93 protein-coding genes, 2 tRNA genes, 3 rRNA genes, 1 other RNA gene and 1 pseudogene (2 of these 100 only partly in view) are annotated in these 115,343 nt (G+C 61.0%); 40 read left to right on the top strand and 60 right to left on the bottom strand.

Annotation, left to right across the window (positions count from 1 at the left end; translation table 11 throughout):
* From ggt to Q9451_RS06445, 3 genes are all read right to left on the bottom strand, one after another.
* Positions 1-840, bottom strand: the 5' portion of a protein-coding gene (gene ggt, locus Q9451_RS06455) for a gamma-glutamyltransferase (protein ID WP_012274191.1). 828 nt of this gene lie to the left of the window's left edge; 840 of the gene's 1,668 nt are visible here — the first part of the coding sequence; it begins with the start codon at positions 838-840; the stop codon falls past the left edge of the window.
* A gap of 117 nt (positions 841-957) precedes the next feature.
* Positions 958-1,854, bottom strand: a complete 897-nt coding sequence (locus tag Q9451_RS06450; RefSeq protein WP_041166788.1) for a LysR family transcriptional regulator — start codon at positions 1,852-1,854, stop codon at positions 958-960.
* Positions 1,855-1,941: 87 nt separating this feature from the next.
* On the bottom strand, positions 1,942-2,532 hold the full coding sequence (locus tag Q9451_RS06445) for an NAD(P)H-dependent oxidoreductase (RefSeq protein WP_012274193.1): 591 nt from the start codon (positions 2,530-2,532) through the stop codon (positions 1,942-1,944).
* A gap of 162 nt (positions 2,533-2,694) precedes the next feature.
* Here Q9451_RS06445 and Q9451_RS06440 point away from each other — a divergent pair, with 162 nt between their 5' ends.
* Positions 2,695-3,009: a putative quinol monooxygenase gene (locus tag Q9451_RS06440; RefSeq protein WP_012274194.1), complete on the top strand. Its 315-nt coding sequence runs from the start codon at positions 2,695-2,697 to the stop codon at positions 3,007-3,009.
* On the opposite strand, the gene Q9451_RS06435 is transcribed toward Q9451_RS06440, so the two are convergent.
* Entirely contained in the window at positions 2,999-3,763 is a 765-nt protein-coding gene (locus tag Q9451_RS06435; RefSeq protein ID WP_012274195.1) for a sulfite exporter TauE/SafE family protein, read from the bottom strand. The genes Q9451_RS06440 and Q9451_RS06435 overlap by 11 nt on opposite strands.
* Positions 3,764-3,841: 78 nt before the next feature.
* Between Q9451_RS06435 and Q9451_RS06430 the strand changes: the two genes are divergently transcribed.
* The 6 genes and pseudogenes from Q9451_RS06430 (at position 3,842) to Q9451_RS06405 (ending at position 7,483) form a co-directional block, all read left to right on the top strand.
* Positions 3,842-4,723 carry a LysR substrate-binding domain-containing protein gene (locus Q9451_RS06430; protein WP_012274196.1) on the top strand — a complete coding sequence of 294 codons (882 nt, stop codon included), beginning with the start codon at positions 3,842-3,844 and terminating at the stop codon, positions 4,721-4,723.
* Between the two features lie 24 nt (positions 4,724-4,747).
* Positions 4,748-4,914: pseudogene (locus tag Q9451_RS06425) on the top strand (cation transporter); the annotation flags it as partial.
* A gap of 96 nt (positions 4,915-5,010) precedes the next feature.
* Positions 5,011-5,355: a cupin domain-containing protein gene (locus Q9451_RS06420; RefSeq protein ID WP_003258412.1), complete on the top strand. Its 345-nt coding sequence runs from the start codon at positions 5,011-5,013 to the stop codon at positions 5,353-5,355.
* A gap of 295 nt (positions 5,356-5,650) precedes the next feature.
* Positions 5,651-6,139 carry a type VI secretion system tube protein Hcp gene (locus Q9451_RS06415; RefSeq protein ID WP_012274197.1) on the top strand — a complete coding sequence of 163 codons (489 nt, stop codon included), beginning with the start codon at positions 5,651-5,653 and terminating at the stop codon, positions 6,137-6,139.
* 10 nt (positions 6,140-6,149) lie between these two features.
* Positions 6,150-7,127 carry a hypothetical protein gene (locus tag Q9451_RS06410; RefSeq protein ID WP_012274198.1) on the top strand — a complete coding sequence of 326 codons (978 nt, stop codon included), beginning with the start codon at positions 6,150-6,152 and terminating at the stop codon, positions 7,125-7,127.
* Entirely contained in the window at positions 7,127-7,483 is a 357-nt protein-coding gene (locus Q9451_RS06405; RefSeq protein WP_041166590.1) for a hypothetical protein, read from the top strand. The genes Q9451_RS06410 and Q9451_RS06405 overlap by 1 nt, the downstream gene beginning before the upstream one ends.
* Before the next feature lie 137 nt (positions 7,484-7,620).
* Here Q9451_RS06405 and mmsB read toward each other — a convergent pair whose 3' ends face one another.
* Together mmsB and Q9451_RS06395 are read right to left on the bottom strand one after the other, a co-directional pair.
* Complete coding sequence (mmsB, locus tag Q9451_RS06400; protein WP_012274200.1) at positions 7,621-8,508, bottom strand: 3-hydroxyisobutyrate dehydrogenase; 888 nt, start codon at positions 8,506-8,508, stop codon at positions 7,621-7,623.
* A 9-nt stretch (positions 8,509-8,517) separates the two neighbouring features.
* Entirely contained in the window at positions 8,518-10,044 is a 1,527-nt protein-coding gene (locus tag Q9451_RS06395; RefSeq protein WP_012274201.1) for a CoA-acylating methylmalonate-semialdehyde dehydrogenase, read from the bottom strand.
* 132 nt (positions 10,045-10,176) lie between these two features.
* Here Q9451_RS06395 and Q9451_RS06390 point away from each other — a divergent pair, with 132 nt between their 5' ends.
* Entirely contained in the window at positions 10,177-11,127 is a 951-nt protein-coding gene (locus tag Q9451_RS06390) for a LysR family transcriptional regulator (protein WP_012274202.1), read from the top strand.
* 31 nt (positions 11,128-11,158) lie between these two features.
* On the opposite strand, the gene Q9451_RS06385 is transcribed toward Q9451_RS06390, so the two are convergent.
* From Q9451_RS06385 to mrcB, 18 genes are all read right to left on the bottom strand, one after another.
* The gene (locus Q9451_RS06385) at positions 11,159-11,650 is read right to left on the bottom strand and encodes an OmpA family protein (RefSeq protein ID WP_012274203.1); all 492 of its coding nucleotides are present in this window, start codon (positions 11,648-11,650) and stop codon (positions 11,159-11,161) included.
* Positions 11,651-11,654: 4 nt separating this feature from the next.
* Positions 11,655-12,926: a diguanylate cyclase gene (locus tag Q9451_RS06380; RefSeq protein WP_012274204.1), complete on the bottom strand. Its 1,272-nt coding sequence runs from the start codon at positions 12,924-12,926 to the stop codon at positions 11,655-11,657.
* Entirely contained in the window at positions 12,923-13,489 is a 567-nt protein-coding gene (locus tag Q9451_RS06375) for a YfiR family protein (protein ID WP_012274205.1), read from the bottom strand. The genes Q9451_RS06380 and Q9451_RS06375 overlap by 4 nt, the downstream gene beginning before the upstream one ends.
* Positions 13,490-13,569: 80 nt before the next feature.
* Positions 13,570-15,645: an exodeoxyribonuclease V subunit alpha gene (recD, locus tag Q9451_RS06370; RefSeq protein WP_012274206.1), complete on the bottom strand. Its 2,076-nt coding sequence runs from the start codon at positions 15,643-15,645 to the stop codon at positions 13,570-13,572.
* Positions 15,642-19,316, bottom strand: a complete 3,675-nt coding sequence (recB, locus tag Q9451_RS06365) for an exodeoxyribonuclease V subunit beta (protein ID WP_012274207.1) — start codon at positions 19,314-19,316, stop codon at positions 15,642-15,644. Before recB ends, recD begins: the two co-directional genes overlap by 4 nt.
* Positions 19,313-22,792, bottom strand: coding sequence for an exodeoxyribonuclease V subunit gamma (gene recC, locus Q9451_RS06360; RefSeq protein WP_071984687.1), 3,480 nt, complete (start codon positions 22,790-22,792; stop codon positions 19,313-19,315). Before recC ends, recB begins: the two co-directional genes overlap by 4 nt.
* A 148-nt stretch (positions 22,793-22,940) precedes the next feature.
* Positions 22,941-23,056 (bottom strand): 5S ribosomal RNA (gene rrf, locus Q9451_RS06355).
* A gap of 136 nt (positions 23,057-23,192) precedes the next feature.
* Positions 23,193-26,085: ribosomal RNA gene (locus Q9451_RS06350) — 23S ribosomal RNA — on the bottom strand.
* A gap of 278 nt (positions 26,086-26,363) precedes the next feature.
* Positions 26,364-27,900: ribosomal RNA gene (locus Q9451_RS06345) — 16S ribosomal RNA — on the bottom strand.
* The 16S, 23S and 5S rRNA genes sit together here, the layout of an rRNA operon.
* A gap of 500 nt (positions 27,901-28,400) precedes the next feature.
* On the bottom strand, positions 28,401-29,012 hold the full coding sequence (msrQ, locus tag Q9451_RS06340) for a protein-methionine-sulfoxide reductase heme-binding subunit MsrQ (RefSeq protein ID WP_012274209.1): 612 nt from the start codon (positions 29,010-29,012) through the stop codon (positions 28,401-28,403).
* Positions 29,012-30,025 carry a protein-methionine-sulfoxide reductase catalytic subunit MsrP gene (gene msrP, locus Q9451_RS06335; protein WP_012274210.1) on the bottom strand — a complete coding sequence of 338 codons (1,014 nt, stop codon included), beginning with the start codon at positions 30,023-30,025 and terminating at the stop codon, positions 29,012-29,014. Before msrP ends, msrQ begins: the two co-directional genes overlap by 1 nt.
* Before the next feature lie 79 nt (positions 30,026-30,104).
* On the bottom strand, positions 30,105-30,956 hold the full coding sequence (pssA, locus tag Q9451_RS06330; protein WP_003250045.1) for a CDP-diacylglycerol--serine O-phosphatidyltransferase: 852 nt from the start codon (positions 30,954-30,956) through the stop codon (positions 30,105-30,107).
* Positions 30,957-31,106: 150 nt separating this feature from the next.
* The gene (gene ilvC, locus Q9451_RS06325) at positions 31,107-32,123 is read right to left on the bottom strand and encodes a ketol-acid reductoisomerase (protein ID WP_003250043.1); all 1,017 of its coding nucleotides are present in this window, start codon (positions 32,121-32,123) and stop codon (positions 31,107-31,109) included.
* Positions 32,124-32,178: 55 nt separating this feature from the next.
* Positions 32,179-32,670 (bottom strand): acetolactate synthase small subunit, encoded by a 492-nt coding sequence (gene ilvN, locus Q9451_RS06320; protein ID WP_003250040.1) that lies wholly within the window; start codon positions 32,668-32,670, stop codon positions 32,179-32,181.
* A gap of 1 nt (position 32,671) precedes the next feature.
* Entirely contained in the window at positions 32,672-34,396 is a 1,725-nt protein-coding gene (locus tag Q9451_RS06315) for an acetolactate synthase 3 large subunit (RefSeq protein WP_012274211.1), read from the bottom strand.
* Between the two features lie 410 nt (positions 34,397-34,806).
* Positions 34,807-35,139 carry a YqcC family protein gene (locus Q9451_RS06310; RefSeq protein WP_019099850.1) on the bottom strand — a complete coding sequence of 111 codons (333 nt, stop codon included), beginning with the start codon at positions 35,137-35,139 and terminating at the stop codon, positions 34,807-34,809.
* Entirely contained in the window at positions 35,139-35,942 is an 804-nt protein-coding gene (locus tag Q9451_RS06305) for a tetratricopeptide repeat protein (protein WP_012274213.1), read from the bottom strand. Before Q9451_RS06305 ends, Q9451_RS06310 begins: the two co-directional genes overlap by 1 nt.
* Positions 35,943-35,957: 15 nt before the next feature.
* Complete coding sequence (gene mrcB, locus Q9451_RS06300) at positions 35,958-38,279, bottom strand: penicillin-binding protein 1B (RefSeq protein ID WP_012274214.1); 2,322 nt, start codon at positions 38,277-38,279, stop codon at positions 35,958-35,960.
* Positions 38,280-38,394: 115 nt separating this feature from the next.
* Here mrcB and Q9451_RS06295 point away from each other — a divergent pair, with 115 nt between their 5' ends.
* Together Q9451_RS06295 and Q9451_RS06290 are read left to right on the top strand one after the other, a co-directional pair.
* Positions 38,395-39,957 carry a bifunctional aminoglycoside phosphotransferase/ATP-binding protein gene (locus tag Q9451_RS06295; protein ID WP_012274215.1) on the top strand — a complete coding sequence of 521 codons (1,563 nt, stop codon included), beginning with the start codon at positions 38,395-38,397 and terminating at the stop codon, positions 39,955-39,957.
* Positions 39,958-40,133: 176 nt separating this feature from the next.
* Entirely contained in the window at positions 40,134-40,412 is a 279-nt protein-coding gene (locus Q9451_RS06290; protein ID WP_012274216.1) for a TfoX/Sxy family protein, read from the top strand.
* A 181-nt stretch (positions 40,413-40,593) separates the two neighbouring features.
* Here Q9451_RS06290 and Q9451_RS06285 read toward each other — a convergent pair whose 3' ends face one another.
* From Q9451_RS06285 to Q9451_RS06270, 4 genes are read right to left on the bottom strand one after another with little or no spacing between them, the layout of a single operon-like run.
* A complete protein-coding gene (locus Q9451_RS06285) occupies positions 40,594-41,478 on the bottom strand; it encodes a ChaN family lipoprotein (protein ID WP_012274217.1) in 885 nt (294 codons plus the stop codon).
* Between the two features lie 12 nt (positions 41,479-41,490).
* The gene (locus tag Q9451_RS06280) at positions 41,491-42,258 is read right to left on the bottom strand and encodes a heme ABC transporter ATP-binding protein (protein ID WP_012274218.1); all 768 of its coding nucleotides are present in this window, start codon (positions 42,256-42,258) and stop codon (positions 41,491-41,493) included.
* Positions 42,258-43,241 (bottom strand): iron ABC transporter permease, encoded by a 984-nt coding sequence (locus Q9451_RS06275; RefSeq protein ID WP_171577278.1) that lies wholly within the window; start codon positions 43,239-43,241, stop codon positions 42,258-42,260. Before Q9451_RS06275 ends, Q9451_RS06280 begins: the two co-directional genes overlap by 1 nt.
* Before the next feature lie 50 nt (positions 43,242-43,291).
* Positions 43,292-44,176, bottom strand: coding sequence for an ABC transporter substrate-binding protein (locus tag Q9451_RS06270; protein WP_012274220.1), 885 nt, complete (start codon positions 44,174-44,176; stop codon positions 43,292-43,294).
* 148 nt (positions 44,177-44,324) lie between these two features.
* On the opposite strand from Q9451_RS06270, the gene Q9451_RS06265 reads away from it, so the two are divergent.
* Positions 44,325-44,642: a Rieske (2Fe-2S) protein gene (locus Q9451_RS06265; protein WP_012274221.1), complete on the top strand. Its 318-nt coding sequence runs from the start codon at positions 44,325-44,327 to the stop codon at positions 44,640-44,642.
* Here the strand turns inward: Q9451_RS06265 and sfsA are convergent.
* Together sfsA and Q9451_RS06255 are read right to left on the bottom strand one after the other, a co-directional pair.
* Positions 44,632-45,345, bottom strand: a complete 714-nt coding sequence (sfsA, locus tag Q9451_RS06260; RefSeq protein WP_012274222.1) for a DNA/RNA nuclease SfsA — start codon at positions 45,343-45,345, stop codon at positions 44,632-44,634. The genes Q9451_RS06265 and sfsA overlap by 11 nt on opposite strands.
* Positions 45,345-46,517 carry a pyridoxal phosphate-dependent aminotransferase gene (locus tag Q9451_RS06255; protein ID WP_012274223.1) on the bottom strand — a complete coding sequence of 391 codons (1,173 nt, stop codon included), beginning with the start codon at positions 46,515-46,517 and terminating at the stop codon, positions 45,345-45,347. Before Q9451_RS06255 ends, sfsA begins: the two co-directional genes overlap by 1 nt.
* Positions 46,518-46,727: 210 nt before the next feature.
* Between Q9451_RS06255 and dksA the strand changes: the two genes are divergently transcribed.
* The 13 genes from dksA to Q9451_RS06190 all read left to right on the top strand — a co-directional run bounded on the left by dksA (position 46,728) and on the right by Q9451_RS06190 (position 65,292).
* Entirely contained in the window at positions 46,728-47,171 is a 444-nt protein-coding gene (gene dksA, locus Q9451_RS06250; RefSeq protein WP_012274224.1) for an RNA polymerase-binding protein DksA, read from the top strand.
* A 63-nt stretch (positions 47,172-47,234) separates the two neighbouring features.
* Complete coding sequence (gluQRS, locus tag Q9451_RS06245) at positions 47,235-48,122, top strand: tRNA glutamyl-Q(34) synthetase GluQRS (protein ID WP_012274225.1); 888 nt, start codon at positions 47,235-47,237, stop codon at positions 48,120-48,122.
* 163 nt (positions 48,123-48,285) lie between these two features.
* Positions 48,286-48,462, top strand: a complete 177-nt coding sequence (locus Q9451_RS06240; protein WP_003250005.1) for a hypothetical protein — start codon at positions 48,286-48,288, stop codon at positions 48,460-48,462.
* On the top strand, positions 48,446-51,421 hold the full coding sequence (locus Q9451_RS06235) for a sensor histidine kinase (protein ID WP_012274226.1): 2,976 nt from the start codon (positions 48,446-48,448) through the stop codon (positions 51,419-51,421). Before Q9451_RS06240 ends, Q9451_RS06235 begins: the two co-directional genes overlap by 17 nt.
* Before the next feature lie 4 nt (positions 51,422-51,425).
* On the top strand, positions 51,426-52,868 hold the full coding sequence (locus Q9451_RS06230) for a sigma-54 dependent transcriptional regulator (protein ID WP_012274227.1): 1,443 nt from the start codon (positions 51,426-51,428) through the stop codon (positions 52,866-52,868).
* 797 nt (positions 52,869-53,665) lie between these two features.
* The gene (locus tag Q9451_RS06225) at positions 53,666-55,054 is read left to right on the top strand and encodes a polynucleotide adenylyltransferase PcnB (RefSeq protein WP_012274228.1); all 1,389 of its coding nucleotides are present in this window, start codon (positions 53,666-53,668) and stop codon (positions 55,052-55,054) included.
* Positions 55,051-55,530: a 2-amino-4-hydroxy-6-hydroxymethyldihydropteridine diphosphokinase gene (gene folK, locus Q9451_RS06220; protein ID WP_012274229.1), complete on the top strand. Its 480-nt coding sequence runs from the start codon at positions 55,051-55,053 to the stop codon at positions 55,528-55,530. Before Q9451_RS06225 ends, folK begins: the two co-directional genes overlap by 4 nt.
* Positions 55,531-55,792: 262 nt before the next feature.
* Positions 55,793-56,593 (top strand): 3-methyl-2-oxobutanoate hydroxymethyltransferase, encoded by an 801-nt coding sequence (panB, locus tag Q9451_RS06215; RefSeq protein ID WP_012274230.1) that lies wholly within the window; start codon positions 55,793-55,795, stop codon positions 56,591-56,593.
* Positions 56,590-57,453, top strand: coding sequence for a pantoate--beta-alanine ligase (gene panC, locus Q9451_RS06210; RefSeq protein ID WP_012274231.1), 864 nt, complete (start codon positions 56,590-56,592; stop codon positions 57,451-57,453). Before panB ends, panC begins: the two co-directional genes overlap by 4 nt.
* A gap of 177 nt (positions 57,454-57,630) precedes the next feature.
* Complete coding sequence (gene pgi, locus Q9451_RS06205) at positions 57,631-59,295, top strand: glucose-6-phosphate isomerase (protein ID WP_012274232.1); 1,665 nt, start codon at positions 57,631-57,633, stop codon at positions 59,293-59,295.
* 135 nt (positions 59,296-59,430) lie between these two features.
* Positions 59,431-61,365 (top strand): acetate--CoA ligase, encoded by a 1,935-nt coding sequence (gene acs / locus Q9451_RS06200; RefSeq protein ID WP_012274233.1) that lies wholly within the window; start codon positions 59,431-59,433, stop codon positions 61,363-61,365.
* 42 nt (positions 61,366-61,407) lie between these two features.
* Complete coding sequence (locus Q9451_RS06195) at positions 61,408-62,277, top strand: oxygenase MpaB family protein (protein ID WP_012274234.1); 870 nt, start codon at positions 61,408-61,410, stop codon at positions 62,275-62,277.
* A gap of 78 nt (positions 62,278-62,355) precedes the next feature.
* Positions 62,356-65,292, top strand: coding sequence for a DUF748 domain-containing protein (locus Q9451_RS06190; RefSeq protein ID WP_012274235.1), 2,937 nt, complete (start codon positions 62,356-62,358; stop codon positions 65,290-65,292).
* 111 nt (positions 65,293-65,403) lie between these two features.
* Here the strand turns inward: Q9451_RS06190 and Q9451_RS06185 are convergent, their stop codons facing one another.
* Positions 65,404-65,823, bottom strand: coding sequence for a VOC family protein (locus tag Q9451_RS06185; RefSeq protein ID WP_012274236.1), 420 nt, complete (start codon positions 65,821-65,823; stop codon positions 65,404-65,406).
* A 60-nt stretch (positions 65,824-65,883) separates the two neighbouring features.
* Between Q9451_RS06185 and Q9451_RS06180 the strand changes: the two genes are divergently transcribed.
* Positions 65,884-66,186: a putative quinol monooxygenase gene (locus Q9451_RS06180; RefSeq protein WP_041166592.1), complete on the top strand. Its 303-nt coding sequence runs from the start codon at positions 65,884-65,886 to the stop codon at positions 66,184-66,186.
* Between the two features lie 77 nt (positions 66,187-66,263).
* Here the strand turns inward: Q9451_RS06180 and Q9451_RS06175 are convergent, their stop codons facing one another.
* From Q9451_RS06175 to rlmE, 16 genes are all read right to left on the bottom strand, one after another.
* The gene (locus Q9451_RS06175; RefSeq protein ID WP_012274238.1) at positions 66,264-66,614 is read right to left on the bottom strand and encodes a BON domain-containing protein; all 351 of its coding nucleotides are present in this window, start codon (positions 66,612-66,614) and stop codon (positions 66,264-66,266) included.
* Between the two features lie 264 nt (positions 66,615-66,878).
* Positions 66,879-68,984 (bottom strand): polyribonucleotide nucleotidyltransferase, encoded by a 2,106-nt coding sequence (gene pnp, locus Q9451_RS06170; protein WP_345960892.1) that lies wholly within the window; start codon positions 68,982-68,984, stop codon positions 66,879-66,881.
* 250 nt (positions 68,985-69,234) lie between these two features.
* Complete coding sequence (gene rpsO, locus Q9451_RS06165; RefSeq protein ID WP_012274241.1) at positions 69,235-69,504, bottom strand: 30S ribosomal protein S15; 270 nt, start codon at positions 69,502-69,504, stop codon at positions 69,235-69,237.
* A 147-nt stretch (positions 69,505-69,651) separates the two neighbouring features.
* Complete coding sequence (gene truB / locus Q9451_RS06160) at positions 69,652-70,569, bottom strand: tRNA pseudouridine(55) synthase TruB (RefSeq protein ID WP_012274242.1); 918 nt, start codon at positions 70,567-70,569, stop codon at positions 69,652-69,654.
* 3 nt (positions 70,570-70,572) lie between these two features.
* Entirely contained in the window at positions 70,573-70,971 is a 399-nt protein-coding gene (gene rbfA / locus Q9451_RS06155; protein ID WP_012274243.1) for a 30S ribosome-binding factor RbfA, read from the bottom strand.
* A gap of 116 nt (positions 70,972-71,087) precedes the next feature.
* On the bottom strand, positions 71,088-73,616 hold the full coding sequence (gene infB / locus Q9451_RS06150; protein WP_012274244.1) for a translation initiation factor IF-2: 2,529 nt from the start codon (positions 73,614-73,616) through the stop codon (positions 71,088-71,090).
* A 27-nt stretch (positions 73,617-73,643) separates the two neighbouring features.
* Positions 73,644-75,125, bottom strand: a complete 1,482-nt coding sequence (nusA, locus tag Q9451_RS06145) for a transcription termination factor NusA (RefSeq protein ID WP_009685349.1) — start codon at positions 75,123-75,125, stop codon at positions 73,644-73,646.
* 59 nt (positions 75,126-75,184) lie between these two features.
* A complete protein-coding gene (gene rimP / locus Q9451_RS06140) occupies positions 75,185-75,643 on the bottom strand; it encodes a ribosome maturation factor RimP (protein WP_012274245.1) in 459 nt (152 codons plus the stop codon).
* 130 nt (positions 75,644-75,773) lie between these two features.
* A tRNA-Met gene (locus tag Q9451_RS06135) sits at positions 75,774-75,850 on the bottom strand.
* A gap of 100 nt (positions 75,851-75,950) precedes the next feature.
* Positions 75,951-76,036: transfer RNA gene (locus Q9451_RS06130), tRNA-Leu, on the bottom strand.
* 21 nt (positions 76,037-76,057) lie between these two features.
* Positions 76,058-76,456 carry a preprotein translocase subunit SecG gene (secG, locus tag Q9451_RS06125; protein WP_012274246.1) on the bottom strand — a complete coding sequence of 133 codons (399 nt, stop codon included), beginning with the start codon at positions 76,454-76,456 and terminating at the stop codon, positions 76,058-76,060.
* Between the two features lie 4 nt (positions 76,457-76,460).
* Complete coding sequence (gene tpiA / locus Q9451_RS06120) at positions 76,461-77,216, bottom strand: triose-phosphate isomerase (protein ID WP_012274247.1); 756 nt, start codon at positions 77,214-77,216, stop codon at positions 76,461-76,463.
* 65 nt (positions 77,217-77,281) lie between these two features.
* Positions 77,282-78,622 (bottom strand): phosphoglucosamine mutase, encoded by a 1,341-nt coding sequence (glmM, locus tag Q9451_RS06115; RefSeq protein ID WP_012274248.1) that lies wholly within the window; start codon positions 78,620-78,622, stop codon positions 77,282-77,284.
* A 16-nt stretch (positions 78,623-78,638) separates the two neighbouring features.
* Positions 78,639-79,490, bottom strand: coding sequence for a dihydropteroate synthase (gene folP, locus Q9451_RS06110; protein ID WP_012274249.1), 852 nt, complete (start codon positions 79,488-79,490; stop codon positions 78,639-78,641).
* An 8-nt stretch (positions 79,491-79,498) separates the two neighbouring features.
* Complete coding sequence (gene ftsH / locus Q9451_RS06105; RefSeq protein WP_012274250.1) at positions 79,499-81,403, bottom strand: ATP-dependent zinc metalloprotease FtsH; 1,905 nt, start codon at positions 81,401-81,403, stop codon at positions 79,499-79,501.
* Between the two features lie 203 nt (positions 81,404-81,606).
* Positions 81,607-82,233 (bottom strand): 23S rRNA (uridine(2552)-2'-O)-methyltransferase RlmE, encoded by a 627-nt coding sequence (gene rlmE, locus Q9451_RS06100; protein WP_012274251.1) that lies wholly within the window; start codon positions 82,231-82,233, stop codon positions 81,607-81,609.
* Between the two features lie 102 nt (positions 82,234-82,335).
* On the opposite strand from rlmE, the gene yhbY reads away from it, so the two are divergent.
* Positions 82,336-82,644: a ribosome assembly RNA-binding protein YhbY gene (gene yhbY, locus Q9451_RS06095; RefSeq protein WP_003249945.1), complete on the top strand. Its 309-nt coding sequence runs from the start codon at positions 82,336-82,338 to the stop codon at positions 82,642-82,644.
* A gap of 12 nt (positions 82,645-82,656) precedes the next feature.
* Here the strand turns inward: yhbY and Q9451_RS06090 are convergent, their stop codons facing one another.
* From Q9451_RS06090 to grpE, 8 genes are all read right to left on the bottom strand, one after another.
* Positions 82,657-83,106: a hypothetical protein gene (locus tag Q9451_RS06090; protein WP_012053750.1), complete on the bottom strand. Its 450-nt coding sequence runs from the start codon at positions 83,104-83,106 to the stop codon at positions 82,657-82,659.
* Entirely contained in the window at positions 83,084-83,566 is a 483-nt protein-coding gene (gene greA, locus Q9451_RS06085; RefSeq protein WP_003249939.1) for a transcription elongation factor GreA, read from the bottom strand. Before greA ends, Q9451_RS06090 begins: the two co-directional genes overlap by 23 nt.
* Entirely contained in the window at positions 83,563-86,784 is a 3,222-nt protein-coding gene (carB, locus tag Q9451_RS06080) for a carbamoyl-phosphate synthase large subunit (RefSeq protein WP_012274252.1), read from the bottom strand. The genes greA and carB overlap by 4 nt, the downstream gene beginning before the upstream one ends.
* A gap of 105 nt (positions 86,785-86,889) precedes the next feature.
* Positions 86,890-88,026 (bottom strand): glutamine-hydrolyzing carbamoyl-phosphate synthase small subunit, encoded by a 1,137-nt coding sequence (carA, locus tag Q9451_RS06075; RefSeq protein ID WP_003249935.1) that lies wholly within the window; start codon positions 88,024-88,026, stop codon positions 86,890-86,892.
* Between the two features lie 264 nt (positions 88,027-88,290).
* On the bottom strand, positions 88,291-89,094 hold the full coding sequence (gene dapB, locus Q9451_RS06070) for a 4-hydroxy-tetrahydrodipicolinate reductase (protein WP_012274253.1): 804 nt from the start codon (positions 89,092-89,094) through the stop codon (positions 88,291-88,293).
* A 13-nt stretch (positions 89,095-89,107) separates the two neighbouring features.
* Positions 89,108-90,232, bottom strand: coding sequence for a molecular chaperone DnaJ (gene dnaJ, locus Q9451_RS06065; RefSeq protein WP_012274254.1), 1,125 nt, complete (start codon positions 90,230-90,232; stop codon positions 89,108-89,110).
* A gap of 193 nt (positions 90,233-90,425) precedes the next feature.
* On the bottom strand, positions 90,426-92,351 hold the full coding sequence (gene dnaK / locus Q9451_RS06060) for a molecular chaperone DnaK (RefSeq protein WP_012274255.1): 1,926 nt from the start codon (positions 92,349-92,351) through the stop codon (positions 90,426-90,428).
* 101 nt (positions 92,352-92,452) lie between these two features.
* Complete coding sequence (grpE, locus tag Q9451_RS06055) at positions 92,453-93,007, bottom strand: nucleotide exchange factor GrpE (RefSeq protein ID WP_012274256.1); 555 nt, start codon at positions 93,005-93,007, stop codon at positions 92,453-92,455.
* Positions 93,008-93,197: 190 nt separating this feature from the next.
* Here grpE and recN point away from each other — a divergent pair, with 190 nt between their 5' ends.
* Positions 93,198-94,871 carry a DNA repair protein RecN gene (recN, locus tag Q9451_RS06050; protein ID WP_012274257.1) on the top strand — a complete coding sequence of 558 codons (1,674 nt, stop codon included), beginning with the start codon at positions 93,198-93,200 and terminating at the stop codon, positions 94,869-94,871.
* Between the two features lie 117 nt (positions 94,872-94,988).
* Here the strand turns inward: recN and fur are convergent, their stop codons facing one another.
* Entirely contained in the window at positions 94,989-95,393 is a 405-nt protein-coding gene (gene fur, locus Q9451_RS06045) for a ferric iron uptake transcriptional regulator (protein WP_012274258.1), read from the bottom strand.
* Between the two features lie 97 nt (positions 95,394-95,490).
* On the opposite strand from fur, the gene bamE reads away from it, so the two are divergent.
* On the top strand, positions 95,491-96,027 hold the full coding sequence (bamE, locus tag Q9451_RS06040) for an outer membrane protein assembly factor BamE (RefSeq protein WP_012274259.1): 537 nt from the start codon (positions 95,491-95,493) through the stop codon (positions 96,025-96,027).
* 60 nt (positions 96,028-96,087) lie between these two features.
* Here the strand turns inward: bamE and Q9451_RS06035 are convergent, their stop codons facing one another.
* A complete protein-coding gene (locus Q9451_RS06035; protein WP_012274260.1) occupies positions 96,088-96,522 on the bottom strand; it encodes a type II toxin-antitoxin system RatA family toxin in 435 nt (144 codons plus the stop codon).
* Between the two features lie 163 nt (positions 96,523-96,685).
* On the opposite strand from Q9451_RS06035, the gene smpB reads away from it, so the two are divergent.
* A complete protein-coding gene (gene smpB / locus Q9451_RS06030) occupies positions 96,686-97,168 on the top strand; it encodes an SsrA-binding protein SmpB (protein WP_012274261.1) in 483 nt (160 codons plus the stop codon).
* Positions 97,169-97,300: 132 nt separating this feature from the next.
* Here smpB and Q9451_RS06025 read toward each other — a convergent pair whose 3' ends face one another.
* The gene (locus Q9451_RS06025) at positions 97,301-98,068 is read right to left on the bottom strand and encodes an FCD domain-containing protein (RefSeq protein ID WP_012274262.1); all 768 of its coding nucleotides are present in this window, start codon (positions 98,066-98,068) and stop codon (positions 97,301-97,303) included.
* A gap of 254 nt (positions 98,069-98,322) precedes the next feature.
* Between Q9451_RS06025 and Q9451_RS06020 the strand changes: the two genes are divergently transcribed.
* From Q9451_RS06020 to radC, 11 genes are all read left to right on the top strand, one after another.
* On the top strand, positions 98,323-99,993 hold the full coding sequence (locus Q9451_RS06020; protein ID WP_012274263.1) for a lactate permease LctP family transporter: 1,671 nt from the start codon (positions 98,323-98,325) through the stop codon (positions 99,991-99,993).
* Positions 99,994-100,056: 63 nt separating this feature from the next.
* Positions 100,057-101,202, top strand: coding sequence for an FMN-dependent L-lactate dehydrogenase LldD (gene lldD / locus Q9451_RS06015; protein WP_012274264.1), 1,146 nt, complete (start codon positions 100,057-100,059; stop codon positions 101,200-101,202).
* A gap of 75 nt (positions 101,203-101,277) precedes the next feature.
* Positions 101,278-104,088, top strand: a complete 2,811-nt coding sequence (locus Q9451_RS06010; protein ID WP_012274265.1) for an FAD-binding and (Fe-S)-binding domain-containing protein — start codon at positions 101,278-101,280, stop codon at positions 104,086-104,088.
* Positions 104,089-104,407: 319 nt separating this feature from the next.
* Entirely contained in the window at positions 104,408-104,698 is a 291-nt protein-coding gene (locus Q9451_RS06005) for a hypothetical protein (RefSeq protein ID WP_012274266.1), read from the top strand.
* 100 nt (positions 104,699-104,798) lie between these two features.
* Positions 104,799-105,197, top strand: a transfer-messenger RNA (tmRNA) gene (gene ssrA, locus Q9451_RS06000).
* Positions 105,198-105,381: 184 nt separating this feature from the next.
* Positions 105,382-106,638 carry an integrase domain-containing protein gene (locus Q9451_RS05995; protein WP_103518025.1) on the top strand — a complete coding sequence of 419 codons (1,257 nt, stop codon included), beginning with the start codon at positions 105,382-105,384 and terminating at the stop codon, positions 106,636-106,638.
* 448 nt (positions 106,639-107,086) lie between these two features.
* Entirely contained in the window at positions 107,087-107,416 is a 330-nt protein-coding gene (locus Q9451_RS05990; RefSeq protein ID WP_181126907.1) for a hypothetical protein, read from the top strand.
* Between the two features lie 71 nt (positions 107,417-107,487).
* On the top strand, positions 107,488-108,456 hold the full coding sequence (locus tag Q9451_RS05985; protein ID WP_103518024.1) for a DUF932 domain-containing protein: 969 nt from the start codon (positions 107,488-107,490) through the stop codon (positions 108,454-108,456).
* 75 nt (positions 108,457-108,531) lie between these two features.
* A complete protein-coding gene (locus Q9451_RS05980; protein ID WP_034100769.1) occupies positions 108,532-109,536 on the top strand; it encodes a lambda-exonuclease family protein in 1,005 nt (334 codons plus the stop codon).
* 77 nt (positions 109,537-109,613) lie between these two features.
* Positions 109,614-110,528, top strand: coding sequence for a hydrolase or metal-binding protein (locus Q9451_RS05975; protein ID WP_181126761.1), 915 nt, complete (start codon positions 109,614-109,616; stop codon positions 110,526-110,528).
* Positions 110,529-110,577: 49 nt separating this feature from the next.
* Positions 110,578-111,075, top strand: a complete 498-nt coding sequence (gene radC, locus Q9451_RS05970) for a DNA repair protein RadC (protein WP_034100771.1) — start codon at positions 110,578-110,580, stop codon at positions 111,073-111,075.
* Positions 111,076-111,424: 349 nt separating this feature from the next.
* On the opposite strand, the gene Q9451_RS05965 is transcribed toward radC, so the two are convergent.
* Positions 111,425-113,557, bottom strand: coding sequence for a DUF262 domain-containing protein (locus Q9451_RS05965; protein ID WP_034100772.1), 2,133 nt, complete (start codon positions 113,555-113,557; stop codon positions 111,425-111,427).
* A gap of 137 nt (positions 113,558-113,694) precedes the next feature.
* Positions 113,695-115,343, bottom strand: the 3' portion of a protein-coding gene (locus Q9451_RS05960) for a DEAD/DEAH box helicase family protein (protein ID WP_181126762.1). 1,120 nt of this gene lie beyond the right edge of the window; 1,649 of the gene's 2,769 nt are visible here — the last part of the coding sequence; the start codon falls outside the window, past its right edge; it ends in the stop codon at positions 113,695-113,697.

The raw sequence follows: 115,343 nt of genomic DNA, 5'->3' as shown, positions 1-115,343 counted from the left end.
GATGCCCAGCAACTGGGCCAGTGCCACGCCACCGGAGCTCGGCGGTGGGGCGGTGTACACCACATTGCCGCGCCAGCTTACGGCCATCGGCTCACGCCACACGGCCTTGTAGTCCTTCAAGTCTTCTTTGGTGATCAGGCCTTTGTCGGCCTGCATCTGCGCCACCAGCAGGTCGGCGGTCTTGCCCTGGTAGAACTCGCTCACGCCCTTGTCGGCGATGCGCTCCAGGGTCTGGGCCATTTCCGGCTGTTTGAACAGCTCGCCAACCTTCATGTTGCCGAAGTAGTCGTTGAAGTTGGTCGCTGTCTTGAACATGCCCTGGGCATCGTTGCGGTACTGGTACTGTTTTTCCGCCACCTTGAAGCCGTTTTTCGCATAGCCGATGGCCGGGGTCAGCAACTCGCTCCAGGGCAGCTTGCCGAACTTCTGGTGCGCCTCCCACAAGCCCATCACCGTACCGGGTACACCAGCGGCGCGTACACCAACCAGGCTCAGGTTCTCGATGACCTCGCCCTTGTCGTCCAGGTACATGTTGCGCGTGGCGGCCTTGGGCGCGACTTCGCGGTAGTCGAGGAAGTAGGGCTTGCCGTCGATGAACAGGGTCATGAAGCCGCCACCACCGATGTTGCCGGCCTCGGGGTAGGTCACCGCCAGGGTGAAGGCGGTTGCCACTGCGGCGTCCACCGCGTTGCCGCCCTTTTTCAGAATGTCGGCGGCTACCTGTGCACCATATTGATCAGGTGCGGCCACCGCGCCGCCCTCCAGGTTGGCGGCGTAAACCGAGGAACAGCTCAGAATCGCGGCTGCGAGAGCCAGGTACTGGAACGGGACAATACGCATGACACTTCCTTGGTGTTGTTTTTGTTGAGCAGTCAGTAAGGCCGAAGCGCTTCGACTGTGCAATCAACCGTAGGAAGTTTCGCCGCCTGTGGGCAGGATTTGTCGCGTTCAGGCAACTCAGCAGGCGTACATCGCCAATTTGCGCTGGATGAAGTCCAGGAAGCACTGGATACGCAGCGCCAGCTGGGTGTTGCGGTAGTAGACCGCGTGGATCGGCTGACGGTAGCCATTATTGGCTTCGCCCAGCAGCACTTGGAGGCGCCCGGTGCGGATGTCTTCGTGGGTCATGAAATGCGACAGGCTGACGATGCCCTCCCCGGCTAGCGCCAGCTGGCGCAGGGTCTCGCCACTGGAGGCGAGCAATGCCGGGCGGATGCTGAAGCGGTCGCCCTGGGCGTGGCGCAGTGGCCAATGGTTGAGCGATTCGGGCTGGCTGAAGCCGAGCAGGCAGTGGTTGGCCAAATCCTCGACGCGCTGCGGTGTGCCGTGCTGCTCCAGGTAGGCAGGGCTGGCCAGTACCTGCACGGGGCTGCAACCCAGGTTGCGCGCATGCAGGCTGGAGTCGGCCAGCTCACCGATGCGGATCGCCACGTCGGTGCTCTGCTCCAGCAGGTCGATGATCAAGTCGTCGGTGTTCAGCTCCAGCTCGATGCCCGGGTACTGGCGGCGGAACTCGCCGATCCACGGCAGGATGGCATGCAGCATGAACGGCGCAGCGGCGTTGATGCGCAGCCGCCCGGAGGGGGTCTGGCGGTTCATCGAGAGGCGCTCTTCCATCTCGTCCATCTGCTCCAGGATCAGCCGCGAACGCTCGAGGAAGAAACGGCCCTCCTCGGTCAGGTCCATGCGCCGGGTGGTGCGGTTGACCAGCGTGGTGCCCAGCTTGCCTTCCAGCCGCGACAGGGTGCGGCTGACGGCGGAGGGGGTCTGGCCCATCTGGTCGGCGGCGGCGGAGATCGAGCCGCAGTCGATGACGGCGACGAATACCTGGAGTTCTTCGGATCGGGTTATCACACGATTGGCCTTGGCAGGGGTATGCGGTGATTGATAGCGGGTCATCGGAGTCTGTGCAAGGGGCCGCTGCGCGGCCCCAACCTCCCATTACTGCGCCTTGCCGAATACCTTGTCCAGATGGGCTTCATACGCTGCCAAGGCAGCCGGCACATCCGGCCGCTTCATCACATCCACCGCCAGGAAGGTCGGCAGGCCGCTCATGCCAAGGAACTGGTTGGCCTTGTGGAACGGGAAGTAAACGGCATCAACACCCTTGCCTTCGAAGAAATCGCTCGGGTCATCGAACGCCTGCTGCGGCGCGTTCCAGGTCAACGACAGCATGTACTGCTTGCCGTGCACCAGGCCGCCGCTGCCGTACTTTTGCGAGTGGTCCGAACGGGTGCGGCCATCATTGGCGTAGAGGCTGCCGTGGCCTGCCGTGAAGACTTCGTCGATGTACTTCTTCACCGTCCACGGCGCCCCCATCCACCAACCCGGCATCTGGTAGACGATCACATCAGCCCAGAGGAATTTCTCCACCTCTGCCTGCACATCGTAACCACCGTCAATGAATGTCTGCTGCACGTCGAACCCGGCGCGGTCCAGATGAGCGAGGGCCGCTTCGTGCAAGGTTGCGTTGAGACGGCCATCAGAGTGAGCGAACTGTTTACCACCATTGAGCAGAAGGATCTTTTTCATGCTGGCCTCCACGGCCGAATCAAAATTCAGGCCGGCAGATTAGAGGCTCACGGGTGTGGGATACAGCAGTGACAGGGCAAAATACAATTGATCAGAAGTCACGAATTGGCAATGAATTATTGCCGTAGAATCAGCTCACCAACCATCATCGAGTAGCGCCCCATGAGTGAGCAGTTCGCCTTCATCCTCAAAGCCAAGACCCGCCCGGAAATGGCTGATGCGTTCGAAACCCTGTTCCGCCCCTACGTCGAGCCAAGCCGCCAGGAGCCAGGCTGCATCGAGTACCACATGCTGCGCGACAAGGAAGACCCGAGCCTGTTCGTGTTCTTCGAAGTGTGGGCCGACCAGGCTGCACTGGACGTGCATTCGGCCCTGCCGCACATGACTGCGTTCTTCGAAAAACGCATGGAATACCTGGAGCGCGATTTCGATATCCAGCGGGTCGACATGCTCAGCGCATCATCTGCTAACCGTTAATCAGCAGATGGCCGCCGAGTACGGCCAGGCCGATGAAGAAGCAACGCTTGAACAGCAGCGCACTGATGCGCTGACGCAGCCACTGCCCGGCCAGCATGCCAAGCAGGGCCGGCGCCAGCATCAGCAGCGATGCCCCCAGCGCCTGGCCACCCAGGGCATCCTGCCCGGCCAGGCCAACGGCCAAGGCCAGGGTCGAGACCGTGAATGATAGGCCCAAGGCCTGGATCATCTGCTCTCGGCTCAGACCCAGGCTCTGCAGGTAGGGCACAGCGGGCATCACGAACACCCCAGTCGCCGCCGTGACCACGCCAGTGACCAGGCCGCAAAGCGGCCCCAGCCAACGCTCGTGCCCCGCAGCCACATGAAAGCCCAGGCCGACCAACCCGTACAACGCATAGACCAACAAGGCGGCTCCCAACGCGTGGGCAGCCCACGGGCCGCTGTTGATTCCCAGCCAGGCGCTGCCCAGCCATGTACCGACAAAGATCATCACCAGCATCGGCCCCAGCCGCACCAGCAACGCCCGCAGGTGCCCACCGCTGGCCAACTGCCAAAGATTGGTGAGGGTCGAGGGCACGATCAGCAATGCGGCAGCCTGCGCCGGTGACATGGCCAGGCCCAGCAAGCCCATGGCAATGGTCGGCAGGCCCAGGCCGATCACCCCCTTCACTGCACCAGCCAGCAGGAAAGTCAGTACCACCAGCAGCGAGATTGCTGGGCCAATGTCCTGGTAGAAAGTGAGCAAGGTAGTCATGGGGCCGATGATGGCGTACAGCGAACGAGGTGAAAATCTGCCATATACTCAGCCAGCCTCTTGCCAAGACAGAGCCACATGCACTTCGACCTGATCGACCTCAAGCTGTTCCAACACACCCTGGAGTGCGGCAACATCACCGCCGGCGCCAGCCGCAGCCATCTTTCACTGGCAGCGGCCAGTGCGCGCATCCGCGCCATGGAAGCCTCGCTGGGTATTCCTTTGCTTGAGCGTAACCGTCGTGGCGTACAACCGACGCCGGCCGGCCAGGCGTTGTTGCAGCATGCGCGGCTGATAACCCAGCAAGTCGAGCGCTTGCAGTTCGACCTAAGCCAGTATGCGCAGGGGCAGCAAGGCCAGGTGCGCCTGCTGTGCAACACCGCTGCGCTTACCGAGTACCTGCCCGAACTGCTGGCCAGCTTCCTGGCGGAAAACCCCGGTGTCAGCGTGGACGTGCAAGAGCTGCCGAGCTTGCGCATCGTGCAGTCGATTACCCAGGGCATCGCCGACCTGGGCATCGTTTCCACCGCTGCCCCCAGCGAGCATCTGCAAACCCGGCCGTTTCGCGACGACCCGATGGTGCTGGTGACACCGCTGGGCCACCCGCTGGCCCATGCAGCCGCGCCCAGCTTCATCGAAAGCCTGAGCCATGGCTATGTCGGCCTTGGGGCTGGCAGCGCGTTGGCACTGTACCTGGAAGAGCAGGCGCTGCGCGAGGGGCGGCGCATGCGGATTCGGGTGCGGGCAGAAGGGTTTGACGGGGTGATTCGCATGGTGGCGGGCGGTGCAGGTGTCGGGGTGGTGCCGCTGGCAGCGGTGCAGCGCTGGCAAGGGATGTTGCCGTTGCATTGGGTAGCGCTTGAGGAACCATGGGCCAACCGCAAGTTGCTGGTATGCGCGCGGGATTTTACTGCGCTACCGGGCTATGCCGCAGGGCTGGTCACCACACTCTGCGGCTGAGGTAATCAACAAGTGCAGGTAGTGCCGGCCAGCATCACCGACCTGCATTTATGGCGCGTGGGCAAAGACCGGTACGCCTGCAATCTCGGCTGGCCAGCCAAGTCGCTCTCAGCGCCAACAGCGTGCGCCAGGCTCTGGGCGGGCACGAAGAACTGGCGCACATCACCGTCGAGGTAAAGCGCCTGGCATAGCGCGGGCAGGCAGCTGGACGTCGAGCCCAGGCAACTGCGGCTCGGCCGATGGGCCTATGGTGACCCGTCATTCAGCCAGTCACCAGGAGTTGTGCCATGTCCGATTTCATCACCGTCCTGCGCGAAACCTGCCCGACGCCGGTCGTGGACGCCACCAAGTGGAAGCGCATCGGCGGCGATCCGCACACCGTCAACCTCAATGCCTACCTGTCTGCCGACGGCAGCAAGATCATGGGCACCTGGATCTGCACCCCAGGCAAGTTCGAGGTCAACTACGAGAAGTGGGAGTTCTGCCACTTCCTCGATGGCTACTGCATCATCACCCCGGAAGGCGAAGAGCCGAAACACCTGAAAGCGGGTGATGTGTTCGTGATCGAACCTGGGATGAAAGGTACCTGGGAAGTGGTCGAGACCGTGCGCAAGTATTTCGTCTTTGCCTGATCAGTAATCTCCACCCGATAGAGGCCCTGTGGAAAACGCTAAATTTCCCACAGGGCCAGAAACACTCTTGAACAATTTGTTTGAACAAGGCAACAAAAGAGCGTGAATTAATCAAAGCATTGAACCACAGTTACATGGCCTTACACATCCCCGCCCATTTCTGTAGTCCTTTTCTGAATCTAATCCCTACCTCTCAATGTGTATTGCCCTCGCAATCACTCAGGCCTAGCCTGCACTGACTGCCCCCATTCGTGGGTAGCATTGTCCAATCAAAAGTTGCCAGGGAGAGGTAGACATGGCTTTCGATGCATATATTCAGATTGACCGTATTCCAGGCGAAGCACGGGACGAAAAATACAGTCAATGGATTGAAGTACTTAGCTATGACTTTGGGGTCAGTCAAAGTACATCCGCCACTGCAAGCTCGGCTGGTGGTGCCACATCCGGCCGAACCTCCGTCACCAACTTCACATTCACCAAATACCTCGACAGTGCCAGCTGCAAGCTGATGGAGGCCAGTTGTACAGGGCAGCATCTCAAAGCGGTGAAGCTGGCACTCTGTCGCGCCGGCGGTGACAAGCTCAAGTATTACGAAATCATTCTGGAAGAAGTCATCATTGCCGAGTACTCGCAGAGCGTCGACACCGGTGTACCGCTTGAAGTAGTACAGCTCAACTACGGTCGAATCAAGACCACCTACACCCAGCAACGGCGCATCGATGGCGGCGGTGGCGGCAACATCGCCGGCGGCTGGGACCGTATCGGCAATAAAAAATACGCGTGAGGCTCAAGTCATGTCCGAAGCCCGCGCGTTTCTCAACCTCAAGCTGCAAAACTATCATCGGCTCAAATCCGACCTCGCACTGAGCGGCCATGCGCTGGAAAAATTTGATGTTCTAAATTCGCACATTGCCAATACGGTGGTGCGTAGCGGTGAGCTTATCATCATTGGCGACCCCACCACGGCTTCCTGCACCAGCCAGGAAGCCTGGATGATGAGGCAGGCTGCCATTGTGCACATGGGGCTGATGCGCAACGGCCAAGGTGTGGATAACTTCTTTCTGGATAATTTCGAGACTTTGAAAAGCCTGATCGCGCATGCGTCAATGGGCGCTGGAATGGTCAGTGACGGATGGAGCAGGCACCTGAAGGCTATCGAGGTCACCTTGATGGATATCGAAAAACTCCACCAGCAGTTTCTTGGGTCAGGAACGATGACAGCCCGCGAACAGTTCTATGCGAAGCGATCGGCCTTGTTCATGAAACTGGATGAACAGTTGGGCAAGATGGCGGCTTATGGTTCAGGCCTGAGAAACAAGGGATCGATCAAAAGGACGCTGGGAATATCCACCAAGCGTTATATTCACACAGGCGAAATAGCCGGTTACGCCAACAAGGTAGCCAGTGTCGCGAGGGCATCCAGCTTGATCAAACAAGGAACTTACATAGGCGTAGCACTTGAAATCGCAGCCACTGGACTGGATATCCACAACGCTTGTACGCTCGGTCACGAAGAGGATTGCACAAGGGCAAAGTACATCGACGGAGGCTCACTCGTGGGAGGCCTTGCAGGAGGCGGTGCAGGCGGATATTTGGGTGGAGCTATTATCGCGCCAGTTTTATGCGCAGCGATCGGGTTACCAACAGGTGGAACAGGTGGGCTTCTTTGTGCAGTTATAATTGGTGCCGCAGGCGCCACAATTGGAGGCAAGGCTGGTGGGGAGAAAGGTGAAGCTTACGGCGATTTTTTGTATAGAGCGCTCTCAAACTGATGGCTATTGAAGATGGGATCATTGCAGCCGTCATTATAAATTTGATTATCATCACAATGATCACTCAGTTTTTTGTCGCCTCACGACGCACAGAATATTTTGAATCCCTATTCCCCAAAAGCAAATATATAAAACAAAACAAACTACTCTACGAGCGAGCCGGATCAATCGGCAAGATGATGCGCACGGGCGCAATCTCAACAGTACTTGCATTACCATCTTTTTTTACAAAAAGAAATCTAGTAGATAGGCAAGAGATCGAAGGCTTTCCGAAAAAAACCAAGATCTTACTTGTAACACTTTGGGCGCTGCACATCACTCTATTCAGCGCCTTGATAATAGCGCATTACCTATAACGGTTTAGCAAGCGCATTACGTAACTTGCAAACAATATGGCTGCCAACACAATAAAAAAATCGCGGGCGGGTCCCCTTCCCTCTGGTGCGCAGTTACAGAGGAAAGGCCGCCCGGTCCGCGATGAAGTCCTCGCTTGTCAATCCTTCTTGCGATACCCCTCGACGATGGCCGAGAAATCCTTGCCCCCTTCGCCGCGCAGGCTCATGGCCTGATACAGCTGCTGGGCCACAGCCCCGAGGATCACCGGCTGGTGAGCCTGGCGTGCCGCTTCGGTAGCCAGCCCCAGGTCCTTGAGCATCAGTTCGGCGCCAAAGCCACCGGTGTAGCCACGCGATGCCGGCGCGGTTTCAATGATACCCGGCCACGGGTTGTAGGTGTCCGAGCTCCAGCAACGCCCGGTCGAGCTGTTGATGATGCCGGCCAGCACCTTGGTGTCGATACCCAACGCGTTGCCCAGGGCCATGGCCTCGGACACGCCGATCATCGAAATACCCAGCAGCAGGTTGTTGCAGATCTTGGCAATCTGCCCGGTGCCGACTTCCCCGCAGTGCACGATGTTGCGGCCCATCTGCTCGAGTACCGGCTTGAGGCTGGCGAACAGCTCGGCACTGGCGCCGACCATGAAGGTCAGGGTGCCAGCCGCCGCGCCGCCAGTACCACCGGACACCGGCGCGTCACCCATGTCCACACCTTTGCCCGCTGCGGCCTTGGACACATCACGGGCGGTCTGCGGGTCGATGGTGCTGCAGTCAACGGTCGGCGTGCCGGGACGAATACCGGCCAACACGCCGTCCTCGTTCAAGTACACGCTGCGCACGTGGGCTGCGGCCGGCAGCATGGTGATCACCAGTTCGCTGTTGGCTGCCGCGTCCTTGGGCGACGGGCTGATCTGCCCGCCCAGTTCTGCCAACTCGGCCAGCACGGCCTTGTTCAGGTCGAACAGGTTCAGCTGGTGCCCGGCTTTGATCAGGTTGCGGGCCATGGGCGCGCCCATGTTGCCCAGGCCGATGAATGCGATACGCATGACTTCTCCTTAGCGCAGGCTGATGGTGGTGTTCACACCGTCGTTGACGCTGTCGTCATCGAACCAGCGGGCAGTGACGGTCTTGGTCTGAGTGTAGAACTGCACCACTTGCTTGCCGTACGGGCCGAGGTCGCCGAGCTTGGAGCCACGTGAGCCGGTAAAGCTGAAGAACGGTACCGGTACCGGAATCGGGATGTTGATGCCGACCTGGCCGATATCGATTTCGCTCTGGAACTTGCGTGCTGCCGCGCCGCTTTGAGTAAACAGGCCGGTGCCGTTGCCGAACGGGTTGGCGTTGACCAGGGCGATGGCCTCGTCGAGGGTATCGACTTCCAGGGTCACCAGCACCGGGCCGAAGATTTCCTGGGTATACACCTGCATATCGGTCTTCACGCCCGAGAACAGGGTCGGGCCAACGAAGTTACCTTGCTCGTAACCCGGCACCTTGACGTCGCGGCCGTCCAGCTCAAGCTTGGCGCCTTCCTTGATACCGCTTTCGATCAGGCCCAGGACGCGCTCCTTGGCGCGCTTGGAAACCACCGGGCCAACGTCGGTGCCTGGCTCACAGCCGGCATTGACCTTGAGCTTGCTGGCGGCTGCCTTGATATCTGGCAGCCATTCGCGGGCCTTGCCCACCAGCACCGCCACCGAGGTGGCCATGCAGCGTTGGCCCGCCGCACCAAAGGCAGCACCTACCAAAGCATTGATGGTTTGCGTGCGGTTGGCATCGGGCAGCACCACCGCATGGTTCTTGGCGCCCATCATCGACTGCACGCGCTTGCCGTGTTGGCTACCGAGGTTGTAAACGTGGGTGCCGACTTCGGTTGAGCCGACGAAGGAAATCGCCTTGATGTCCTGATGGGTGCAAATGGCATCCACCACCTGCTTGCCGCCGTGCACCACGTTCAGCACACCGGCCGGCACACCGGCTTCCAGCGCCAGCTCCACCAGCAGCATGGTCGACAGCGGGTCTTGTTCGGAAGGTTTGAGCACGAAGGTGTTGCCGCAGACGATGGCCATGGGGAACATCCACAGCGGGATCATCGCCGGGAAGTTGAACGGGGTGATGCCGGCGCACACACCGATCGGCTGGCGCAGGGTGTAGGTGTCGACACCGCTTGCGACGTTTTCGGCAAATTCGCCCATCTGCAGGGTGCCGATGGAGGCGGCGTGCTCGACCACTTCCAGGCCGCGGAAAATATCGCCTTCAGCATCGGCCAGGGTTTTGCCTTGTTCGGCACTGAGCACCTGGGCAATGCGTTTAGTGTGTTCGCGGATCAGCGCCTGCAGCTTGAGCATGATGCGCATGCGCGCGCCGATCGGGGTGTCGCGCCAGGTCTGGAAGGCTCGGTGGGCCGCGGCCACGGCAGCGTCGACTTCCTCGACGGTGGCGAACGGTACGCGCGCCAGCACTTCCTGGCTGGCCGGGTTGACGATGTCGCGCCATTCGGTGGTTTTGGACTCGACCCACTGGCCGTCAATCAGCAGCTTCACCTGCTCGACCTTGGTGCTGTTAGGGGATTGCGGTGCGTTCATCTGCGTTCTCCTTGGAATTATTGTCGGGACGAGATCGCCAGCGCCGGGCAAACGCGAGGTGGCGTCCTGAGGCTTGTTTCGAGTATAGATGTGCAAACATCCAACAAGAACGCACAAAAAAACCGGATCATCATGCAAAAAGACCTCACATCCCTGAGCGCGCTCAACTGGGACGATTTGAAGTTCTTCCTTGAAGTGGCCCGCACCCGCAAGGCCAGCAGTGCCGCCAAACGGCTGAGTGTGGACTACACCACCGTGTCGCGGCGCATCAGCTCGCTGGAGGGCGCGCTGGGTACCTTGCTGTTCGAAAAGTCGCGGACCAACGGCTTTGTGTTGACCGCCGAGGGCCAGCGCTTGCTAGGTTATGCCGAATCGATCGAGAGCACGCTGCACATGGCCTGCGAGCAGGTGTCCGGGTCGGGTGTGGCGTTGTCGGGGCATGTGCGCATGGGCTGCACCGAGGGCTTTGGCAGCTTCTTCATCACCCCGCAGCTCAGCCATTTCGTCGATGCCTACCCGGCGATTTCGGTGGACATCCTGCCGCTGCCGCACTTCATCAGCCTGTCCAAACGCGAGGCGGACATCGTCATCGCGCTGGAGCGGCCGGAGCATGGGCCTTATGTGTGCTGCAAACTGTGCGACTACCGCTTGCGGCTGTATGCGACCCAAGACTACCTGGACAACCACGCGCCGATCCGCCAGGTGGCGGACTTGGCCAAACATCCGTTCATCAGTTACGTGGATGACCTGGCGTTCAGCTCCGAGCTGCTGTACCTGGCCAACCTCATCCCCAGCGCCAGCGCGCATTTGCGCAGCACCAGCGTGATCGCGCAGTACACCGCAGCGTTGCAGGGGCGAGGGTTGGCGATCTTGCCGTGCTTCCTCGCCGCGCAGGACCCTCGGCTGGTGACGGTGTTACCGGAGGAGATCGAGGTGACGCGCCAGTTCTGGATGTACTGCCGGGAGGACTTGAGAAAGTTGAAGCGGATTACCCTGTTGTGGGATTACATCCGAGGTGTGACGGAGACGAATGCGCCGTTGCTGATGGGTGACACACGCCAGATGCGCTTTGCTCAGGAATGATGGGGTTGCTGTGCAACCCCAAACCCTCCCGTCAGTAAGACGCCACCACGATAGACACGCGCCGGTTCTCGGTACGCCCGGCACTGGTGCGGTTGTCCGCCACCGGCTGGGTACTGCCCAGGCCACGGCTCTGGATGTTCTGCGGCTGCATGCCGACCCCGACCAGCGCCTTGGTCACGCTCTGAGCGCGGCGTTCGGACAATTGCTGGTTATACGCCGCCTTGCCCGAGGCGTCGGCGTGCCCGTCCACCCGCACGCCCTGGATGCCAACGCTGAGCAGTGCCTTGCCAATGCGCTCGACAATCGACTGGCTCTGGCCGTTGAGGCTGTCCAGGTCACTGCCGAACAGCACCTTGCCAGACAAGTCGTACGCCCAGCCTTCGTCGGTCGGGGTAAATCCCTCGCGCTTGAGCACGGCAATCTGTTCGGGGGTAAGGCCCTTGGGAGGGGCGGTCTGGCAGCCAGACAGTGCCAGCACGGCGAGCAACAAGGCCCACAGCGGGAAACGTAAAGCCTGTATCACGGGTTCAGCTCCTGTTCTTGATTTCGTTGGCGGACCGTTCCGTCTGCGCCACTTGCCAATGGCCACGGCGTTTACGCTTGGCCTGGTACATCGCCGCATCGGCGGCATTGAGAAGACTGGCGGGGTCAGCGCCGTCATCCGGGTAATAGGCAATACCGACACTCAGTGAGGTGGCGATACTGCGGCCACTGTCCAGCTGCACCGGCAGCTTCATGCTGGCAACGATCTTCTCGGCGATGTGTTCGGCGTCCTTGCGCGACTGCAAAGGTGTCAGCAGCACGGCGAACTCATCACCGCCCAGGCGCGCCACCAGGTCGTGTTCGCGCAACTGGGCGCGTACGCGGTCGGCCACGCTGATCAGCACCTCGTCGCCTACGGCATGGCCGAGGGTGTCGTTGATTTGCTTGAAGTGATCGCTGTCGAGGAACAGCAAGGCCAAGTGGTCCTGCTGCCGTGCAGCATTGCGCACGCTGCGGCTCAGGCGCCCCTCGAAGAAGGCCCGGTTGGGCAGGCCAGTCAGGCTATCGTGGCTGGCCTGGTGGGCCAGGCTCTGGTTTTCACTCTGCAGGTGGCTGTGCCACACCTCCAGTTCGTCCAGCAGGGCATTGAAGTCGTTACCCAGCTCGTTGAGCTCGGCAATCGGCGCTTCCGGCACACGCCGGTCGAAGCTACGCTCGCGGCGGGCGGCGTGGGCGACACTGGCCAGGCCACGCAGAGGGCGGGTGATATCGCTGAGCAGGCGCCGCGACAGGTACTGGGCAGCCAAGGCGCTGAGGATGGTGCAGAACAGGATGCCGGCCAGACCGCTGAGCAGGAACAGCAACAGGCTACGGCCCTGGCCGACCAGTTCGATATGCCCGACCTGTTGTTGCTGGTGCAGGATCGGCAGGTTGACCGGCTCATCCAGCAACGCGGTGGCAACCTGCACTTCCAGTTGCGCGAGCATGTCGGTGTCGCCGCGTTGCCAGTGCGCCAACAGCTCGCCTTCGTCGTTGAAGACCTTGGCCTCGGCCACTTCCTCGGTACTGGCGATCAGCGCCAGCGATTCATTGGCGGCGGCGCTGTCATCGAACACCACCGCTGCCTCTACGGTGTAATTGATCGAGCGGGCAATCAGCTGCAGGTTTTGGTTGGCGTAGACACGCAGGGCGAGCACGCCCAGCAGGGTCAAGGAAATACCCGCCAGGCCCACGGCAAGCAAGGCGACGCTGAGGTGGCCACGGCCCAGCACCGAGCGCAGGGTGGGGCGCACGCTACGCTTGCGGGTCGGTTTCATGGCTGCACCGCCCGGCGACGCGACAATTGCAACACACTGGGATGAATACGCACGCCAGAGCGCGCCACCGAGTCGAGGTTGACATCAAAGGCCACCTGCTGGTCGCTGACCCGCAGGCAGAACAGGCTGCCGACCGTGCAGGGGTCATCCGCCTCGCTGATGCTCAACACCGGATGGCCCCTGACACGCTGGAACAGCTGGTCGCGCTGGCCCTGGTCAAGCTTGCCGATATAGATGGCATCGCAGGCCTGGGCGACCTGGGTATCTTCTGCCAACAGGCGCCGCACCTGCAGGGGGCGACCGGATTCCTGGACATGGCCTTTGATCAGGTCATCGGCGTATTCGGTCGGACCGACCAGGCACAAGCGCAAGGGTGAGGGTTCTATAGGCCAGCGGGCGTAGCTGAAGATACCCAATACGACCTGGGTGACTGCCTGGGCGCGTTGTTGAGCCCGAGCGGCGGTTGTGGCGGAGTCTGCCTGGGCAGGGCCTGTGTAAAGGAACAGGGCGGCCAGCAATAGCGAAAGCGCACAGCTTGTCACTCGCCTTGCGGCCACGTGCATGTGGGGAGTCTCTTAAAATCCTTTCTCGAATTGGCGCAACGATAGCACAAGGCCGCTCCTACAAGGGACCGCGTTCGGTATCAGACTTGTTCCAGCATCAACCCTGAAATACGCCGCACCTTGCGCGCCACCGCTTCTTCAAAAATGCCCTGCCGAGGCTCGACCAGGCTGAAGCAGTGCTTGGCGCGGGTGATGCCGGTGTACACCAGTTCCTTGGTCAGCACCGGGTTGAGCGCATCCGGTAGCACCAGCGCCGTGTGGCTGAACTCCGAGCCCTGGGACTTGTGCACGGTCATGGCGAACACCGTTTCCACTTCGTTGAGCCGGCTGGGCAGGACGAAACGCACGCCGCCACTGCCATCGTTACGCGGGAAGGCCACGCGCAGCAGCGGCTCACCGCGCTCATCCGGCAAGTGCAGGGCGATGCCGATGTCACCGTTCATCAGGCCCAGGCCGTAATCGTTGCGGGTCACCAGTACCGGGCGCCCTTCGTACCAGTGCTGCTGGCTGTCGATCAAGCCAGCATTGTGCAGCACCCGCGCCACCCGCTCGTTCAGGCCTTCGACGCCCCAGGCGCCACGACGCACTGCGCACAGCAACTGGAAGTCCTCGAAGCTGTGCAGCACCTTGCCGGCCCATTGCTCCCACGCTGGGTCGTCAGCAGCGGTTTCGAGTGCTGGCCGATAGCGGCCAAGGGTACGCAGGTAGCTGCGGTAGCCTTGCGGGCCGTCGCTGCCGCGGTTGAGGCCATCGAGCAACAGGCGGTCGAAAGCACGGTCCTGCTCGTGCTTGAGTGCCAGGCTGTGCACGTCGGCGGGTGGCGTGGCCAGCAAGTTGCGCGCCGCATGGGAGTCCTGCCGGTTGACCAGCCGGGCCAGTTGGCCAATGCCGCTGCCCTCACCGAAGCGTCGCGAAAAACGCAGCATCACCACTTGCTGGGCCAGTGGATTGCGCTGTTCGTCGCCAGCCTTGAGGCCAGTGCCGGCCAGTGACTCGCCACTGATCTGTTCCAGCCATGCTGCGGTCGCCGGCGAGTAATAGCCCTCTTCGGCATCCCGGCACAAGTCGCCCAGCACCGCACCGGCTTCCACCGACGCCAACTGGTCCTTGTCGCCCAGTAGTACCAGGCGTGCCCGAGGCGGCAAGGCATCGAGCAGGTTGGCCATCATTTCCAGGTCGATCATCGATGCTTCGTCGACCACCAGCACATCCAATGGCAACGGGTTGCCAGCATGGTGGCGGAAGTGCCGGGAGCCCGGGCGGCTGCCGAGCAGACGATGCACGGTGCTGACTTCTGTGGGAATGTGCCCACGCACTTCGGCGCTGACCTGCAGGCGCTCGACCTGCTGGCCAATGGATTCGGTGAGGCGCGCAGCGGCCTTGCCGGTCGGCGCGGCCAAGCGGATGCGCAGCGGCCTGCCCTGCTCCACTGCCGGCCCTTGCAGCAAGGCCAGCAGGCGCACCACAGTGGTGGTCTTGCCCGTGCCGGGGCCACCCGTGATGATGCTGAAACCGGCACGGGTGGCCAGCGCGCAAGCGAGCTTCTGCCAGTCTACCTGGCCAGCTGGCGCACCACCGTCGAACAGCTGAGCCAGGCGATCGGTCAGGTCGGTCAGCGGCGCTTCGGCCTGGGTCAGGCGCTGGCGCAGGGTATGGTCGATACGCCGTTCATAGTTCCAGTAGCGGCGCAGGTACAGACGCTGGCCGCTGAGCACCAGTGGCCGCGCTTGCTGGCCTGGGCTATCGCCCTCGGCCACCAGCGCGCTGGCAGCGATGCGCTGGCGCCAGGCATTCAAATCGAGGTTGGCCAGCAGTTGCGAGGGAAGCAGCAAGGGGCCTGTCAGCGCATCGCCCTCCGGCGGCAACGACAGGGCGAAATCAGGCTCGGCCAAGGTCTGTTGCAGGTCGAGGCAGACATGCCCGTGCCCCAGTTGATGACTGGCCAGCGCCGCCGCCAGCAATAACAAGGGATCACTGCCGGGAGCGCGCTCTTCCAGGAACGACACGAATGCGCGGTCCAGCGCGCGCAGCCAGCCCCGTTCTACCCAGCGGTCGAGCAGTTGCAGCAGGTCACCGCTGTCATGCTGTGGTGCCAGCGCCAGCAGGTGCTCGGCGTGCAACGGCGTGGGCAACAGGTCGACAAGGCTTCGGCTCATTTCACGGCTCCGGCAAACAGGTCCTGCTGTACGGGTGGGTGCTCGCCACGAAACAGCGCATCGAGGCTTTCGATCAGCTCACGCGGTGGCTTGGCGTGATACACGCCATGGCCGCTGCTGCTGGCACCACGCAGGAAGATGAACAGGGCACCGCCAACATGGCGGTCGTAATCGTAGTCCGGCAGGCGGGCACGCAACTGCCGGTGCAGGGCCAGCAGGTACAGCACGTACTGCAGGTCGTAGCGGTGCTCGATAATGGCCTTTTCCATGGTTTGGGTGTCGTAGGCCTGGATGTCCGGGCCCAGCCAGTTGGACTTGTAGTCGGTGACGTAGTAACGCCCGTCCAGCTCGAAGGCCAGGTCGATGAACCCTTTGAACATGCCGTTGAGCACGGTCGGCTGCGCCGCCGGGCGCGCCAGGCCGGGGTGGGTGTGGCGTGCGACAAGGCGGTCGAGTTGTTCAGCATCGACCTGGTGGCTGGCGAACCAGAACTCCATTTCGATCTGGTAATGATGCAACTGGCCCAGCATTACGCTCTGGTCGCTGCCTGGCAGCGGTAACGCCTCGCCCAGCAAGCGTTGCATCCACTGGCTCAGGGTGGGGATCCAGCCGGTCCAGTCGCGACGGTTGCAGCGCTGGCCAACGGTGCGCTCAATCAGCTGTGGGTTGCCGCTGACCTGGCTAAAGCCTTCACGACCCGCCCATTCCAGCAAGCCATGCAAGAAGGTGCCTGGGTTTGGCCCCCGCGGGAAACGGTGGATATCGCCGCTGTCAGCCGGGACCTCGCGCAACACCTGGGCATCGACCGCCTCGTCATCCAGCAGTTGCTGGGCCTGTGAGCTGTCGGCACCGAGGGTCTGGTCGCCTACGCGCAGGGCGCTGTAAGAAGCGATCCACCAGTGCTCGGCGGCCGCGCGGCGGGGCTTGCGTGCGGGCAGCAGCTCACGCTCGGCGTGCGGCACGCGATACGCCTGCTCATTGGCCTGCGGCAGGCCCGGGCAGGTAATGTGCGGGCATGTAGACGCCAACGCCTGCAACCAGTCCGTCAGCTGCTGCGAGCCTGTCAGGGCAAGGCCGCCACCCAGCAGGTAACCCAATGCCGATCGGTGCAGCTGCGAACTCTTCTGGTTGCCACGCTTGAGGTCGGCGACCCCCAACCAGCACGCATGCTGGGCGCGGGTCAGGGCCACATAGAGCAGGCGCAGGTCTTCGGCCAGGCGCTCGTCGTCAGCGCGCTCGATCTGTTCCTGATCCGGGGTGAGGGTGAGGTGGGCGTTACCTTCGCTGTCATGCCAGGCCAGCGGCAGGCGGCTGCCGTCCACCGGCTTGCTGGTGCAGATGAACGGCAGGTAAACCAAGGGATACTCCAGGCCCTTGGACTTGTGGATGGTCACGACTTTGACCAACTGTTCGTCGCTTTCCAGGCGCAGGATCTGCTCTTCACCGGCCTGCCCGGAATTGGCGAGGTGCTCGGCCAGGTGGCGGATCAATGCCTGTTCGCCGTCCAGCTCACCAGCAGCCTGCTGCAGCAATTCGGCCAGGTGCAGCAGGTTGGTCAGTACCCGCTCGCCATCGCTGCGGCGGATCAGCGTGCGCGGCAGCTGGAAGTCATGCAGCAGGTGCCGCAGCATGGGCAACACGCCCTGGCGTTGCCAGGTATCGCGATAATGGCGAAAACGCATGACCCAGCCTTCCCAGACCCGCTCGTCCTGGTTCAGCTGGTCCAGCGCGGCCAATGACAGGCCCAGTGTAAGGCTGGCCAGTGCGGCCTTGAGCAGGCGCTCCGAGTCGGGCTCGGCGCAGGCCTTGAGCCAGGCCAGCAGGTCGTGGGCTTCCTGGGCGGCGAACACCGAGTCCTTGTCGGACAGGTACACACTGCGTACATCGCGCGCGGCCAGCTCGGCGCGGACCACCTGCGCTTCGTGGCCATCACGCACCAGGATGGCGATGTCCGAGGGCAGGCAGGGACGCAACTCGCCTTCGGCATTCTGGAAGCCTGCCGTGCCTTGCTGGCCACCATTGAGCAGCGCGACGATATGGCTGGCGCAGCTGGCTGCCAGCTGCTGGCGGTAGACACTGCTGGAAACCGCCTCTTCGCTTTCCAGTTGCCAGCACTGCAGGGCTGCACTGGTTTCGCCGTCAATCAGCAGCTGTTCGCCACGGCCCTTGGCGCGCACCTCGATGAACGGCAACGGGTTGTCATCCGCCGCGCGGAACAGGAATGCTCCCCGCCCCGTTTCACGCACTTCGGCCTGCAGGAACACCTGGTTGACCGCTGCGACCATGGCCTTGCTGGACCGGTAGTTGGTGTCCAGGCTGTGCAGGCGGTCGCGGGTGGCGCGCCGTGCAGCGAGGTAGGTGTAGATGTCGGCACCACGGAAGGCGTAGATCGCCTGCTTGGGGTCTCCGATCATGAACAGGCCAGTGTCTGCGCGGTTTTCGCTGATCTGATAGATGCGCTCGAAAATGCCGTACTGAACCGGGTCGGTATCCTGGAATTCGTCGATCAGCGCTACCGGGAACTGCTCGCGGATCAAACCGGCCAAGCGCTCGCCGGCCTCGCTGGCCAAGGCGTGCTGCAGGCGCACGAGCATGTCGTCGAAGCCCATTTCCGCGCGCCGGCGCTTCTCTACTTCGAAACGTGCCGATACCCAGCTGGCAGCATGCTCAAGCAAGGGCGCATCCGGGCTGTCCAAGGCCTGCAATTGTTGCTGCAAGCTCTGCATGGCGTTGAGGCCGGGGTGCTCAGGCGGTTCACCCTTCCAGGCCTCGGCCATGCCCGCCGGGGTCAGGCGGGTAAAACCCGTGCCCAAGTCGAGGTCAACCAGCTGTTCATCACCCGCCCAGGCACAGAGCTTGTCGAACCAGGGCTCGAAGTAACGGGCCTGCATCTTGCGGCCGTCGACCTGCTTGGCGGCCAGCGCATCGCGGCAGATTTGCCGCAGTTGCTCGGCCCACTGCGCCCATGGCGCCTTGAGCCGGGCCAGCTGCTCGCCACGTTGCTGCAGCGATGCCTGGATCAATGCTGCCGGCTCTGGTCCATCCTGCTGAGCACGCACGCGGCCAAACAGTGGGCGAATGCGCGGCAGCAAAGCGTCGGGGCTACCCCAGTTGCCGCGCACCCAGGCCAGTGCATCGCCTTGCATGCCATAGCAAAAACGCCGCCAGTAATCGCGCATGACCTGGCCCAGCAACTCGCTGTGGTCGGTTTCCAGGGTCTGGGTGAACAGGCTGCCGCTGTCGAAGGCATGCTCGCGCAGCATGCGCTGACACCAGCCATGGATGGTCGATACCGCAGCTTCGTCCATCCACTGCACGGCGATTTCCAAGCGGCCGGCACAACGCGGCCAGGCTTCTTGCGGGTAATCATCACGCAATTGGTGCAACAGCGGGTCGGCGCCTTCCAGTTCGCCACGGAAGAACCGTGCAGCCTCAGCCAGGCGGGCGCGGATACGTTCGCGCAGCTCTTTGGTGGCAGCGTCGGTGAAGGTCACCACGAGTATCTGCGGTGGCAGCAACTCGCGGTCGAAGCCTTGTTCGCCACCGTGGCCAAGGATCAGGCGCAGGTACAGCGCCGAAATGGTGAAGGTCTTGCCCGTGCCGGCGCTGGCCTCGATCAGCTGGCTGCCGTGCAGGGGGAAACTCAGTGCCAGGGGACGGTCCTGGGTCATGCGCCTTTCTCCGGGTTGCCCAGGGTCTGCCAAGGGGCGGTGAACAACGGGCGGTACAAGGTTTCGCACCAGCCTTCAAAGGTTTCGTCAGCCGTCAGTGCAGCAAAGTCGCGGAACTGGCGGGCCAGAGCGATGCTCTCACTTCGCTCGCCAAAGCTGGTGCGCTCGTCGCCTTCATAGGCACGGGCTGCGGCGGCCAAAGCCTTGTCGGCGTCGTCCTGGGCCAGCCAGGCGAACGCGGTCTTGGCCGCGACGGGCAGCGGCGCATTCATCGCCGCCTGACGGGCCACCAGCAGGTCGCCCAACAGCTGAGCAGCCTGTGCTTGCGGTAGCGGTGCAAGTAACAGGGTCAGGTCGCTGGCTACCAGTGCACTGTTGTAGGGATAGCCGGCCGCACAGGCGGCCAGGTGCGTAACCCAAGGTGCGATCAGACGATGCCACTTGAGGTTGTTGCGCCCGGCGCTGATTGTGTTGGGTACCGTGGTGATGCTGAGCAGGCTCTGGTCCTGAGCCTGGAACACCCGGCCCAACCAGCCTTCGAGACGGTGCTGAGCGTGCTCGAAATGCACCGGCAAAGCGCCCTCGACCAGCTGAGGCCAGCGTTGCAGCAGCTGTTGGTGACGTTGCAACAAATCGGGTAGCGGTTCGATCAACTCGCTTTGCAGCGATTCTCCGAAACCGGCCAGCGGCAGCAAACCGCAGGCCTGCAGGCGCCGGGCCTGGGCACGCAAGGCCTGTTCGGCATTGTCCGGCTCGGCCAAGGCTGCGCCAAGCAGGCTTTCACTGGCGCCATAGCGTTGCAGCGTATCGAGGACGAAGGGTTCTTCGTCCGGGGTTGGTGCTTCCAGCGCTTCAAAGTACACCTTCAAGCGCTGGCTGAAAAAGTGCCGTACCGGATGGCGCAGAAAGTCATTCAGTTGGGTCAGGCTCAGGGCTTCATCACCTAGGTATGGCGGCAGGCCGGGCTCGCCCTGTTCATCTGTCTCGCCATGCTGGTGCAGCAGTTGCCATTCATGGGCAAAGCTGAACAACGGGCTGCCTTTCTGGAAGTAGCGTGCGCTAAACGGCTGCAAGGGATGCTCCTGAGTCAGAGCGTGCAGCAGTTGCTCGCCCGGTTCGGCTGGCTGCCCCTGCTGCATGCCGGCCAGATGCCATCCCGTGGCGATGTGATCGCGCAACTGGCCGATCAGTACCGAGGCCGGGCGTTCGCTATTGTCACGGATACTGCGCCCGACCCAACTGACATACAGCTGGTCGCGTGCCGACAACAGCGCCTCCAGCAGCAGGTAACGGTCGTCTTCGCGGCGAGAGCGGTCACCGGGGCGGTAGTCGCTGGCCATCAAGTCGAAGTCCAGCGGTTGCTGGGCGCGCGGGTAGTCGCCATCGTTCATGCCCAGCAGGCAAACCACCCGGAACGGGATGGCGCGCATGGGCATCAGGGTGCAGAAGTTCACCGAGCCGGCTAAGAAGCGCTGTGACAGCTTGCCCTGATCGAGGCCCGACAGCCAGGCTTCACGCACCACGGTCAGCGGCAACGGGTCTTGCAGGCCAACGGTCTCGCACACTTCAAGCCAGCTATCGCGCAGATCTTGCAGTTGCATCAGCAGGTACTCGTCACGCTCGCCCTCGGCCAGGAAAAACACCTGTAGCAAAGCATGCAGGCGCTCGCCCCACTGCGTGACGGTGGCGGGCTCGGACAAGGCCTGACAGGCGACTTCGAGCGCATCGAGCAGCGCGACCAGTGGGCCGATCAGTGCAGCGTCCAGGCCACCGATTTCATCGTAGGGTTCAATGCCGTCACAGGCCACGCCCACACCCACTGCATAGCCCAACAGCATACGCCGCAGGCCGAAGCGCCAACTGTTCTGTTCGAGCCCGGCGGGCAAACCAAGACTGGCCCGCTGCTCGGCGTTGAGGCCCCAGCGTATGCCGGCCCCCTCGATCCAGCGGTGTAGCGTGGGCAGGTCGTTTTCGCGAATACCAAAGCGAGCGCGCACTGCCGGCACGTCCAGCAGGTCAAGCACTTCGCTGACCGCGAAACGGCTGTCTGGCAGTTTGAGCAAGTGCTCAAGAGCGATCAGCAAAGGTTCGCGGCCGCGCTGGCCCTGGTCGGTCAGGGTGAACGGGATGTAGCGCGGGTCGTTGCGCTGCAACTGGCCAAAGACAGCGCGGATGTGCGGCGCGTAAGTGTCGATGGCCGGTAGCATGACGATCACGTCACGCGGGCGCAAAGTTGCGTCGGCGCTGAAGCGGGCCAACAGTTGGTCGTGGAGGATTTCCACTTCACGTTGCGGGCTATGGGCGATGTGGAAGCGGATCGAGCGATCCTTTGCAGTGTCCACGGGCGGCCACAGCTCACGGGTTTCGGTGAGCGGGCGCAACTCCAGGATGTCGTCCTGCAGTTGATTGAGCAGCGTGGTGGGCGAACCGTCACTGAACAGGTCGATGCGGCCATCGCTGAACACGCCCTGGTAGCTGCCCGGGTCGTCGTAGCTGTCGAGCAGGTTGATGTAGTCGCGGCCTTGTTTGCCCCAGGCGGCCAGCAACGGATGGGCATGCTGGTGCAACGACTGGTCATCCAGTTGCAGGGGCATGCCCTGCTTGCGTTGCTGGCGTTTGTACTGGTGGCGTAACAGGTCCTTGTCGGCAACGATGTCGGCCCAGTGGTGGCGGCATGGGTTATGAACGCACAACAGCACCTGGCTGAAACGCGCCAGACCGGCCAGTGCTTCCAGGGCCTGGGCGGGTAGTGAGGAGATGCCAAACACGATCACCCGCGGTGGCAGCCCTGCAGGTGCCTGCTCCAGGCTATTGATCCGCTCGATGAAGCGTTGGTGAACCCCGGCACGGCTCTGCGCCATACCCTGCTCGCCAACATCTTCCAGTAATGCTCGCCACAACTCGGCTTGCCAACGGTTGCCCGGCGGCAGCGCTTTGCGCTCGCCACGGGCGGTGTTGAGGACATGCTCGCCTGCGGCCCAGTCCTTGAGCCAGTCGGCGCGGTAGACCTGGTACTGGTCGAATAGGTCCGCTAGCCGTTCGGCTAGCTGGTAGCGCTTGCGCAGGTCGCTGTCGTCGGTAAGGAAGCGCCGCAGCGGCTCGAAATGGGGGCGTTCGATCAGGGCGGGTAACAGGCGCATCAGGCGCCACGTGAGTGGGGCCTTGTCGAGCAGGGAAACTTCGGGAATTTCGTCACGGCCCAGCACGCTGCGGTATAGCTGCCACATGAAGCTACCGGGTAGTTGCACATCGATTGCGGCGGCGATGCCACAGCCGCCCAGGTCATCTTCCAGCGGGTCTTCGGCCAGGGCCAACTTGAGCCATTGGGCGATGCCATTGCTTTGCACCAAGGCTATTTCGTTTTCCAGCGGCGCCAGGGGATAGCGACGCATCCAGCTCACTACCAGGCTGCGCAGGTCGTCGAGGCGGTTGCCGTGGACGATCATGAAGCCGGGGTGGAGAGTGGTAGTAGCCATAGTGCATTCCCTGGGAGCGGTTGATTCCGGTGCAAAACCATATCACGAGGCATGCCTTGGACCATGGCATGCGTGGAGACAAATCTTTTTCTGGCCCAAAAGACAAAACCCCTACCTGCATGCGCAGATAGGGGTTTTGCGAAATGAATCTTGACGATGACCTACTCTCACATGGGGAAACCCCACACTACCATCGGCGATGCATCGTTTCACTGCTGAGTTCGGGATGGGATCAGGTGGTTCCAATGCTCTATGGTCGTCAAGAAATTCTGTAGCCAGAATGTCCAGATGGACAGCCCAGCGAATTCGGATATGTGATTGTGTGGTTCGTTGCGAACTTTCGGTTCGTATCATCTTCACCACCGCAATTTGGCTGACGCACAAATTGCTTGGGTGTTATATGGTCAAGCCTCACGGGCAATTAGTATTGGTTAGCTCAACGCCTCACAGCGCTTACACACCCAACCTATCAACGTCGTAGTCTTCGACGGCCCTTTAGGGGATTCAAGATCCCAGTGAGATCTCATCTTGAGGCAAGTTTCCCGCTTAGATGCTTTCAGCGGTTATCTCTTCCGAACATAGCTACCCGGCAATGCCACTGGCGTGACAACCGGAACACCAGAGGTTCGTCCACTCCGGTCCTCTCGTACTAGGAGCAGCCCCTCTCAAATCTCAAACGTCCACGGCAGATAGGGACCGAACTGTCTCACGACGTTCTAAACCCAGCTCGCGTACCACTTTAAATGGCGAACAGCCATACCCTTGGGACCGGCTTCAGCCCCAGGATGTGATGAGCCGACATCGAGGTGCCAAACACCGCCGTCGATATGAACTCTTGGGCGGTATCAGCCTGTTATCCCCGGAGTACCTTTTATCCGTTGAGCGATGGCCCTTCCATACAGAACCACCGGATCACTAAGACCTACTTTCGTACCTGCTCGACGTGTGTGTCTCGCAGTCAAGCGCGCTTTTGCCTTTATACTCTACGACCGATTTCCGACCGGTCTGAGCGCACCTTCGTACTCCTCCGTTACTCTTTGGGAGGAGACCGCCCCAGTCAAACTACCCACCATACACTGTCCTCGATCCGGATAACGGACCTGAGTTAGAACCTCAAAGTTGCCAGGGTGGTATTTCAAGGATGGCTCCATGAGAACTGGCGTCCCCACTTCAAAGCCTCCCACCTATCCTACACAAGCAAATTCAAAGTCCAGTGCAAAGCTATAGTAAAGGTTCACGGGGTCTTTCCGTCTAGCCGCGGATACACTGCATCTTCACAGCGATTTCAATTTCACTGAGTCTCGGGTGGAGACAGCGCCGCCATCGTTACGCCATTCGTGCAGGTCGGAACTTACCCGACAAGGAATTTCGCTACCTTAGGACCGTTATAGTTACGGCCGCCGTTTACCGGGGCTTCGATCAAGAGCTTCGCTTGCGCTAACCCCATCAATTAACCTTCCGGCACCGGGCAGGCGTCACACCCTATACGTCCACTTTCGTGTTTGCAGAGTGCTGTGTTTTTAATAAACAGTCGCAGCGGCCTGGTATCTTCGACCGGCATGGGCTTACGGAGCAAGTCCTTCACCCTCGCCGGCGCACCTTCTCCCGAAGTTACGGTGCCATTTTGCCTAGTTCCTTCACCCGAGTTCTCTCAAGCGCCTTGGTATTCTCTACCTAACCACCTGTGTCGGTTTGGGGTACGGTTCCCAGTTATCTGAAGCTTAGGAGCTTTTCTTGGAAGCATGGTATCAACCACTTCGTCGCCTAAAGGCAACTCGTCATCAGCTCTCGGCCTTAGAATCCCGGATTTGCCTAAGATTCCAGCCTACCACCTTAAACCTGGACAACCAACGCCAGGCTGGCCTAACCTTCTCCGTCCCTCCATCGCAATAACTGGAAGTACAGGAATATTAACCTGTTTTCCATCGACTACGCTTTTCAGCCTCGCCTTAGGGACCGACTAACCCTGCGTCGATTAACGTTGCGCAGGAAACCTTGGTCTTTCGGCGTGCGAGTTTTTCACTCGCATTGTCGTTACTCATGTCAGCATTCGCACTTCTGATACCTCCAGCAAGCTTCTCAACTCACCTTCACAGGCTTACAGAACGCTCCTCTACCGCATCACCAAAAGGTGATACCCGTAGCTTCGGTGCATGGTTTGAGCCCCGTTACATCTTCCGCGCAGGCCGACTCGACTAGTGAGCTATTACGCTTTCTTTAAAGGGTGGCTGCTTCTAAGCCAACCTCCTAGCTGTCTAAGCCTTCCCACATCGTTTCCCACTTAACCATGACTTTGGGACCTTAGCTGACGGTCTGGGTTGTTTCCCTTTTCACGACGGACGTTAGCACCCGCCGTGTGTCTCCCATGCTCGGCACTTGTAGGTATTCGGAGTTTGCATCGGTTTGGTAAGTCGGGATGACCCCCTAGCCGAAACAGTGCTCTACCCCCTACAGTGATACATGAGGCGCTACCTAAATAGCTTTCGAGGAGAACCAGCTATCTCCGAGCTTGATTAGCCTTTCACTCCGATCCACAGGTCATCCGCTAACTTTTCAACGGTAGTCGGTTCGGTCCTCCAGTCAGTGTTACCTAACCTTCAACCTGCCCATGGATAGATCGCCCGGTTTCGGGTCTATACCCAGCGACTAAACGCCCTATTAAGACTCGCTTTCGCTACGCCTCCCCTATTCGGTTAAGCTCGCCACTGAATATAAGTCGCTGACCCATTATACAAAAGGTACGCAGTCACCTAACAAAGTAGGCTCCCACTGCTTGTACGCATACGGTTTCAGGTTCTATTTCACTCCCCTCTCCGGGGTTCTTTTCGCCTTTCCCTCACGGTACTGGTTCACTATCGGTCAGTCAGTAGTATTTAGCCTTGGAGGATGGTCCCCCCATATTCAGACAAAGTTTCTCGTGCTCCGTCCTACTCGATTTCATTGATAAGAGATTTTCGTGTACGGGGCTATCACCCACTATGGCCGCACTTTCCAGAGCGTTCCACTAATCTCAAACCAACTTAAGGGCTGGTCCCCGTTCGCTCGCCACTACTAAGGGAATCTCGGTTGATTTCTTTTCCTCAGGGTACTTAGATGTTTCAGTTCCCCTGGTTCGCCTCTTGCACCTATGTATTCAGTACAAGATAACCAGCTTATGCTGGCTGGGTTCCCCCATTCAGAGATCTCTGGATCACAGTCTGTTTGCCGACTCCCCAAAGCTTATCGCAGGCTACCACGTCTTTCATCGCCTCTGACTGCCAAGGCATCCACCGTATGCGCTTCTTCACTTGACCATATAACCCCAAGCAATCTGGTTATACTGTGAAGACGACATTCGCCGAAAATTCGCACGTCGCTCTTTCGAGCAGAACTCACAAATTTTACCTTAGCCTGATTAACCAGCAGTGAAACTGGCCATCAGTCTATTTCTATCACATATCCGAATTTTTAAAGAACGATCTGACAAAAGTCAGAAGTCAACATTCGCAGGGAATGCTCATTTCTGAGTTCTGATCAGCAAATGAATCAAGCAATTCGTGTGGGAGCTCATCAGCAGGCTGATGTCGTCGATTAAGGAGGTGATCCAGCCGCAGGTTCCCCTACGGCTACCTTGTTACGACTTCACCCCAGTCATGAATCACACCGTGGTAACCGTCCTCCCGAAGGTTAGACTAGCTACTTCTGGTGCAACCCACTCCCATGGTGTGACGGGCGGTGTGTACAAGGCCCGGGAACGTATTCACCGCGACATTCTGATTCGCGATTACTAGCGATTCCGACTTCACGCAGTCGAGTTGCAGACTGCGATCCGGACTACGATCGGTTTTGTGAGATTAGCTCCACCTCGCGGCTTGGCAACCCTCTGTACCGACCATTGTAGCACGTGTGTAGCCCAGGCCGTAAGGGCCATGATGACTTGACGTCATCCCCACCTTCCTCCGGTTTGTCACCGGCAGTCTCCTTAGAGTGCCCACCATAACGTGCTGGTAACTAAGGACAAGGGTTGCGCTCGTTACGGGACTTAACCCAACATCTCACGACACGAGCTGACGACAGCCATGCAGCACCTGTGTCAGAGTTCCCGAAGGCACCAATCCATCTCTGGAAAGTTCTCTGCATGTCAAGGCCTGGTAAGGTTCTTCGCGTTGCTTCGAATTAAACCACATGCTCCACCGCTTGTGCGGGCCCCCGTCAATTCATTTGAGTTTTAACCTTGCGGCCGTACTCCCCAGGCGGTCAACTTAATGCGTTAGCTGCGCCACTAAAATCTCAAGGATTCCAACGGCTAGTTGACATCGTTTACGGCGTGGACTACCAGGGTATCTAATCCTGTTTGCTCCCCACGCTTTCGCACCTCAGTGTCAGTATCAGTCCAGGTGGTCGCCTTCGCCACTGGTGTTCCTTCCTATATCTACGCATTTCACCGCTACACAGGAAATTCCACCACCCTCTACCGTACTCTAGCTTGCCAGTTTTGGATGCAGTTCCCAGGTTGAGCCCGGGGCTTTCACATCCAACTTAACAAACCACCTACGCGCGCTTTACGCCCAGTAATTCCGATTAACGCTTGCACCCTCTGTATTACCGCGGCTGCTGGCACAGAGTTAGCCGGTGCTTATTCTGTCGGTAACGTCAAAACAGCAAGGTATTAACTTACTGCCCTTCCTCCCAACTTAAAGTGCTTTACAATCCGAAGACCTTCTTCACACACGCGGCATGGCTGGATCAGGCTTTCGCCCATTGTCCAATATTCCCCACTGCTGCCTCCCGTAGGAGTCTGGACCGTGTCTCAGTTCCAGTGTGACTGATCATCCTCTCAGACCAGTTACGGATCGTCGCCTTGGTGAGCCATTACCCCACCAACTAGCTAATCCGACCTAGGCTCATCTGATAGCGCAAGGCCCGAAGGTCCCCTGCTTTCTCCCGTAGGACGTATGCGGTATTAGCGTTCCTTTCGAAACGTTGTCCCCCACTACCAGGCAGATTCCTAGGCATTACTCACCCGTCCGCCGCTGAATCAAGGAGCAAGCTCCCGTCATCCGCTCGACTTGCATGTGTTAGGCCTGCCGCCAGCGTTCAATCTGAGCCATGATCAAACTCTTCAGTTCAATACTGCTTGGGTTTTTAAGAAACCCTAAACTTGGCTCAGCAATCTCAAATGACTATGTGATTTCTCGCATGGCCACTTGTGATGCTGATAATCTTTTTGACTATCAGTCCGTACTCACAAGCACCCACACGAATTGCTTGATTCAATTTGTTAAAGAGCGTTTGGTTAAGAGCTTTTCGTCTCAACCGAGGCGCGCATTCTACGCTTTCCTCAGAGCCTGTCAAGCGTTTATTTTGAAGTTTTTTGCGAGAAACTCGTTTAGCTTCAAACACTTGGCTCGCTGCGATCTCTCGTAGCGGGAGGCGAATCATACAGCACCAAGAAGCGCTGTCAACCACCATTTCAACCGCTTGCGATCATTCGATCGTAGCCCTTCCAACACCACCTTAACTACTTAACTCATTGAATTTCAAGGAGTTTGTCGTTCCGATGTCGCTGGAAGTGGGGCGCATTATAAGGGGATTCGAAACCCCGTCAACCTTTAATTTCAACAATATTTCAGACTGCCCTGCCTCGCGCACGGGCAACCCTGGGAAGACCACGCGCTACAGCCGGTATACGCAGCACCATCAGCACAGCACCAATAAGCGCGTAGATCGACCACTCCCTCAGATCCGAGCGCACAATCCACAGAAAATGCAGCAACCCCAACCCAAGCACCGCATACACCAACCTGTGCAGCTTCTTCCACCGCGCCCCCAACCGCCGCTGGCTATAGCGGTTCGAGGTAATCGCCAGCACCAGTAACCCAAGGAAGCCCAACGCGCCCACAATGATGTAGGGCCGCTTGCGCAGCTCCACCGCCAACTGCCCCCAATCCAGCCCCAGGATAAAGAACAGGTAGGCCAGGATGTGCAGCACTATATAAGCAAACACCCATAACCCCAGCTGCCGACGCACTACGATCCACCCCGACCACCCCGTCAGCTTCTGCAACGGGGTCATGCACAAGGTCACCAGCAGGAAGGTGAGCGCCCCAAGCCCAAGGCGGTCCATCATGATCTTCCCGGGATCAGGCCCCAGCAGGCTCATCGCTGCCTCATATAACCACCATGCCGGGAACAGGCACCCCACAACGAAGATGGCCAGGCGAAACCAGGGATAGCGCATCAATAGTTCTTCCGCAGATCGAGCCCGGTATACAGCGACGCAACCTCATCAGCGTAGCCATTGAACATTTGCGTCTCCCGCACATTGGGGCTGAACAACCCGCTGGGCAACCGTCGTTCGCGCGCCTGGCTCCAGCGCGGGTGATCGACAGTCGGATTCACATTGGCATAGAAACCATATTCATCCGGCGCCAACCCTTCCCAGGTAGTGCCAGGCTGCTCGGCCACCAGGCTGATACGCACGATCGACTTGATGCTCTTGAAACCATATTTCCATGGCACCACCAACCGCAGCGGCGCGCCGTTCTGGTTGGGCAACTCCCGTCCATACATGCCCACCGCCAGGATAGCCAATGGGTGCATTGCTTCATCCAGACGCAAACCTTCTCTATAGGGCCAGTCGATCAGGGCAAACCCTGAACGCTGCCCCGGCATGTGTTCGGGATCCTTCAAGGTCTCAAAGCGCACATAACGCGCCTTGGAAGTCGGCTCGACCTGCTTGAGCACCTGCGCGAGCGGAAACCCCAGCCAGGGAATGACCATCGACCACGCCTCTACGCAACGCAGACGGTAAATCCGCTCTTCAAGCTGGTAAGGTTTGACGAAGTCTTCCAGTGCATAGCGCCCGGGCTTGCCCACCTCACCATCCACCACAATCGACCACGGCTCGGTCTTAAGGCTGTCGCCATTGGCAGCCGGGTCACCCTTGTCGGGACCGAACTCGTAAAAGTTGTTGTAGTGGGTGGCGTCTTTGAATGGCGTGATCACCTCATTGTTCACCGTCACCGCCTGCCAGCGCGTGGCGGCAAGCTTGTCAGTGAACCAGGCCGGCCCGGTGCCGGCCTGCACATCGGCATAACGCGAAACTTCCGCAGCCCCCACCCCGCCCGGCAGCGCGCCCAGCGCCAAGCCGGCCAATGAGCCACCCAGCAGGGTACGACGGGAAAGATAGAGGCCTTCGGGGGTAATCTCCGACGCCTTGCACTCGGAAGACCTGGGAAGCTTGATGAGCATGGGCGGCTCCATAGCACTGAGTAACGGATGTACCCGTAAGACTATGGAGCCGGAAGGTTATTCCAGCGTTAAGCGATTTTCACGCTTTGCGCCGGCGCGCCTTCAGCAGGAACTGGATCGGCCCCGATGCCGCGTAGGCGAGGAAGATCAGCAGCAGGATGCGTGGCGGGTCGCTGAATACCACGGCAAATACCAGCACCACGGCCAGAATCGCCACGAACGGCACACGCCCTTTGAGGTCCAGCTCCTTGAAGCTGTTGTACTTGATATTACTGACCATCAGCATACCGGCAGCAGCCACCAGCAGCGCCACCAGGAAAGACAGCTTGGACCCCTGGATTCCGTAGTCGCTGAACGCCCATACGGTACCCGCCACCACACCCGCGGCAGCCGGGCTGGCCAAACCGATGAAGTAGCGTTTGTCGGCAGTACCGACCTGGGTGTTGAAGCGCGCCAGGCGCAACGCGGCACCGGCTACATAGATGAAGGCGACCATCCAGCCAACCTTGCCCATGTCACCGAGCGCCCAACCAAAGGCCAGCAAGGCCGGGGCCACACCGAAGGCGACCATGTCAGACAGCGAGTCATACTCGGCACCGAAGGCACTCTGAGTATTGGTCATGCGCGCAACACGGCCGTCCAGGCCATCGAGCACCATGGCCACGAAAATGGCGATGGCGGCAAAGGCGAAGTACTTGCTCGCCTCGCGTGGGTCACCGGCACTCAGGGCACTCTGTGCGCTCATCGAGCTGATGATGGAATAGAAGCCGGCAAACAGGTTGGCGGTGGTGAACAGGTTGGGCAACAGGTAGATGCCGCGGTGGCGCACCTTGCGGCCTTCGGCGTCATGCCCTTCTTCAACGTGCTCATCGACAGGTAGCAGGCTTTCGGCGTCGGAGGGCTTGTTCGGCTCTTCGGGACGTTCGCTCATGGAGGGTACCTTGCAACAGGATGGAAAATGTTCGACACGGGCCCGCGAAACAGGTTCTGACAGCAGGCCAATGGTCTGCTTTATACCAGAAGCGGGCTGCCAGAACGAAAAAACGCGGCCGAAGCCGCGTTTTTCATCTTTCGATAAGACTTAGTTCTTGGTCTTGTCGACGATTTTGTTAGCCGAGATCCAAGGCATCATCGAGCGCAGCTGCTCGCCGATGATTTCGATGCCGTGAGCGGCGTTGTTGCGACGCTTGGCGGTCATCGATGGGTAGTTGGTAGCACCTTCGGAGATGAACATCTTCGCGTACTCGCCGTCCTGGATGCGCTTCAGAGCGTTGCGCATGGCCTTGCGGGATTCTTCGTTGATGACTTCCGGGCCAGTGACGTACTCACCGTATTCGGCGTTGTTGGAGATCGAGTAGTTCATGTTGGCGATGCCGCCTTCGTACATGAGGTCTACGATCAGTTTCAGCTCGTGCAGGCACTCGAAGTAGGCCATTTCTGGCGCGTAGCCAGCTTCGACCAGGGTTTCGAAACCGGCTTTGACCAGTTCGACGGTACCGCCGCACAGAACAGCCTGCTCACCGAACAGGTCGGTTTCGGTCTCGTCCTTGAAGGTGGTTTCGATGATGCCGGTGCGGCCGCCGCCCACGCCCGAAGCGTAGGAGAGTGCGACGTTCTTGGCGTTGCCCGAAGCGTCCTGGTAGATAGCGATCAGGTCAGGGATGCCGCCGCCTTTGACGAACTCGGAGCGAACGGTGTGGCCCGGGGCTTTCGGCGCGATCATGATCACGTCGAGGTCGGCACGCGGAACAACCTGGTTGTAGTGGATCGAGAAGCCGTGGGAGAAGGCCAGGGTAGCGCCCTTCTTGATGTTCGGCTCGATCTCGTTCTTGTACAGAGCGCCCTGGAACTCGTCTGGGGTCAGGATCATGACCAGGTCAGCCGCAGCGACAGCGGTAGCAACGTCAGCAACTTTCAGGCCGTGGGCTTCAGCCTTGGCAACGGTAGCCGAACCTTTACGCAGACCGACGGTAACGTCTACACCGGAGTCCTTCAGGTTGCACGCCTGAGCGTGGCCCTGGGAGCCATAACCGATGATGGCGACTTTCTTGCCCTGGATGATGGAAAGGTCGCAGTCTTTATCGTAGAAAACTTTCATGAAAATACCCCTGGTTATATCTCGGCCCCTGCGGAGCCATCGCTAATTTTTGAATTTAGATGCTGAGCACTTTGTCGCCACGGGCAATGCCGGTAACGCCGCTGCGCACGGTTTCGAGAATCGATGCAGTGCCGATCGCCTGGATGAAGCTGTCCAGTTTGTCGCTGGTACCGCTCAGTTGTACGGTGTACACGCTGGCGGTCACGTCGACGATCTGGCCACGGAAGATATCCGTGGTGCGCTTGATCTCGGCACGCTGGGCACCGGTGGCCTTGACCTTGACCAGCATCAGTTCGCGCTCGATGTGGGCGCTTTCCGACAGGTCGACAAGCTTGACCACTTCGACCAGCTTGTTCAGGTTCTTGGTGATCTGTTCGATCACTTCGTCATGGCCAACGGTGGTCAGCGTCAGACGCGACAGGGTCGGGTCTTCGGTCGGCGCCACGGTCAGGCTTTCAATGTTGTAGTTGCGCTGGGAGAACAGGCCGACCACACGGGACAACGCACCTGGTTCGTTTTCCAGCAGCAGGGAAATGATGTGCCGCATATCAGGTACGCTCCGTCTTGCTCAGCCACATGTCACGCATCGAGCCGTCCTTGATCTGCATCGGATAGACGTGCTCACTGCGGTCAACCGCGATGTCGATGAACACCAGGCGGTCCTTCATCGCAAACGCTTCTTCCAGCTTCGGCTTGAGGTCCTTCAGGCTGGTGATGCGGATGCCCACATGGCCATAGGCCTCGGCCAGCTTGATGAAGTCAGGCAACGACTCGACGTACGAGTGCGAGTGACGACCGTTGTAAGCCATGTCCTGCCACTGGCGGACCATGCCCAACACACCGTTGTTCAGGTTGACGATCTTCACCGGCAGGCCGTACTGCATGCAGGTGGACAGCTCCTGGATGTTCATCTGGATGCTGCCTTCGCCAGTCACGCAGGCCACGTCCTGGTCCGGGAAGTTGAGCTTGACGCCCATCGCCGCCGGGAAGCCGAAGCCCATGGTGCCCAGGCCGCCGGAGTTGATCCAACGGTTTGGCTTGTTGAAGCGGTAGTACTGCGCCGCGAACATCTGGTGCTGGCCCACGTCGGAGGTGACGAAGGCGTCGCCATGGGTCACTTCGCACAGGGTCTCGATGACTTTCTGCGGCTTGATGACATTACCGTCGCCCTTGTCATAGGGGAACATCTCACCATTGCCACGCCATTCGTCGATCTGCTTCCACCAGGCATCCAGCGCCGCCTTGTCGGGCTGCTCGCCGATTTCCTTGAGGATGCCGAGCATTTCGCTGAGCACGCTGTCGACCGGGCCGACGATTGGCACGTCGGCCTTGATCATCTTCGAAATCGACGCTGGGTCGATATCGACATGGATGATCTTGGCATTCGGGCAGAACTTGGCCGGGCCGTTTACCACGCGGTCGTCGAAACGAGCACCCACCGCGAAGATCACGTCGGCATTGTGCATGGCCATGTTGGCGGTGTAGCTACCGTGCATGCCGAGCATGCCGAGGAACTGGCGGTCAGTACCCGGGAAGCCACCCAACCCCATGAGGGTGTTGGTGACCGGCAGGTTCAGCGACTTGGCGATTTCGGTCAGGGCTTCAGAGCCACCACCGAGGATCACGCCGCCGCCGGAGTAGACGATCGGGCGCTTGGCAGCCAGGAGCATCTCGGCAGCCTTGCGGATCTGGCCGGAGTGGCCGCGGACCGCTGGGCTGTAGGAGCGCAGTTTGACCTTTTTCGGGTAGACGTATTCAAACTTCTCAGCCGGGTTGGTCATATCTTTTGGAATGTCGACCACGACTGGACCTGGGCGACCGGATTGCGCCAGGTAGAAAGCCTTTTTCAGAACTTCCGGGATCTCGGTCGGGTTCTTGATCATGAAGCTGTGCTTCACGATCGGCCGCGAGATACCGATCATGTCGGTTTCCTGGAAGGCATCGGTGCCCACCATGGTGCTAGGCACCTGGCCGGACAGGATGACCATCGGAATCGAGTCCATGTAGGCGGTGGCAATGCCGGTGATGGCATTGGTCGCGCCTGGGCCGGAGGTTACCAGCACCACACCGGCCTTGCCGGTGGCGCGGGCGTAGCCGTCCGCCATATGGGTTGCCGCCTGCTCGTGACGAACCAGGATGTGTTCCACTTCCGGTTCTTTGAACAGTGCGTCGTAAACATGCAGGAGAGCACCACCAGGGTACCCGTAGATGTGCTTAACGCCTTCGTCACGCAAGAAGCGGACGACCATCTCAGCGCCAGATAAAAGCTCCACGTTGTTCACCTCTAAAACGCCAGAATACCGTCCCTAGTGGACGGGTCTTAATAGGTTTACTGCCAAGCAGAGCATGAGCGAAAACGTCAGCACTGACTGAGCAAGTATTGGGAGCCCCCCAGAGTGTTGCGGGGATTTCCCACCCAGCGCGAGGTAACGCGTTGCGGGGTGTAACAGGTCGGCGCGGGTGTGCACCTCATGATCTGCTTAGCGGGTCTGCTTCTGGCAGTCCCTCTACAGCGGAAGTTGGATTCTTGTGATTCGGCGCCAACAAGTCAAGAAAAATTATTGCCAATTTTTCCCCAAGATGAATTCCTGCCACCACTAAAAATCGCTTCAGCAGCAGATTTAATAAGATTTCCAAAAAAAAGGGCCACAATCTGCGGCCCTTGACGAAAAAACTGAAGAAATCAGGCGGAAGGAGCGATCAATTGGTCAAAAGCTGCCAACAGACGGCGTAGCTCGCGACTTTGCTCCGGCCGGTCGGTAAACACGGTTTCGGCCATGACCAGGATGCTCGAGGCATTGGGCAGCGGGTGGCCCAACTCGATAATGATCTTCATGCGTGGCAGGAAGATCCATTGCAGCCACTGCTCGAAACTGAGGGTATCGACGGCGAACGGTACTGTGCTGGCCAGTGCCTCGTCGCTTGGTGGCTCGTCGTCCCACCAGCCTTGCACCTGCAGTTCACGCTCGATCAGCAGCAGGTGGTCGGCAATATCCAGAATGCGCTGCTCGATCATCACGAATTGACCCGCGCCTTTTGCCGGGCCAGCGCAGCGCCAGCGCTGTCACCCTGCTTTTCACGGGCCTGGGCGATGGTGTTCCATAGCTCCGCCTGCAGGCTTGGGCGGCCGTTGGCGTAAGTCAGGGCACGGCGCGCCAGTTGCTCGGCCTGCGCGGCATCACCTTGCGAAAGGCGCACCTGGGCCAGGCGGTACAACACTTGCGGCTCACGCGGCGCAATGCGCTGGGCACGCTCCAGGCTCGAGGCGGCACCGTTGAAGTCTCCACTGCCCTGCTGGGTCTTGGCGGTGGTCAGCAGTGCCAGCACCGGCCCGTCCAACTGCTCGTCGGCCGACAGGCCACCGGCAGCAGCGGTGCTACGCGGAATACCGGTTGGCGCGCTGGTGCTTTGCGGGGCGTTGTTCATCGCCGCGATGTCGAACGGCTCGTCGGCAATCGGGTTGGGGTTGGTGGTCATCGGCGCCGAACTGACAGGGCCAGTGCTGATCGGCCCCGGGGTGATCGGCGAGGTGCTGATCGGCGCTGCGCCATTGGCCGCCGGGAACGTCTGGATACCCGAAGCGCCTGCGCCCTGCGGAATCATCACGGTAACGCCGGAATCCTCCGCAAGCGTCTGCGCCTGGGCGGTGCCGGTGCTATAGCCGCCCGCCGAGCGGTTGGCCGTCACGCGTTCGCTGTTGGACACGCGGGTGCTCGAATCGACCACCGGAATATTGCCGCGCGGGACGCTGGAGCACCCCTGGAGCACAGCCAACGCCGTCACGGCAGGAAACAGCCACTTGTTCACGTCACACCTCATCAATGCAGCCTGTGCTTAATTCATCCAGCCCTTGACCCAGTCCATGACCGACTCGGCAGGATTCTCCTCGCCGCCACAGGTCGCGCCGGCGGGCGGTTCACTGCCGCGAATATACGGCATCTGCACTGCTCCCGGACAGCTGCCATCAGACCCACGGCCCGTGTAGGGGTCGATCCAGGCCTGCACCACGTTGTCCGGTTGCGGCATGTCCAGCGGCAGCGGGTCGGCTTTCTTCATGAAGCTGGTCCACACCTGCAGGGCACCGGTGGCGCCGGTAAATGGCGTTTTGCCGTTATCGTCACGCCCCATCCACACCACGGCCAGCAGGTCTTGGCTGAAGCCGGAGAACCAGCTGTCACGCGAATCGTTACTGGTGCCGGTCTTGCCCGCCAGGGTCAGCGAACGTGGCAAGGTGTTGTACACCGAGCGCCCGGTACCTTCGCGCATTACCCGTTGCATGGCGTTCTGCACCAGGTAGATGGCACCCGGGTCGAAGGTTTGCTGGATCTGGAACGGGTAGCGCTTGAGCGGCTCGCCCTCAGCGGTAAGCACACTGCGGATGCCGCGCATCGGGGTGTTGAAGCCGCCGTTGGCGATGGTCTGGTACATGGTCGCGACCTGCATCGGCGACATGCCGCCGGCCCCCAGCAGCATGGCCGGGAACGCTGGCCAGTCGACATTCACCCCCAACCGGCCAATGGTCTTGATCACATTGGGCACACCCACTTCCAGCCCGAGCTTGGCGGTAGACAGGTTGTACGAGTTGGCCAGCCCCTGGTACAGGTAGATGGTGCCATGCGGGCGACGGTCGTAGTTTTGTGGGCGCCAGACCTGGCCGTCGGCGCCCTTGACCGAGAATGGCTCGTCCTGCACCCAGCTGGTGAGGGTGTATTTGCTTGGCTGCTCCAGCGCTGTCAGGTACACGGACGGCTTGACCAGCGAGCCGATCGGCCGCACGGCGTCGATCGCCCGGTTGAAGCCGGCAAAACCTGCCTGACGGCTGCCGATGAGTGCCTGCACTTCACCCGTCTCAGGGTTGGTCACCACCATTGCCGACTCCACTTCGTCGGCACCCTTGCGGCCCGCCAGGCGCTTGAAGGTCTCGCTCATCGAGGTTTCGGCCTTCATCTGCAGGATCGGGTCGAAACTGGTGAAAATGCGCAGACCTTCTTCGGTCAAGTCTTCGTCGCGGTAGTCCTGGCGCAATTGACGCTTGACCAGGTCGAGGAAGGCCGGGAACGAGCTGTCGGCCAGGCTGCCGCGCTTGGTCACACCCAGCGGCATCTTCTTCGCTGCATCGACTTCCGCCTGGCTGGCCACGCCCTGCTCGGCCACCAGGTCGAGCACCAGGTTGCGCCGAGCCAGGGCGCGATCAGGGTAACGCCGCGGGTTGTAGTAGGACGGGCCTTTGACCATGCCCACCAGCAGGGCGATCTGGTGCAGTTTCAGCTCCGACAGTGGTTGGCTGAAGAAGAACTGACTGGCCAGGCCAAAGCCGTGCACGGCACGCTGACCGTCCTGGCCAACGAACACCTCGTTGAGGTACGCCTCGAGGATTTCACGCTTGTCGTAGTGCAGTTCGAGCAGCATCGCCATCATCGCCTCGGTCAGCTTGCGGCTGAGGCTGCGCTCGCTGCTGAGGTAGAAGTTCTTCACCAACTGCTGGGTCAGGGTACTGCCGCCCTGGCGCATCGAGCCGGACGACGTGTTGACCCACATGGCCCGGGCGATGGACTTGGGCGACACACCGTAGTGGCTGTAGAAGTCGCGGTCCTCCGTCGCCACCAGGGTTTCGAGCAGGTATTTGGGGACCTGGTCGATCTTGATCAAGATGCGGTCTTCAAGGTTCTTCGGGTAGATGCCGCCGATCATCAGCGGCTCCAGGCGCACAACGTCAAGCGCCTTGCCATTGGCAGCAGAAAGGCCCGCCACGTAATCCCCTGAGAAACGCACGCGAACGAACTGCGCCGGCTCCATGCCCTCGTAGAACTGGAAGCCACGGGTATTGAGATCGACGGTATTGCCGTTGACCGCCGCCGCCCCTGGGCCGTTGGCCGCGCTTTCGCGTCGGTAGCCGAGTGCATCGAGCTCGGTGAGGAAGTCGTTCTTGCTCAGTTTCTGGCCGGTGAACAACTCCAGCGGCCGGGCATACACCTTGGCCGGGATGGTCCAGCGCTTGCCGGAGAACTTCTCCTGGACGACGGCATCGAGGTAAACCGCGAAGCCGGCAACGATCACCAGGCCTACCAGGCTGAGCTTCAAAGCCCAGCCCAGCCAGGCGCGGGAGCGGCCGGTCGGGCGTTTCTGAGGGGTGCGGGGATTTCGAGTTCGGGTCATGGCGGCGGATTATACGCACTTTATAAAGGCTGGGCAGACGGCCCAGCGGTAGGCAGGGACGGCACCATTGACCATAATGGCGCATTCGAATTCCCTTGCCCCGGAAGGATTTGCCGTGAGCCAAGCTCTTATCACTGCGTTGCAGAACCCAGCCCTGTACCCTCACCCCGTGGATGGGTTCCAGCTCATCGAGACGCATATCTCCTGGGTACTGCTCACCGGCGAGTACGCCTACAAGATCAAGAAACCGATGAACTTTGGCTTCCTTGACTTTACCGGCTTGGACCAGCGCCAGCATTTTTGCAACGAAGAGTTGCGCCTGAACCAGCGCCTGACCGAAGGCTTGTACCTGGAAGTGCTGCCGATCACCGGCAGTGTTGATGCACCGCAGATCGGTGGTAACGGCGAAGCTATCGAATACGCACTGAAGATGCGCCAGTTCCCCCAGGGGCAAATGCTCAGCACCCTGCAGGCCAATGGCGAGCTGAACGCCATGCACATCGACCAAATGGCCCGGCAGATCGCTGAATTCCACCTGCAGACGCCCAAGGTAGCTGCCGAACAGCCCTACGGCTCGCCTGAAAGCGTCATGGCCCCGGTCGAGCAGAACTTCGAGCAGATCCGCCCATTCCTGAGCGACAAGGCCGACCTGCTGCAACTGGACAACCTGCAAGCTTGGGCGCGGAGCAGTTTCGAGCGGCTGCAAGGCCTGTTCGCCTCGCGCAAGGCCAATGGCTTCACCCGCGAGTGCCATGGCGACATCCACCTGGGCAACGCCACCCTGATCAACGGCCAGGTGGTGATCTTCGACTGCATCGAGTTCAACGAACCGTTCCGCATGACCGATGTGTGGGCCGACACCGGCTTCCTCGCCATGGACTTGGAAGATCGCGGCCTCAAGTGCCTGGCACGACGCTTCATCAGCCAATACCTGGAGTTGACCGGCGATTATGAAGGCCTGGAAGTGCTGAACTTCTATAAAGCCTATCGCGCCCTGGTGCGGGCCAAGGTCGCACTGTTCAGCATGCCGGCCAATGCCGATGGCGTGCAACGGGCCACGACTTTGCGCACCTACCGCAACTACGCCAACCTGGCGGAAAGCTACAGCGCCATCCCTTCGCGGCTGCTGGCTATCACCCATGGCGTCTCGGCAGTGGGCAAGAGCCACGTGGCAATGCGCCTGGTCGAAGCCTTGGGCGCCATTCGCGTGCGCTCCGATGTCGAGCGCAAGCGCCTGTTCGGCGAACAGCCACAAGAGAACGCCGGTCAGCTGGCCTCCGGCATTTATGACCAGGGTGCCAGTGCCGCCACTTACCAACGCCTGCATCAAGTCGCAGCAACCATTCTGCGAGCCGGCTTCCCGGTGGTGTTGGATGCCACCTACCTCAAGCATGAACAGCGCCAGGCTGCGGCAGACGTCGCCAGCCAGACCGGCGTACCGTTCCTGATCCTCGACTGCCATGCACCAGAGGCGGTCATCGCCAGCTGGCTGGAGCAGCGTCAGGCCGAAAACAGCGACCCGTCGGATGCCACCCTGGACGTGGTCAAGGCCCAACAGGCCAGCCGTGAAGCACTGGATGCGCAGGAGCTGGTGCAGAGCACCCGGGTCGACACCCAGGACGCTGGCAGCATGGACCAGGTGATCGAACAGGTTCGTCAGCGCTTGCCTGGCCTGTAAGTTCGCCGTTTTCCTTTACCGGCCACTTCGCGGGCAAGCCCGTGTAGCGGCCGGTACAGGTCCTCTCATCGCCCCCGATGGCAAAAGGCCGCGTAATTCTTAACCCCCGCTACACTCCTTTCTGACCTGCTCGCGATTTATCCCCATTCCCCGTTCAGCCATCGCAAGGAGGCTCGATGAACGATGAATTGCAGCACCTGAAGAACCTTGGCAAGACCTCTGCGCAGTGGCTGCATGCCGCCGGCATCCACAGCGCATCGGATCTGCGCCGCCTGGGTGCGGTGGGTGCATACCAGGCCGTGAAGACACGAGGGTTCCGCGCCTCCAAGGTGCTGTTGTACGCCATCGAAGGCGCCCTGCTGGACATGCACTGGAACGATTTGCCGCTCGAACGTAAGGAAGCGCTAAACCAACAACTGGACGCGAAAAGCCCTACGCAAAAAAATCCAAAATAATCCTGGTAAGGGGATTGACTGTTAAATGAGAATCGTTATGATTATCACAACTGGTCGCGAGACTGGTTGGATAAGCTAAGAGCCCCTGGTTCGGACTCTCAGATTATCTCCTCATCAGGCTAATCACGGTTATTGACCCGGCAATTTGCCGGGTCTTTTTTTGCCTGTGATTTCTACAGGGCTACCGCCGCAGCTGCGCGCAGTAATCCTGCTCCGGCATCGCTGCCGTGTACCACACATAATCGGCCTCGCCTGGTGCGACCTGCTCGCCCACCTCAGCCAGCAGCAAAACCTTGCTCTCCCCCGACGCCCCCAGGTCTGCCAGGTGCAAAGGTATGCCCAGGTCCTTGCGCACGTGATAGGCCCCGGCGAACAGCAGCGACGGCTGCGGCGCCGCCAGCAGGCGCTCGGCCATCCGGCGGTCGCGCTGCTGCTGCACGGCCAGCATCGCCGGCAGCTGGCTTTCCGGCAGCATGCCGCAATGCCCGGCGCGCACCTGCTCCAACAGGGCGGCCCTTACCGCCGGTGCATTGGACTTTTCGCCCTGCAGCGGAGCCGGCTGTCGATAGGCCTGGCGCATTTCGCCGGGTGAAATGTTGGCTGCCAGCAAAGGCACCCGCTGCTGCAAGGCTTCGCTGACAATTGGCCCGTACATCTGCCAATCCCAGCCCTCCTGCCAGGCCAGCGCCTTGGGCAGGTCTGCCGGCAAAGGCTGCCCCTGCACCTTGTCGACCAGCGGTTGCTGCTCGGGCTGCAGCATTTCCAGCAACAGGCTGCCTTGCGCACGCTGGCCCTGCAATGCACGCAGCAGCCAAAGCTGAAGCGCGTGATGGTCAGGGTTGTCATGTTTTTCGCCAACCAGCACACGGGGTGCGACAGCAAGGCGCTGCACCAGCTGCCGTGCGCTGATTACCTGGCCATCGGCAAGGTCGATGATGCGCCCCAACTCGGCATGCGTGCGCCCTTCACTGCTCTGCCAAGCGGGCATTGGCGGCAAGCTGGCCTGGCAGCCGCCCAATGACAACATCAGGCAAAACGAAAAACCGGACAGCAGCAGGTGACGCATCGGCAATGCCTCCTAGCGGGCAATGATCAGCGGATGCCCACGCTCCGGGTGCGCCTGCACCAGCACATCGAGACCGTAGACTGCTCTCAACGCCGTTGGCGTCAGCACTTCTTCAGGGGAGGCAAACGCATGGCAGCGCCCCTGCTCCAGCAACAGGATACGGTCACAGTAACGCGCCGCCAGGTTCAGGTCATGCAGGATCACCAGCACAGCAGCACCACTGTCGGCGAAGCGGCGCACGGCTTCCAGGGTTGTGTGCTGATGCAGCGGGTCGAGCATCGAGGTCGGCTCGTCGAGCAGCAATATGCTGCCCTCTTCCCCTGGCCACAGCTGCGCCAGTACGCGGGCCAGGTGCACCCGCTGCCGCTCGCCGCCAGACAACGCCAGGTAACTGCGCGCCACCAGGTGCCAGGCATCTGCCGCCTGCAAGGCTGCCTGGACAATTTCTGCATCACGCCGCTGCCCGGTGCCATGGGGCATACGCCCCATGGCCACCACTTCCTCGACCCGGAACGAGAAACCCAAGCTGGACACTTGCGGCAATACCGCCAGGCGCCTGGCTCGTTCCTGCCCAGCCCAATCGGCCAAAGGTCGCCCTTGCAGCGTCACCCGCCCATGGTCGGGCGCCAGCTCACCGCACAGCACACCCAGCAGGCTGCTCTTGCCGGCACCGTTGGGGCCAAGCACGCCCACTACTTGCCCTGGCTGCAGTTGCAGGTGAATGTCGTGCAGTACCTCATTGCTGCCCCTGCGCAGATACAGGCCCTCTACTTGCAACATCAGCTGCGCCCTCGTATCAGCAGGAACAGAAAGAAAGGCGCACCGATAAATGCCGTGACGATGCCAATCGGCAGCTCGGCAGGCGCCAGCAGCAGGCGCGCTGCCAGGTCGGCGAACAACATCAACACACCGCCGGCCAGCAGCGAGGCCGGCAACACCACGCGGTGATCGGGCCCGGCCAGCAGGCGTACCAGGTGTGGCACGACCAGGCCGATAAAACCGATCAGCCCCGCAGCAGCCACTGCCGCGCCCACGCCCAGCGCGGTGCAGAACACCAGCTCACGCTTGAGCCGCTCCACGTCAACGCCCAGGTGACGCGCCTCTGACTCACCCAACAGCAGGGCATTAAGCGCCTTGGCCCGCCGTGGCAACCACATCGCCACACCGGCCGCCACCAGCAACAATGGCCACAAGCGTTCGTAACTGGCGCCATTGAGGCTGCCCAGGTTCCAGAAGGTCAGTGTGCGCAGGGTGGCGTCGTCGGCCAGGTAAGAAAACAGCCCCACGGCCGCGCCCCCCAGCGCGGTCATGGCCACACCGGCCAATAACATCGTGGCGACGTTGGTCTGGCCATCACGACGGCCCAGACGGTAGACCAGCGCAGTTACTCCAAGCCCCCCGACAAAAGCGCAGAACGACAGCAGATAAGGCGCGAAAGCATCCGGCATGCCACCAAACCAGGCGCCGCCGACAATGGCGACCGCTGCCCCCATCGCTGCCCCGGCTGCAACCCCTACCAGCCCAGGGTCGGCCAACGGGTTGCGGAACAGCCCCTGCATGGCCACCCCGGACAGCGCCAGCACCGCACCCACCGCCAACCCCAGCAGGGTACGCGGCAGGCGGATCTGGCCAAGAATCATCTCGGCCTGCTGCAGGCCATCAGCAGCAATCGGCAGCCCCAACAGGCGCAGGCCGGCGCGCAGGGTGTCGAGCAGCGGCAGGCTGACAGGGCCCAGCGCAAGTGACAGCCAGACGGCCAACAGGCACAGCAGGCTCAGGCTAATGAACAATGTACGTGGCTGGACCCGCTGTTTCATTGCGCAAAGCTAGCCTGGGCTGCCGGGTAGAAAGTGGCTGCCAGCGACTGCAAGGTCGCTGGCAGGCGAGGCCCGAGCCCGCCGACCAGCAGCGTCGGGTCCAGTGACACCAGGCGTTTCTCCCGCACCGCCCGCGAAGCGGCCAGCGCGGGGTTTTCTTTCAACAGCGCCTGCAAGGCCTGCTCATCGGCCAGCGCCCGGTCGGAAAACACGATCACATCCGGGTCCAGCGCCGCCAGTGCTTCGTTGGAGAAGTTCTTGTAGCCCTGGTGCTCTGCAAGGTTGCGCCCGCCAGCCTGGCCCAACAGCCAGTCACCCGCCGTGCCCTGCCCGGCAATCAGCGGCTTGGCGCCGGCATGGCCGACCAGCAACACCACCCCAGGCGCCTGTTGCCCGGCCTGGGCCTGCTTGACCTTGGCGTGCAACGCATCAAGCTGCTGGCGGTAGTCCGTCGCCAGCGTCGCAGCCTGCTGCTCTGCGCCGAGCAACTGCCCCAGATGCTTGAGGTTTTCGTCCACCGCCGCCAGCTCGGCCTTGCTGGAGAACAACTCGACCCGCACGCCCGCCTTGTGGATTTGCGCCAGTACCGGTGGCGGCCCCATTTCCTCGGTGCCCACCAGCACATCCGGGCGCAGGCTGAGAATGCCTTCGGCCGACAACTGACGCTGGTAACCCACGCTAGGCAGCGATTTCAACGAAGCCGGGTGCTGGCTGGTCGTGTCCACTCCGACCAGGCGGGCTTCACCGCCCAGCGCGGCTATCCACTCGCTCAGGGCGCCACCCGCGCTGACCCAGCGTTGCGGCAGTTCGGCCGCCAAGGCCTGGGTAGAAAGCACAAGGCTTGCGCATAAGGCGAGCAAAGCGGCGGGACGGCGCATCATCGGGTTCCTTCTGAAGGCGGGCCGCACGCCTTGTGGCGAGCGACGGAACTGCGCACCATAGACAGTCGGGCGCAGCGAATGCGGGCAATTTGATAATTATTCGCATTGAAGCGTCAAGCCATCACGTGTTTCACGAGTCGTCCTTGCCATGCATTTCCTTTGTAACTCCCACGGCCTGGCCGAAGGCCAAAGCCGCGCCTTCAGCGTAGACGGGCTCGAACTGTTCGGCGTGCGCCGCCAGGGCCAGGTTTACCTGTACCGCAACCGCTGTCCACACCGGGGCATCCCGCTGAACTGGGCAGAAGACGCGTTTCTGGACGACGGCGCCAGCCTCATCCACTGCGCCCATCATGGCGCGCTGTTCCTGATAGAAAGCGGCGAATGCGTGGCCGGCCCCTGTGAGGGTGATCAACTGCAGGCCCTGGGCTGCCTCGAAGACAGCCAGGGCATCTGGTTCAAGGGTTAAGCAGCACTGGCAAGCGGCGGTCGATGACGATGCCTTCGGCATCCAACCGGGTGCCGTAGGCCAGCACCTCCACCCCATCCGCCACAGCGGCACGCAGCGCCTGGGCATACGCCGCATCGATTTCCTCGGCCGGGCGCACGGCTTCTACATCGGTCAGGTTCACGCAATACAGCTGCACCGCCCGCACCCCCTGCCGCGCCAACTTCGCCAGCTCGCGCAAATGCTTGGCACCGCGCTGCGTCACCGCATCGGGAAAGGCTGCGACTGCAGTGTCGGGGTAGCCCAGGGTCACGCTCTTGACCTCGACATAAACCGGGGCCCCGTCGAACTCCAAACGAAAGTCGATGCGGCTGCCTTCCTCGCCATAGGCCACTTCACGCTTGAGCGCGGTAAAGCCGGCCAACTCGGCGATGGTGCCGGCCCGCAGCGCCTCTTCGACCAGCGCATTGGCCCGCCCAGTATTCACACAGGCCAGCCGCCCTTGTGGGGTTTCGCTGATCTCCCAGGTGCCCGGCAGCTTGCGCTTGGGGTCGTTGGAGCGGCTGAACCACACCAGCCCGCCTTCACGCATGCAGTTGAGCATGGAACCGGTGTTCGGGCAGTGGATGGTCATCTGCTCGCCGCTGGTCAGTTCGATATCGGCCAGAAAGCGCTTGTAGCGGCGCAGCAGGCGGCCCTGTTCAAGAGGGGGAAAGAAACGCATCAGCCTTGCCAGCTCCGCAGGCCACGGGCAATACGCTGCACCGCCTCTTCCAGGCGCGGCAGGCTCTGGGTGTAGGCAAAGCGCACATGGTGCCCGGCCAGGTGGCGGCCGAAGTCCAGGCCCGGCGTGAAGGCCAGGTGCTCGGTCTCCAGGAAGTGTCGGCAAAAGGCGAACGCGTCACCGCCAAATGCGCTGATGTCGGCATACAGGTAGAACGCGCCCTGCGGCTCGACGGCAATGCGGAAGCCCAGTTCGCGCAGGGCGGGCAGCAAATAGTCGCGACGGCGGGCGAACTCGGCGCGGCGCTCTTCGAAAATGGCCAGGGTTTCGGGCTGGAAGCACGCCAACGCGGCATGCTGGGCCATGCTCGGTGCACTGATGTACAGGTTTTGTGCCAGCTTCTCCAGGTCAGCCACCGCGCCGGGTGGGGCCACCAGCCAGCCAAGGCGCCAACCGGTCATGCCGAAATACTTGGAAAAACTATTCAGGACGAACGCCGAGTCGTCCACTTCCAACACGCTAGGTGCGTCCATGCCATAGGTGAGGCCATGGTAGATCTCGTCCACCACCAGGTGACCATGCCGCTCGTGGGTGGCTTTGGCAAGGCTGGCCAGCGCCTCGCGCCCCAGCACCGTACCGGTCGGGTTAGCCGGTGAAGCGACCAGCGCACCGACCGAGTCCTTGTCCCAGTAACGCTCGACCAGGTCAGCGGTCAGCTGGTAATTCACCTCCGGGCCCACCGGCACCAGCTGCGCCCCACCCTCTACCAGGCGCAGGAAGTGGCGATTGCACGGGTAACCCGGGTCGGCCAGCAGCCAGTGCTTGCCCGGGTCGACCAACAGGCTGCTGGCCAGAAGCAGCGCGCCAGAGCCACCTGGGGTAATGAGAATGCGCTCCGGATCGATACTCAGGCCATAGCGCTGGCCATAAAAGCCGGCAATCGCTTCGCGCAGTGCCGGCAGGCCGCGTGCGGCGGTGTAACGGGTGTGCCCGGCGGCCAGTGCGGCCTGGCCGGCGGCGACGATGGGCGCGGCGGTGGTGAAGTCCGGCTCGCCAATTTCCAGGTGGATCACGTCGTGCCCGGCCGCCTGCAGCTCGTTGGCCCGGGCCAGCAGCGCCATGACGTGGAAGGGTTCGATGGCGCGGCTGCGCGCACTGTAGGGGTGGGCCATGACCTTCTCTCAATTGGGTCTAAACTGGAGATTCTACCTCTGCACACCACCGAACGTGTGGCTTGCGCCGCTGTCAATTGCCAGTAACAGGCGGGGTAGCGCACCCCCGATCTATCTGGTAAGTTCGGCGGCTCGCAGTCGCAGGGCCGGCGGGTGCCGGAGATGGAGCAGCCTGCGCATTGGATCAGATGAGTGAGAGGCGGTCTATTCATGTCCACCGTAGAAAAGCAAAAAGCCCAGACCATGTACGGTGTCGAGCCCTACGTAGAAACCAAGGGTGAAGAGTACATGGGCGAGCCCATGAAAAAGCACTTCACCAAGCTTCTTGGCGCGTGGAAGCAAGAGCTGATGACCAGTGTGGACCGCACTGTGGACCACATGAAGGACGAAGCAGCCAACTTCCCCGACCCGGCCGACCGCGCCAGCCAGGAAGAAGAATTCGCCCTGGAGCTGCGTAATCGCGATCGCGAACGCAAGCTGATCAAGAAAATCGACAAGACCCTCGACAAGATCAAGGCCGATGAATACGGCTGGTGCGAATCGTGCGGTATCGAAATCGGCCTGCGCCGTCTGGAAGCCCGTCCTACCGCAGACCTGTGCTTCGACTGCAAGGAAATCGCCGAGAAAAAGGAAAAAACGGTCGGCAAAGGCTGATCTTTCTTCCACCTGAACGGGGCGCTTGATGCGCCCCGTTTCATTTATGTGCCCAGCCTGACCATGACCAACTCCAGCTACATCGGGCGCTTCGCCCCCACCCCCAGCGGCTTCCTGCATTTTGGCTCGCTGGTCGCCGCCCTCGCCTCCTGGCTCGATGCCCGCGCCGTCAATGGCCGCTGGCTGCTGCGCATGGAAGACACCGACCCACCCCGGGAAATGCCTGGCGCCCGTGATGCCATCCTGCAGACCCTGGAGCGTTATGGCCTGGAGTGGGATGGCGAAGTGGTGTTCCAGAGCCAGCGACACGATGCCTATGCCGCCGTGGTAGACCGCCTGTTCAACATGGGCCTGGCCTATGCCTGCATCTGCTCGCGCAAGCAGCTTGAAGGCTACAACGGCATCTACCCCGGCTTGTGCCGCAATGCCGGGCATGCCCGTGAAGGCGCGGCAATCCGCTTACGGGTGCCGGAACTGATCTACCGCTTCACCGATCGGGTGCAGGGTGAGTACCAGCAGCACCTGGGCCGTGAGGTGGGCGATTTCGTCATCCAGCGCCGTGACGGGCTGTATGCGTACCAACTGGCGGTGGTGCTGGACGATGCCTGGCAGGGTGTTACCGACATCGTGCGCGGCGCCGACCTGCTCGACAACACCCCGCGCCAGCTGTACCTGCAAGAGCTGCTGGGCTTCTCGCAGCCGCGTTACCTGCACATTCCGCTGATCGTGCAGCCTGACGGGCACAAGCTGGGCAAGTCCTACCGTTCGCCTCCGCTGCAGGTGGAGCATGCAACGCCGTTGTTGCTGCGAGCCTTGCGGGCACTGGGGCAGGACACCGACCCGGAGCTGCTGGTGGCAACGCCGGCTGAGGTACTGGCGGTAGCCCGTAAACAGTGGCGGCCAGAGGCGATTGCGCAGAAGACTACGGTGCCAGAGGCTGATTTGCGCTGAGGTTCTACCAGCCCCTTCGCGGGCACGGGCAAACCATCTCTCGAAAACAAAAGCCCAATGAATTCAAAATCTTGGCGAACACTGTGGATTCCCGCTAGCATCCCCCCCGCCATTTGCGCCAATAATAAGTCCAAGCCCGCAGCGCCCAACCATCGAGGCCAGCATGTACATCTATCGTTTGGTCCTGCTTCTGGTCGTGGGGATCTACCTGTTCTCCCCGGCCATCATGGACTGGTGGATCGAGCCGACCGGAGCCTGGTACCGCCCCTACCTGCTCTGGCTGATCCTGATCGTCGTCACCTTCATCCTGCAGAGCCAACGAGATGCCGATGAGCTTTAGCCTGACCCAGATGATCCTGATCAGCGCCGGGTACCTCATGGTGCTGTTCGGCGTGGCCTGGATCAGCGAGCGCGGGTTGATCCCGCGCTCGATCATTCGCCACCCGCTTACCTACACCCTGTCGCTGGGCGTGTACGCCAGTGCCTGGGCCTTTTATGGCTCGGTGGGCCTGGCCTACCAGTATGGCTACGGCTTCCTCGCCTGTTACCTGGGGGTGTCCGGCGCCTTCCTGCTGGCACCGGTGCTGCTCTACCCGATCCTCAAGATCACCCGCACCTACCAGCTGTCATCGCTGGCCGACCTGCTGGCGTTCCGCTTCCGCAGCACCTGGGCCGGGGCATTGACCACCATCATCATGCTCATCGGTGTGCTGCCGTTGCTGGCTCTGCAGATCCAGGCGGTGGCCGATTCGATCAGCATCCTTACCGGTGAGCCGGTCAAGGCCCGGGTAGCGTTTGCCTTCTGTACGCTGATCATCCTGTTCACCATTTTCTTCGGCTCGCGGCACATTGCCACGCGTGAGAAACATGAAGGGCTGGTTTTCGCCATCGCCTTCGAGTCGGTGATCAAGCTGCTGGCCCTGGGCGGTATCGGCCTGTACGCCTTGTATGGCGTATTCGGCGGCCCGCATGAGCTGGAAGTCTGGCTGCTACAGAACCAGACCGCCCTTGCCGCCCTGCACACCCCGCTGCAGGAAGGCCCATGGCGCACCCTGCTGCTGGTGTTCTTCGCCTCGGCCATCGTCATGCCGCACATGTACCACATGGCCTTCACCGAAAACCTCAACCCGCGCTCGCTGGTCAGCGCCAGCTGGGGCCTGCCGCTGTTCCTGCTGCTGATGAGCCTGGCCGTACCGCTGGTGCTGTGGGCCGGCCTGCGCCTGGGCGCTAGCACCAACCCCGAGTACTTCACCCTGGGCCTGGGGATTGCCGCCAACAACCAGGCATTGGCACTGCTGGCCTACATTGGCGGCCTGTCGGCGGCCAGCGGCCTGATCATCGTCACCACCCTGGCGCTGTCGGGCATGGCCCTGAACCACCTGGTGCTGCCGCTGTACCAACCCCCGGCCGAGGGCAACATCTACCGCTGGCTGAAGTGGACCCGACGGGCACTGATCGTCGCCATCATCACCGCCGGCTTCATGTTCTACCTGACCCAGAACAACCACCAGAGCCTGGCCAACCTGGGCATCGTCGCCTTCGTCGCCACCTTGCAGTTTTTGCCTGGCGTGCTGTCGGTACTGTACTGGCCGACCGCCAACCGCCGCGGCTTCATCGCCGGGCTGCTGGCCGGCACCTTGGTGTGGATGGTGACCATGCTGCTGCCGCTGCTGGGCAACCTGCAGGGTTTCTACATTCCGTTGCTGGACATGATCTATGTGCTGGACGACACCAGCTGGCACATGGCGGCAATCGCCTCGCTGGCGGCAAACGTGCTGTTGTTCACCCTGATCTCGCTGTTCACCAACGCCAGCAACGAAGAGGTCAGTGCGGCCGAAGCCTGCGCGGTGGACAACGTGCGCCGCCCGCAACGCCGCGAGCTGCACGCCGCCTCGCCCCAGGAGTTCGCCACTCAGCTGGCCAAACCGCTGGGGGCCAAGGCCGCACAAAAGGAAGTGGAGCAAGCCCTGCGCGACCTCTACCTGCCGTTCGACGAGCGCCGCCCCTATGCCCTGCGCCGCCTGCGCGACCGCATCGAGGCCAACCTGTCCGGCCTGATGGGGCCAAGCGTGGCCCAGGACATGGTCGAGACGTTCCTGCCGTACAAGTCCGGTAACGAAAACTACGTGACCGAAGACATCCACTTCATCGAAAGCCGCCTGGAAGACTACCACTCGCGTCTGACCGGCCTGGCCGCCGAGCTCGATGCCCTGCGCCGCTACCACCGCCAAACCCTGCAGGAGCTGCCCATGGGCGTCTGCTCGCTGGCCAAGGACCAGGAAATCCTGATGTGGAACAAGGCCATGGAAGAGCTTACCGGCATTGCCGCCAAGCATGTGGTCGGTTCGCGCCTGCTCACCATAGACGAGCCTTGGCGCGGCCTGCTGCAAGGGTTCATCGACGTGCCCGACGAGCACCTGCACAAGCAGCGCCTGGCGCTGGACGGCCAGCCGCGCTGGCTGAACCTGCACAAGGCGGCCATCGACGAGCCGTTGGCCCCCGGTAACAGTGGCCTGGTGCTGCTGGTGGAAGACCTGACCGAGACCCAGGCACTGGAGGACAAGCTGGTGCACTCCGAGCGCCTGGCCAGTATCGGCCGCCTGGCCGCCGGCGTGGCCCACGAAATCGGCAACCCGATCACTGGCATCGCTTGCCTGGCGCAGAACCTGCGTGAAGAACGCGAAGGCGATGGCGAAATCATCGAGCTGTCCAGCCAGATCCTCGACCAGACCAAGCGCGTGTCGCGCATCGTCCAGTCGTTGATGAGCTTCGCCCATGCCGGTGGCAGCCACCAGAACAGCGAGGAACCCGTGTGCCTGGCCGAAGTGGCACAGGATGCCATCGGTCTGCTGGCGTTGAACCGGCGCAATTTCGAAGTACAGTTCTTCAACCTCTGCGACCCAGACCACTGGGCCGAAGGGGACCCGCAGCGCCTGGCCCAGGTGCTGATCAACCTGCTCTCCAACGCCCGCGACGCCTCGCCCGCCGGCAGTGCCGTGCGCGTGCGTAGCGAGACCAGTGAGCACACCGTCGACCTGATCGTCGAAGACGAGGGCAGCGGGATTCCGAAGAACATCCAGGACCGCCTGTTCGAACCCTTCTTCACCACCAAGGACCCGGGCGAAGGAACCGGACTGGGGCTCGCTCTGGTCTATTCCATCGTGGAAGAGCATTATGGGCAAATCACCATCGACAGCCCGGCCGATATCGAACGGCAACGTGGCACCCGGATCCGCGTGACCCTGCCCCGGCATGTCGTAGCGACGTCCCCTGAAATTCGAGACCGTCGAGAGAATTGAATCAATGCCGCACATTCTGATCGTCGAAGACGAAACCATCATCCGCTCGGCCCTGCGTCGCCTGCTTGAGCGGAACCAGTACCAGGTCAGCGAAGCCGGCTCGGTGCAGGAAGCCCAGGAACGCTTCAGCATTGCCACCTTCGACCTCATCGTCAGTGACCTGCGCTTGCCAGGCGCTCCCGGCACCGAGCTGATCAAGCTCGGCCAGGGCACCCCGGTGCTGATCATGACCAGTTACGCCAGCCTGCGCTCGGCGGTGGACTCGATGAAAATGGGCGCGGTGGACTACATCGCCAAGCCCTTCGACCATGACGAGATGCTGCAAGCGGTGGCGCGCATCCTGCGTGACCGGCAAAACGCCCCGGCCGCCGCACCCGCTGCCGAGCCACGCGCCAGCAATGGCAAGGCTGCCCCAGCCGATAAAAGCAGCGCGGCAGCGGCCAATGGCGAAATCGGCATCATCGGCTCGTGCCCGCCCATGCAGGACATGTACAGCAAGATCCGCAAGGTCGCACCCACCGACTCCAATGTGCTTATCCAGGGTGAGTCGGGCACGGGTAAAGAGCTGGTGGCCCGCGCCCTGCACAACCTGTCGCGCCGGGCCAAGGCGCCGATGATTTCAGTGAACTGCGCGGCCATCCCCGAGACACTGATCGAGTCCGAACTGTTCGGCCACGAAAAAGGCGCGTTCACCGGTGCCAGCGCCGGGCGCGCCGGCCTGGTGGAAGCCGCCGATGGCGGTACGCTGTTCCTCGATGAAATCGGCGAGCTGCCGCTGGAAGCCCAGGCTCGCCTGTTGCGCGTGCTGCAGGAAGGAGAGATTCGCCGGGTGGGTTCGGTACAGTCGCAAAAGGTGGATGTGCGCCTGATCGCCGCGACCCACCGCGACCTGAAGAACCTGGCCAAGGCCGGCCAGTTCCGTGAAGACCTCTATTACCGCCTGCACGTGATCGCCCTGAAGCTGCCGGCCCTGCGCGAGCGCGGCAGCGACGTCAACGAGATCGCCAGCGCCTTCCTCGCTCGCCAGAGTGCGCGCATCGGCCGCGACGACCTGCACTTCTCGGCCGAAGCCGAGCAGGCCATTCGACACTACAGCTGGCCGGGTAACGTGCGCGAGCTGGAAAACGCCGTGGAGCGCGCGGTGATTCTCAGCGAGAGCGCAGAGATTTCCGCCGACCTGCTGGGTATCGACATCGAGCTGAGCGACCTGGAAGAAGACGACATCCTCGACAACGCCCTGGTGGTGGCCAGTGCGGCCAGTGCCAGCCACGAGCCGACCGAGGACCTGTCGCTGGAAGACTACTTCCAGCACTTCGTGCTCGAACACCAGGACCACATGACCGAGACCGAACTGGCACGCAAGCTGGGCGTCAGCCGCAAGTGCCTGTGGGAACGCCGTCAGCGCCTGGGCATCCCGCGGCGCAAAAGCAACGCTACCAGCGAATAACCAGCCTGCGCACGGTACGCCGCAGCAATTGCGGCGCCTATGCGATCGAGCGCCGCGCGGGCGGCGGTCGATCGCATAGGCCCTGAACGGGCCATGGCGAGCACACCTGGCTTCAAAGCCCCCCGGTAACACATCAGTTCCCGCAAAAATCTGTTACCCAACCTTTCCGCCGTAACAGTTCCCGAGGCGTACGGTAACGAAATTTCGACATTTTCGGCGTCACGAAAATCACCAGAACACCTCAACCCCTTGATTTTGCTAGGTTTCAAAAAGTTGGCACGGCACCTGCTATATGCTTAGTACAAAAACAATAACAAGCACTGCAACCTACAATAAGAACAAGACGAAACGGCTCACGCACAATAAAAACAAGACGGCGGAGGCGCAGCTAACTGATTCTTTTGGAGAGGATGCGTGTTTGGGGCTTGCCCCACGACCAGGCAGAGAACAACAAAAACTGCACTAAAAAGCAGCGCCTGAACTGGTTGGATCGACAGATCAACGTGACATCAGCGGCCAAAGCAATCCGTTTGCTCTTAACCCCTGGTTTAGGGGTCGTCCACAAGCTTCGAGATTTGTGGACAGGGCGCTCAACAAAAACAAGAAGCCCAGCAAAAAAAACAATAAGAGCACGCAACGACTTCTTGGGGAGCTTAGGCTCCCCTTGTCGTTTCTACCCTTCTGGCAGGCATCCTGCCACCCGCCTACACCATTCCTCGAGTAAATGCTAGAATCCCCGCCCATCATGCGGCCATTCTCCTATTCTTGGCCGAACATTCCTTCACACAGTGCATCCCATGCTGAAGAAGCTGTTCCAGTCTTTCCGCCCGCCCGTACCGGGCCCGCACCACAGGCGCACCACGCCTGAGGTGATCAACAAGAGCCAGCACTCGCTGCAGCGCCACCAGTTCAGCCGCCATGCGGTGAACATCGTGGAGCGCCTGCAAAGCGCCGGCTACCAGGCTTACCTGGTCGGTGGCTGTGTCCGCGACCTGATGCTGGGCATCACGCCGAAGGACTTCGACGTCGCCACCAGCGCCACCCCCGAACAGGTTCGTGCCGAGTTCCGCAACGCGCGCATCATTGGTCGCCGCTTCAAGCTGGTCCACGTGCATTTCGGCCGTGAGATCATTGAAGTCGCCACCTTCCGCGCCCACCACTCGGAAGACGACCAGGGCGACGCCCACCGTTCGTCGCATAACGCCAGTGGTCGCATCTTGCGAGACAACGTGTACGGCACCCTGGAAGAGGACGCGCAACGCCGCGACTTCACCATCAACGCCCTGTACTACGACCCGGTCAGCGAGCGCATTCTCGATTACGCCAACGGTGTGCACGATGTGCGCAATCGCCTGCTGCGGCTGATTGGCGACCCGACCCACCGTTACCAGGAAGACCCGGTGCGCATGCTGCGTGCGGTGCGCTTTGCCGCCAAGCTCGACTTTGGCATCGAAAAGCACACCTTCCAGCCGATCCGCGGCCTGGCCCCGATGCTGCGCGAGATTCCGCCCGCGCGCCTGTTCGAAGAGTGCCTCAAGCTGTTCCTCAGCGGCCAAGGTGCTATCGCCTTCGAAATGCTGGTCGACCTGGAGTTGTTCGAGCCGCTGTTCCCTGCCAGCGCCCATGCCCTGGACGAGCGCCCAACCTACACCCACACGTTGATCAGCCAGGCGCTGAACAACACCGACCTGCGCGTGAAGCAGGGCAAACCGGTGACGCCGGCCTTCCTGTTCGCTGCACTGCTGTGGCCAGCCCTGCCAGCCCGCGTGCTGCACCTGCAGAACCAGGGTGTGCCGCCGATCCCGGCCATGAACGGTGCGGCTCACGACCTGATCGCCGAGCAATGCGCGCGCATCGCCATTCCCAAGCGTTTTACCCTGCCGATCCGCGAGATCTGGGACATGCAGGAGCGCCTGCCACGCCGCAGCGGCAAGCGCGCCGACATGCTGCTGGACAACCCGCGCTTCCGCGCCGGTTACGACTTCCTGCTGTTGCGCGAAAGCGCTGGGGAAGAAACCGACGACCTCGGCCAGTGGTGGACCGATTACCAGGATGCCAACGACAGCGAGCGCCGCGAAATGATCCGCGAGCTGGGCAACCGTGACGAAGGCACCGGCGCCGGCCCACGCAAACGCAAGCGCAGCGGCAGCAAACGCAAACGCGGTGGCGACGAGGCGTTCGAGTGACCATTCGCGCCTATGTAGGCCTGGGCAGCAACCTGGACGCACCTGCCGAGCAGTTGCGTAGCGCCTTGCAGGCGCTCGACCAGGTCGAGGCCACACGCCTGGTAGCGGCCTCGGCACTCTACACCAGCGACTCGCTGCTGCCTGGCCAGCCGCGCTATACCAACGCCGTGGCCGCGCTGGACACAACCTTGGCGCCATTGGCCCTGCTCGATGCCCTGCAGGCCATCGAGAACGACCAGGGTCGCGTGCGCAAGGAACGCTGGGGCCCGCGCACGCTGGACCTGGACATTCTGCTGTTCGGCGACCAGGTACTCGACGAGCCACGCCTGAAAGTGCCGCATTACCACATGCATGCCCGCCCCTTCGTGCTGTACCCGCTGGCCGAACTGGTACCAGGCGATTTCCGCCTGGCCGATGGCCGCGCGCTCGCACAACTGCTCGACGGCTGCCCGTTCGTCGGCCTGGAACGCCTGTAAACCGGGCGTTCCAGCCTGCCGCCCAGCAGCGGTAACGCCAGTAACACCCTGATCGTAACAATGCGGTAACAGGGTGATTGACTTCCCTTACCTCGCTCACGACTATAGGCGTCCCGTGTGGCACCAAAGTGCCGCATACCCGTATTTAGGCCCGGACGGACCTGTACCCGAACATCACACGCGATGATGTGCCGCTCCGGAAGATGACTACACGCGTTGAATGCAGTCGTTTTTTACAGCGCCTGAACGAGGAATTTCCTACATGCCTGAAGTAACCCTTACCACCCTCAATGGCCTCAAGGCCAAGGGTGAAAAAATCACCATGCTGACTTGCTACGACGCGACCTTCGCCAAGGCCGCCAGCCAGGCCGGCGTTGAAGTGTTGCTGGTGGGCGACTCACTGGGGATGGTCCTGCAGGGCCACGACAGCACCTTGCCGGTAACCACGGCAGACATGGCCTACCACACCGCCTGCGTCAAACGCGGCAACGACGGTGCGCTGATCCTCGCCGACCTGCCTTTCATGGCGCACGCTACCCCGGAGCAGGCTTTTGCCAACAGCGCCACGCTGATGCAAGCCGGCGCCCACATGATCAAGATCGAAGGCGCAGCCTGGCTTGCCGAAACCATCCGCCTGCTGGCCGAGCGTGGCGTGCCGGTGTGCGCACACATGGGCCTGACCCCGCAAACCGTCAATGTGCTGGGCGGCTACAAAGTGCAAGGCCGCCAGGAAGCCCAGGCCCGGCAGATGCGCGCCGACGCGATTGCCCTGGAGCAGGCCGGTGCGGCCATGCTGCTGCTCGAATGCGTACCCAGCGAACTGGCGGCGGAAATCACCAACGCCGTGGGTATTCCCGTAATCGGTATTGGCGCGGGCAGCGCCACCGATGGCCAGGTACTGGTGCTGCACGACATGCTCGGCTTGTCGCTGAGTGGCCGGGTACCGAAGTTCGTGAAAAACTTCATGCAAGGCCAGCCAGATATCCACAGCGCCCTCGTCGCTTATGTCGAGGCCGTCAAGCAAGTCAGCTTCCCAGGCAGCGAACACGGGTTCAGTGCATGAATACAGTCAAGACCGTCCGCGAACTGCGCGCGGCAGTAGCCCGCGCCCGCGGTGAAGGCAAACGTATCGGCTTCGTGCCGACCATGGGCAACCTGCACAGCGGCCACGCGGCGCTGGTGACCAAGGCCGCGCAGCGCGCCGATTTTGTGGTCGCCAGCATCTTCGTCAACCCGCTGCAGTTCGGCGCCAACGAAGACCTCGACAAGTACCCGCGCACTTTGGCCGCCGACCAGGAGCGCCTGCTGCAGGCCGGCTGCAACCTGCTGTTCGCGCCCGCCGTGGAAGAGATGTACCCCGACGGCATGAGCGTGCAAACCCGCGTCAGCGTGCCCCAACTTTCCGAAGGCCTGTGCGGCGCCAGCCGACCAGGGCATTTCGAAGGCGTGGCCACGGTAGTCAGCAAACTGTTCAACATGGTTCAGCCAGACCTTGCCGTGTTCGGCGAGAAGGACTTCCAGCAGCTGGCGGTGATCCGCGCCATGGTGCGCGACCTGAACATGCCGATCCAGATCATCGGCGAACCCACCGTGCGTGCCGACGATGGCCTGGCGCTGTCGTCGCGCAATGGCTACCTCACGCCTGAGCAGCGTACTGCCGCGCCAGCGCTTTACCGCACGTTGCAGCACATTGCAGCGGGCATCGGCCGTGGCCAGCGCGACTTTGCCGCGCTGGTCGCAGAAGGCCAGGCGCAACTGAGCGCTGCGGGTTTCCGGCCGGATTACCTGGAAGTGCGCCATGCCGTGAGCCTGCGCCCGGCACTGATCGACGATCGAGACCTGGTGGTGATCGCGGCGGCGTACCTGGGTAACACGCGGTTGATCGACAACCTGTACCTGCATCTGGAAGAAAAGACTGCGTAACGGCATTGGGCTGCTTTGCAGCCCATTCGCGGGCAAGCCCGCTCCCACGGGCGCCCTCCAAATTCCCCCGCCATACCCATTCCCTGCAAGTGGCCTTTGCCTATAATGATGCCAGCCTGAACCCGGCAATAACTGCCGTGTCCAAGGCCTCACCACGCACCAAGGGAACCCCGCGCAATGGCGTATTACCGTACACCCCACGATGTGACGGCCCTGCCCGCCTGGCAGGCGCTTCAGCAACACCGCGACGCCATGCAAGGCTTCAGCATGCGCGAAGCCTTCGCCGCCGATGCCCAACGCTTCGACCAGTTCTCCCTGAGCTGCTGCGGCCTGTTCCTCGACTACTCGAAAAACCTGATCACCGAACAAAGCCGCGACCTGCTGGTGAACCTGGCCAACGAAGTGGGCCTGCAGGACGCCATCAAATCGATGTTCGCCGGCGAAATCATCAATGCCTCCGAAGGCCGCCCGGTGCTGCACACCGCCCTGCGACGGCCCGTAGGCGACAAGCTCAGCGTCAACGGCGTGAACGTCATGCCGGAAGTGCACAAGGTACTCAACCAGATCACCGAACTGGTCGGGCGCATCCACGACGGCCTGTGGCGCGGCTACAGCGAAAAACCGATCACCGACGTGGTCAATATCGGTATCGGCGGCTCGTTCCTCGGCCCCGAGCTGGTCTCCGAAGCGCTGCTGCCCTACGCCCAGCGCGGCGTGCGCTGCCATTACCTGGCCAATATCGACGGCAGTGAATTCCACGAGCTCTCGGCCAACCTGCGCGCCGAAACCACCCTGTTCATCGTCTCGTCAAAGTCGTTCAACACCCTCGAGACCCTGAAAAACGCCATGGCCGCGCGTACCTGGTACCTGGCCCAGGGCGGCTCGGAAGCCGAGCTGTACCGCCACTTCATCGCGGTTTCCAGCAACAAGGCCGCTGCGGTGGCGTTCGGTATCCGCGAAGAGAACATCTTCCCGATGTGGGACTGGGTAGGCGGGCGCTACTCGCTGTGGTCGGCCATCGGCCTGCCGATCGCCCTGGCCATCGGCACGGCCAACTTCAAGGAACTGCTGTCCGGTGCCTACACCATGGACCAGCACTTCCAGACCGCCCCCTTCGACAAGAACATGCCGGTGCTACTGGCCTTGCTAGGTGTGTGGTACGGCAACTTCTGGGGCGCGAACAGCCACGCGATCCTGCCGTACGACCACTACCTGCGCAACATCACCAAGCACCTTCAGCAGTTGGACATGGAGTCCAACGGCAAGAGCGTGCTGCAGGACGGCACCCCGGTGAAGACCGACACCGGCCCGGTTATCTGGGGTGGCGTGGGCTGTAACGGCCAGCACGCCTACCACCAGTTGCTGCACCAGGGCACCCAGCTGATTCCGGCCGACTTCATCGTGCCGGTCGTGAGCTTCAACCCGGTGGCCGACCATCACCAGTGGCTGTATGCCAACTGCCTGTCGCAAAGCCAGGCGCTGATGCTGGGTAAAACCCGTGAGGAGGCTGAAGCCGAGCTGCGCGGCAAAGGCCTGAACGAAGCGGATATCGAGAAGCTCGCACCGCACAAGGTGATCCCGGGTAATCGCCCGAGCAACACCCTGGTGGTCGAACGTATCAGCCCTCGCCGCCTGGGCGCTCTGGTGGCGATGTACGAGCACAAGGTGTTCGTGCAGAGCGTGATCTGGGGTATCAATGCCTTCGACCAGTGGGGCGTTGAGCTGGGCAAGGAGCTGGGCAAGGGCGTTTACCAGCGCTTGGTCGGCAGCCTGGAAGAAAGCGCCGAAGATGGCTCCACCCAAGGGCTGATCAACTACTTCCGCGGCCGCCACCGCGGGTGATCTAAAGCCTGTACGCACCTCTTCGCGGGCAATCCCGCGAAGAGGCCTGCAAGGTTGAACACCTCTCCCAGCTACACTGTCCTATCGAATAGCCGTTGCAGTCCATCGCCCCTTACAAGAGCAGGACCACCCGCCATGTTCGATATCCGCAACTATCCCCAGGCTCTGGCCGTCAGCCAATCCGCCACCCCCACCCCCGACGAATACCATCGCCTGTACCGCCAGTCGGTCGACGATCCTGACACCTTCTGGGCCGAGCAGGCCAAACGCCTGGACTGGATCAAGCCCTGGTCGAGCGTGCAGCAATGCGACCTGAATACCGGCAAGGCCCGCTGGTTCGACGGTGCACAGCTCAACGTCAGCTATAACTGCATCGACCGCCATCTAGCCCAGCGCGGCGAGCAGACGGCCCTGCTGTGGGAAGGTGACGACCCAAAAGACTCCAAGGCCATCACTTACCGCGAGCTGCACCGCCAGGTCTGCCGCCTGGCCAATGCAATGAAGGCGCGCGGGGTCAAGAAAGGCGACCGGGTGTGCATCTACATGCCGATGATCCCCGAAGCCGCCTTCGCCATGCTCGCCTGCACCCGCATCGGGGCCATACATTCGGTAGTGTTCGGCGGTTTTTCCCCCGACGCCCTGCGCGACCGCATCCTCGACGCCGACTGCCGCACCGTGATCACCGCCGATGAGGGCGTGCGTGGCGGCAAGCGTGTCCCGCTGAAACAGAACGTCGACAAGGCCTTGGCCAGCTGCCCAGCGGTCAGCAGCGTGTTGGTGGTGCGCCGCACCGGCGGCGATGTCGCCTGGGCCGAAGGCCGCGACCTCTGGTACCACGAAGTAACGGAAAAGGCCGGCGACGACTGCCCCCCCGAGCCGATGGCGGCCGAAGACCCCCTGTTCATCCTCTATACCTCCGGCAGCACCGGCAAACCAAAAGGCGTGCTGCACACCACCGGCGGCTACCTGCTGCAAGCGACAATGACCTTCAAGGTAGTGTTCGACTACCGTGACGGCGAGGTTTTCTGGTGCACTGCCGATGTCGGCTGGGTTACCGGCCACAGCTACATCGTCTATGGCCCGCTGGCCAATGGCGCCATCTCGCTGATGTTCGAAGGCGTACCCAACTACCCGGACACTTCACGCTTCTGGCAGGTGGTGGACAAGCACCAGGTAAACATTTTCTACACCGCCCCGACCGCCCTGCGCGCATTGATGCGCGAGGGCTCCGCGCCGCTGCAGGGCACCTCGCGCAAGAGCCTGCGCTTGTTGGGCAGCGTCGGCGAGCCGATCAACCCTGAAGCCTGGGAATGGTATTTCGAGGCGGTCGGGCAGAAGCGCTGCCCCATTGTCGATACCTGGTGGCAGACCGAAACCGGCGGCATCATGCTCACCCCGCTGCCCGGCTCGCAGGCACTCAAACCCGGTTGCGCCACACAGCCCATGTTTGGCGTGCAACCGGCGCTACTGGACGAAAAAGGCAAACTGATCGAAGGCCCCGGCGCTGGCCTTCTGGTCATCAAGGCCAGCTGGCCCGGGCAGATCCGTAGCGTCTATGGCGACCATCAGCGCATGGTCGACACCTACTTCAAACCCATGCCCGGCTACTACTTCACCGGCGACGGTGCCCGCCGCGACGCCGATGGCGACTACTGGATCACCGGGCGCATCGACGATGTGATCAACGTGTCCGGGCACCGCATAGGCACCGCCGAAGTAGAAAGCGCACTGGTGCTGCATGACAGCGTCGCCGAGGCAGCCGTGGTCGGTTACCCCCACGACCTCAAGGGCCAGGGCGTCTACGCCTTCGTCACGACCATGAATGGCGTGACGCCAGACGACACGCTAAAGGCCGAGCTGCTGGCACTGGTAAGCAAGGAAATCGGCAGTTTCGCCAAACCCGAGCTGATTCAGTGGGCGCCGGCGCTACCCAAGACGCGCTCAGGCAAGATCATGCGGCGTATACTGCGCAAAATCGCCTGCAACGAGCTGGACAACCTGGGCGATACCTCGACCCTTGCCGACCCCAGCGTGGTACAGGGCCTGATCGACAAACGCCTTAACCAGTAACCGGCGGCCGCTGTTCATGGCCGCCCCGCACCGCAGGTCGCCATGGAAGCCCTTCGTCGCCGTATCGAAACCCAGGTCATGAGCCTCACCGGGCTGGCCCTCGGCCAGCTCGACCTGGAATCGCCCAAGGGCGACCCTGGCCTGTTCGGCCCGCACAGCATCAGCTGGCGGGTGCATGGCGACTTCCCGAGCATGCTGGTCGGCGGCATCAGCGCCCTGATGCTGCAGCTGTTGCATCCGTTGGCCCTGGCCGGCGTGTGGGACCACTCCAATTTCCGCGAAGACCTGCTCGGCCGCCTGCGCCGCACCAGCCAGTTCATTTCCGGCACCACGTTCGGCGCCACGGGCGACGCCGAATGGCTGATCGACAAAGTGCGCACCATTCACCTGCAAGTTACCGGCACCGCGCCGGACGGCCGCCCCTATGCGGCCAGCGACCCGGACCTGCTGACCTGGGTGCATGTGGCGGAGGTCAGCAGTTTCCTCGCCGCTCATCTGCGTTACCGCAACCCGCAGCTGCCGCGCACCGAGCAGGATGCCTATTACAACGAAATCGCCCTGATCGCCGAGCGCCTTGGCGCCCGTGACGTGCCGCGTTCGTGCCAACAGGTGGAAGACTATCTGCAACGCATGCACCCCCAGCTGCACTGCGATGCGCGCAGCCATGAAGTGATACGAATCCTGCTCGATGCCCCTGCCCCCAGCCGCCTGGCACAGCCGGTGGGCAAGCTGATGCTGCACGCCGGTATCGACCTGCTACCGGGCTGGGCACAGGCCATGCTCGGCCTGCAACATGGGCCTTTGCAGCAGCGCCTGATTCGCCTGGGCCTCAGGCGCACAGCGCCAGTACTGCGCTGGGCAATGCGCGACGGCTCGGCGCACCGGGCCAAACGGCGCATGGGCATTGAGTGAGGTCAAATGGTCGCCCCTGCGGAACTGATTTAACGTGCCATACTCCAAGCACTCCTGCTTAGACAGACGAAGCGACACATGTACAAAGGATTGACTCGCGCCACTGGCGCAATCGTGGCCCTGGTAGCCCTCTATAGCCTGCTCGGCTTCCTTATTCTCCCCGGTGTCGCGCTGCGCATCGCCAACCAGCAGTTGGCCCAGTACGCGACCGTGCCGGCCCACCTCGAGCGGATCGAACTCAACCCCTTCAGCCTCGAGCTGACGCTGTGGGGCCTGCAGATCGGCGAGCCGGGCAAAGAGCAAGTCGCGTTCGAGCGGTTGTACGCCAACCTCTCGCTCGACAGCCTGTGGACCAAAGCCCTGCATCTGGAAGCGGTCGAACTCGACAAACCACGCAACGAAGTCCTGTTCGCCAAGGACGGGGCCCTCAACCTGACCGGGTTGTTCAAGCTGCCCGCCAGTGAGGCCAAACCTGACGAGCCGCCCAGCGACCCGTTCCCGTTGCGTATTGGCAGCATCAAGCTGGTCGACGGCTACCTGCACTTCGAGGACCAGCGCCCTAGCGAGCCGATCGAATTCCTCTACGACAACATGAACCTGGAGCTGAAAAACCTCAGCACCCTGCCCAACGACAATGCCGACATGTCCCTGGTGGCCCTCGGCCCCAACGGCGGGCGTATCGACTGGAAAGGCACCCTCAGCCTGGCGCCGATCGCCTCCGAAGGCACGCTGAAGGTCACCGAAGGCAAGATGAAGGCGTTCTGGCCCTATGTCCGTGACGCCGTGCCGCTGGTGCTGGAAGACGGCGTGATCAGCCTCGACACCCACTACAAGCTCAACCTCGCCCAGCAGACCGAGTTGCAACTGGACAACGCCTCCGTGCGCATCGCGCCGTTCGCCATCAAGGCGCCGGATGGCCGCCCGTTGGCACGCCTGGCCAGCCTGGAGGTGAGCGAAACCTCTGTCGATCTGGTCAAGCAACTGGTCACCGTGGGCAAGATCCGCAGCGAAAAACTGGAAACCTGGGCCGCACTGGAAAAGGACGGCCAACTCGACTGGCAGAAGCTGTTCGCCAGCCAACCGGCCAAGGCCACGCCAAAGGAAAAGGCCGAACCTGCCGCCGCCGAGCCTACGCCTGAAGAGAAAGCCGCCAAGGCGCCCAGCAAGCCCTGGCAAGTGCTGCTCAAAGATGTGCAACTGCGCAACTACCTGGTGCACCTGGCGGACCGCAGCCAGAAAGAACCGGTAGCCTTGGACATTGGCCCTCTCAACGCCGACCTGCAAGGTTTCGACAGCCTCAACCAGTCGCCCTTCACCCTCAAGCTCGACACCGGCGTGGGCAAGCAAGGCAAGCTGCAAGCGGCTGGCCAGGTCAACCTGGCGCCAATTTGGGCCAAGCTGGATGTGAGCACCCGTGACATCGACCTGCGCGTGGCCCAAGCCTACATCAGCCCGTTCATCCTGCTGGAGCTGCGCAGCGGCATGCTTTCCAGCGACCTCAAGGTATACCTGAAGAACACCGCGCCGCTGGCGTTCAATGTCACCGGCAAGGCGCAAGTCAGCCAGTTGCACACCCTCGACACCATCAAAAGCCGCGACTTCGTCAAATGGCAGCAAGTGAACGTCGACGGCTTGTCCTACGTGCACGGCGATGCACTGTCGATCGACAAGGTAACCCTGCTGCAGCCCTATGCGCGTTTCATCATCAACGAAGACCGCACCACCAACGTCAATGACCTGCTGATCCCACAACCGGCCGGCGCCCCGGCGAGCAACACGTCAAAGCCGGCCTCGGCCAGCAGCGGCAAGCCACTGGGCATTCACATCGGCCAGATCGACATCAACGACGGCTCGGCCAACTTCGCCGACCTGTCGCTCACCCCCAACTTCGCCACGGCCATCCAGCAGCTCAATGGCCAGATCGGCACCATCGACAACCGCAAGCCGCTGCCGGCCAAGGTGGACGTCAAGGGCAAGGTCGACCGCTACGCACCGGTTACCATCAAGGGCGCTCTCAACCCGTTCAACCCGTTGGCCAGCCTGGACATCGCCACCAGCTTCAAGCGCGTCGAGCTGACCACGTTGACGCCCTACTCCGGTAAATTTGCCGGCTTCCGCATCCGCAAAGGCCGGCTCAACCTCGACCTGCACTACCTGATCACCAACGGCCAGCTCAAGGCCGAGAACAAGGTCGTGGTGGAGCAGCTGCAACTGGGTGAAAAAGTCGACAGCCCGGACGCGGTCGACCTGCCGATCCGCCTGGCGGTGGCACTGCTTAAGGATACCGAGGGCAAGATCTCGATCGAACTGCCGGTCACCGGCGACCTCAACAACCCGCAGTTCAGCGTGATGCCGATTGTTTGGCAAACCCTGCGTAACCTGGTGCTGCGTGCGGCACAGGCACCGTTCAAGTTCATTGGTGGGCTGATTAGCGGCGGGGGCGCGGAAGACCTCGGCAACGTAGCGTTCGCCCCGGGTTCCAGCGAACTCAGCGGCGATGCCCAGTCGTCCCTGGACAAACTGGCATCAGCACTTAAGGAGCGCCCGGAACTGCGTCTGGAAATCGAAGGCACCAGCGCCCAGGCCAGTGATGGCCCGCTGATCGCCCAGCAACGCCTGGAGCGTGAGTACCAGGCCACCTGGTACAAGATCCTGCAGCGCCGTGGCGACAAAGTACCGGCCAATGCCTCGATGCTGGTGGTCGACGACAGCGACAAGCCGGCAATGCTTGAGGGCATCTATCGCACTCGCCTTAAACAGCAGCCGCCTGCCGAATGGGAGCAACTGGGCCGCGACGAGCGCACCGCCAAGCTGCGCGAGGCTGTGATCAAGTCCTGGGCAGAGAGCACCGCACTGCTGCGTACCTTGGGCCAGGAGCGGGCCAGCAGTATCAAGGATTACCTAGTGGACAAGGGCAAGCTGGAAGATGACCGGGTGTATTTCATCGATACCAGCCTGGGGCAGCCTGAAAGCGATGGCCGGGTGGTGACGCCGATGCATCTGGATGCCGAATAATCGCTTAAGGCAGGCCCGGCCTCTTCGCGGGTAAACCCGCTCCCACAGGTACTGCACAGTCCTTGTGGGAGCGGGTTTACCCGCGAAGGGGCCCGATCAGGTGATATCAATTCAGGCACTCACCAACCGCTGCCCCGACACCGCCGGGTGATACAGCGGCTGTACCTTGTTCCCCGCCGGGTCCAGCAAGTGGAAGCTGCGCGCCCCGTCACCATGGTTGAAAGGCCGGTCCAGCAAGGTCACGCCATGGGCCTTGAAGTACTGGTACCACGCCTCCAGCTCCTCCACGCTGTCCACGATGAACCCGTAGTGATCCAGGGTCTGCAACCCATTGGCCGCCCCTGCCCCCCGCCCCAGCGACAGGTTGTCGTTACCGCAGGTGAGGTACACCAGGTCCTCGTTGGCGCGGTTCAGCACTTCCATGCCCAGCACATCGACGTAGAAACGCTCACACTCTTCAAGGTTGGGTACCAGCAAGGCAATGTGGCGCAGGCCATTCAGGCGGCCAGGGCGTGCAGGCAATTCGGACATTGGCGGGGCTCCATTTTTGTATACAATTCAAAACAGAATTTAAAACAAAAGGAGCGCTTTGTGTATAGCTTGTTCATCAAGACCCGAGTGAAGCCCGGCTGCGCCGAAGCTTTCCTGACCGCGATCAAAGTCAATGCCGCAGCTTCCGTCGCCAGCGAACCAGGCTGCCTGGTGTTCGATGTGTCGCAGGACCGGTTCGACCCAGACGTGATCTACCTCTACGAAATCTATCGCGATGATGCGGCGTATGACGCGCACACCCAGACCGCACATTTCCGCGATAGCCGCCCATTGGTCGAGCCCCTGATCGCCGAACAGGAATGCTTCGAAAGCGATGTGATCACGCGCAACCCGATGTACTAGCTGAGATGAAAAAGCCCCGGCTCAGGCCGGGGCTTTGTGCATAAGTGGCCAAATCCGTTTGGCCGACGGGACATTCCTTACTCGGATTTCAGGCCATCAGCCGAAACGGCCTGCACACCTTTGATCTTCTTGGCGATGGCAACAGCCATCTCTTTCTGTGCATCGGTCACCGCCACATCGGACGACAGCGACACGACACCCTTGTTGGTTTCGACTTTGATGTCGCTGCCAGGCACACCTTTCTCGGTCATCAGGTCAGCCTTCACCTTGGTGGTGATCCAGGTGTCGGAGGTAGCTTCCTTGGCTTTGGTCACCTCACCAGCCGCCAGAGTCATCGGCGCCTGGGTAGATTGCTGGGCGAATGCCGCGTTAGCCATGGTCAGGGTCAGAGCGGTGGCAGTAGCGGCAGCAATGGCGAACTTCTTCATGTGGGTCACTCCTGTTTTTCGAAAGGTCTGCGCCGTATGTCCTGGCGTCAGGTATGAGGGTAGTTGCATGTGCTGTGCCAGCTTTACCGCTTCGCTTGAACCTTTATAAATCAATGACTTAGCTAAACGCCATCACTTGAGCGTTCGTGCATTTTGCAATCAGCGTGGGAAACCTGCATGCAAGATGCAAGTCCGCTAAAGGTTCCCGTCGCGCATGAAAAAAGGGCCCCGAAGGGCCCTTTCCGTGTTGCGTGCAACCGTCGCTTAAACGCCCGAGGCCTTGGCCGCAGCTACGTCCTTGATCGACAGCTTGATACGGCCGCGGTTGTCCACGTCCAGTACCAGCACTTCGACTTCCTGGCCTTCTTTGAGGATGTCGGTGACTTTCTCGACGCGAGCATCGCTCAGCATGGAGATGTGCACCAGGCCGTCCTTGCCAGGCAGGATGTTGACGAAGGCGCCGAAGTCGACGATGCGCTCAACCTTGCCGACGTAGATCTTGCCGATCTCGGCCTCTGCGGTGATGCCCAGGATGCGCTGCTTGGCAGCCTCTGCCGCTTCCTTGGTTTCGCCGAAGATCTTGATCGAGCCGTCGTCTTCGATGTCGATCGAGGCCTTGGTCTCTTCGCAGATGGCGCGAATGGTGGCGCCGCCTTTGCCGATAACGTCACGAATCTTGTCGGTATCGATCTTCATCGCGATCATGGTCGGGGCGTTGGCCGACAGTTCGGTACGCGACTGGCCAATGATCTGGTTCATCTGACCGAGGATGTTCAGGCGCGCTTCCAGGGCTTGGCCCAGGGCGATTTCCATGATCTCTTCAGTGATGCCGTTGATCTTGATGTCCATCTGCAGCGCGGTCACGCCCTTGGCGGTACCGGCTACTTTGAAGTCCATGTCGCCCAGGTGGTCTTCGTCACCCAGGATGTCGGTCAGGACCGCGAACTTCTCCCCTTCCTTGACCAGGCCCATGGCGATACCGGCAACCGGTGCCTTCATCGGCACACCAGCGTCCATCAGCGCCAGGGAAGCACCACAGACCGAAGCCATGGAGCTGGAGCCGTTGGATTCGGTGATTTCCGAAACCACGCGAATGGTGTACGGGAACACGTCAGCGGCAGGCAGCATGGCCTGAACCGAACGACGGGCCAGACGGCCGTGGCCGATTTCGCGACGGCCAGCACCGCCCATACGGCCGCACTCACCTACCGAGAACGGCGGGAAGTTGTAGTGCAGCATGAAGGGGTCTTTCTTCTCGCCTTCGAGGGTGTCCAGCAGCTGGGCGTCACGGGCAGTACCCAGGGTCGCAACGACCAGGGCCTGGGTTTCGCCACGGGTGAACAGCGCCGAACCGTGAGTCTTCGGCAGCACGCCGACTTCGATGTTCAGCGGGCGAACGGTCTTGGTGTCGCGACCGTCGATACGTGGCTTGCCGTTTACGATGTTTTCGCGAACGGTGCGGTATTCGATTTCGCCGAAGATTTCTTTCACTTCGGAAGCCGAAGGCTGGCCTTCTTCACCGGAGAACTTGGCGATCGCCTGATCGCACAGCTCGCCCAGACGCGCATAGCGGTCGGCCTTGACGGTGATGGTGTAGCCCTGCGAAACCGCTTCGCCGAACTCGGCGCGGATAGCGTTGAACAGCTCGGTGTTGGCAACTGCAGGTTTCCAGTCCCAGGTCGGCTTGGCAGCTTCGGCGGCCAGCTCTTTGACAGCCTGGATCACAGCCTGGAATTCGTCGTGGGCGAACAGTACAGCGCCCAGCATCTGGTCTTCGGTCAGCTCTTGAGCTTCCGATTCAACCATCAGTACGGCGTCGGCGGTACCGGCAACGACCATGTCCAGGCTCGAGGCAGCCAGTTGCTCGTAGGTCGGGTTCAGCAGGTAGCCGGTGCTTTCGTGGAAAGCAACGCGAGCGGCGCCGATCGGGCCTTCGAACGGGATGCCGGAAATGGCCAGGGCAGCCGAGGTACCGATCATCGCAGCGATGTCCGGGTCGGTCTTCTTGCTGGTGGAAACCACGGTGCAGACAACCTGCACTTCGTTCATGAAGCCTTCCGGGAACAGCGGACGGATCGGACGGTCGATCAGGCGCGAGGTCAGCGTCTCTTTCTCGGAAGGACGGCCTTCACGCTTGAAGAAGCCACCCGGGATCTTGCCGGCGGCGTAGGTCTTTTCCTGGTAGTGAACCGACAGCGGGAAGAAGCCCTTGCCTGGATCAGCCTGTTTGGCGCCTACCACGGTCACCAGCACGGTGACGTCGTTGTCGACGGTAACCAGCACGGCGCCGGTTGCCTGACGGGCGATACGGCCCGTTTCGAGAGTAACGGTCGATTGACCGAACTGGAAAGTCTTGATTACCGGGTTCACGGTTTCCTACCTTTTTCAGTGGCTCTTGGGGGAACTGGTTTCTTGCGAATTCTTGGGCAGAACAGGGAATCGGCCCCATTGACCGTCCAGATACAACACGAGGTTGGGAGCCTGGCTGAAGAGCGGAAAACCGCTCAACTTCACCAGGCTGCCAACCTCGGAGATACGCATGACATGCTCATAGACAACGCTGCCAGGCAGCGTTGCCAATGCATGAGACACGCCATGCACACCACTGACCAGGCCGCTATTAGCGACGCAGGCCCAGGCGACCGATCAGGGCGCTGTAACGAGTGGTGTCTTTGCCCTTCAGGTAGTCCAGCAGCTTACGACGCTGGTTTACCATACGGATCAGGCCACGACGCGAGTGGTGGTCTTTACCGTTGGCCTTGAAGTGGCCTTGCAGCTTGTTGATGTTCGCGGTCAGCAGAGCAACCTGAACTTCTGGGCTACCAGTGTCGCCAGCGGCTTGCTGGAAGTCAGTAACGATTTGAGCTTTTTCTTCAACGCTGAGGGCCATTTGGCTTCTCCTGATAACGGATCCCGCATGCGGGGTCCAATAGGCCAGGGACAAATCCCTGTATTAATAAAAAAGGTGTGACCGTGCCTACTGACAGCCACCCTTGATTCCGTGAGACCCGGCAACAGCCTGGCCCCGCGGTTTCGGTCATTCCGACCGAATCAGCCGACGCGGCGCAATGCGCCCGTCTTCGCTCACTTCACCGATACCGATGAAGCGCGCATTATGATCCTGTACCCGGACCATGCCAAATTGTGGCGCGTCCGGCGCGCGTACCGCCTGCCCATGCAGCCAGTAGAACGCACTGTGTTCCGACAGGCTGACCATCGGCCAGTCCTGCAGCCCGCTGTCAGATGGCATCAGGAAGCGGTCGAGCGCTTCGTTGCCACCGTCGGCATGGGCCTGTTCGAGTTCCTCGAGGGTAACCGTCTGTGCCAGCGCGAAGGGCCCGGCCTGGGTCCTGCGCAGCTCGGCGACATAAGCGCCGCAGCCTAGGGCTTCACCGATATCCTCCACCAGGGTGCGGATATAGGTGCCTTTGCTGCATCCTACGCTCAACCGTGCACGGGTGCCTTCGCACTCGAGCAACTCCAAGCGGTTAATAGTAACAGAACGCGCCTCGCGCTCCACTACCTCTCCTGCACGCGCCAGTTTGTACAGCGGCTGGCCATCACGCTTGAGCGCCGAGTACATGGGCGGTATCTGGCTGATGGGGCCACGAAAACGTGGCAGCAGCGCCTCGATATCGGCGCGACCAACGGTCACGTCGCGGGTCTGCAGTACCTCGCCCTCGGCATCGCCGGTGTTGGTAGTCTGCCCCATCTGCATGACGGTTTCGTAGCCCTTGTCGGAATCGAGCAAGTACTGCGAAAACTTGGTCGCCTCGCCGAAGCACAGCGGCAGCACGCCGGTTGCCAACGGATCGAGGCTACCGGTGTGGCCGGCCTTTTCCGCATTGAGCAGCCAGCGCACCTTTTGCAGGGCGGCGTTGGACGTGAAGCCCAGCGGCTTGTCGAGCAGGATGATGCCGCTGACATTGCGGCGGATACGTTTGACCTGGGCCACCACTTACTCCTTGGTGCCCGACTCGTCGGCATCCTTGTGCAGGCGGTCTTCGGCCACTGCACGCTCGATCAGCGCCGACAGGTGCACACCACGGCTGACACTTTCATCGAAGTGGAAGTGCAGCTGCGGCACGCTGCGCAGTTGCATCGAACGCCCCAGGTGCAGACGCAGGAAGCTGGCAGCACTGTTCAATGCCTTGAGCGACTGCTGCACGGCGTCCGGGGTTTCCTCGCCCATGACGGTGATGAACACCTTGGCATGGCCCAGGTCACGGCTGACGTCCACGGCGGTGATGGTCACCAGACCGACGCGTGGGTCCTTGACTTCGCGACGGATCAGTTCGGCCAGCTCGCGCTGCATCTGATCGCCAATACGTTGGGTACGGCTATATTCTTTGGCCATTCTTGCTACCTGTAACTTAAAGCGGCAAACGCCCGGACAGACGAATGCCTGACCGGGCGCTACCTGAAGAGGTACCGCAAGCCGCCCTGTAGCGGGCGCTTGCGGCTCGCTCGCCCTTAAAGGGTACGAGCCACCTGGACTTTCTCGAAGACTTCGATCTTGTCGCCGACCTTGACGTCGTTGTAGCTCTTGACGCCAATACCGCACTCCATGCCCGAACGCACTTCGGAGGCGTCGTCCTTGAAGCGACGCAGCGATTCCAGCTCGCCTTCGAAGATCACAACGTCGTCGCGCAATACGCGGATCGGACGGTTGCGGTAAACGGTACCCTCGATGACCATACAGCCAGCGATGGCGCCGAACTTCGGCGAACGGAACACGTCACGCACTTCGGCGACACCCAGGATGTTCTCGCGAACATCGCTGCCGAGCATGCCGGTCAGGGCCTTCTTGACGTCTTCGATGATGTCGTAGATCACGTTGTAGTAACGCATATCCAGACCTTCTTGCTCGACGATCTTGCGCGCACCGGCATCGGCACGCACGTTGAAGCCGAACAGTACTGCGTTCGAAGCCAGCGCCAGGTTGGCGTCGCTTTCGGTGATACCACCGACGCCACCACCAATCACACGCACCTGCACTTCGTCGTTGCCCAGGCCGCCAAGCGAGCCCTGCAGTGCTTCCAGAGAACCACGCACATCGGTCTTGAGAACGATGTTGAGGGTTTTCTTCTCTTCCTGACCCATGGTCTCGAAGATGTTTTCCAGCTTGCCGGCGTGAGCACGGGCCAGCTTGACCTCGCGGTACTTGCCTTGACGGAACAGGGCAACTTCACGGGCTTTCTTCTCGTCGGCAACCACGGACAGCTCGTCACCGGCTTCCGGGGTACCGTCCAGGCCGAGGATTTCGACCGGGATCGACGGGCCGGCTTCCTTCACAGGCTTGCCGTTCTCGTCGAGCATGGCACGCACGCGGCCATAGTTGGAACCGCACAGAACCATGTCGCCCTGACGCAGGGTACCGTCCTGAACCAGGATGGTCGCCACTGGGCCACGGCCCTTGTCCAGGCGCGATTCGACGACCACGCCACGACCTGGAGCGGTCGGGGTTGCAGTCAGTTCGAGGATCTCGGCCTGCAGCAGGACAGCTTCGAGCAGTTCGTCGACGCCGGTACCCATCTTCGCCGAAACCTTGACGAACGGAGTGTCACCACCCCAGTCCTCGGAGGTTACGCCTTCGACGGACAGTTCGTTGCGGATGCGATCGAGGTCAGCACCTGGCTTGTCGATCTTGTTCACCGCGACCACCAGCGGAACGCCAGCTGCCTTGGCATGCTGAACGGCTTCGCGGGTTTGAGGCATCACGCCGTCGTCCGCTGCCACCACCAGGATGACGATGTCGGTCGCCTTGGCACCGCGTGCACGCATCTGGGTGAAAGCTGCGTGGCCCGGGGTGTCGAGGAAGGTGACCATACCGCGGTCGGTTTCCACGTGGTAGGCACCGATGTGCTGGGTGATACCACCGGCTTCGCCAGCGGCAACCTTGGCACGACGGATGTAGTCGAGCAGCGAGGTCTTACCATGGTCAACGTGACCCATGACAGTAACCACCGGTGCACGCGACTCGGTCTGGCCTTCGAATTTCAGCGATTCGGCCAGGGAGTCTTCCAGCGCGGTGTCGCTGACCAGGGTGACCTTGTGGCCCAGCTCTTCTGCGATCAGCTGAGCGGTTTCCTGGTCGAGCACCTGGTTGATGGTGACCGGAGTACCCATCTTGAACATGAACTTGACCACTTCAGCGCCCTTGACGGACATCTGGTTGGCCAGCTCGGAGACCGTGATGGTCTCGCCGATGGTCACGTCACGGATGACGGGGCCAGTCGGGTTCTGGAAGCCGTGCTGATTACGCTTTTTCAGCTTGCCCTTGCCGCCACGACCACGACGAGCGCCATCGCTCTCTTCGTCGGTAGTGCGCGGAGCAGCACGCGGAGTCGGCGCCTTTTCCTTCTCCTTGACCTTGACCTTGATCGACACACGAGGCGCCTCGCCACGACGACGGTCGTCATCGCGAGTACGGCTTTCGTTGCGACGGGTCTCGTCCTTCTTGCGCTCGGCAGCACGGGCTGCAGCGTCTTCGGAGGCCGGAGCGTCGGCGACTACCGGGGCCGGGGCAGCGGCAGGAGCCGGCTCTGGCTTGGCGGCAGGCGCAGGGGCGGCTACAGCGGAGTCGGCCGCCTGACGACGGGCTTGCTCTTCGTTGCGCTGGCGAACTTCGGCCTCGACCTTGTCGCGAGCGGCATTTTCAGCCGCGCGGCGCTCATCCAGCTCACGCTTCTGCTCAGCCTGGATTTCTTCCGGGCTGCGCTGCACGAAAACTTTCTTCTTGCGTACTTCTACGCTGATGCTCTTGCTACCGGCGACACGCAGGGTGCTGGTGGTTTTGCGCTGCAAGGTAATCTTGCGCGGCTCTTCCGCCTTGCTCTTGTGGCTGCTTTTCAAATGAGTCAGCAGGGTCTGCTTCTCATTGTCGGTCACTACCTGACCGGCGTCGGTGTGCGGCAGACCTGCCTCACGCATCTGCTGCAGCAGGCGCTCTACCGGTGCCTCGACCTCTTGGGCCAGTTCTTTCACCGTGACTTGCGTCATGCACTTCTCTCCTCAGGCCGCGCCTAATTACTCGAACCAGTGGGCTCGGGCGGCCATGATCAACTTGCCGGCACGCTCTTCGTCGATGCCGTCGATGTCGAGCAGATCGTCGATCGACTGCTCGGCCAGGTCTTCGCGGTTAACCACGCCGCGCACCGCCAGTTCAGCCGCCAGGTCCTTGTCCATGCCCTCGAGGGAGAGCAGGTCTTCGGCCGGGTGGGCGTCTGCCAGTTTTTCTTCGGTAGCGATGGCCTTGGTCAACAAACGGTCCTTGGCTCGAGCGCGGAGCTCATTGACGATATCTTCGTCAAAGCCATCGATGTTGAGCATTTCTTCCAACGGTACGTAGGCAATTTCTTCGAGGCTGGTGAAGCCTTCGTCGACCAGCACTTGGGCCAGCTCCTCGTCGACTTCCAGTTCATCGATGAAATTGCGCAGGATGTCACCGGTTTCGGCCTGTTGCTTGGCCTGGATGTCCTTCTCGGTCATCACGTTCAGGGTCCAGCCGGTCAACTGACTGGCCAGGCGAACGTTCTGACCGCCACGGCCAATGGCCTGGGCCAGGTTGTCCTCGGCGACGGCGATGTCCATGGCATGGGCATCTTCATCAACGATGATCGCCGCGACTTCGGCCGGCGACATGGCGTTGATGACGAACTGCGCCGGGTTATCGTCCCACAGGACGATATCCACACGCTCACCACCCAGCTCCCCGGATACGGCCTGGACGCGCGAACCACGCATGCCGATGCAGGCACCTTGCGGGTCGATACGCTTGTCCTTGGAGCGGACGGCGATCTTGGCTCGCGAACCCGGATCACGGGAAGCAGCCATGACTTCGATGAGGCCCTCGGCGATTTCCGGCACTTCAATGCGGAAAAGCTCGATCAGCATCTGCGGCGCGGTGCGCGACAGAATCAGCTGTGGGCCACGGTTTTCAGTGCGAATTTCCTTGAGCAGCGCACGCAGGCGCACGCCAACACGGAAGGTTTCGCGCGGAATGATGTCTTCGCGAGCCAGCAAGGCCTCGGCATTGTTGCCCAGGTCAACGATGACGTTGTCGCGGGTAACCTTTTTAACGGTACCGGAGATGATCTCGCCCACGCGTTCGCGGTAGGCATCAACCACCTGGGCGCGCTCGGCCTCACGGACCTTCTGCACGATGACCTGCTTGGCGGTCTGGGCGGCGATACGACCGAACTCGATGGACTCGATCTTCTCCTCGATCACGTCACCGACCTTGGCTTCAGGGTGGGTGTCCTTGATCTTGTCCAGCCAGGTCTCGATTGCCGGATCATCAAGATCGGCTTCGTCGACCACGGTCCAACGACGGAAAGTCTCGTAGCTACCGGTGTGGCGATTGATTTCCACACGCAGGTCGACTTCGTCTTCAAAACGTTTTTTGGTTGCAGTGGCCAGGGCCACTTCCAGCGCTTCGAAAATGACGCCGGGCGGTACACCTTTTTCGTTGGATACCGATTCAACAACCAGCAGTACTTCTTTGCTCATCGTACGCCTCGCCTTGCGCAAGCCATTGGGCCCGGATAGTCCGCCGGGCCCGGCACGTCTCAGTCAAAACTGGGAATAATATTGGCCTTGTCGATCGAGTCGATCGGTAACAGGAACTCTTGGTTGTCCACCTGGACCACCACATCCTGCTCCTCCACACCACGGAGAAGGCCCTGGAAGTTACGACGACCCTCGAAGGGTGAGCGCAGCTTGATCTTCACTTGTTCGCCGGCATGCGAGGCAAACTGTTCCAGAGTGAACAGTGGGCGATCCATGCCTGGAGAAGACACCTCGAGGGTGTACTCACTGCTGATTGGATCTTCCACATCGAGGATTGCGCTGGCCTGACGACTGACCGCTTCGCAGTCCTCCACCAGAATGCCGCCTTCCTTGTCGATGTAGATGCGCAGTACCGAATGCTTACCCTGGGAAACATATTCGATCCCCCAGCACTGATAGCCCAGACCCTCGACAACCGGGGCCAACAAGGCCTGCAACTGTTCTAGCTTGCTCGACACCTGAACCCCCTCGTGCATGCTGTGCAAATAAAAAATGGGCGAAGCGCCCATCCCTGAAAGCGCCGTTGGACAACGACGCCGAAAACTGTTCGGTTAGCAAAAAGCCCCTGAAAAGGGGCTCCGCTGAAGCTGGTTGCGGGGGCTGGATTTGAACCAACGACCTTCGGGTTATGAGCCCGACGAGCTACCAAGCTGCTCCACCCCGCGACAAAGCTGGGGCAAAAGTATAAGACCGAACCCTACTGAGGGTCAAATCCAAACATTCACCTACAAGAAAGCCCGCTAAAGCGGGCTCTCAAGCTTTAATTGGTACCGAGAAGGGGACTCGAACCCCTACACCCTATGGGCACAACCACCTCAAGGTTGCGTGTCTACCAATTCCACCACCTCGGCAATACTACTACTTGAAACCCGTTACTTCTGCTCTTCTGCCGGAGGAGGTACATCACCCGTGTTATTGGTGGTTTCGCTCTTCTGCTGTTGGAGCACCGGTACATCATCATTAACTGCCGGTTTTTGCGGCTCTTTCACTTCTAGCACTGCTGGATCTGGAAGACCTGCTTGGCTAAGCTGGTGAGCTTGTTGCTTCGCGAAGTATCCTAACCCAAGTGCTGTCAAAAAGAAAGTGGCAGCGAGTATAGCAGTTAATTTACTTAGGAACGTTGCAGAGCCTTGGCTCCCGAACACGGTGTTTGAGGCACCCGCGCCGAAAGATGCACCTGCTTCAGCACCTTTACCCTGTTGCAACAGAACCAGCACTACAAGCGACAGCGCTGCCAACAGATGAAAAACAACGATGACTGTTTCCAGCATTTGTTCAGTTTCCTGCGGCGCGACAAATTGCACCGAATTCGTCTGCGTTCAGGGAAGCCCCACCAATGAGACCCCCATCGATATCCGGCATGCCGAACAGTTCGGCCGCATTGGCCGCCTTCACGCTGCCGCCGTAGAGCAACTGCACCTTCGCAGCTACTTCAGCATCTTCTGCCGCCAGCTGGCCGCGGATGGCGGCGTGCACATCCTGGGCCTGCTGTGGCGTGGCCGTAAGGCCAGTGCCGATGGCCCATACAGGCTCATAGGCGATTACTGCATTGGCAAAAGCCTTAACACCGAATGCTTCGATGATACTGCTTAGTTGACGCCCGACAACTTCAAGCGTTTTGCCAGCCTCGCGCTCTTCAAGGGTTTCCCCGATGCAAAGCACTGGCTTCAAACCTTTGGCCTGGGCCGCTGCAAACTTGCGATTGAGCACTTCGTCGGTTTCACCAATGACTTGGCGACGCTCCGAGTGACCAATCAACACCAACTTGCAACCTGCTTCAACCAGCTGCTCCGGAGCAACTTCCCCGGTCAGCGCACCCTGTTCGGGTTGTACAGCAGAATTCTGTGCGCCGACAGTAATTTCTTTACCCGCCAAGCCATCGATCACTTGATTGATGAACAGGGCTGGTGGAAATACCGCGACTTCCACTCCGCTCGGCAAGGCGAGATTGCTCAAGCCTTCGGTCAGCTCAGCGACGCTAGCGCGGGTACCGTGCATCTTCCAGTTACCAGCTACCATAGGGCGACGCATGCTTTACCTCGTCGGTCAAAGTGGGCGCAGATCTTACCCAACCAGATCTGCGCTGGCAAGCGCCATCAGACACAAACTTCGCCAACCAGTTTGGCCAGTGCTTCAGCATGGCCACGCACCTGGGTTTCGTCTTCGCCTTCGACCATGACCCGCACCAGCGGCTCGGTACCAGACTTGCGCAACAGCACACGACCGCGACCGGCCAACGCTTCAGTGACCTTGGCACTGGCATCCTTGACGGCCGGGTGCTCCAGCGGGTCGACCTTGCTGGCGCCGAAGCGCACGTTGATCAACACCTGCGGGCACTTGCGCAGCGCCTGACGGGCCTGCGCCAAGGTTTCGCCACGGCGCTTGAGCGCCATCAGCACCTGCAAAGCGGCAATGATCGCGTCACCGGTGGTGGTGTGGTTGCAGCACACGACATGGCCGGAGTTTTCGCCACCAACCAGCCACTCGCGCTCCAGCAGCTCAGCCATGACATAACGGTCGCCGACCTTGGCCCGCACGAACGGGATATCCAGGTCTTTCAGTGCAAGCTCCAGGCCCAGGTTGCTCATCAGCGTGCCGACTACCCCACCTTGCAGCTTGCCACGATCGTGCAAGTCGCGAGCAATGATGAACAGCAGTTCGTCACCGTCGACGATGGCGCCGGTGTGGTCGACCATCAGCACCCGATCACCGTCGCCATCGAAGGCAATGCCAAGGTCGGCATGGCCCACCAGCACGGCAGCCTGCAGCGATTCGATGTGGGTCGAGCCGCAGCCTTCGTTGATGTTCAGGCCGTCTGGTTGCGCATGCAGCACGGTCACATCGGCACCCAACTCGCGGAACACGCTTGGCGCGACCTTGTAGGTGGCGCCGTGGGCGCAATCGACCACCAGTTTGAGGCCATCGAAGCTGGTGCTGCTCGGCACGCTGCTCTTGCAGAATTCGATGTAGCGGCCCGCCGCGTCGTTGATGCGCGACACCTTGCCCAGCTTGCTCGAATCGACAACCGTCATCGGCTGGTCGAGCAGTTCCTCGATCATCAGCTCGACTTCGTCAGGCAGCTTGGTGCCCTGACCGGAGAAGAACTTGATGCCGTTGTCTTCGTGCGGGTTGTGCGAGGCACTGATGACAATGCCCGCCTGGGCATGGAATGTGCGCGTCAGGTAGGCGATGGCTGGTGTAGGCATTGGCCCCAGCAGCATGACATCGGCACCCGCGGCGGCCAGGCCGGCTTCGAGCGCGGACTCGAACATGTAACCAGAGATACGCGTGTCCTTGCCCACCAGCACCCGGCAATGGCCCTGCTTGCGGAACGCCATGCCAGCCGCCCAGCCAAGCTTCAGCATGAAGTCAGGCGTGATCGGGTATTCGCCGACGCGGCCACGAATGCCGTCGGTACCAAAGTATTTTCTGCTCATAGGGACTCCAATGTTCTTATTCGGCGTTTTGCACCGCAGCGATCATGCGCACTACATCGACAGTTTCGGCCACATCATGGACACGAAGTATGCTCGCCCCCTTGGTCATGGCCAACGCCGCCAGCGCAAGGCTGCCGTACAAGCGCTCGCCGACCGGACGTTCCAGCGTCAGGCCGATCATGCTCTTTCGTGAAACACCCACCAGCAGTGGGCGCCCAAGGCGATAGAGCGCTTCCATGTGCTTGAACAGGCTCAGGTTGTGCGCCAGTGTCTTGGCGAAACCAAAGCCCGGATCAAGAATGATTCTGTTTGAATCGATGCCCGCCGCCGAACAGGCGGCCATCCGCTGCTCAAGATAACGCGCAACGTCGGCGGTCACATCTTCGTAATGCGGGTCATCCTGCATGTTACCCGGCTCGCCACGCATGTGCATGAGGCACACCGGCAGGCCAGTATCGGCCGCGGCGTCCAGAGCGCCATCGCGCTCCAGGGCGCGCACGTCATTGATCAGCCCGGCGCCTAGACGCGCGGACTCGCGGATGACGGCAGGCGTCGAGGTATCGACCGAGATGACCACGTCAAGGCGACTATTGATCGCCTCAACCATTGGCGCCACCCGCTCCAGCTCTTCGGTCACCGATACTGCGCGTGCGCCCGGCCGCGTGGACTCGCCGCCGATGTCGATCAGCGTAGCGCCGGCGGCAACCATTGCCTCGGCATGGCGCAGGGCCTCGTCACGCTGACTGAAGCGCCCGCCATCGGAGAAGGAATCGGGGGTGATATTGAGAATACCCATGACATGGGTACGTGACAAATCAAGAACCCGGTTGCCGCAAGGCAACCGGGTCGGGTACTGCACTGAGCTCATAGATGCCCTTAGTGTTGAGCTGCTGGGCCGCCGATTGGCGATTCCGGACGATCATTCTGGGCCGCAGGCGTACCCGAGTCCTTGTCATCGTCCCAGTCACGCGGCTCGCGTGGCGTACGCCCAGCCATGATGTCGTCGATCTGATCGGCATCGATGGTTTCGTACTTCATCAACGCTTCGGTCATCGCTTCAAGCTTGTCTCGATTCTCGATCAGCAGCTGCTTGGCAGTGGCGTAGCACTGATCGATGATGCTGCGCACTTCGGAGTCGATCAGCTTGGCAGTCTCGCCGGACACACTGGCGTGCTGGCTGCCGGCGCTACGACCGAGGAATACCTCACCCTCTTCTTCTGCGTACATCAGCGGGCCGAGTTTTTCCGACAAGCCCCACTTGGTCACCATGTTTCGGGCGATCTGGCTGGCACGCATGATGTCGTTGGACGCACCGGTAGTCACGCCATCGAAGCCCAGGGTCATTTCTTCGGCGATACGACCACCGTACAGCGAACAGATCTGGCTGATGAGCGCGCGCTTGGACAGGCTGTAACGGTCTTCTTCCGGCAGGAACATGGTCACGCCCAAGGCACGACCGCGCGGAATGATCGAAACCTTGTAGACCGGGTCGTGCTCTGGCACCAGGCGACCAACGATGGCATGGCCAGCCTCGTGGTAGGCAGTGTTACGTTTTTCTTTCTCGGACATGACCATGGTCTTGCGCTCGGCGCCCATCATGATCTTGTCCTTGGCCAGTTCGAACTCTTTCATTTCGACCAGGCGCTTGTTGGAGCGTGCGGCAAACAGCGAAGCCTCGTTGACCAGGTTGGCCAGGTCGGCACCGGAGAAGCCTGGGGTACCACGGGCAATGACCGCCGGGTTGACGTTCTCGCCAACCGGTACTTTGCGCATGTGCACCTTGAGGATCTGTTCGCGACCACGGATATCCGGCAGGCCGACCACCACCTGGCGGTCGAAGCGACCCGGACGCAGCAGCGCAGGGTCGAGTACGTCCGGACGGTTGGTAGCAGCGATAACGATGATGCCATCGTTCATCTCGAAGCCGTCCATCTCCACCAGCAACTGGTTGAGGGTTTGCTCACGCTCGTCGTGACCGCCGCCCATGCCGGCGCCACGGTGGCGACCAACGGCGTCGATCTCGTCGATGAAGATGATGCACGGGGCGTGCTTCTTGGCCTGCTCGAACATGTCGCGCACACGGCTGGCACCGACACCGACGAACATCTCCACGAAGTCCGAACCGGAAATGGTGAAGAACGGCACTTTCGCTTCGCCAGCAATGGCCTTGGCCAGCAAGGTCTTACCGGTACCGGGCGGGCCAACCATCAGCACACCACGTGGAATGCGGCCACCCAGGCGCTGGAACTTGCCTGGATCGCGCAGGAACTCGACCAGCTCGCCAACCTCTTCCTTGGCTTCGTCGCAGCCGGCAACGTCGGCCAGCGTGGTCTTGACCTGGTCTTCGGACAGCAGGCGCGCCTTGCTCTTGCCAAAGCTCATCGGCCCGCCCTTTCCGCCTGCGCCGCCTTGCATCTGGCGCATGAAGAACATGAACACGGCAATGATCACCAGGATCGGGAAGCTCGCCACCAACAGCTGCGTCCAGATGCTCTGCTGCTCAGGCTGCTTGCCTTCGACAACCACATGGTTGTCGACCAGGTCGCCGATCAGGCCATTGTCGGTAATGGCCGGACGCACGGTCTTGAAGCTGTCGCCGTCGGCGCGCTTGCCGGTAATGATGTAGCCGTCTACGGTCACACGCTCGACCTTGCCATCCTTGACCTGCTGGATGAAGTCGGAGTAGTTGAGGGTCTGCGGCTCGTTAGGGCTGGAGAAGTTGTTCATCACTGTCACCAGGACAGCTGCGATGATCAACCACAGGATCAGATTCTTTGCCATGTCGTTCAATTCGCTACCCTCTGAGGCCGGCGCACGACGCAGCCGTGCCTCGCATGATATTCATCGCCCTAACTTACTACATTACCTACGCAGCCGCAGGCACCGTCTGTAACCCTTTGTGAAAGCTAGACTACACGAAGTTCGGACGATCCTGACGCAGTGGCCGATTGGAATTAACTATCGGCCACCCCGCTTCACACCTTTCATGCCCCTTTGAAGCCTCTGCCCAACAGGTATTGCTCACGGGAGCGATCCCGCGACGAAGATGGCTTGCGCATTTGCACTTTGTCGAACTTGCTGCGCACGTCCTTCAGGTACACGTCAAAACCTTCGCCCTGGAAAATCTTGATCAGGAAGTCGCCGCCGGGCTTGAGTACGCGGGTCGCCAGATCGAGGGCCAGCTCACAGAGGAACATGGCACGCGGTATGTCCACCGCGGGCGTACCACTCATATTGGGGGCCATGTCGGAAATCACAAGGTCTACGTGCGAATCGCCGACCGCCTCGAGAATGCGCTGCAGCACTTCATCGTGGGTGAAGTCACCCTGAATGAAGGTCACATCAGCGATCGAGTCCATTTCCAGAATGTCGGAAGCGATCAGGCGACCCTGGCCACCAATCAGACGACTGGTCACCTGGGACCAGCCACCAGGCGCGGCGCCGAGGTCGATCACACTCATGCCAGGGCGGATCAGACGGTCCTTCTCCTGGATCTCCAGCAGTTTGTAGCTCGCACGCGAGCGGTAGCCATCCTTCTGCGCCTGCTTCACAAAAGGGTCGTTAAAATGCTCTCGCAGCCAGTTGGCGCTGCTTTTGGAACGTTGTACCACGGGGCACCTCGATGATATGCGTCGTGATTGACTGGGCGGAGCCGGTGGCCCTCGGGTAAAATGCCGGTCAATTTTACAGAATCAGACGGAAAGGGTCAGATTATGCCGCTCAATAACGAGCAGAAGAAGCAATACAAGTCCATTGGTCATGACCTGAAGCCGGTCCTGATCGTTGCTGGCAACGGTTTGAATGAAGGCGTCATCGCCGAATTGGAGCGCGCGCTGGTCGACCATGAGCTGATCAAGGTCGAAATTCGCTCGGAAGACCGCGAAGAACGTGCCGAAACCATTGCAGAACTGTGCAAGGCCGGCCGTGCCGAGCTGGTGCAGACCATCGGCAAGAAAGCCCTGATCTACCGCAAGAACCCACAGCCGAACAAGCAGCTGTCCAACATCCACCGTTACAAGTAACGGTAGCTCCGATCAGTGGCGCGGTGAACGCGCCCTGACCGGGACCGGTTGGGCCACCAGCACGATGCCGGAAAAACCCAGTACCAGGAAACAGAACATCTGCCAGCGCTCGCCTACGGAAATACCGTAGCGCAAGGTGTAATACCCCACGCACGCACCGAAACCGAGCAACAACATCTGGCCACGAAACTGCCGCCACCAGGCCGCCAGGCCGTCCACCCTCGCCAGCACCGCAAGCTGGGTCAACAAACCAAGCAACGCCACGCCGATCAACCAGCGGTCGATCTGCCCGGCGATATCCTGCACCAGCAGCGGCGCCAGGCCACTGACCTTGAGCGCAGGCACCAGCCCCACATGGAACACCCACAGGCCACCGACCCAGAACACCTGGGCCAATTGCCAGAGGATCCCCTCGAGGGATGGCGCCCGCAGGCGCCGGTCAGATGTGCTTGACTTCGACAATCTCGTACTCGACCGTGCCGCTAGGCGTCTTGACGACGACAGTATCACCTTCTTCCTTGCCGATGATGGCACGGGCAATCGGCGCACCGCTTGAGAGCTTGCCCTGTTTCACGTCGGCTTCATCCTCGCCGACGATCTGATAGGTCACCTCTTCATCGGTTTCGGTGTTGGCCAGTACCACGGTGGTACCGAAAATCACCTTGCCGGTGTGAGGGATCGTGGTCACGTCGATCACGACCGAATTCTGCAGACGGCCTTCGATATCGCGGATACGCGCCTCGACCATGCCCTGCTCTTCACGGGCAGCATGGTATTCGGCGTTTTCCTTGAGGTCACCCAGCTCACGTGCTTCACCGATCGCCTGGCTCAGGCGTGGGCGCTCGGTCTTGCTCAGGAACAGGTGCTCCTCTTCCAGGGCGCGAGCGCCCTGGACGGTCATCGGGTACTTGGTAATGCTCATGCTTTCAGTCCTGCATGCAGATCTTGCAAGCGACGAACGGTCTTTTCCGGACCAAACTTCAGCGCTTCGCAGATGGCTTCACCGGCCGCAATGGTCGTGGTGCAGTAAATCTTGTGCTGCAGCGCATTGCGACGAATCGAGTAGGAATCGGCGATCGACTGGCGGCCTTCGGTGGTGTTGATGATCAGCGACACTTCGTCGTTCTTGATCATGTCGACCACGTGCGGGCGACCTTCGGTCACCTTGTTCACACGGCGTACTTTCAGGCCAGCCGCCTCGATAACCTTGGCGGTGCCAGCAGTTGCAACCACTTCGAAGCCCAGGGCGATCAGGTCGCGAGCAACGCCTGCCACTTGTGGCTTGTCGTCGTCACGCACGCTGATGAACGCGGTACCGCCGGTCGGCAGCACTTCGCTCGCACCCATCTGAGCCTTGGCGAAGGCTTCACCGAAGCTGTCACCGACACCCATGACTTCACCGGTCGATTTCATCTCAGGGCCGAGGATCGGGTCAACCCCTGGGAACTTGGCGAACGGGAAGACGGCTTCCTTGACGCTGTAGAAGTTCGGGATGATTTCCTGGGTGAAGCCCAGCTCTTTCAGGGTTTTGCCAGCCATGACGCGGGCGGCGATCATGGCCAGGGAAGTGCCGATGCACTTGGACACGAACGGCACGGTACGCGAGGCACGCGGGTTGACTTCGATCACGTAGATCTTGTCGCCCTGCAGGGCCAGCTGCACGTTCATCAGGCCGACCACGCCCAGCTCCAGGGCCATTTTCTTGACCTGTACGCGGACTTCGTCCTGCACTTCCTTGCTCAGCGAGTAAGGAGGCAGCGAGCACGCCGAGTCACCGGAGTGAACGCCGGCCTGTTCGATGTGCTGCATGATCGCGCCGATGACCACGTCGGTGCCGTCGCACACCGCATCCACGTCCATCTCGATGGCGCAGTTGAGGAAGTGGTCGAGCAGTACCGGGCTGTCGTTCGACACCTGAACCGCTTCACGCAGGTAGCGCTTCAGCTCGTCCAGCTCGTAGACGATTTCCATGGCGCGGCCGCCCAGTACGTAGGATGGGCGCACAACCAGCGGGTAACCGATGCCGCCCGCAGCGCGGATGGCTTCTTCTTCACTGCGCACGGTGGCGTTTGGCGGCTGCAGCAGGCTCAGGCGCTGAACCATCTGCTGGAAGCGCTCACGGTCTTCGGCGCGGTCGATGGCGTCAGGACTGGTACCGATGATCGGTACGCCAGCTTCTTCCAGAGCGCGGGCCAGTTTCAGCGGGGTCTGGCCGCCGTAGTGAACGATCACGCCTTTCGGCTTCTCGACGCGGCAGACTTCCAGCACGTCTTCCAGGGTCAGCGGCTCGAAGTACAGACGGTCGGAAGTGTCGTAGTCGGTAGAGACAGTTTCCGGGTTGCAGTTGACCATGATGGTCTCGTAACCGTCTTCACGCAGCGCCAGGGCAGCGTGTACGCAGCAGTAGTCGAACTCGATACCCTGGCCGATACGGTTAGGGCCGCCACCCAGGATCATGATCTTGTCGCGGGTCGACGGGTTGGCCTCGCACTCTTCCTCATAGGTGGAGTACAGGTAGGCGGTGTCGGTGGCGAACTCGGCGGCGCAGGTGTCGACGCGCTTGTACACCGGGAACACTTCCAGCTTGTGGCGGTGACGGCGCAGGTTCTTGTCGGTGATGCCCAGCAACACAGCCAGACGCTGATCCGAGAAGCCCTTGCGCTTGAGGCGCAGCATGTAGTCCTTGTCGATCGCCGACAGGGCCAGGGTCTTGACCTTCTCTTCTTCCTTGATCAGATCTTCCATCTGCACCAGGAACCACATGTCGATACCGGTCAGGGCGAAGATTTCTTCACAGGTCATGCCCGAACGCATGGCGTCAGCCACGTACCAGATACGCTCGGCACCCGGCACGGTCAGCTCGCGCTTGAGGATGCTGGCAGCTTCCGGGCTGGCCAGGTCGACTTTAGGGTCGAGGCCGCAAGCACCGACTTCCAGGCCGCGCAGGGCTTTCTGCAGGGATTCCTGGAAGGTACGGCCGATGGCCATGACTTCACCCACGGATTTCATTTGGGTGGTCAGGCGGGCGTCGGCTTTCGGGAATTTCTCGAAGGCGAAGCGTGGCAGCTTGGTGACGACGTAGTCGATCGACGGCTCGAAGGAAGCCGGGGTGCGGCCGCCAGTGATGTCGTTCTGCAGCTCGTCGAGGGTGTAGCCAATGGCCAGCTTGGCGGCGATCTTGGCGATCGGGAAGCCGGTAGCCTTGGAAGCCAGGGCGGACGAACGCGAAACGCGCGGGTTCATCTCGATCACGACCATACGGCCAGTGTTCGGGCAAATGCCGAACTGCACGTTGGAACCGCCGGTTTCCACACCGATTTCACGCAGCACCGCCAGCGAGGCGTTGCGCATGATCTGGTATTCCTTGTCGGTCAGGGTCTGTGCCGGAGCGACAGTGATCGAGTCACCGGTGTGCACACCCATCGGGTCGAAGTTTTCGATGGAGCAGACGATGATGCAGTTGTCCTTTTTGTCGCGGACCACTTCCATCTCGTACTCTTTCCAGCCGATCAGCGATTCGTCGATCAGCAGCTCTTTGGTCGGCGACAGGTCCAGACCACGGGTGCAGATTTCTTCGAACTCTTCACGGTTGTAAGCAATACCACCGCCAGTGCCACCCATGGTGAACGACGGGCGGATGATGCATGGGAAGCCGAGCTTCTCGAGGACCGCATTGGCCTCTTCCATGCTGTGGGCGATACCGGAGCGCGGGCACTCCAGGCCGATGTCCTTCATCGCCTTGTCGAAGCGCGAACGGTCTTCAGCCTTGTCGATGGTGTCGGCGTTGGCACCGATCATCTCTACGCCGAACTTCTCCAGAACGCCGTGGCGCTCCAGGTCCAGGGCGCAGTTCAGTGCAGTCTGGCCACCCATGGTCGGCAATACGGCGTCTGGGCGCTCTTTCTCGATGATCTTGGCCACCGACTGCCACTTGATCGGCTCGATGTAGGTGGCGTCGGCCATGGCCGGGTCGGTCATGATGGTGGCTGGGTTGGAGTTCACCAGGATGACGCGGAAACCTTCCTCGCGCAGGGCTTTACAGGCCTGGGCGCCGGAGTAGTCGAATTCGCAGGCCTGGCCGATCACGATCGGGCCAGCGCCGAGAATCAGGATGCTTTTGATGTCTGTACGTTTTGGCATGGTGGTCACTCAAATCCGGGGTCAGTCGGCAAGCCGCTTTGAACAATCTGGGTCAGGCGCTTCCGGGCGCGGCAGGAGCCGGCCCGGGGCCTTGATGCAGGATGCTCAGCGGCGCTTGGCCATGGCATCGGTGAAACGATCGAACAGTGGCGCGACGTCGGTCGGGCCTGGGCTCGCTTCAGGGTGGCCCTGGAAGCTGAACGCGCTCTTGTCGGTACGCTCGATACCTTGCAGGGTGCCGTCGAACAGCGACTTGTGGATGGCGCGGACGTTACCCGGCAGGGTGGCTTCGTCAACGGCAAAGCCGTGGTTCTGGCTGGTGATCATGACCACGCCGGTGTCCAGGTCCTGGACCGGGTGGTTGGCACCATGGTGGCCATGGCCCATTTTCACGGTCTTGGCGCCGGAAGCCAGGGCCAGCAGCTGGTGACCGAGGCAGATGCCGAATACCGGGATCTCGGTTTCGAGGATTTCCTTGATCGCCTGGATGGCGTAGTCGCACGGCTCGGGGTCACCAGGGCCGTTGGACAGGAACACGCCGTCCGGGTTGAGTGCCAGCACTTCGCTGGCCGGGGTCTGGGCCGGCACCACGGTCACGCGGCAGCCACGAGCAACCAGCATGCGCAGGATGTTCAGCTTGACGCCGTAGTCGAAGGCAACCACGTGATACGGCAGGTCGGCAGCGTCGATGGTCGGGTGGCTGTCGGTTTTCAGCTCCCACACACTGGAGCGCCATTCGTAGCGTTCCTTGGTGGAGACAACCTTGGCCAGGTCCATGCCCTTCAGGCCTGGGAAGCCACGGGCAGCGGCGATGGCGGCTTCTTCGCTGATGTTGTCACCGGCGAGGATGCAACCGTTCTGGGCGCCCTTTTCACGCAGGATACGGGTCAGGCGGCGGGTGTCGATGCCGGCGATGGCAACGACGTTGTTGGCCTTGAGGTACTCAGGCAGCGACTGGGTGTTACGCCAGTTGCTGGCCAGCAGCGGCAGGTCACGGATGACCAGGCCAGCGGACCAGACGCGGTTCGACTCGGCATCTTCCGGCGTGGTGCCGGTGTTGCCGATGTGCGGGTAGGTCAGGGTAACGATTTGCTGCGCATAGGAAGGGTCTGTAAGGATTTCCTGGTAGCCGGTCATAGCGGTGTTGAATACCACCTCACCAACGGTCTGACCGTCGGCACCAATGGCTTCACCGCGAAAAATACTGCCGTCGGCAAGGGCGAGTATGGCTGGCTTTGTCAAGAAGACCTCCCGTAAATCAAGCATGAAAGGGCGATCGCAGGTTGCAAAAAAGCGGAGTGACGTATGGACACGTCACCCCGCTTTCATGTGCTGAATTCAATTCGCTGCGCGCTTTTAGTGGACACACTAAAGCTGTAGCTTACAGAAAAGTGCGTTTTCGGTCTACCGTGGATGTGTCTCTAAAACACATGAATGCGACAGGCTGACGTCGATGGGGGCCTCTTCGCGGGCAAACCCGCGAAGAAACCAACACCGCGTAGCGGCTTAACGCAGCTCGAGCACATCCTGCATGTCGTACAGCGCAGGCTCACGCCCATCCAGCCACAGCGCCGCACGCACGGCACCCTTGGCGAAGGTCATGCGGCTGGAGGCCTTGTGGGTGATTTCCAGGCGCTCGCCTTCGGCAGCAAACAACACAGTGTGATCGCCCACCACGTCGCCGGCCCGCACGGTAGCGAAGCCGATGGTCTTGCGATCACGCGCGCCGGTCTGGCCTTCGCGGCCATACACCGCCACTTCCTGCAGGTTACGCCCCAGCGCATTGGCAACCACTTCACCCATGCGCAATGCAGTACCCGACGGCGCATCGACCTTGTGCCGGTGGTGCGCCTCGATGATCTCGATATCGACATCATCACCCAGCACCCGCGCCGCCATATCCAGCAACTTGAGGCTAAGGTTCACACCCACACTGAAGTTGGCGGCGAACACGATTGGAATGTCCTTGCCGGCCTCGGCCAGCAACTGCTTCTCTTCGACAGAGAAGCCCGTGGTGCCAATGATCATGGCTTTGCCGTGCTTGCGGCAGAACGCCAGATTCTTCAGGGTCACCGAAGGGTGCGTGAAGTCGATCAGCACGTCGAACTCGTCAGCCACCTTGGCCAGGTCATCGGAGAGCAACACACCGATCCGGCCGAGGGCCGCCAGCTCACCAGCATCAGCGCCCACCAGCGAGCTGTCAGGGCGATCGATCGCCGCCGTCAGCCCAGCACCAGGGGTTTGCTGTACGGCTTCGATCAGGGTCTTGCCCATCCGCCCAGCCGCACCCATTACCGCAATACGTCGCATAGCCATTTCCTTGTCAGAGATCGCCGAAGAAGCGCTTCACGCCATCGAACCAGCCACTGGCCTTGGGCGAGTGGGAGCTGTCGCCTTCCAGCGAATCACGCAGTTCCTCGAGCAGCTCGCGCTGGCGGCGGCTGAGGTTGACCGGGGTTTCCACCGCTACGCGGCACAGCAGGTCGCCCGCACCACCACCACGTACCGGAGCAACGCCCTTGCCGCGCAAACGGAACTGCTTGCCGGTCTGGGTGCCTTCCGGAATTTTCAGCTTCACGCGGCCATCCAGGGTCGGCACTTCCAGCTCGCCGCCCAGGGCGGCATCGGTGTAGCTGATCGGCACTTCGCAGTACAGGTGCTTGCCGTCGCGCTGGAAGATCTCGTGCTCACGCACGCTGATCACCACGTACAGATCACCGGTCGGGCCACCATGGGTACCGGCCTCACCCTCGCCCGACAGGCGAATGCGGTCACCGGTATCGACACCCGCCGGCACCTTGACCGACAGCGTCTTGTATTCTTCGACACGGCCTTCGCCGTGGCACGAGGTGCACGGGTCGGTAATGATCTTGCCTTGGCCATGGCAGCGCGGGCAGGTCTGCTGCACCGAGAAGAAGCCTTGCTGCATGCGCACCTGGCCGATGCCGCCGCAGGTCGGGCAGGTCGAAGGGGTCGAACCCTTCTTAGCACCAGAACCGTCGCAAGGCTGGCAGTTGACCAAGGTAGGCACGCGAATGCTGACCGTGGTGCCGCGCACCGCTTCTTCCAGGTTCAGTTCAAGGGTGTAGCGCAGGTCGCTGCCGCGCTGGGCACCGCCACGTCCGCCACCGCGGCCGCCACCGAAGAAATCGCTGAACACATCACCGAAGATGTCGGAGAAGTTGGCGCCACCGAAGCCGGCACCGCCGCCACCCATGCTTGGGTCGACGCCAGCGTGGCCATACTGGTCGAAGGCCGCGCGCTTGCTCGCGTCAGACAGCACTTCGTAGGCCTCGTTGGCCTCCTTGAACTTGTCTTCCGACTCTTTATCGCCCGGGTTGCGGTCCGGGTGATACTTCATCGCCAGACGGCGATACGCCTTCTTGAGGTCAGCTTCGCTGGCGCCGCGCTCGACACCCAGGACCTCATAATAATCACGCTTGGACATAGGTCATTTGCACCTTGTTAGGCGTCAGGCATCTGCGCCGCGCCGTCAGCACCTGCCCACCCCCAAGGAGCGCTGACAGATGCTGTAAAATTCTCGAATTCCAGATACGCCAACGCGGGAGCAAGCCCCCGCGCGGCGACATCCTACCAGTTCACCGGCAAACACCGGTGAACTGGCCGACAACATGCAACGATTACTTCTTGTCGTCGCCTTTCACTTCTTCGAACTCGGCGTCAACCACGTCATCGTGCTTGGCTTCCGGCTCGGCCTGCTGCGCGCCACCCTGAGGCTGTTCGGCCGACTGCTCGGCGTACATCTTCTGGGCAACCGGGGCAGAGACTTTGGACAGCTCTTCGACCTTGGCGTCGATTGCGGCCTTGTCGTCGCCTTTGACAGCGGCTTCCAGGGCAACCACGGCAGCTTCGATCGCGGCCTTCTCTTCAGCAGTGACCTTGTCACCGGCATCAACGACCATCTTGCGAGTCGAGTGCACCAGCGCGTCACCCTGGTTACGGGCAGCGGCCAGTTCTTCGAACTTGCGGTCTTCCTCGGCGTTGGCTTCGGCGTCACGCACCATGCGCTCGATTTCCTCGTCCGACAGACCGGAGTTGGCCTTGATCACGATCGACTGAGCCTTGCCGGTGGCCTTGTCTTTGGCGCCAACGTGCAGGATGCCGTTGGCGTCGATGTCGAAGGTCACTTCGATCTGCGGTACACCACGTGGTGCTGGCGGAATGTCAGCCAGGTCGAACTTGCCCAGCGACTTGTTCTGCGCAGCCTGCTTACGCTCACCCTGCAGCACGTGAATGGTCACGGCGCCCTGGTTGTCATCGGCGGTCGAGAACACCTGCGACTTTTTGGTCGGGATGGTGGTGTTCTTCTCGATCAGCGCGGTCATCACGCCACCCATGGTTTCGATACCCAGGGTCAGCGGGCTGACGTCCAGCAGCAGTACGTCTTTCACGTCACCGGCCAATACCGCGCCCTGGATGGCAGCACCCATGGCAACTGCTTCGTCCGGGTTGACGTCCTTGCGCGCTTCTTTACCGAAGAAGTCAGCAACGGTTTTCTGCACCAGCGGCATACGGGTCTGGCCACCGACCAGGATCACGTCGTCGATCTTGCTGGCGTCGATGCCGGCGTCTTTCAGGGCGATGCGGCAAGGCTCGATGGTACGTTGAACCAGGTCTTCAACCAGCGACTCCAGCTTGGCGCGGGAGATTTTCACGTTCAGGTGCTTCGGACCTGTCGCATCTGCGGTGATGTACGGCAGGTTGACGTCGGTCGACTGAGTCGAGGACAGCTCGATCTTGGCTTTCTCGGCAGCTTCTTTCAGGCGCTGCAGGGCCAGCGGATCGTTCTTCAGGTCCATGCCGGACTCTTTCTTGAACTCGTCGACAAGGTAGTCGATCAGGCGCATGTCGAAGTCTTCGCCACCCAGGAAGGTGTCGCCGTTGGTGGCCAGTACTTCGAACTGATGCTCACCGTCGACTTCGGCGATTTCGATGACCGAAACGTCGAAGGTACCACCACCCAGGTCATAAACGATGACGGTGTGGTCGCCTTTGGCCTTGTCCATGCCGTAAGCCAGAGCAGCGGCGGTCGGCTCGTTGATGATGCGCTTGACGTCCAGACCAGCGATGCGGCCGGCATCCTTGGTGGCCTGGCGCTGGCTGTCGTTGAAGTAGGCCGGAACGGTGATGACCGCCTCGGTGACAGGCTCGCCGAGGTAGTCTTCGGCGGTCTTCTTCATTTTTTTCAGCACTTCGGCGCTGATTTGCGGTGGCGCCATGTCCTTGCCGCCGGCCTGTACCCAAGCGTCGCCGTTACCGCCCTTGACGATTTTGTATGGCACCAGCTTGATGTCTTTCTGCACGACCTCTTCTTCGAAGCGGCGGCCAATCAGGCGCTTCACTGCGAACAGGGTGTTGTGCGGGTTGGTCACAGCCTGGCGCTTGGCCGACTGGCCAACCAGGATTTCGCCGTCGTTGGCATAAGCCACGATCGAAGGGGTAGTACGCGCGCCTTCGGCGTTTTCGATGACCTTGACGTTACCGTTTTCCAGAATGGAGACGCACGAGTTGGTGGTCCCCAGGTCGATACCGATGATTTTGCCCATGTTAACTCTCCCGAAACTTGAATTTGGCGGCAGCGGCTACTTCGGCCAACTGCGGTAATACTTGATCGCTTGACACCTAGATGGGGATGCCCGGACTAATTTCAAGCCTTCTCGTCGATAGAAGGTTGCGGGGCAGCCGGCGCCTTGCTGACCACCACCATGGCGGGGCGCAGCAGGCGGCCATTCAGCAGGTAGCCTTTCTGGAACACGTTCAGCACGCTGTTTGGCTCTACTTCGGCGTTTTCCTGCATGGCCATGGCCTGGTGGTGCTCAGGGTTGAACGGCTGACCGTGCGGGTCGACAGCTTCGAGGTTGTAGCGCTTGAGGGTGTCCTGGAACATCTTCAGGGTCAGCTCGACGCCTTCACGAATCTGCTTGACGTGCTCGTCGTCGGCGCTGGAGTGAGCCAAGGCCAGTTCCAGGCTGTCGATCACCGGCAGCAGGTCGCTGGAGAATTTCTCGAGGGCGAACTTGCGGGCCTTGTCGACTTCCTGCTCGGCGCGGCGAATGCTGTTCTGCGCTTCTGCTGCGACACGCAGGGACTGATCCTTGGCGGCGGCCAGCTGCTCCTCGAGCTCCTGAACGCGGGCGCCGTTATCCACTGCAGCGGCTTCTTCGGCATTAAGGTCTTTCTCGTTCAGCTGATCGTCAGCCATGGGTTCTCTCCTCCGCAATTTCTGTAGTACGAGCAAAGCTCGCCGTGTCTGCCGGCTATATGGGGCCTGAAAAACCAGCTTCAAGGGGCAAGGTGGTTTTCAGGGCCGCAACAGAATCTGCCAAGGGGCATTGGCAGGCCTGAAAAAAGTACTGTATAAATAACCAGACCTGACTTTCGGGAGCCGCCCCATGCTGGTGCACCTGTCCATTCACAATTACGCCATCGTCGAGCACCTCGACCTCGAAATCGCCCGTGGCATGTCTGTCATCACCGGCGAGACCGGCGCCGGCAAATCGATCATGCTCGATGCCCTTGGCCTGGCCCTGGGCGACCGGGCCGACAGCGGCGTGGTGCGCCCCGGCACCGACAAGGCAGACATCCTCGCCACCTTCGACCTGGTGGACATCCCCGAGGCGCATGCCTGGCTGACCGAGCGCGACCTGGACAACGACGGCCTGTGCATCCTGCGCCGGGTGATCACCGCCGAAGGCCGCAGCCGCGGCTACATCAACGGCACGCCCTGCCCGCTTGGCGACCTTAAAGCGCTGGGCGAACTGCTGATCGACATCCATAGCCAGCACGAGCACCAGTCGCTGCTCAAGACCGACACCCATCGCCGCTTGCTCGACGAGTATGCGGGCGCCGTCGACCTGGCCCGCCAGGTACAGCTGGCGGCCAAGCGCTGGAACCAGACCCGCCTGGAGCTGGAGCGCCTGTCCAATTCCGGCGACGAGCAGCGCGCCCGCCACCAACTGCTCAGCTATCAGCTGGAAGAACTGGACAATTTGGGCCTTGGCGAGCACGAACTGGAGCAGCTGGAACAGGAGCACAAGAACCTGACCAGCGCCGAAGCCCTGTTCGGCATCTGTCGCCAGGTCATCGACCAGTGCAGCGAGAGCGACTCGGGCAACGTGCTCAGTGCCCTCACCTCCTGCCTCAATCGTCTGGGTGCCGCCACCAACTCACCCAAGGCACTGGGCGAAGCAGCCAACCTGATCGCCAGCGCGCAAATCCAGGTCGAGGAAGCCGTGGGCGAACTCAACCGCTTCCTCGACAACTTCGATGCCGACCCGATGCGCCTGCAGGCCTTGGAAGAGCGCCTCGACACCCTCTATACGCTGGCGCGCAAACACCGCGTGCACCCCACCGAACTGCCTCACCTGCAGCAACGGCTGATGGAAGAAATCGAAGGCCTTAACGCCAGTGACGAGTCGATCGAGCGCCTGGGTGAAGAGCTTGCCGCCTTCGCCCAGCACTATAAAGAGAAGGCCCGCGAACTCAGCGGCCTGCGTCAGCAGGCAGCCCAGCAACTGGCGGGCGCCGTCGAACAGGAAATCCAGCGCCTGGGCATGCCTGGCGGTCGCTTCTGCATCGAGCTGACACCTAACGAGGGCTCCGACCTCTCACCCCATGGCCTGGAGCAGATCGAGCTGCTGGTCAGCGCAAACCCCGGCCAACCACTCAAAGGCCTGGCGAAGGTGGCCTCGGGCGGCGAACTGTCGCGTATCAGCCTGGCGATCCAGGTGATCACGGCACAGACCTCGCGCATCCCGACCCTGGTATTCGACGAAGTCGACGTGGGTATCGGCGGCCCCACTGCCGAAATCGTCGGCCAATTGCTGCGTCGCCTGGGCGAGCGTGGCCAGGTGCTGACCGTGACACACCTGCCACAGGTAGCAGCACAAGGACATCATCACCTGTTCGTACACAAGGTGCGCAACAGTGATACCACCCACACCGCCGTGGCCAGCCTGGGCAAACGTGAGCGGGTAGAAGAAGTGGCGCGGATGCTGGGCGGCATCGACCTGACCAAAGAGTCCTTGGCGCATGCGCGCAAGATGGTGGTTTCCGGCAAGGCTTGATGCTGCTCTACCAGGCCAATGCAGTCGTTGTGAAAGCGGCCTGCGTTGCCTTAAGACCCTCAGAAAGCACAAAGGCGACCCGAAGGTCGCCTTTGCTATTCATAACGATATAAATCGTTACTTCTTCTTACGCACGTACAGGACCAGATTGTGGTCCACCAGCTCGTAGCCATGCTCGGCCACGATTTCGCGCTGGCGCTTCTCGATTTCGGCATCCATGAACTCGATGACTTCACTGGTATCCACGTTCACCATATGGTCGTGGTGACCGCCATCGGCCAGTTCGAACACCGCGTGGCCGCCGTCGAAGTTGTGGCGAACCACCAGACCCGCCGCTTCGAACTGAGTCAGCACGCGATAGACGGTGGCCAGGCCCACATCTTCGCCAGCCTCCATCAGCGCCTTGTAGACATCCTCTGCACTCATGTGACGCTGCTCGGTAGAGTCGAGCATCTGAAGGATCTTTACTCGAGGCAGGGTCACCTTGAGACCGGCTTTGCGCAATTCGCTATTTTCAACCATGGTCAGCTTTCTCGCCGATGCTGCTTCGCAGCTTCTCTTAATACGGGTATGATCGGGGTTTACGTTGTCCAGCCAAGATAGTGGAAGTCGCCCACCGATGCAAAACACCAAGCTCTTGCTAACCAGCCTCACCCTAGTGGGACTGCTCGCACTCGCCGGTTGCTCGTTTCCCGGGGTTTACAAAATCGACATCCAGCAGGGCAATGTCGTCACGCAAGACATGATAGACCAATTACGCCCGGGAATGACCCGACGGCAAGTAAGGTTTATCATGGGCAACCCGCTGATTCAGGATACCTTCAACACCAACCGTTGGGATTACCTGTACAGCCTGCAGCCTGGTGGCGGTAAACGCCAGCAAGAGCGCATGAGCATCTTCTTCAACGAAAGCGACCAACTGGTCAGCCTGTCTGGCGACTTCATGCCGGGCGTAAGCCGCGACCAGGAAATCCTCGGCGGCAGCAGCGACACCACCGTCAGCCCAGCCACCGAGCCAGGCCAGGCCGAACAGCCGGCACCACAGCCGGTGGAAAAACCAGCCAAGCCTGGTTCGACCGAAGAGTCCATCCAGCGCGAAATCGATACCATCGAGACCACCCCAGTCCCGACGCCAGCACCGCTGGAAACCCGGTAATCGCACAGCAGATACAAAAAAGCCCGGACCTGGTCCGGGCTTTTTTTTGCGCCTTATCCGTCAGGCATGCAATTGCTTGGCGCGCTGGCAGAAGGCATCGACCAGGGTGTTGGCTGCCTGATTGAACAGCGGCCCCAACGTGGCACGCACGATCGGCCCGGCATAATCGAAGGACAGGTCCAGGCTGATCTTGCAGGCTTTTTCACCCAGCGGTTTGAACACCCACACACCATGCAGCTGAGTGAATGGCCCCTCTTCGAGGTTCATCTCGATGGACTGCCCCGGCACCAGCACATTGCGCGTGACGAAGTGCTGGCTCATGCCGCCCTTGGCCACTTCGAGCTTGGCCCGCATGTGCGTGTCACTGGCTTCGATCACCGTCGAGGCCGAGCACCACGGCAGAAACTCAGGGTAGCTGGCCACATCGTTGACCAGATCGTAGAGCGCCTGGGCGGGGTATGGCAGCAGGGCGGAGCGTTGAATATGGGTAGTCATCCAGGCGTCACTTCCAAGGCTGGGTGGCGGCGCTTCGCAGCGTGCCGAAAACAGGTTCTGTGCGTATGACAGGGGTTGTATTGTCCGGTATTCATTCCGGTGGCTCAAGCACACCGAAATCCCATAGCGGACGACGCGCGGACTTGCCTATAATGCCGCCCCTATGGCTAAGCAAAAAAAACATCCGACCGGGACCATCGCGCAAAACAAGAAAGCGCGACACGATTACTTCATCGAACACAAGTTCGAGGCCGGGCTGGTCCTGTCCGGCTGGGAAGTAAAAAGCCTGCGAGCTGGCAAGGCGCACCTGACCGACAGCTACGTGCTGCTCAAGGACGGTGAAGCCTGGCTGTTCGGCAGCCACATCACCCCGCTGACCACCGCCAGCACCCACGTCATCGCCGACCCCATCCGCACCCGCAAGCTGCTGCTGAACAAGCGCGAGCTTGAGCGCCTGGAAGCGGCCGTGGCGCAAAAAGGCTACACCTGCGTGGCCTTGGCGCTGTACTGGAGCAAGCACCTGATCAAGTGCGAAATCGCACTGGGCAAGGGCAAGAAGGAGTTCGACAAGCGCGACACCATGCGCGAGCGCGACTCCAACCGCGAGCTGCAGCGGGCTGTGCGGAACAAGGGCAAGGAAGACTAGATCTTCTTTCGCCTGTTCGGCCCTCTTCGCGGGTAAACTCGCCCCCACAGGTATATCACTGCCCTTGAAGGCTGTGAGAACCCTGTGGGGGCGGGTTCACCCGCGAATAGGCCAGCACTGCCACCACAAATCTCAACGCCCGCTACGCCGCTCTGCCCGCGCCACCCGCTGCGCCTCTTCGTGCGCCTCTTGCAGCACCTCCTGCACATACAGAATGTGCCGGCTGGACACCTCGCGCGCATCCTCCGCCCTGCCCTCGACAATCGCCAGGTACAGCTCCCGGTGCTGACTGATCAGCATGTCCCGGGTTTCGGTGCGCTGCTGGTACATGCCGCCAATGTTAGTCACCACGTTGCGCTTGAGCAGGTCGAACAACCCCCGAATGGTATGCAGCAACACTGCGTTATGGCTGGCCTCGGCAATCGCCAGGTGGAAGCGTGCATCCGCCGCGCCCTCCTCCGCCCGAGTCACTTCGTCGACCCTGGCATAGCAGTCCTGCAACACATCGAAGGCCGCCTTCAACCGCGCTCGGTCAGGCTCGGTGGCACGCTGGGCAGCATAGTAGGCACAGGACGCCTCCAGGGTATGGCGGAATTCGAGCAGGTCACGCTGCGCCTCAGCACTGTGCTCGAGCAACTGCAGCAATGGGTCGCTGAAGGTGGACCCCAGCGACTCGGCAACAAAATTGCCCCCGCCCTGACGGCTGACCAGCAGCCCTTTGGCCACCAGCTTCTGGATCGCCTCACGCAGTGACGGGCGGGACACACCAAATTGCTCGGCAAGGACGCGCTCGGCCGGCAGCCGCTGCCCCGAGGTCAGCGTGCCTTCCAGAATCATCCCTTCCAACCGATCGACAATGTCGTCGGACAGGCGCCGTTGGCGGACCTGATCAAAAACCATCACATGCTCTCCACAAACCCCCAGCAAATGTCAGGGGCGCCTATTCTCGCCGATCCAGGCCGCGCACACACCCATCAAGCCGCGATTTTCCCAACGCATCAGGTGCCCGCTCATCGGCACGCGACCAAAGTTTTGCGCAGGACAAATTGACACACCCACGACAGCGCTTTTAACCTAGCGACCAGCCATTGTAAATTGGTCTTACCAATTATCCAATGCCAGTGCTGACCAACAACAATTAGGGGCCACCCCATATGCAAACCTGGCAACAACTCTATAGCCCGCTTGGTAGTCTTGGCCTGTCCGCACTGGCGGCGGTCATCCCCATCGTGTTCTTCTTCCTGGCCCTCGCCGTGTTCCGCCTCAAGGGCCACGTAGCGGGCAGCATCACCCTCGCGTTGTCGATCCTGGTGGCGATCTTCGCCTTCCAGATGCCTGTCGACATGGCCTTCGCCGCCGCGGGTTACGGCTTCCTCTACGGCCTCTGGCCAATTGCCTGGATCATCGTTGCCGCGGTGTTCCTGTACAAACTCACGGTCAAGAGCGGCCAGTTCGAGGTGATCCGCAGCTCGGTGCTGTCGATTACCGACGACCAGCGCCTGCAAGTACTGCTGATCGGCTTCTGCTTCGGTGCCTTCCTGGAAGGCGCTGCAGGCTTCGGCGCACCCGTGGCAATCACTGCCGCGCTGCTGGTGGGCCTGGGCTTCAACCCGCTGTACGCCGCCGGCCTGTGCCTGATCGCCAATACCGCACCGGTGGCCTTCGGCGCCCTGGGCATCCCGATCATCGTGGCCGGCCAGGTCACCGGCATCGACGCCTTCCACATCGGCGCCATGACCGGCCGCCAGCTGCCACTGCTGTCGCTGTTCGTGCCGTTCTGGCTGGTGTTCATGATGGACGGCCTGCGCGGCGTGAAGGAAACCTGGCCTGCCGCGCTGGTCGCCGGCCTGAGCTTCGCCGTCACCCAGTACTTCACTTCGAACTTCATCGGCCCAGAGCTGCCAGACATCACCTCGGCACTGGCCAGCCTGATCTGCCTCACCCTGTTCCTGAAGGTCTGGCAGCCCAAGCGTTCGTTCAGCGAAGCCAAGGGCAGCGTCGGCGCCGCCGTGGTGCAGCCAAGCGGCAGCCAGCCTAGCCCGTACAGCTTTGGCGAGATCTTCAAGGCCTGGTCGCCGTTCCTGATACTGACCGTACTGGTCACCATCTGGACCCTGAAGCCGTTCAAGGCAGCGTTCGCCCCAGGCGGCGCGATGTACAACTTCGTGTTCAACTTCGCCATCCCACACCTCGACCAGCTGGTGATCAAGACCGCACCGATCGTTGCTGCGCCGACCGCCATGCCTGCGGTGTTCAAGCTCGACCCGATCTCCGCCACCGGCACCGCGATCTTCCTCTCGGCACTGATCTCCATGGCGGTGCTGAAGATCAACTTCAAAACTGGTCTTACCACTTTCAAAGAAACCTTCTGGGAACTGCGCTGGCCGATTCTGTCGATCGGCATGGTGCTGGCCTTCGCCTTCGTCACCAACTACTCCGGCATGTCCTCGACCATGGCCCTGGTGCTGGCCGGCACCGGCGCTGCATTCCCGTTCTTCTCGCCGTTCCTCGGCTGGCTGGGCGTGTTCCTGACTGGCTCGGACACCTCGTCCAACGCCCTGTTCAGCTCGCTGCAGGCCACCACCGCGCACCAGATCGGGGTCAACGACACCCTGCTGGTAGCGGCCAACACCAGCGGCGGCGTGACCGGCAAGATGATCTCGCCGCAATCGATCGCCGTGGCCTGCGCCGCCACCGGCCTGGTGGGCAAGGAATCGGACCTGTTCCGCTTCACCGTCAAGCACAGCCTGTTCTTCGCCACCATCGTCGGCCTGATCACCCTGATCCAGGCTTACTGGCTGACCGGCATGCTGGTTCATCACTAAAGTGAAAGGGGCCGGGCGCCATCGCGCGCCCGGCACTCCCCACAAGCAACGCTGCGAGAATCCATGATCATTTCTGCCTCTACCGACTATCGCGCCGCGGCCCAACGCAAGCTGCCTCCCTTCCTGTTCCACTACGCCGATGGCGGCGCCTACGCCGAGCACACCCTGCGCCACAACGTCTCGGACCTGGCCAGCATTGCCCTGCGCCAGCGCGTGCTGAACAACATGTCCGAGCTCAGCCTTTCCACCCGCCTGTTCGACGAAACCCTGAGCATGCCGGTGGCCCTGGCCCCGGTCGGCCTCACCGGCATGTACGCCCGCCGTGGCGAAGTGCAGGCGGCGCGTGCGGCGGCCGCCCATGGCATCCCGTTCACCATGTCCACGGTGTCGGTGTGCCCGATCGAAGAAGTGGCGCCCGCCATCGACCGGCCGATGTGGTTCCAGCTGTATGTGCTCAAGGACCGCGGCTTCATGCGTAACGCCCTGGAGCGGGCCAAGGCTGCCGGGGTCAAGACCCTGGTATTCACCGTCGACATGCCAGTGCCCGGCGCCCGCTACCGCGACGCCCACTCCGGCATGAGCGGCAAGAACGGCCCGCTGCGCCGCGTGCTGCAAGCCATGACCCACCCAGAGTGGGCATGGGATGTCGGCGTGATGGGCCGCCCGCATGACCTGGGCAACATTTCCAAATACCGTGGCAACCCAACCGGCCTTGCCGACTACATCGGCTGGCTGGGTAACAACTTCGACCCATCCATTTCCTGGAAAGACCTGGAATGGATTCGTGAGTACTGGGACGGCCCGATGATCATCAAGGGCATCCTCGATGCCGACGACGCCCGCGATGCGGTCAAATTCGGTGCCGACGGCATCGTGGTGTCCAACCACGGCGGCCGCCAGCTCGACGGCGTGCTGTCCAGCGCCCGCGCCCTGCCGGCGATTGCCGACGCGGTCAAGGGCGACCTCAAGATTCTGGCCGACTCCGGCATTCGCAGCGGCCTGGACGTGGTGCGCATGATCGCCTTGGGCGCCGACACCGTCTTGATCGGCCGCGCCTTCCTCTACGCCCTTGCCGTGCATGGCCAGGCCGGGGTGAAGAACCTGCTGGAGCTGTTCGAGAAAGAAATGCGCGTGGCCATGGTGCTGACCGGTGCCAAGTCGATCAGCGAGATCACCCGCGACTCGCTGGTACGCGAACTGGGCGCCTGACCGCCTGCAAGAACGACCGCCTGATTGACCCGGGGCATGTGGCGCACAGACGCCACAGCCCCGCGAGGAGATTGCATGAGCCTGCCCGCCGCGTTCCTGCGTGATGCCGAGCGCCTGATACCCGCCGAACGCCGCTTCGACGACCCCACTTCCACCCTGGCCTTCGGCACCGACGCCAGCTTCTACCGGTTGATCCCCAAGCTGGTGGTACGCGTCGAGTCCGAGGACGAAGTGGTCGGCCTGATCAAACTGGCCCAGCGCGAGCGGGTGCCGGTCACCTTCCGCGCCGCCGGCACCAGCCTGTCCGGCCAGGCCATCACTGACTCGGTGCTGATCGTACTCGGCGACAGCTGGGGGGGTAAGGAAATCCGCGGCCAAGGCGAGCAGATCCGCCTGCAACCTGGCGTGATCGGCGCCCAGGCCAACGCCTGGCTGGCCCCCTTCGGCCGCAAGATCGGCCCGGACCCGGCCTCGATCAACGCCTGCAAGATCGGCGGCATCGTCGCCAACAACGCCAGTGGCATGTGCTGCGGCACCGCGCAGAACACCTACCACACCCTGGCCGGCCTGCGCCTGGTGCTGGCCGACGGCACCCGCCTGGACAGCGAAGACCCGGCCAGCGTGGCCGCCTTCGAAACCAGCCACGCCGAGCTGCTGGAGGCGCTGGCCCGCCTGGGCCGCGAAACCCGCGCCAACACAGCGCTGGCCGAACGCATCCGACACAAATACCGGCTGAAGAACACCACCGGCCTGTCACTGAACGCACTGGTGGACTACGACCAGCCGCTGGATATCCTGCAACACCTGCTGGTTGGCTCCGAAGGCACCCTGGGCTTCATCAGCGCCGTCACCTACGACACTGTGCCCGACCACCCGCACAAGGCCAGCGCCCTGCTGGTGTTCCCCAGCGTCGAAAGCTGCTGCCGCGCGGTGACCGTGCTCAAGCACCAGCCAGTCTCGGCCGTGGAACTGCTCGACCGCCGCAGCCTGCGCTCGGTGCAGAACATGCCTGGCATGCCGCTGTGGGTAAAAGGCCTGTCGGACAACGCCTGCGCCTTGCTGATCGAGTCCCGCGCCGCCAGCCAAAGCCTGCTGCACGAGCAACTGCAACAGGTGATGGCCTCGATCGCCGACTACCCACTGGAACAACAGGTGGACTTCAGCGAAGACCCGGCCGTGTACAACCAGCTGTGGAAAATCCGCAAGGACACCTTCCCCGCTGTCGGCGCTGTGCGTCAGACCGGCACCACAGTCATCATCGAAGACGTCACCTTCCCCGTCGAACAGCTGGCCGAAGGCGTCAACCGCCTGATCCAGCTGTTCGACAAGCACCGCTATGACGAAGCGATCATTTTCGGCCATGCACTGGAAGGCAACCTGCACTTCGTCTTCACCCAGGGCTTCAACAGCGCCGAAGAAGTCGCCCGTTACCAGGCGTTCATGGACGACGTGGCGCAACTGGTGGCGGTGGAGTTCGGTGGCTCGCTCAAGGCCGAACACGGCACCGGGCGCAACATGGCGCCGTTCGTGGAGCTGGAATGGGGCCATGACGCCTACCAGCTGATGTGGCAGCTCAAGCGCCTGCTCGACCCCAACGGCATTCTCAACCCCGACGTGGTGCTGAGCGAAGACCCGGACATCCACCTGAAAAACCTCAAGCCACTGCCTGCCGCCGACGAAATCGTCGACAAGTGCATCGAATGCGGCTTCTGCGAACCGGTGTGCCCGTCCAAGGGCCTGACCCTCAGCCCACGCCAGCGCATCGTCATGTGGCGTGACATCAAGGCCAAGCAACGCGCCGGCATCGACACCCGCGAACTGATGCAGACCTACCAGTACCAGGGCATCGACACCTGCGCCGCCACTGGCCTATGTGCCCAGCGCTGCCCGGTCGGCATCAACACCGGCGAACTGGTGAAGAAACTGCGTAGCCAGGCCGCCGACCACAAAAAAACCGCCGATTGGCTGGCCGAACATTTCCACACCGCCCTGAGCGGTGCGCGCCTGACACTCACTGCCGCCAACACCGCCCGCAAGCTGCTGGGTGCCCCGCGCCTGGGCCGCTTGAGCGCCTCGCTGAGCAAAGCCAGCAAAGGCCGCCTGCCACAGTGGACCCCGGCCATGCCGCAACCCCTGCGCCCGATCAGCTTCGGCCCGGCCAGCAACGATGCCCGCCCCCGCGTGGTGTACCTGGCGGCCTGCGTTTCACGGGTGATGGGCCCGGCCTACGCCGACCGCGAACAAAGCTCGCTGCTGGACAAAACCCGCGCCCTGCTGGAAAAGGCCGGCTACCAAGTGGTGTTCCCCGACAACGCCGACGGCTTGTGCTGCGGCCAGCCGTTCGCCTCCAAGGGCTACCCCGAGCAGGCCGAACACAAGCGCCAGGAACTGATCAACGCCCTGTTGCACGCCAGCCGTGGCGGCCTCGATCCGATCTACTGCGACACCAGCCCCTGCACCCTGCGCCTGGTGCAAGACCTGGGCGACACCCGGCTGGACCTGTACGACCCGGTGCGCTTCATTCGCACCCACCTGCTCGACCGCCTGGAATTCACCCCCCAGGACGAACCCGTAGCCGTGCACGTGACCTGCAGCACCCAGCATCTGGGTGAAAGCCAGGCGCTGATCGACCTGGCGCGGCGTTGCAGCAAACAGGTGGTCATCCCCGAAGGCATTCATTGCTGCGGCTTTGCCGGCGACAAAGGCTTCACCACCCCCGAGCTGAACGCCCATTCGCTGCGCAGCCTGAAAGATGCCGTGCAGTATTGCAGCGAAGGCATCTCCACCAGCCGCACCTGCGAGATTGGCCTGTCGAGCCACAGCGGCATCGACTACCACGGCCTGGTCTACCTGGTAGACCGCGTCACCCGCCCCCGCAGCATCTGAAGGCTGGCACCTTCACCTTTGTAGGAGCGGCCTTGTGTCGCGATCGGGCCGCAAAGCGGCCCCACGATTTATGCACCCACGCTGACATCCTGGGGCTGCTTCGCAGCCCGATCGCGACACAAGGCCGCTCCTACACAGGTACAGCGCAAGCCCGGGCCAAGCACGGTCCAGTGGGAGCGGCTTCAGCCGCGAACACCGGCAAAGCCAGTGCCATCCCCCCCCTCTCATATCGCCCCGCCACCATCCCGATTGAACCCCCGCCAATCCCCCACAGTCCACCTTACAGGCCCACCTTCCAGAGGCCCCAGAGGAGACACCCATGAAAGGTACCGCGCTTTCGGCCCTGTTCGCGGCCGCCACCCTGCTGGCTTCGCCGGTGTTCGCCGCCGAAGACCTTTGCACCACCAACCTGCAAAAGATCGACGACAGCATGGCCACTGCCGGCGCCACCTCCGAGGGCCTGGACAAAGCCATCACCGAGCACGTCGACAAAGCCAAGGCCGCCCAGGCCTCGGGCGACACCAAGGAATGCATTGCCATCACCAGCAAAGTGCTGGAGCGCCTGGAAAAAACCGAGAAAGGCAGCGGCACCGGCAGCGGCGGTGCGTAAGCCCGAAGGCGGGCGACAGGACCGGCTGTCGACGTCGCCCGCGCAATGGCGTATACTCCACCCCACGCGCTGTAAAGGTGCGTTAGCGTAACGCTAGTGTGGGGCCGATTAGGATTCGACGCCGGTAGCGAAACTCTAGGTGCATGCCGAGTTGGTAACAGAACTCGTAAATCCACTGTTGCAACTTTTATAGTTGCCAATGACGAAAACTACGGCGCGGAGTTCAAGCTGGCCGCTTAAGCGGTCCTCTTGACCCGTTGCTTCTGGTAGCTTCGGCTCCAGCAATCACTAGGGGATGCCTGTAAACCCGAACTGATTGTCATACAGAACAGGATCGTCGCGTAGCACGTTGTGGGCGAAGTGACTAAAACTTACACAACTCATCCAAAGCACCCTGCCCGTCGGGCGGCTGCGGATTAAATCAGTAGACACGGCTAAGCATGTAGTACCGACAGCGGAGTACTGGCGGACGGGGGTTCAAATCCCCCCGGCTCCACCAAATAATCATCTAAAGACGTCCACGGACGTCTTTTTTTGTGCCTGTAACCCAGTAAATACGGGGCTTTCAGCGCTATCAGCGTCCACAGACGTCCATGAGCAGCCACGCCTTTTGGCATTCCAAATGGCATTCCAAGCCCGTAGGTGCTAATTTTTGGAATGCCAAAATCAATTCTGGAATGCCAATGTGCGCACAAGCTACCCGCCTCACTGAACTCAAAATCAAATCTGCCAAGCCTGCTGAAAAGGACTATGTTCTATTTGATGGCGGCGGGCTTCAAATGCGAGTGAGAAGCAATGGCTCCAAGCTGTGGAACTTCAACTATCGACACCCTGTGACGAAGAAGCGGATCAACATGGGACTGGGAACCTTCCCTGAAGTCTCGTTAGCGCAAGCACGCAAGGGTTCCATTGAAGCGAGGGAAGCACTTGCCCATGGCATCGACCCTAAAGAGAAACGGGATGCTGTGCTGCAAGCTAAACAAGCTGCGACTGAGCACACATTCCGGAATGTGGCGACGTCCTGGTATGAGCTGAAGAAAGATGCTGTGACGTCGGCCTACGCTGAGGACATCTGGCGCTCGCTAACGTTGCACGTATTCCCGGACTTGGGCTCCACACCGATCTCAGCCATCAGCGCACCTCAAGTCATCAACCTGCTCCGGCCACTCGAAACCAAGGGCAGCCTTGAAACCGTGAAGCGGCTGACGCAGCGGCTCAACGAGATCATGACTTACGGGGTCAACTCGGGACTGATTCACGCGAACCCGCTCAGCGGTATCCGCTCCGTCTTCAAGAAACCGAAAAAGAAAAACATGGCGGCACTGCCCCCCGATGAGTTGAAAGAACTCATGGTGGCAATAGCCAATGCCAGCATAAAAAGGACAACCCGCTGCCTGATCGAGTGGCAGCTCCACACCATGACCCGGCCAGTCGAGGCAGCAACCACCCGCTGGGCAGATATCGACATAGAGAAGAAGATCTGGACGATTCCTGCGGAGCGCATGAAGAAGCGCCGCACGCACATTGTCCCGCTCACGGAGCAGGCTCTCGCGCTCCTGGAAGCGATCAAGCCCTACAGTGGACATCGGGAGCATGTGTTCCCCGCAGACCGGAACCCTCGTACCCACTGCAACAGCCAAACCGCCAACATGGCACTGAAACGCATGGGTTTCGAAGGACGCCTGGTAAGCCATGGGATGCGCTCTATGGCGAGCACCATTCTCAACGAGCACGGCTGGGATCCTGAATTGATCGAGGTTGCGCTTGCTCACGTCGATAAAGACGAGGTACGTAGCGCGTACAACCGAGCAGATTACATAGAACGCAGACGCCCTATGATGGCGTGGTGGAGCGACCACATTCAGGAAGCTGCTACAGGCAACCTGTCGGTGTCAGCTATCAGAGATAATCAAGACAAAAAAGTCGTCTCGATACGTTGACCCAACGTCAGCTCTTCGCCAGAAGCGAGCTACGGACATGCTGCCACCTCACAGGGTGTGCCGATGGTGAAGGTCTCATCATGGGCGAGATCAAGACGATTTTCATACGGGACGTGATTGATGCGTTGTCTGCGTCTCTTGACCTGCCAGCCGGTCGCGGTAGGGATCCATAGCCCCATGTACTGTGGGTTCACCTGGATCAGCTTGCGCTCAGGACTGCCAGCGTTCCACATTCTTCAGAATGTCATTTTCGCCCTTCCTCATCCCTCTCAAAGCCTTCAGGACCAGTATCCGGTTACTTCTACAGCGATAGATCAATCAAAAATCGGATCCGAAAATATTTCAAACCTATATCACCTCTGTGAACGCCCCGCAGTATCGACTGCTGCTGGGGATTTTGCGTGCCAGCTTCTACCTCGGCACGCTCATCACTTGAGAGGATTTGCACATGTATACCCCTTGCCCAAGCTGTAACTCTGGACGCGTCATCACTAAAAATATCGGTAAACAAACGGGTGGTTTGATTGGCGCCGCAGGTGGTGCAGCCAGTGGCGCCGCCGGTGCCCTGTCAGGTGCGGAAGCCGGCGCGGTACTGGGTGTAGTCGGTGGGCCGGTGGGCATTGCTATTGGCAGCATCGCCGGGGCGATTTTGGGTGGTCTGTTCGGCGGGGCCGCGGGGGGCATTGCCGGGGCCACGCTGGGCGAGCAGCTCGACGACAAGGTGCTGGCCAATTACCAATGTCTGGAGTGCGGTTACAGCTTCAGCGTCAACCGTTAAGCCTTTTTGAACGGGCGTCGCTCGTTGATGAAACGACGCTCTTTCCCCTTCATCCGCAAGGAATCATTCTCATGGCTCATCTCGTTGAAACCATGGCCTACGCTGGCGCTACTCCCTGGCATGGCCTGGGCAACAACCTGCCCCGCAAACAACCTATTGAGGTCTGGCAGCGTGAAGCCGGCATGGACTGGGAGATTCAGGAAAGCCCGGTCCATTTTAAGTCTGACGCCATCGGCCACCTGGGCACCATCCATTCCTTCCCCGAGCAGAAAGTGCTCTACCGCTCCGACACCAAGGCCCCTCTGTCGGTGGTCTCGCAGCGTTACCACACCGTGCAGCCGAGAGAGGTGCTGGAGTTCTACCGCGATCTCACCGAGGTATCCGGCTATGAGTTGGAAACGGCCGGCGTGCTCAAGGGTGGTCGCAAGTTCTGGGCGCTGGCGCGCACCGGGCAAGGCGCAACGCTCAAGGGTAACGACCAGGTCAACGGCTACCTCCTGCTCGCCACCTCCTGTGACGGCACCCTGGCTACCACAGCAACGCCAACCACCGTGCGTGTGGTGTGCAACAACACCCTGACCATCGCCTTGGACGGCAGCAGCCGCGCCATCAAGGTGCCCCACAACACTCGCTTTGAACCGAAGACGGTGAAGAAGCAACTGGGCATCGCCGTCTCTGGCTGGGACGAATTTATGTATCGCATGAGGGCTTTGGCTGAACGCAAGGTGCAGTGGCATGAGGCGCTGGGTTTCTTCATGAACGTGATGTGTGAGACCAGCCCAACCGGTGCTCTGCCGGAGCAACTCCCCAATGAGCGAGCCCTGCGCAAGGTGCAGGAGTTGTACGAAGGGCGTGGTCGAGGCAGTCAGCTAGAGTCGGCACGCGGCACCGCTTGGGGCCTGCTGAATGCCGTGACCGAGTATGTCGACCACGAGCGCCGTGCCCGCAGTAACGAGTACCGCCTGGACTCGGCATGGTTCGGTCAGGGGGCGCAGATCAAGCAACGCGCCCTGGATGCCGCTCTGCAACTCGCCGCCTAACCCTCACTCACATCAATCCTCGCGCCCGGTCAGCCTTGTGCTGGTCGGGCGTTTTTATGCCAACAGGTAAAGACGATGAAAGCAACGTCATTGAATAGTAGCACCCGTAAGAAACGCCCTGCCCTGCGCCTGGTCAACACCAAGGAGCTGCCCCGCGAGGACTGGTTGCAGATCCGCAAGCAAGGCATCGGCAGTTCGGATGCCGCCGCTGCAGTGGGTCTGAACCCCTACAAGTCGCAGTTGGAGCTGTGGCTAGAGAAGACCGGTCGCGATGCTGGGCTAACGAAGGCCGATCCTCACGATGAGGAAAGCCCGCTGTACTGGGGCAATGTGCTGGAACCCATCGTGGCCTGGCACTACAGCAAACGCAGCCAGAACAAGGTTCGACGGATCAACGCTGTACTACAGCATCCCGATCCGGCGCTCCCGTGGATGCTCGCCAATATCGACCGCGAGGTAATCGGTGCTCCAGAGGTGCAAATCCTCGAATGCAAAACTGCCGGCATAAACGGGGCGCGCCTCTGGAAAGAGGGCGTGCCCGAATATGTGCAGTTGCAAGTCATGCACCAGCTTGCAGTCACAGGCAAGCAGGCCGCTGATGTGGCGGTGCTGCTCGGTGGCCAGCATCTGGAAATCCATCGCATCACACGCGACGAGGCGCTGATTGCTCGGCTGATTGATCTGGAACGGCTGTTCTGGGATTACGTCATCAGTGACACCCCGCCACCGGCCGATGGCACAGCATCTGCGGAAGCGGCATTGCGCTGCCTCTATCCCGAGGATAACGGACAGACCTTGGACTTCAGCCAGAACCCGGCGCTGACCAGCACCTTCCTGGAGCTCAAGTCAGTTCGTCAGAACATTGCTCAGCAGGAAACGCGTGAGGCGCAGCTCAAGCAAATTCTGCAGCAGGCCATGGGGGAAGCCACCCGTGCAGAGTTTGCTGAGGGCTACATCAGCTGGAAGAAATCCAAGGACAGCATTGGTCTGGATGTCGAACAGATGCTCAAAGACAAGCCCTACCTGCAGGCTCGCTACCCCAAGGCCAAAGCAGGCACTCGTCGCTTCCTGCTCGCCTGAAACAACCTGCTCACCCTAGCCACCCGGACCGTTCACGTCCCGGTGGCTTTTTTATTTTCAGATCAAGGAGCACCACCATGCTCAAAGGTTTAGCCATCACTCCGCCGGTACTCGGGCGCATTTCCATCGGTAAGATCGTCGAGAAAAACGGCAAGCGCCTGCCCGAGAAAGATGATCAGTTCACCATCACCTCGCAAGTCCAGAGCCGTGACGGCTGGTTACTGCATCCACTCAATGAGGAACTGCGCAATGGCCAGGATGGCAAGTTGCGCAGCATTCCGATCCGATTGCTGTTCAACGAACCGGACCTCAACTTTCGCGCGGACTACAGCCTGTTCGACCGTACCACCGGCAGACCGTTATGCGTCGGCAACGGTGAAACGTGCAAGCGTTTGACCAAGGACGGCATCCAGTCGCTGCCCTGCCCTTCACCCGATGGCTGCCCAATGGCCCAAGGCAATGCCTGTAAGCCTTACGGTCGGCTGAACGTGGTGATTGGCGATGACGACCCACTGGGCAGTTTTGTCTTCCGGACCACTGGATTCAACAGCATCCGCACCTTGGCAGCGCGCCTGCATTACCTGCAAGCCATCTCTGGCAATCGCCTGGCCTGCCTGCCATTGGAGCTACGCCTGCGTGGCAAATCCACCCGTCAGAGCCACGGCACGCCGATATTCTACGTCGATATCACGGTGCGCAGTGGACTGCCCCTAGAAGAAGCCTTGCTCGCCGCCAAGCAACTGGAGGAAACCCGGCAAGCCTCGGGCTTCGACCAGAGCGCCTTGGATCACGCAGCCCGACAAGGTTTTAGCAATGGCGCTTTTGAAGATAGCGAGGAGGACTCTGGCTCCATTGTCGAGGAGTTCTTTCCCGCTGCTGAAACCCCACCCAGCAACGCAGAGGCCCAACCGGCAGCGCCGTCAAAGCCCTCACTGACTCAGAAGCTGGAGGCTCAGGCTATCGAGCACAGCACTAGGCCTTCCGTTCAGTAACGCTCTGCTCAACCTCCCCAGCCTTCCCCATTCTTACAGGAATAGCATCATGAAATATCACAAGCTCAAAGCCGGTGAGGCGAGTGGCACCTACGTCATGGAATCACCCGTCACCGAGGCCGACATCCTGCGGATGGCACAACAACTGGCCATGAGTCGTTTGTCTAAAGGCCGGGCCTTGACTGAACCCAAGCAGGTCTTCAGCCACCTGCAAACACTGCTGCAGTACCACGAGTACGAAGTCTTTGCTCTGCTGCTGCTCGATTCCAAACACAGGGTTATAGGCTTTAGAGAACTGTTCAGAGGCACGCTGGATGGGGCTAGTGTGTACCCGCGAGAAGTGGTGAAGATCGCCTTGGAGCATAACGCTGCAACCGTCATCATGGTTCACAATCATCCCTCCGGCGATCCAGAGCCCAGCCAAGCCGATCGTACCTTGACCACTACCCTTAAGAACGCTTTGAACATGGTCGGCACCCGCATATTGGATCATGTGGTGGTTGGCCATGAAGGCTGCGTGTCGTTGGCAGAACGAGGTTATCTCTAGCCGACTCCGCATAAAAGGTTGCTCCTGGGAATACCAGGAGCAATCTTCAGGACGGGAAATCATTTATTTTTTGTTCTGAAGTGACTACACATCAGCCGAGAAAGCCGGATCGGCAGCTGATATCGAAATTATGAACAGGCTCCAGGCCCCGACAGCTGGCCGACGCTCTTGATCGACCGGTTGAAGGTACGCCCTTTGGATCTGGTTGGTGCCGATTAGTATATCCCTACTTGGACAGATCAACGGCTGTCGATACTGGCTCCTCCACGATTCATTAAGCAGGTCGGTGTAGGTGAGCAGTTTTCCTACGAGCAGTGCCTGCGTGAACCGCAGGCACTGCTCTCGGACACTAGATATCTCCCATCTGCCGATCAAACGACTGGCGGATCAAACCCATCACATAGGGCAGTTCATCGTGGCTAGTGAAGACGACTTCAACGTCACCATTCCCCCAACGTCCGAGGTTCGTGACATCTCGGCACAGCCCCTTAGGATCATCAATCTCATGGAATGGCATGTTGAGCGACAGTCGCAGTCGCTTGGCTTGTGGCACCATATCGACAAAATTGGTTTCTGCCTTGTATGCAATATACAGCTTGAGCACGTCCTCCTTGACGCATGGGTCAAGCTCCAAAACCGCAGCACGAAGGCTTTCGAAAAGATCACGCACGGGGCCGGATGACAAATGCGAGTGATCATCAATGCTGTACTGGCTGCTAGTCGGCTGACTCGATAGGCGATATGCATCGAGAATGTCCGCAGCCAGCCGTGGAGCATCCCAGACCCTCTCAGCATCCTTGGCCAGACGCTCTGCCCGGTACCTGATTGCCGCCTCGTCCCATTTACCCACATTGCCAAGCCCCTGATTCAGCCTGAGCGGGCTGTATGCGAACCCTATGGGGTGTCCATCCCGGTCGGTAACTTGGTCGCGTTTGAACGCAAACGGATGATCGCGGTACTCACTGTTGTAACCCGTTAAGGTCAGATTACCAAGAGTATGCAGCCATCTCTCCTGGACAACCTTCCAATCCTCGCCAAGTTCAGCCTTCCAGGTCGGAGAAAGCTCGGGATTCTGCGGAAGAATGTGCTCGATGGTGTAGTCTTCAACGGCGACACGCTCTTTTCTTCCATGATTTTCAAGACGACGCAACCAGTAACTGCGGCTACGGAAGTTGTAGAGGTCTCGCTGCTTGAGCTCGCGCTGAAACTCTTCATCACTGGGGAAGCGGCGGTACGAAGGCAGCAGCATGAAGCTGGCCTGCACACTTTCCAGATAGCGGTCTTTCTTCAGGGTGCGCGAGAGACCTGCGAATGTCTTGTTCAGAGAGTTTGTCGGGATGGCACAGACTGCTCGGCGAAATACATAGCCTTCCACCAAGCGTATGACCTGGCACAACTCATCGGCACTCAGGGTGTTTGTCTTGTAATCATGGTAAGCATCCAGCAGGAACGGGTATGAAACATCGACCTTCAGTTCACGAAGATCATGGAGAGCCTGCTTGAGCTGCGAGTGGCTTTCCGCACCAAGCGCAATAGCGCAGTAATAGGTTGCATAGGCATGAATATCAGCAACCAGCGAAGAAACATCGTCTTTCAGGTTGCGGGCGTAGTTCTTGAATGCGACATAGACCTCGCGGACATTCGGAATATCGCCCATCTTGGTCGTCAGGTAATGCCGCATAAAGGCATCAAAGTGCTGGGTATAAGCCGCCTGGCCGAAGGCTTTTTCCATGGGGCGCCAATAACTTTTATACAACTCCGTCTGCAGCGCAGGCTCCAGCCCCATTAGGATGTAGTTGCGAATCAGGTCGGCCTGACTGAGCTCCAGGCCGGTGGAGTTCATGCTTTCGAAAATCAGCTGCGGATTATCCTGACCACGATCAAGGGAGACATCGACGATGACCAGCTTCGCGAGCCCTTCACAGATCGCAACCAGTTCGGAACTATTCTGTCTCAGCAGGGACTGGAAAAGCTGAAAGTTCTCCTGAATGCGGGTGCTGCGCTCGGCAGGCATCGGCGCTTGCTTGAGGATTGCCAGCAGCGATTCCTTGTCGGTTTCCGAAAGAATCAGCTTGAAGTGACGGTCGCCGTCCTCATCGGGGTTGAGCAGATAGTAATTGCGCAGCTTCCTGGCCGAGAACGTCTCCAGCAGCTCATCAAGCGCCGCCAACTGATCATCAGGAAGACTCTCGATATGACTGGATAATGCAGCGATCAGCAGAGTACAGGTTGTCAGGCGCTGCTGCCCATCGATGACCAACAATGCTTCCGGACTGGTGACCGACGACAGGGCGCGCTCGATGTACACGATGGAACCGATGAAATGGGCATTGACGGACTTCTCACGCCCGGCACGATGGATGTCCGACCACAGCTGACGGCACTGTTCTTCTGTCCAGGAGTAGTTGCGCTGGTAAATCGGGATGACAAACTGCGGTGACTTGCGGAGAAACTTGAGCAGATTGGCTTCGGTCGCTTTCACTTCGTTCCCTCGGATATGCCTTTGCGGCCGGACCTCATCTTCAAAGTCCGCTCCGCGAACAGAAAACCCTTTGCTCCAGACACAGAAAGCACCTGGAGCACTGAGTCATTCGGGCCTATTGCTCAGCCCTACACCTTTCAGCTCACCACCGATACAACTGCCTTTACCTCAAACCTCAGATAGTCCATCAATCGCTTCGCCTCGGTTACTTCGCTGTGCGGGATCAGCAGATACTTCCAGGGCTTGCCGCCGACGCTCTTTGCGTAGTCGGAGGCATGCTTGGCCCACTGTGCAGCAGCGGCAGCCTTGGCCTGCACTTCCTGGGTCTCCAGGTCGCTGGCAGCCTTGGTTTCGGCGAGGAAAATACAGCTGTCCGTCTCCACTACGAAGTCCGGCACATACTCCGGCTGCTCAGCACCGAGCTTGTAGAATATCTGGAACTGCCCCTTAGCCGGCTTAAGCCACTTCAGGGCTTCACGCTCAAGGATCACGGCAAAACGCCGCTCGGTGTCCGAATCGAACTTCTGCAGCGGGTACAGGCAGCGGGTGAAGCCGCCGAACAGCATCTGCTTGATCCGGCTAGTCTCGGTGACTGTTTCGCGCACGCGGTGTACCGGTTGGTTAGCCGCTACCGTGTAGTTGCAGGGCTTGAGCCCGGTGAAGCCGCGGCTGACCTTGACCTCGTAGCCGCTGGCCTCTTCCCAGAAGTGCTTGTGCATTTCTGCATGGATCAGGCGGGCCAGATCTGCACCGTGAGTATCGAGGATCTCGTGCAGCTCGCTTTCGGCATAGTTCTGCTTCTGGTAGTGGGCCACCGCCTGCTCGGCCAGGTTGTAGAGCAGCTCGGCCTGAGTGAAATAATCCACGTCATCAAAGTCGATCAGCTTCTTGACGATATAGTCCTCCAGGCGCTTTTCGCGGATACCGCTTTCGCGGCTCAACGTGGACTGCTTGCTGGTGCGCAGCTCCTGCACAAGGAGCTCGCGCTGGCCCCGCTGGTAGTTGGGCAGATCGCCCAGCGTGAACGGATGGTAACCCGAGGTTACCTCGCCGGTCGGCACCACCGTGATGCGCGGAATATCGATGGTCTTCTGCACCACCACTTCGGCGGTTTTGGCCACCACCTCATCCAGATTCAGCTCAGGTGCAGTCGCGTCCTGTCCTTCCAACAACGAGCCCTGCTGGGGCTTAAGGCGCTCGGCGACTTCGGCCTTGATCTGCTCCTGCACCTCCTTCTTAAGCAAATCCTTGCTGCTTGGCACCAGATCACGGCGAGTTTCGTACTGGCCGATGACCTCCATCACCACACGGGCGGCCTGCCTCTCTGCATCAGTGGTGAAAATCGGCGAAGGCTTTAGTGTTTCGGCGTTCGCGCCTGTACTGCTTGCCTCGCCAGACTCGCTCTCTTGCTCAGCAGCCGGCTGCGCTGTGCCTTCGCTCAGGCCGAGCATCGCATGCGCACCGGACTGCACCTGCACGCTGGTCTTGTTATCGTCCGCCTTGGGCGCATCGAGAATTACCTGCTTGAGGCGGATTGGCGAATCGCCGCGGTTGGCCTCGTCGATAATTTCCTGGAACTTGTCGTGAGCGACGATGTTCAGGCGATCCACGGCCTCCACTCCGGTGCGTTTGCCATAGGGCAGGCGCAGGCCGCGGCCGATTGACTGCTCGATCAGCGTGCGTGCATTGGCGGCCCGCAGCGGAACGATGGTGTACAGGTTGGTAACGTCCCAGCCCTCCTTGAGCATATTGACGTGGATGACGATTTCGGTCGGCTCATCCACGC

Source organism: Pseudomonas sp. NY8896, assembly GCF_039634505.1.
Note: the sequence above shows the minus strand (reverse complement) of the source record. Positions and strands in the feature narration are given on the sequence as shown.

Bases quoted from the DNA above. Each gene is read 5' to 3' on its own strand.
- Q9451_RS06445 (WP_012274193.1), bottom strand. From the start codon at position 2,532: ATGAAAAAGATCCTTCTGCTCAATGGTGGTAAACAGTTCGCTCACTCT.
- Q9451_RS06440 (WP_012274194.1), top strand. From the start codon at position 2,695: ATGAGTGAGCAGTTCGCCTTCATCCTCAAAGCCAAGACCCGCCCGGAA.
- Q9451_RS06435 (WP_012274195.1), bottom strand. From the start codon at position 3,763: ATGACTACCTTGCTCACTTTCTACCAGGACATTGGCCCAGCAATCTCG.
- Q9451_RS06430 (WP_012274196.1), top strand. From the start codon at position 3,842: ATGCACTTCGACCTGATCGACCTCAAGCTGTTCCAACACACCCTGGAG.
- Q9451_RS06420 (WP_003258412.1), top strand. From the start codon at position 5,011: ATGTCCGATTTCATCACCGTCCTGCGCGAAACCTGCCCGACGCCGGTC.
- Q9451_RS06415 (WP_012274197.1), top strand. From the start codon at position 5,651: ATGGCTTTCGATGCATATATTCAGATTGACCGTATTCCAGGCGAAGCA.
- Q9451_RS06410 (WP_012274198.1), top strand. From the start codon at position 6,150: ATGTCCGAAGCCCGCGCGTTTCTCAACCTCAAGCTGCAAAACTATCAT.
- Q9451_RS06405 (WP_041166590.1), top strand. From the start codon at position 7,127: ATGGCTATTGAAGATGGGATCATTGCAGCCGTCATTATAAATTTGATT.
- mmsB (WP_012274200.1), bottom strand. From the start codon at position 8,508: ATGCGTATCGCATTCATCGGCCTGGGCAACATGGGCGCGCCCATGGCC.
- Q9451_RS06395 (WP_012274201.1), bottom strand. From the start codon at position 10,044: ATGAACGCACCGCAATCCCCTAACAGCACCAAGGTCGAGCAGGTGAAG.
- Q9451_RS06390 (WP_012274202.1), top strand. From the start codon at position 10,177: ATGCAAAAAGACCTCACATCCCTGAGCGCGCTCAACTGGGACGATTTG.
- Q9451_RS06380 (WP_012274204.1), bottom strand. From the start codon at position 12,926: ATGAAACCGACCCGCAAGCGTAGCGTGCGCCCCACCCTGCGCTCGGTG.
- Q9451_RS06375 (WP_012274205.1), bottom strand. From the start codon at position 13,489: ATGCACGTGGCCGCAAGGCGAGTGACAAGCTGTGCGCTTTCGCTATTG.
- recD (WP_012274206.1), bottom strand. From the start codon at position 15,645: ATGAGCCGAAGCCTTGTCGACCTGTTGCCCACGCCGTTGCACGCCGAG.
- recB (WP_012274207.1), bottom strand. From the start codon at position 19,316: ATGACCCAGGACCGTCCCCTGGCACTGAGTTTCCCCCTGCACGGCAGC.
- recC (WP_071984687.1), bottom strand. From the start codon at position 22,792: ATGGCTACTACCACTCTCCACCCCGGCTTCATGATCGTCCACGGCAAC.
- msrQ (WP_012274209.1), bottom strand. From the start codon at position 29,012: ATGCGCTATCCCTGGTTTCGCCTGGCCATCTTCGTTGTGGGGTGCCTG.
- msrP (WP_012274210.1), bottom strand. From the start codon at position 30,025: ATGCTCATCAAGCTTCCCAGGTCTTCCGAGTGCAAGGCGTCGGAGATT.
- pssA (WP_003250045.1), bottom strand. From the start codon at position 30,956: ATGAGCGAACGTCCCGAAGAGCCGAACAAGCCCTCCGACGCCGAAAGC.
- ilvC (WP_003250043.1), bottom strand. From the start codon at position 32,123: ATGAAAGTTTTCTACGATAAAGACTGCGACCTTTCCATCATCCAGGGC.
- ilvN (WP_003250040.1), bottom strand. From the start codon at position 32,670: ATGCGGCACATCATTTCCCTGCTGCTGGAAAACGAACCAGGTGCGTTG.
- Q9451_RS06310 (WP_019099850.1), bottom strand. From the start codon at position 35,139: ATGATCGAGCAGCGCATTCTGGATATTGCCGACCACCTGCTGCTGATC.
- Q9451_RS06305 (WP_012274213.1), bottom strand. From the start codon at position 35,942: ATGAGGTGTGACGTGAACAAGTGGCTGTTTCCTGCCGTGACGGCGTTG.
- mrcB (WP_012274214.1), bottom strand. From the start codon at position 38,279: ATGACCCGAACTCGAAATCCCCGCACCCCTCAGAAACGCCCGACCGGC.
- Q9451_RS06290 (WP_012274216.1), top strand. From the start codon at position 40,134: ATGAACGATGAATTGCAGCACCTGAAGAACCTTGGCAAGACCTCTGCG.
- Q9451_RS06285 (WP_012274217.1), bottom strand. From the start codon at position 41,478: ATGCGTCACCTGCTGCTGTCCGGTTTTTCGTTTTGCCTGATGTTGTCA.
- Q9451_RS06280 (WP_012274218.1), bottom strand. From the start codon at position 42,258: ATGTTGCAAGTAGAGGGCCTGTATCTGCGCAGGGGCAGCAATGAGGTA.
- Q9451_RS06270 (WP_012274220.1), bottom strand. From the start codon at position 44,176: ATGATGCGCCGTCCCGCCGCTTTGCTCGCCTTATGCGCAAGCCTTGTG.
- Q9451_RS06265 (WP_012274221.1), top strand. From the start codon at position 44,325: ATGCATTTCCTTTGTAACTCCCACGGCCTGGCCGAAGGCCAAAGCCGC.
- sfsA (WP_012274222.1), bottom strand. From the start codon at position 45,345: ATGCGTTTCTTTCCCCCTCTTGAACAGGGCCGCCTGCTGCGCCGCTAC.
- Q9451_RS06255 (WP_012274223.1), bottom strand. From the start codon at position 46,517: ATGGCCCACCCCTACAGTGCGCGCAGCCGCGCCATCGAACCCTTCCAC.
- dksA (WP_012274224.1), top strand. From the start codon at position 46,728: ATGTCCACCGTAGAAAAGCAAAAAGCCCAGACCATGTACGGTGTCGAG.
- gluQRS (WP_012274225.1), top strand. From the start codon at position 47,235: ATGACCAACTCCAGCTACATCGGGCGCTTCGCCCCCACCCCCAGCGGC.
- Q9451_RS06240 (WP_003250005.1), top strand. From the start codon at position 48,286: ATGTACATCTATCGTTTGGTCCTGCTTCTGGTCGTGGGGATCTACCTG.
- Q9451_RS06235 (WP_012274226.1), top strand. From the start codon at position 48,446: ATGCCGATGAGCTTTAGCCTGACCCAGATGATCCTGATCAGCGCCGGG.
- Q9451_RS06230 (WP_012274227.1), top strand. From the start codon at position 51,426: ATGCCGCACATTCTGATCGTCGAAGACGAAACCATCATCCGCTCGGCC.
- Q9451_RS06225 (WP_012274228.1), top strand. From the start codon at position 53,666: ATGCTGAAGAAGCTGTTCCAGTCTTTCCGCCCGCCCGTACCGGGCCCG.
- panB (WP_012274230.1), top strand. From the start codon at position 55,793: ATGCCTGAAGTAACCCTTACCACCCTCAATGGCCTCAAGGCCAAGGGT.
- panC (WP_012274231.1), top strand. From the start codon at position 56,590: ATGAATACAGTCAAGACCGTCCGCGAACTGCGCGCGGCAGTAGCCCGC.
- pgi (WP_012274232.1), top strand. From the start codon at position 57,631: ATGGCGTATTACCGTACACCCCACGATGTGACGGCCCTGCCCGCCTGG.
- acs (WP_012274233.1), top strand. From the start codon at position 59,431: ATGTTCGATATCCGCAACTATCCCCAGGCTCTGGCCGTCAGCCAATCC.
- Q9451_RS06195 (WP_012274234.1), top strand. From the start codon at position 61,408: ATGGAAGCCCTTCGTCGCCGTATCGAAACCCAGGTCATGAGCCTCACC.
- Q9451_RS06190 (WP_012274235.1), top strand. From the start codon at position 62,356: ATGTACAAAGGATTGACTCGCGCCACTGGCGCAATCGTGGCCCTGGTA.
- Q9451_RS06185 (WP_012274236.1), bottom strand. From the start codon at position 65,823: ATGTCCGAATTGCCTGCACGCCCTGGCCGCCTGAATGGCCTGCGCCAC.
- Q9451_RS06175 (WP_012274238.1), bottom strand. From the start codon at position 66,614: ATGAAGAAGTTCGCCATTGCTGCCGCTACTGCCACCGCTCTGACCCTG.
- rpsO (WP_012274241.1), bottom strand. From the start codon at position 69,504: ATGGCCCTCAGCGTTGAAGAAAAAGCTCAAATCGTTACTGACTTCCAG.
- rbfA (WP_012274243.1), bottom strand. From the start codon at position 70,971: ATGGCCAAAGAATATAGCCGTACCCAACGTATTGGCGATCAGATGCAG.
- infB (WP_012274244.1), bottom strand. From the start codon at position 73,616: ATGACGCAAGTCACGGTGAAAGAACTGGCCCAAGAGGTCGAGGCACCG.
- nusA (WP_009685349.1), bottom strand. From the start codon at position 75,125: ATGAGCAAAGAAGTACTGCTGGTTGTTGAATCGGTATCCAACGAAAAA.
- secG (WP_012274246.1), bottom strand. From the start codon at position 76,456: ATGCTGGAAACAGTCATCGTTGTTTTTCATCTGTTGGCAGCGCTGTCG.
- tpiA (WP_012274247.1), bottom strand. From the start codon at position 77,216: ATGCGTCGCCCTATGGTAGCTGGTAACTGGAAGATGCACGGTACCCGC.
- glmM (WP_012274248.1), bottom strand. From the start codon at position 78,622: ATGAGCAGAAAATACTTTGGTACCGACGGCATTCGTGGCCGCGTCGGC.
- folP (WP_012274249.1), bottom strand. From the start codon at position 79,490: ATGAGCTCAGTGCAGTACCCGACCCGGTTGCCTTGCGGCAACCGGGTT.
- ftsH (WP_012274250.1), bottom strand. From the start codon at position 81,403: ATGGCAAAGAATCTGATCCTGTGGTTGATCATCGCAGCTGTCCTGGTG.
- yhbY (WP_003249945.1), top strand. From the start codon at position 82,336: ATGCCGCTCAATAACGAGCAGAAGAAGCAATACAAGTCCATTGGTCAT.
- greA (WP_003249939.1), bottom strand. From the start codon at position 83,566: ATGAGCATTACCAAGTACCCGATGACCGTCCAGGGCGCTCGCGCCCTG.
- carB (WP_012274252.1), bottom strand. From the start codon at position 86,784: ATGCCAAAACGTACAGACATCAAAAGCATCCTGATTCTCGGCGCTGGC.
- dapB (WP_012274253.1), bottom strand. From the start codon at position 89,094: ATGCGACGTATTGCGGTAATGGGTGCGGCTGGGCGGATGGGCAAGACC.
- dnaJ (WP_012274254.1), bottom strand. From the start codon at position 90,232: ATGTCCAAGCGTGATTATTATGAGGTCCTGGGTGTCGAGCGCGGCGCC.
- dnaK (WP_012274255.1), bottom strand. From the start codon at position 92,351: ATGGGCAAAATCATCGGTATCGACCTGGGGACCACCAACTCGTGCGTC.
- grpE (WP_012274256.1), bottom strand. From the start codon at position 93,007: ATGGCTGACGATCAGCTGAACGAGAAAGACCTTAATGCCGAAGAAGCC.
- recN (WP_012274257.1), top strand. From the start codon at position 93,198: ATGCTGGTGCACCTGTCCATTCACAATTACGCCATCGTCGAGCACCTC.
- fur (WP_012274258.1), bottom strand. From the start codon at position 95,393: ATGGTTGAAAATAGCGAATTGCGCAAAGCCGGTCTCAAGGTGACCCTG.
- bamE (WP_012274259.1), top strand. From the start codon at position 95,491: ATGCAAAACACCAAGCTCTTGCTAACCAGCCTCACCCTAGTGGGACTG.
- Q9451_RS06035 (WP_012274260.1), bottom strand. From the start codon at position 96,522: ATGACTACCCATATTCAACGCTCCGCCCTGCTGCCATACCCCGCCCAG.
- smpB (WP_012274261.1), top strand. From the start codon at position 96,686: ATGGCTAAGCAAAAAAAACATCCGACCGGGACCATCGCGCAAAACAAG.
- Q9451_RS06025 (WP_012274262.1), bottom strand. From the start codon at position 98,068: ATGGTTTTTGATCAGGTCCGCCAACGGCGCCTGTCCGACGACATTGTC.
- Q9451_RS06020 (WP_012274263.1), top strand. From the start codon at position 98,323: ATGCAAACCTGGCAACAACTCTATAGCCCGCTTGGTAGTCTTGGCCTG.
- lldD (WP_012274264.1), top strand. From the start codon at position 100,057: ATGATCATTTCTGCCTCTACCGACTATCGCGCCGCGGCCCAACGCAAG.
- Q9451_RS06010 (WP_012274265.1), top strand. From the start codon at position 101,278: ATGAGCCTGCCCGCCGCGTTCCTGCGTGATGCCGAGCGCCTGATACCC.
- Q9451_RS06005 (WP_012274266.1), top strand. From the start codon at position 104,408: ATGAAAGGTACCGCGCTTTCGGCCCTGTTCGCGGCCGCCACCCTGCTG.
- Q9451_RS05995 (WP_103518025.1), top strand. From the start codon at position 105,382: ATGTGCGCACAAGCTACCCGCCTCACTGAACTCAAAATCAAATCTGCC.
- Q9451_RS05990 (WP_181126907.1), top strand. From the start codon at position 107,087: ATGTATACCCCTTGCCCAAGCTGTAACTCTGGACGCGTCATCACTAAA.
- Q9451_RS05985 (WP_103518024.1), top strand. From the start codon at position 107,488: ATGGCTCATCTCGTTGAAACCATGGCCTACGCTGGCGCTACTCCCTGG.
- Q9451_RS05980 (WP_034100769.1), top strand. From the start codon at position 108,532: ATGAAAGCAACGTCATTGAATAGTAGCACCCGTAAGAAACGCCCTGCC.
- Q9451_RS05975 (WP_181126761.1), top strand. From the start codon at position 109,614: ATGCTCAAAGGTTTAGCCATCACTCCGCCGGTACTCGGGCGCATTTCC.
- radC (WP_034100771.1), top strand. From the start codon at position 110,578: ATGAAATATCACAAGCTCAAAGCCGGTGAGGCGAGTGGCACCTACGTC.